Annotated in this window: 123 protein-coding genes, 2 tRNA genes, 5 pseudogenes, 1 riboswitch and 1 other annotated feature (2 of these 132 cut by a window edge); of the genes and pseudogenes, 19 read left to right on the plus strand and 111 right to left on the minus strand. The window is 37.0% G+C overall.

Annotated features, from left to right (window positions below; all coding sequences use genetic code 11):
• The 9 genes and pseudogenes from IGK01_RS10865 to IGK01_RS10905 form a co-directional block, all read right to left on the minus strand.
• A protein-coding gene (locus IGK01_RS10865; protein ID WP_438840753.1) for an SbcC/MukB-like Walker B domain-containing protein crosses the window boundary here: on the minus strand, positions 1 to 1,896 show its 5' portion. The gene continues 1,173 nt to the left of window position 1, outside the view; 1,896 of the gene's 3,069 nt are visible here — the first part of the coding sequence; the start codon lies at positions 1,894 to 1,896; its stop codon lies off the left edge, out of view.
• Entirely contained in the window at positions 1,863 to 2,201 is a 339-nt protein-coding gene (locus IGK01_RS10870) for an ATP-binding protein (RefSeq protein WP_438840754.1), read from the minus strand. Before IGK01_RS10870 ends, IGK01_RS10865 begins: the two co-directional genes overlap by 34 nt.
• Positions 2,202 to 2,204: 3 nt before the next feature.
• A complete protein-coding gene (locus tag IGK01_RS10875) occupies positions 2,205 to 2,801 on the minus strand; it encodes a DUF4194 domain-containing protein (protein WP_194179492.1) in 597 nt (198 codons plus the stop codon).
• The gene (locus tag IGK01_RS10880; protein WP_226075756.1) at positions 2,794 to 4,200 is read right to left on the minus strand and encodes a Wadjet anti-phage system protein JetA family protein; all 1,407 of its coding nucleotides are present in this window, start codon (positions 4,198 to 4,200) and stop codon (positions 2,794 to 2,796) included. Before IGK01_RS10880 ends, IGK01_RS10875 begins: the two co-directional genes overlap by 8 nt.
• A 628-nt stretch (positions 4,201 to 4,828) precedes the next feature.
• Positions 4,829 to 5,587: a hypothetical protein gene (locus tag IGK01_RS10885; protein ID WP_226075760.1), complete on the minus strand. Its 759-nt coding sequence runs from the start codon at positions 5,585 to 5,587 to the stop codon at positions 4,829 to 4,831.
• A 1,187-nt stretch (positions 5,588 to 6,774) separates the two neighbouring features.
• A complete protein-coding gene (locus IGK01_RS10890) occupies positions 6,775 to 7,758 on the minus strand; it encodes an Abi family protein (RefSeq protein ID WP_194179493.1) in 984 nt (327 codons plus the stop codon).
• 135 nt (positions 7,759 to 7,893) lie between these two features.
• Complete coding sequence (locus IGK01_RS10895) at positions 7,894 to 9,054, minus strand: AAA family ATPase (RefSeq protein ID WP_194179494.1); 1,161 nt, start codon at positions 9,052 to 9,054, stop codon at positions 7,894 to 7,896.
• Positions 9,055 to 9,852 (minus strand): DUF6414 family protein, encoded by a 798-nt coding sequence (locus IGK01_RS10900; RefSeq protein ID WP_194179495.1) that lies wholly within the window; start codon positions 9,850 to 9,852, stop codon positions 9,055 to 9,057.
• Positions 9,853 to 10,016: 164 nt separating this feature from the next.
• Positions 10,017 to 10,261, minus strand: a pseudogene (locus tag IGK01_RS10905) (helix-turn-helix domain-containing protein).
• Between the two features lie 104 nt (positions 10,262 to 10,365).
• Between IGK01_RS10905 and IGK01_RS10910 the strand changes: the two are divergent.
• The 4 genes and pseudogenes from IGK01_RS10910 to IGK01_RS10925 all read left to right on the plus strand — a co-directional run bounded on the left by IGK01_RS10910 (position 10,366) and on the right by IGK01_RS10925 (position 14,017).
• Positions 10,366 to 11,141 (plus strand): annotated as a pseudogene (locus tag IGK01_RS10910) (hypothetical protein).
• Between the two features lie 172 nt (positions 11,142 to 11,313).
• A pseudogene (locus IGK01_RS10915) lies at positions 11,314 to 11,595 on the plus strand (tyrosine-type recombinase/integrase); the annotation flags it as partial.
• Between the two features lie 707 nt (positions 11,596 to 12,302).
• On the plus strand, positions 12,303 to 12,677 hold the full coding sequence (locus IGK01_RS10920; RefSeq protein WP_041684275.1) for a hypothetical protein: 375 nt from the start codon (positions 12,303 to 12,305) through the stop codon (positions 12,675 to 12,677).
• 47 nt (positions 12,678 to 12,724) lie between these two features.
• The gene (locus IGK01_RS10925) at positions 12,725 to 14,017 is read left to right on the plus strand and encodes a D-serine ammonia-lyase (protein WP_023520187.1); all 1,293 of its coding nucleotides are present in this window, start codon (positions 12,725 to 12,727) and stop codon (positions 14,015 to 14,017) included.
• Between the two features lie 125 nt (positions 14,018 to 14,142).
• Here IGK01_RS10925 and IGK01_RS10930 read toward each other — a convergent pair whose 3' ends face one another.
• The 3 genes from IGK01_RS10930 to IGK01_RS10940 form a co-directional block, all read right to left on the minus strand.
• The gene (locus tag IGK01_RS10930) at positions 14,143 to 14,475 is read right to left on the minus strand and encodes a hypothetical protein (RefSeq protein ID WP_023520188.1); all 333 of its coding nucleotides are present in this window, start codon (positions 14,473 to 14,475) and stop codon (positions 14,143 to 14,145) included.
• 1,258 nt (positions 14,476 to 15,733) lie between these two features.
• Complete coding sequence (locus IGK01_RS10935; RefSeq protein WP_023520189.1) at positions 15,734 to 15,880, minus strand: hypothetical protein; 147 nt, start codon at positions 15,878 to 15,880, stop codon at positions 15,734 to 15,736.
• A gap of 506 nt (positions 15,881 to 16,386) precedes the next feature.
• Positions 16,387 to 16,464 (minus strand) — tRNA-Asn (locus tag IGK01_RS10940).
• Positions 16,465 to 17,645: 1,181 nt separating this feature from the next.
• Here IGK01_RS10940 and IGK01_RS10945 point away from each other — a divergent pair.
• On the plus strand, positions 17,646 to 18,290 hold the full coding sequence (locus IGK01_RS10945) for a lytic polysaccharide monooxygenase (RefSeq protein WP_438840755.1): 645 nt from the start codon (positions 17,646 to 17,648) through the stop codon (positions 18,288 to 18,290).
• 496 nt (positions 18,291 to 18,786) lie between these two features.
• The gene (locus tag IGK01_RS10950; protein ID WP_438840756.1) at positions 18,787 to 19,311 is read left to right on the plus strand and encodes a toll/interleukin-1 receptor domain-containing protein; all 525 of its coding nucleotides are present in this window, start codon (positions 18,787 to 18,789) and stop codon (positions 19,309 to 19,311) included.
• Here IGK01_RS10950 and IGK01_RS10955 read toward each other — a convergent pair.
• The 35 genes from IGK01_RS10955 to IGK01_RS11125 form a co-directional block, all read right to left on the minus strand.
• Positions 19,300 to 19,536: a hypothetical protein gene (locus tag IGK01_RS10955; RefSeq protein WP_023520192.1), complete on the minus strand. Its 237-nt coding sequence runs from the start codon at positions 19,534 to 19,536 to the stop codon at positions 19,300 to 19,302. The genes IGK01_RS10950 and IGK01_RS10955 overlap by 12 nt on opposite strands.
• A 55-nt stretch (positions 19,537 to 19,591) precedes the next feature.
• Positions 19,592 to 20,485: a peptidoglycan recognition protein family protein gene (locus IGK01_RS10960; RefSeq protein WP_438840757.1), complete on the minus strand. Its 894-nt coding sequence runs from the start codon at positions 20,483 to 20,485 to the stop codon at positions 19,592 to 19,594.
• Between the two features lie 164 nt (positions 20,486 to 20,649).
• Positions 20,650 to 21,096, minus strand: a complete 447-nt coding sequence (locus tag IGK01_RS10965; RefSeq protein WP_153830144.1) for a GNAT family N-acetyltransferase — start codon at positions 21,094 to 21,096, stop codon at positions 20,650 to 20,652.
• A 167-nt stretch (positions 21,097 to 21,263) separates the two neighbouring features.
• Entirely contained in the window at positions 21,264 to 21,521 is a 258-nt protein-coding gene (locus IGK01_RS10970) for a holin (protein WP_062804779.1), read from the minus strand.
• 1 nt (position 21,522) lies between these two features.
• Positions 21,523 to 21,756, minus strand: coding sequence for a hypothetical protein (locus IGK01_RS10975; protein ID WP_438840758.1), 234 nt, complete (start codon positions 21,754 to 21,756; stop codon positions 21,523 to 21,525).
• Between the two features lie 17 nt (positions 21,757 to 21,773).
• Positions 21,774 to 22,580, minus strand: coding sequence for a hypothetical protein (locus IGK01_RS10980; RefSeq protein ID WP_438840759.1), 807 nt, complete (start codon positions 22,578 to 22,580; stop codon positions 21,774 to 21,776).
• Positions 22,580 to 22,717 carry a CD1375 family protein gene (locus tag IGK01_RS10985; protein WP_438735046.1) on the minus strand — a complete coding sequence of 46 codons (138 nt, stop codon included), beginning with the start codon at positions 22,715 to 22,717 and terminating at the stop codon, positions 22,580 to 22,582. The genes IGK01_RS10980 and IGK01_RS10985 overlap by 1 nt, the downstream gene beginning before the upstream one ends.
• A 37-nt stretch (positions 22,718 to 22,754) precedes the next feature.
• Complete coding sequence (locus IGK01_RS10990; RefSeq protein WP_264082979.1) at positions 22,755 to 22,868, minus strand: CD1375 family protein; 114 nt, start codon at positions 22,866 to 22,868, stop codon at positions 22,755 to 22,757.
• Between the two features lies 1 nt (position 22,869).
• A complete protein-coding gene (locus tag IGK01_RS10995) occupies positions 22,870 to 23,175 on the minus strand; it encodes a hypothetical protein (RefSeq protein ID WP_062805994.1) in 306 nt (101 codons plus the stop codon).
• Position 23,176: 1 nt separating this feature from the next.
• On the minus strand, positions 23,177 to 25,282 hold the full coding sequence (locus IGK01_RS11000) for a BppU family phage baseplate upper protein (RefSeq protein WP_438840760.1): 2,106 nt from the start codon (positions 25,280 to 25,282) through the stop codon (positions 23,177 to 23,179).
• 18 nt (positions 25,283 to 25,300) lie between these two features.
• Entirely contained in the window at positions 25,301 to 26,344 is a 1,044-nt protein-coding gene (locus tag IGK01_RS11005; RefSeq protein WP_438840761.1) for a hypothetical protein, read from the minus strand.
• Complete coding sequence (locus tag IGK01_RS11010) at positions 26,344 to 27,219, minus strand: phage distal tail protein domain-containing protein (RefSeq protein ID WP_438840762.1); 876 nt, start codon at positions 27,217 to 27,219, stop codon at positions 26,344 to 26,346. The genes IGK01_RS11005 and IGK01_RS11010 overlap by 1 nt, the downstream gene beginning before the upstream one ends.
• A complete protein-coding gene (locus IGK01_RS11015; protein ID WP_438840763.1) occupies positions 27,219 to 32,267 on the minus strand; it encodes a tape measure protein in 5,049 nt (1,682 codons plus the stop codon). Before IGK01_RS11015 ends, IGK01_RS11010 begins: the two co-directional genes overlap by 1 nt.
• Positions 32,260 to 32,829: a Gp15 family bacteriophage protein gene (locus IGK01_RS11020; RefSeq protein ID WP_195514173.1), complete on the minus strand. Its 570-nt coding sequence runs from the start codon at positions 32,827 to 32,829 to the stop codon at positions 32,260 to 32,262. The genes IGK01_RS11015 and IGK01_RS11020 overlap by 8 nt, the downstream gene beginning before the upstream one ends.
• An 8-nt stretch (positions 32,830 to 32,837) precedes the next feature.
• Complete coding sequence (locus IGK01_RS11025) at positions 32,838 to 33,299, minus strand: hypothetical protein (RefSeq protein WP_195514172.1); 462 nt, start codon at positions 33,297 to 33,299, stop codon at positions 32,838 to 32,840.
• Positions 33,300 to 33,326: 27 nt separating this feature from the next.
• Positions 33,327 to 33,488 carry a HeH/LEM domain-containing protein gene (locus IGK01_RS11030; protein ID WP_023520204.1) on the minus strand — a complete coding sequence of 54 codons (162 nt, stop codon included), beginning with the start codon at positions 33,486 to 33,488 and terminating at the stop codon, positions 33,327 to 33,329.
• Entirely contained in the window at positions 33,443 to 33,919 is a 477-nt protein-coding gene (locus IGK01_RS11035; protein WP_010733992.1) for a phage tail tube protein, read from the minus strand. The genes IGK01_RS11030 and IGK01_RS11035 overlap by 46 nt, the downstream gene beginning before the upstream one ends.
• A gap of 10 nt (positions 33,920 to 33,929) precedes the next feature.
• Positions 33,930 to 34,307 carry a minor capsid protein gene (locus tag IGK01_RS11040; RefSeq protein ID WP_010733991.1) on the minus strand — a complete coding sequence of 126 codons (378 nt, stop codon included), beginning with the start codon at positions 34,305 to 34,307 and terminating at the stop codon, positions 33,930 to 33,932.
• Complete coding sequence (locus tag IGK01_RS11045; RefSeq protein ID WP_010733990.1) at positions 34,307 to 34,669, minus strand: minor capsid protein; 363 nt, start codon at positions 34,667 to 34,669, stop codon at positions 34,307 to 34,309. Before IGK01_RS11045 ends, IGK01_RS11040 begins: the two co-directional genes overlap by 1 nt.
• A complete protein-coding gene (locus IGK01_RS11050) occupies positions 34,669 to 35,004 on the minus strand; it encodes a putative minor capsid protein (RefSeq protein ID WP_178946489.1) in 336 nt (111 codons plus the stop codon). The genes IGK01_RS11045 and IGK01_RS11050 overlap by 1 nt, the downstream gene beginning before the upstream one ends.
• A complete protein-coding gene (locus IGK01_RS11055) occupies positions 35,001 to 35,456 on the minus strand; it encodes a hypothetical protein (RefSeq protein WP_178946490.1) in 456 nt (151 codons plus the stop codon). The genes IGK01_RS11050 and IGK01_RS11055 overlap by 4 nt, the downstream gene beginning before the upstream one ends.
• 26 nt (positions 35,457 to 35,482) lie before the next feature.
• Positions 35,483 to 35,647 (minus strand): HeH/LEM domain-containing protein, encoded by a 165-nt coding sequence (locus IGK01_RS11060; RefSeq protein WP_023520208.1) that lies wholly within the window; start codon positions 35,645 to 35,647, stop codon positions 35,483 to 35,485.
• Entirely contained in the window at positions 35,644 to 36,531 is an 888-nt protein-coding gene (locus IGK01_RS11065) for a capsid protein (RefSeq protein WP_438840764.1), read from the minus strand. The genes IGK01_RS11060 and IGK01_RS11065 overlap by 4 nt, the downstream gene beginning before the upstream one ends.
• A gap of 13 nt (positions 36,532 to 36,544) precedes the next feature.
• On the minus strand, positions 36,545 to 37,135 hold the full coding sequence (locus tag IGK01_RS11070; protein WP_438840765.1) for a phage scaffolding protein: 591 nt from the start codon (positions 37,133 to 37,135) through the stop codon (positions 36,545 to 36,547).
• Positions 37,136 to 37,368: 233 nt separating this feature from the next.
• The gene (locus IGK01_RS11075) at positions 37,369 to 38,517 is read right to left on the minus strand and encodes a phage minor capsid protein (protein WP_010733984.1); all 1,149 of its coding nucleotides are present in this window, start codon (positions 38,515 to 38,517) and stop codon (positions 37,369 to 37,371) included.
• Positions 38,518 to 38,521: 4 nt separating this feature from the next.
• Positions 38,522 to 40,060: a phage portal protein gene (locus IGK01_RS11080; RefSeq protein ID WP_126134289.1), complete on the minus strand. Its 1,539-nt coding sequence runs from the start codon at positions 40,058 to 40,060 to the stop codon at positions 38,522 to 38,524.
• 14 nt (positions 40,061 to 40,074) lie between these two features.
• A complete protein-coding gene (locus tag IGK01_RS11085; protein WP_438761895.1) occupies positions 40,075 to 41,370 on the minus strand; it encodes a PBSX family phage terminase large subunit in 1,296 nt (431 codons plus the stop codon).
• Positions 41,345 to 42,241, minus strand: a complete 897-nt coding sequence (gene terS / locus IGK01_RS11090) for a phage terminase small subunit (RefSeq protein WP_438840766.1) — start codon at positions 42,239 to 42,241, stop codon at positions 41,345 to 41,347. Before terS ends, IGK01_RS11085 begins: the two co-directional genes overlap by 26 nt.
• A gap of 46 nt (positions 42,242 to 42,287) precedes the next feature.
• On the minus strand, positions 42,288 to 42,974 hold the full coding sequence (locus IGK01_RS11095; RefSeq protein ID WP_438840767.1) for a hypothetical protein: 687 nt from the start codon (positions 42,972 to 42,974) through the stop codon (positions 42,288 to 42,290).
• 56 nt (positions 42,975 to 43,030) lie between these two features.
• Positions 43,031 to 43,240, minus strand: a complete 210-nt coding sequence (locus IGK01_RS11100) for a hypothetical protein (protein WP_224434340.1) — start codon at positions 43,238 to 43,240, stop codon at positions 43,031 to 43,033.
• A gap of 137 nt (positions 43,241 to 43,377) precedes the next feature.
• The gene (locus IGK01_RS11105; protein WP_438840768.1) at positions 43,378 to 44,649 is read right to left on the minus strand and encodes a site-specific DNA-methyltransferase; all 1,272 of its coding nucleotides are present in this window, start codon (positions 44,647 to 44,649) and stop codon (positions 43,378 to 43,380) included.
• Positions 44,639 to 44,881 (minus strand): hypothetical protein, encoded by a 243-nt coding sequence (locus IGK01_RS11110; RefSeq protein ID WP_071866030.1) that lies wholly within the window; start codon positions 44,879 to 44,881, stop codon positions 44,639 to 44,641. The genes IGK01_RS11105 and IGK01_RS11110 overlap by 11 nt, the downstream gene beginning before the upstream one ends.
• A complete protein-coding gene (locus tag IGK01_RS11115; RefSeq protein ID WP_071866029.1) occupies positions 44,881 to 45,060 on the minus strand; it encodes a hypothetical protein in 180 nt (59 codons plus the stop codon). The genes IGK01_RS11110 and IGK01_RS11115 overlap by 1 nt, the downstream gene beginning before the upstream one ends.
• A gap of 804 nt (positions 45,061 to 45,864) precedes the next feature.
• Entirely contained in the window at positions 45,865 to 46,047 is a 183-nt protein-coding gene (locus IGK01_RS11120) for a hypothetical protein (protein ID WP_023520218.1), read from the minus strand.
• Between the two features lie 530 nt (positions 46,048 to 46,577).
• Entirely contained in the window at positions 46,578 to 46,994 is a 417-nt protein-coding gene (locus IGK01_RS11125) for an ArpU family phage packaging/lysis transcriptional regulator (RefSeq protein ID WP_161643937.1), read from the minus strand.
• Positions 46,995 to 47,303: 309 nt separating this feature from the next.
• Between IGK01_RS11125 and IGK01_RS11130 the strand changes: the two genes are divergently transcribed.
• Positions 47,304 to 47,555 carry a hypothetical protein gene (locus IGK01_RS11130; RefSeq protein WP_081367400.1) on the plus strand — a complete coding sequence of 84 codons (252 nt, stop codon included), beginning with the start codon at positions 47,304 to 47,306 and terminating at the stop codon, positions 47,553 to 47,555.
• Positions 47,556 to 47,925: 370 nt separating this feature from the next.
• Here the strand turns inward: IGK01_RS11130 and IGK01_RS11135 are convergent, their stop codons facing one another.
• The 15 genes and pseudogenes from IGK01_RS11135 to IGK01_RS11205 form a co-directional block, all read right to left on the minus strand.
• Positions 47,926 to 48,333 carry a DUF1642 domain-containing protein gene (locus IGK01_RS11135; RefSeq protein ID WP_081367399.1) on the minus strand — a complete coding sequence of 136 codons (408 nt, stop codon included), beginning with the start codon at positions 48,331 to 48,333 and terminating at the stop codon, positions 47,926 to 47,928.
• Positions 48,322 to 48,780 (minus strand): annotated as a pseudogene (locus IGK01_RS11140) (SAM-dependent methyltransferase); the annotation flags it as partial. The gene IGK01_RS11135 and the pseudogene IGK01_RS11140, both read right to left, overlap by 12 nt.
• Before the next feature lie 15 nt (positions 48,781 to 48,795).
• The gene (locus IGK01_RS11145) at positions 48,796 to 48,993 is read right to left on the minus strand and encodes a hypothetical protein (RefSeq protein ID WP_438840769.1); all 198 of its coding nucleotides are present in this window, start codon (positions 48,991 to 48,993) and stop codon (positions 48,796 to 48,798) included.
• Positions 48,994 to 49,418: 425 nt separating this feature from the next.
• Positions 49,419 to 49,814 (minus strand): YopX family protein, encoded by a 396-nt coding sequence (locus tag IGK01_RS11150; RefSeq protein ID WP_096081721.1) that lies wholly within the window; start codon positions 49,812 to 49,814, stop codon positions 49,419 to 49,421.
• Positions 49,811 to 49,942: a hypothetical protein gene (locus tag IGK01_RS11155; protein WP_260653152.1), complete on the minus strand. Its 132-nt coding sequence runs from the start codon at positions 49,940 to 49,942 to the stop codon at positions 49,811 to 49,813. The genes IGK01_RS11150 and IGK01_RS11155 overlap by 4 nt, the downstream gene beginning before the upstream one ends.
• Positions 49,943 to 50,124: 182 nt before the next feature.
• Complete coding sequence (locus IGK01_RS11160; protein WP_034687964.1) at positions 50,125 to 50,511, minus strand: hypothetical protein; 387 nt, start codon at positions 50,509 to 50,511, stop codon at positions 50,125 to 50,127.
• Positions 50,508 to 51,011: a hypothetical protein gene (locus IGK01_RS11165; protein ID WP_185953858.1), complete on the minus strand. Its 504-nt coding sequence runs from the start codon at positions 51,009 to 51,011 to the stop codon at positions 50,508 to 50,510. Before IGK01_RS11165 ends, IGK01_RS11160 begins: the two co-directional genes overlap by 4 nt.
• Entirely contained in the window at positions 50,998 to 51,318 is a 321-nt protein-coding gene (locus tag IGK01_RS11170) for a hypothetical protein (RefSeq protein ID WP_023520233.1), read from the minus strand. Before IGK01_RS11170 ends, IGK01_RS11165 begins: the two co-directional genes overlap by 14 nt.
• On the minus strand, positions 51,312 to 51,476 hold the full coding sequence (locus tag IGK01_RS11175; protein ID WP_023520234.1) for a hypothetical protein: 165 nt from the start codon (positions 51,474 to 51,476) through the stop codon (positions 51,312 to 51,314). The genes IGK01_RS11170 and IGK01_RS11175 overlap by 7 nt, the downstream gene beginning before the upstream one ends.
• On the minus strand, positions 51,466 to 52,416 hold the full coding sequence (locus IGK01_RS11180; RefSeq protein ID WP_438840770.1) for a phage replisome organizer N-terminal domain-containing protein: 951 nt from the start codon (positions 52,414 to 52,416) through the stop codon (positions 51,466 to 51,468). Before IGK01_RS11180 ends, IGK01_RS11175 begins: the two co-directional genes overlap by 11 nt.
• An 18-nt stretch (positions 52,417 to 52,434) precedes the next feature.
• Positions 52,435 to 53,121 carry a putative HNHc nuclease gene (locus tag IGK01_RS11185; RefSeq protein ID WP_023520236.1) on the minus strand — a complete coding sequence of 229 codons (687 nt, stop codon included), beginning with the start codon at positions 53,119 to 53,121 and terminating at the stop codon, positions 52,435 to 52,437.
• Positions 53,122 to 53,126: 5 nt separating this feature from the next.
• Positions 53,127 to 53,861, minus strand: a complete 735-nt coding sequence (locus tag IGK01_RS11190; protein WP_137072783.1) for a DUF1071 domain-containing protein — start codon at positions 53,859 to 53,861, stop codon at positions 53,127 to 53,129.
• Positions 53,854 to 54,195, minus strand: coding sequence for a hypothetical protein (locus IGK01_RS11195; RefSeq protein WP_137072225.1), 342 nt, complete (start codon positions 54,193 to 54,195; stop codon positions 53,854 to 53,856). The genes IGK01_RS11190 and IGK01_RS11195 overlap by 8 nt, the downstream gene beginning before the upstream one ends.
• 217 nt (positions 54,196 to 54,412) lie before the next feature.
• Complete coding sequence (locus IGK01_RS11200; RefSeq protein WP_023520240.1) at positions 54,413 to 54,538, minus strand: hypothetical protein; 126 nt, start codon at positions 54,536 to 54,538, stop codon at positions 54,413 to 54,415.
• A gap of 138 nt (positions 54,539 to 54,676) precedes the next feature.
• Complete coding sequence (locus IGK01_RS11205; protein ID WP_137072785.1) at positions 54,677 to 54,865, minus strand: hypothetical protein; 189 nt, start codon at positions 54,863 to 54,865, stop codon at positions 54,677 to 54,679.
• A 188-nt stretch (positions 54,866 to 55,053) separates the two neighbouring features.
• Here IGK01_RS11205 and IGK01_RS11210 point away from each other — a divergent pair, with 188 nt between their 5' ends.
• Positions 55,054 to 55,323: a hypothetical protein gene (locus IGK01_RS11210; RefSeq protein ID WP_023520241.1), complete on the plus strand. Its 270-nt coding sequence runs from the start codon at positions 55,054 to 55,056 to the stop codon at positions 55,321 to 55,323.
• Here the strand turns inward: IGK01_RS11210 and IGK01_RS11215 are convergent.
• From IGK01_RS11215 to IGK01_RS11235, 5 genes are all read right to left on the minus strand, one after another.
• A complete protein-coding gene (locus IGK01_RS11215) occupies positions 55,320 to 55,718 on the minus strand; it encodes a hypothetical protein (protein WP_096081726.1) in 399 nt (132 codons plus the stop codon). The genes IGK01_RS11210 and IGK01_RS11215 overlap by 4 nt on opposite strands.
• An 11-nt stretch (positions 55,719 to 55,729) precedes the next feature.
• Positions 55,730 to 56,506, minus strand: coding sequence for a phage antirepressor KilAC domain-containing protein (locus IGK01_RS11220; RefSeq protein WP_438840771.1), 777 nt, complete (start codon positions 56,504 to 56,506; stop codon positions 55,730 to 55,732).
• A 17-nt stretch (positions 56,507 to 56,523) separates the two neighbouring features.
• On the minus strand, positions 56,524 to 56,832 hold the full coding sequence (locus IGK01_RS11225) for a DUF771 domain-containing protein (protein WP_137072789.1): 309 nt from the start codon (positions 56,830 to 56,832) through the stop codon (positions 56,524 to 56,526).
• Positions 56,833 to 56,835: 3 nt separating this feature from the next.
• Positions 56,836 to 57,039 carry a hypothetical protein gene (locus tag IGK01_RS11230; protein WP_096081729.1) on the minus strand — a complete coding sequence of 68 codons (204 nt, stop codon included), beginning with the start codon at positions 57,037 to 57,039 and terminating at the stop codon, positions 56,836 to 56,838.
• A gap of 285 nt (positions 57,040 to 57,324) precedes the next feature.
• Positions 57,325 to 57,534 carry a hypothetical protein gene (locus IGK01_RS11235; protein WP_137072793.1) on the minus strand — a complete coding sequence of 70 codons (210 nt, stop codon included), beginning with the start codon at positions 57,532 to 57,534 and terminating at the stop codon, positions 57,325 to 57,327.
• 305 nt (positions 57,535 to 57,839) lie between these two features.
• Here IGK01_RS11235 and IGK01_RS11240 point away from each other — a divergent pair, with 305 nt between their 5' ends.
• From IGK01_RS11240 to IGK01_RS11250, 3 genes are all read left to right on the plus strand, one after another.
• Positions 57,840 to 58,175: a helix-turn-helix domain-containing protein gene (locus IGK01_RS11240; protein ID WP_137072795.1), complete on the plus strand. Its 336-nt coding sequence runs from the start codon at positions 57,840 to 57,842 to the stop codon at positions 58,173 to 58,175.
• Between the two features lie 9 nt (positions 58,176 to 58,184).
• Positions 58,185 to 58,589, plus strand: coding sequence for an ImmA/IrrE family metallo-endopeptidase (locus tag IGK01_RS11245; RefSeq protein WP_096081731.1), 405 nt, complete (start codon positions 58,185 to 58,187; stop codon positions 58,587 to 58,589).
• Positions 58,590 to 58,868: 279 nt separating this feature from the next.
• Positions 58,869 to 60,041 (plus strand): tyrosine-type recombinase/integrase, encoded by a 1,173-nt coding sequence (locus IGK01_RS11250; RefSeq protein ID WP_438840772.1) that lies wholly within the window; start codon positions 58,869 to 58,871, stop codon positions 60,039 to 60,041.
• Between the two features lie 85 nt (positions 60,042 to 60,126).
• Here the strand turns inward: IGK01_RS11250 and sufB are convergent, their stop codons facing one another.
• From sufB to IGK01_RS11310, 12 genes are all read right to left on the minus strand, one after another.
• The gene (gene sufB, locus IGK01_RS11255; protein WP_062804755.1) at positions 60,127 to 61,518 is read right to left on the minus strand and encodes a Fe-S cluster assembly protein SufB; all 1,392 of its coding nucleotides are present in this window, start codon (positions 61,516 to 61,518) and stop codon (positions 60,127 to 60,129) included.
• A gap of 4 nt (positions 61,519 to 61,522) precedes the next feature.
• Positions 61,523 to 61,993 carry a Fe-S cluster assembly sulfur transfer protein SufU gene (gene sufU, locus IGK01_RS11260; RefSeq protein WP_010734639.1) on the minus strand — a complete coding sequence of 157 codons (471 nt, stop codon included), beginning with the start codon at positions 61,991 to 61,993 and terminating at the stop codon, positions 61,523 to 61,525.
• Positions 61,980 to 63,215, minus strand: coding sequence for a cysteine desulfurase (locus IGK01_RS11265; RefSeq protein ID WP_438840773.1), 1,236 nt, complete (start codon positions 63,213 to 63,215; stop codon positions 61,980 to 61,982). The genes sufU and IGK01_RS11265 overlap by 14 nt, the downstream gene beginning before the upstream one ends.
• The gene (sufD, locus tag IGK01_RS11270; protein ID WP_438770842.1) at positions 63,212 to 64,501 is read right to left on the minus strand and encodes a Fe-S cluster assembly protein SufD; all 1,290 of its coding nucleotides are present in this window, start codon (positions 64,499 to 64,501) and stop codon (positions 63,212 to 63,214) included. Before sufD ends, IGK01_RS11265 begins: the two co-directional genes overlap by 4 nt.
• A 14-nt stretch (positions 64,502 to 64,515) precedes the next feature.
• On the minus strand, positions 64,516 to 65,289 hold the full coding sequence (gene sufC / locus IGK01_RS11275; RefSeq protein WP_010734636.1) for a Fe-S cluster assembly ATPase SufC: 774 nt from the start codon (positions 65,287 to 65,289) through the stop codon (positions 64,516 to 64,518).
• 211 nt (positions 65,290 to 65,500) lie between these two features.
• A complete protein-coding gene (locus IGK01_RS11280; RefSeq protein ID WP_023520252.1) occupies positions 65,501 to 66,352 on the minus strand; it encodes a MetQ/NlpA family ABC transporter substrate-binding protein in 852 nt (283 codons plus the stop codon).
• Positions 66,353 to 66,375: 23 nt separating this feature from the next.
• A complete protein-coding gene (locus IGK01_RS11285; protein ID WP_010734634.1) occupies positions 66,376 to 67,062 on the minus strand; it encodes a methionine ABC transporter permease in 687 nt (228 codons plus the stop codon).
• Positions 67,055 to 68,089 carry a methionine ABC transporter ATP-binding protein gene (locus tag IGK01_RS11290; RefSeq protein ID WP_010734633.1) on the minus strand — a complete coding sequence of 345 codons (1,035 nt, stop codon included), beginning with the start codon at positions 68,087 to 68,089 and terminating at the stop codon, positions 67,055 to 67,057. The genes IGK01_RS11285 and IGK01_RS11290 overlap by 8 nt, the downstream gene beginning before the upstream one ends.
• Positions 68,090 to 68,156: 67 nt before the next feature.
• Positions 68,157 to 68,406, minus strand: a binding site (T-box leader).
• Between the two features lie 67 nt (positions 68,407 to 68,473).
• On the minus strand, positions 68,474 to 68,812 hold the full coding sequence (locus tag IGK01_RS11295; RefSeq protein WP_010734632.1) for a glycine cleavage system protein H: 339 nt from the start codon (positions 68,810 to 68,812) through the stop codon (positions 68,474 to 68,476).
• Between the two features lies 1 nt (position 68,813).
• On the minus strand, positions 68,814 to 69,170 hold the full coding sequence (locus IGK01_RS11300; protein ID WP_010734631.1) for an arsenate reductase family protein: 357 nt from the start codon (positions 69,168 to 69,170) through the stop codon (positions 68,814 to 68,816).
• A gap of 6 nt (positions 69,171 to 69,176) precedes the next feature.
• Positions 69,177 to 70,364, minus strand: coding sequence for an FtsW/RodA/SpoVE family cell cycle protein (locus IGK01_RS11305; protein WP_010734630.1), 1,188 nt, complete (start codon positions 70,362 to 70,364; stop codon positions 69,177 to 69,179).
• A 187-nt stretch (positions 70,365 to 70,551) separates the two neighbouring features.
• Entirely contained in the window at positions 70,552 to 71,373 is an 822-nt protein-coding gene (locus IGK01_RS11310; RefSeq protein WP_010734629.1) for a LysR family transcriptional regulator, read from the minus strand.
• Between the two features lie 290 nt (positions 71,374 to 71,663).
• On the opposite strand from IGK01_RS11310, the gene IGK01_RS11315 reads away from it, so the two are divergent.
• Together IGK01_RS11315 and IGK01_RS11320 are read left to right on the plus strand one after the other, a co-directional pair.
• Positions 71,664 to 72,632: a TDT family transporter gene (locus IGK01_RS11315; RefSeq protein WP_010734628.1), complete on the plus strand. Its 969-nt coding sequence runs from the start codon at positions 71,664 to 71,666 to the stop codon at positions 72,630 to 72,632.
• A gap of 122 nt (positions 72,633 to 72,754) precedes the next feature.
• Entirely contained in the window at positions 72,755 to 73,798 is a 1,044-nt protein-coding gene (locus tag IGK01_RS11320; RefSeq protein WP_023520254.1) for a YeiH family protein, read from the plus strand.
• Between the two features lie 87 nt (positions 73,799 to 73,885).
• Here IGK01_RS11320 and IGK01_RS11325 read toward each other — a convergent pair whose 3' ends face one another.
• Entirely contained in the window at positions 73,886 to 74,350 is a 465-nt protein-coding gene (locus IGK01_RS11325; RefSeq protein WP_010734626.1) for a methylated-DNA--[protein]-cysteine S-methyltransferase, read from the minus strand.
• Positions 74,351 to 74,546: 196 nt separating this feature from the next.
• Here IGK01_RS11325 and IGK01_RS11330 point away from each other — a divergent pair, with 196 nt between their 5' ends.
• Positions 74,547 to 75,500, plus strand: a complete 954-nt coding sequence (locus IGK01_RS11330) for a glycosyltransferase family 2 protein (RefSeq protein WP_409173588.1) — start codon at positions 74,547 to 74,549, stop codon at positions 75,498 to 75,500.
• Between the two features lie 1,377 nt (positions 75,501 to 76,877).
• On the opposite strand, the gene IGK01_RS11335 is transcribed toward IGK01_RS11330, so the two are convergent.
• From IGK01_RS11335 to IGK01_RS11385, 11 genes are all read right to left on the minus strand, one after another.
• On the minus strand, positions 76,878 to 79,118 hold the full coding sequence (locus tag IGK01_RS11335) for a glycoside hydrolase domain-containing protein (RefSeq protein ID WP_137072800.1): 2,241 nt from the start codon (positions 79,116 to 79,118) through the stop codon (positions 76,878 to 76,880).
• A 37-nt stretch (positions 79,119 to 79,155) separates the two neighbouring features.
• Entirely contained in the window at positions 79,156 to 79,824 is a 669-nt protein-coding gene (gene bacL2 / locus IGK01_RS11340) for a BacL2 family protein (protein WP_023520258.1), read from the minus strand.
• Between the two features lie 97 nt (positions 79,825 to 79,921).
• Positions 79,922 to 80,305 carry a phage holin family protein gene (locus IGK01_RS11345; protein ID WP_153830130.1) on the minus strand — a complete coding sequence of 128 codons (384 nt, stop codon included), beginning with the start codon at positions 80,303 to 80,305 and terminating at the stop codon, positions 79,922 to 79,924.
• A 10-nt stretch (positions 80,306 to 80,315) separates the two neighbouring features.
• Positions 80,316 to 80,999, minus strand: a complete 684-nt coding sequence (locus IGK01_RS11350; RefSeq protein WP_153830129.1) for a LysM peptidoglycan-binding domain-containing protein — start codon at positions 80,997 to 80,999, stop codon at positions 80,316 to 80,318.
• 158 nt (positions 81,000 to 81,157) lie between these two features.
• A complete protein-coding gene (locus IGK01_RS11355; protein ID WP_010734618.1) occupies positions 81,158 to 81,700 on the minus strand; it encodes a hypothetical protein in 543 nt (180 codons plus the stop codon).
• A gap of 80 nt (positions 81,701 to 81,780) precedes the next feature.
• Complete coding sequence (locus IGK01_RS11360) at positions 81,781 to 83,055, minus strand: hypothetical protein (RefSeq protein ID WP_438840774.1); 1,275 nt, start codon at positions 83,053 to 83,055, stop codon at positions 81,781 to 81,783.
• Between the two features lie 672 nt (positions 83,056 to 83,727).
• Complete coding sequence (locus IGK01_RS11365; RefSeq protein WP_224434225.1) at positions 83,728 to 85,128, minus strand: glycoside hydrolase family 43 protein; 1,401 nt, start codon at positions 85,126 to 85,128, stop codon at positions 83,728 to 83,730.
• Positions 85,129 to 85,158: 30 nt separating this feature from the next.
• Positions 85,159 to 86,952 (minus strand): glycoside hydrolase family 2 protein, encoded by a 1,794-nt coding sequence (locus tag IGK01_RS11370; RefSeq protein ID WP_349520552.1) that lies wholly within the window; start codon positions 86,950 to 86,952, stop codon positions 85,159 to 85,161.
• A gap of 19 nt (positions 86,953 to 86,971) precedes the next feature.
• Entirely contained in the window at positions 86,972 to 87,805 is an 834-nt protein-coding gene (locus IGK01_RS11375) for a carbohydrate ABC transporter permease (protein ID WP_349520554.1), read from the minus strand.
• 11 nt (positions 87,806 to 87,816) lie between these two features.
• Positions 87,817 to 88,692: a carbohydrate ABC transporter permease gene (locus IGK01_RS11380; RefSeq protein WP_041684286.1), complete on the minus strand. Its 876-nt coding sequence runs from the start codon at positions 88,690 to 88,692 to the stop codon at positions 87,817 to 87,819.
• A gap of 157 nt (positions 88,693 to 88,849) precedes the next feature.
• A complete protein-coding gene (locus IGK01_RS11385) occupies positions 88,850 to 90,091 on the minus strand; it encodes an ABC transporter substrate-binding protein (protein ID WP_194179503.1) in 1,242 nt (413 codons plus the stop codon).
• A gap of 246 nt (positions 90,092 to 90,337) precedes the next feature.
• Between IGK01_RS11385 and IGK01_RS11390 the strand changes: the two genes are divergently transcribed.
• A complete protein-coding gene (locus IGK01_RS11390) occupies positions 90,338 to 91,246 on the plus strand; it encodes an ArsR/SmtB family transcription factor (protein WP_010734611.1) in 909 nt (302 codons plus the stop codon).
• A 560-nt stretch (positions 91,247 to 91,806) separates the two neighbouring features.
• On the opposite strand, the gene IGK01_RS11395 is transcribed toward IGK01_RS11390, so the two are convergent.
• The 4 genes from IGK01_RS11395 to IGK01_RS11410 form a co-directional block, all read right to left on the minus strand.
• Complete coding sequence (locus IGK01_RS11395; RefSeq protein ID WP_010734610.1) at positions 91,807 to 92,967, minus strand: MalY/PatB family protein; 1,161 nt, start codon at positions 92,965 to 92,967, stop codon at positions 91,807 to 91,809.
• A 19-nt stretch (positions 92,968 to 92,986) separates the two neighbouring features.
• Positions 92,987 to 94,555, minus strand: coding sequence for a maltose/glucose-specific PTS transporter subunit IIBC (gene malX, locus IGK01_RS11400; RefSeq protein ID WP_194179504.1), 1,569 nt, complete (start codon positions 94,553 to 94,555; stop codon positions 92,987 to 92,989).
• A gap of 90 nt (positions 94,556 to 94,645) precedes the next feature.
• Positions 94,646 to 95,437 (minus strand): MurR/RpiR family transcriptional regulator, encoded by a 792-nt coding sequence (locus IGK01_RS11405; RefSeq protein ID WP_010734608.1) that lies wholly within the window; start codon positions 95,435 to 95,437, stop codon positions 94,646 to 94,648.
• A 191-nt stretch (positions 95,438 to 95,628) separates the two neighbouring features.
• Positions 95,629 to 96,339: a glucosamine-6-phosphate deaminase gene (locus tag IGK01_RS11410; protein WP_010734607.1), complete on the minus strand. Its 711-nt coding sequence runs from the start codon at positions 96,337 to 96,339 to the stop codon at positions 95,629 to 95,631.
• A 544-nt stretch (positions 96,340 to 96,883) separates the two neighbouring features.
• Between IGK01_RS11410 and IGK01_RS11415 the strand changes: the two genes are divergently transcribed.
• Positions 96,884 to 97,462, plus strand: coding sequence for a DUF4352 domain-containing protein (locus tag IGK01_RS11415; RefSeq protein ID WP_438840775.1), 579 nt, complete (start codon positions 96,884 to 96,886; stop codon positions 97,460 to 97,462).
• A gap of 247 nt (positions 97,463 to 97,709) precedes the next feature.
• Here the strand turns inward: IGK01_RS11415 and ribH are convergent, their stop codons facing one another.
• From ribH to IGK01_RS11440, 5 genes are all read right to left on the minus strand, one after another.
• Entirely contained in the window at positions 97,710 to 98,171 is a 462-nt protein-coding gene (gene ribH / locus IGK01_RS11420; RefSeq protein ID WP_062805754.1) for a 6,7-dimethyl-8-ribityllumazine synthase, read from the minus strand.
• A gap of 18 nt (positions 98,172 to 98,189) precedes the next feature.
• A complete protein-coding gene (gene ribA, locus IGK01_RS11425) occupies positions 98,190 to 99,365 on the minus strand; it encodes a GTP cyclohydrolase II (RefSeq protein ID WP_438840776.1) in 1,176 nt (391 codons plus the stop codon).
• Positions 99,362 to 99,982, minus strand: coding sequence for a riboflavin synthase (gene ribE / locus IGK01_RS11430; protein WP_023520271.1), 621 nt, complete (start codon positions 99,980 to 99,982; stop codon positions 99,362 to 99,364). The genes ribA and ribE overlap by 4 nt, the downstream gene beginning before the upstream one ends.
• Complete coding sequence (gene ribD, locus IGK01_RS11435) at positions 99,967 to 101,040, minus strand: bifunctional diaminohydroxyphosphoribosylaminopyrimidine deaminase/5-amino-6-(5-phosphoribosylamino)uracil reductase RibD (RefSeq protein WP_438770925.1); 1,074 nt, start codon at positions 101,038 to 101,040, stop codon at positions 99,967 to 99,969. Before ribD ends, ribE begins: the two co-directional genes overlap by 16 nt.
• A gap of 109 nt (positions 101,041 to 101,149) precedes the next feature.
• A riboswitch (FMN riboswitch) is annotated at positions 101,150 to 101,283 on the minus strand.
• Positions 101,284 to 101,646: 363 nt separating this feature from the next.
• Positions 101,647 to 101,719, minus strand: a tRNA-Thr gene (locus IGK01_RS11440).
• A 121-nt stretch (positions 101,720 to 101,840) separates the two neighbouring features.
• On the opposite strand from IGK01_RS11440, the gene IGK01_RS11445 reads away from it, so the two are divergent.
• The gene (locus tag IGK01_RS11445) at positions 101,841 to 102,083 is read left to right on the plus strand and encodes a hypothetical protein (RefSeq protein WP_010736620.1); all 243 of its coding nucleotides are present in this window, start codon (positions 101,841 to 101,843) and stop codon (positions 102,081 to 102,083) included.
• A gap of 99 nt (positions 102,084 to 102,182) precedes the next feature.
• Here IGK01_RS11445 and upp read toward each other — a convergent pair whose 3' ends face one another.
• The 7 genes from upp to IGK01_RS11480 all read right to left on the minus strand — a co-directional run bounded on the left by upp (position 102,183) and on the right by IGK01_RS11480 (position 109,524).
• Positions 102,183 to 102,812: a uracil phosphoribosyltransferase gene (upp, locus tag IGK01_RS11450; RefSeq protein ID WP_010736621.1), complete on the minus strand. Its 630-nt coding sequence runs from the start codon at positions 102,810 to 102,812 to the stop codon at positions 102,183 to 102,185.
• Positions 102,813 to 103,028: 216 nt separating this feature from the next.
• The gene (locus IGK01_RS11455) at positions 103,029 to 103,970 is read right to left on the minus strand and encodes an alpha/beta hydrolase (RefSeq protein ID WP_438840777.1); all 942 of its coding nucleotides are present in this window, start codon (positions 103,968 to 103,970) and stop codon (positions 103,029 to 103,031) included.
• Between the two features lie 412 nt (positions 103,971 to 104,382).
• Positions 104,383 to 105,627 (minus strand): serine hydroxymethyltransferase, encoded by a 1,245-nt coding sequence (gene glyA, locus IGK01_RS11460; protein WP_010736623.1) that lies wholly within the window; start codon positions 105,625 to 105,627, stop codon positions 104,383 to 104,385.
• Positions 105,628 to 105,816: 189 nt separating this feature from the next.
• Positions 105,817 to 106,842 (minus strand): L-threonylcarbamoyladenylate synthase, encoded by a 1,026-nt coding sequence (locus tag IGK01_RS11465; protein ID WP_023520273.1) that lies wholly within the window; start codon positions 106,840 to 106,842, stop codon positions 105,817 to 105,819.
• Between the two features lie 192 nt (positions 106,843 to 107,034).
• Positions 107,035 to 107,871, minus strand: coding sequence for a peptide chain release factor N(5)-glutamine methyltransferase (prmC, locus tag IGK01_RS11470; protein ID WP_375152485.1), 837 nt, complete (start codon positions 107,869 to 107,871; stop codon positions 107,035 to 107,037).
• Entirely contained in the window at positions 107,864 to 108,937 is a 1,074-nt protein-coding gene (prfA, locus tag IGK01_RS11475) for a peptide chain release factor 1 (protein ID WP_010736626.1), read from the minus strand. The genes prmC and prfA overlap by 8 nt, the downstream gene beginning before the upstream one ends.
• 2 nt (positions 108,938 to 108,939) lie before the next feature.
• Entirely contained in the window at positions 108,940 to 109,524 is a 585-nt protein-coding gene (locus IGK01_RS11480) for a thymidine kinase (protein WP_010736627.1), read from the minus strand.
• Positions 109,525 to 109,702: 178 nt separating this feature from the next.
• On the opposite strand from IGK01_RS11480, the pseudogene IGK01_RS11485 reads away from it, so the two are divergent.
• Positions 109,703 to 110,301: pseudogene (locus tag IGK01_RS11485) on the plus strand (class I SAM-dependent methyltransferase).
• A 254-nt stretch (positions 110,302 to 110,555) separates the two neighbouring features.
• On the opposite strand, the gene IGK01_RS11490 reads toward IGK01_RS11485, so the two are convergent.
• The 4 genes from IGK01_RS11490 to IGK01_RS11505 all read right to left on the minus strand — a co-directional run bounded on the left by IGK01_RS11490 (position 110,556) and on the right by IGK01_RS11505 (position 113,782).
• Positions 110,556 to 111,521: a peptidylprolyl isomerase gene (locus tag IGK01_RS11490; RefSeq protein ID WP_010736629.1), complete on the minus strand. Its 966-nt coding sequence runs from the start codon at positions 111,519 to 111,521 to the stop codon at positions 110,556 to 110,558.
• A gap of 235 nt (positions 111,522 to 111,756) precedes the next feature.
• Positions 111,757 to 112,326 carry a signal peptidase I gene (gene lepB, locus IGK01_RS11495; RefSeq protein ID WP_010736630.1) on the minus strand — a complete coding sequence of 190 codons (570 nt, stop codon included), beginning with the start codon at positions 112,324 to 112,326 and terminating at the stop codon, positions 111,757 to 111,759.
• A 206-nt stretch (positions 112,327 to 112,532) separates the two neighbouring features.
• On the minus strand, positions 112,533 to 113,312 hold the full coding sequence (locus IGK01_RS11500) for a DUF6681 family protein (RefSeq protein WP_010736631.1): 780 nt from the start codon (positions 113,310 to 113,312) through the stop codon (positions 112,533 to 112,535).
• Positions 113,309 to 113,782: a hypothetical protein gene (locus IGK01_RS11505; protein ID WP_023520277.1), complete on the minus strand. Its 474-nt coding sequence runs from the start codon at positions 113,780 to 113,782 to the stop codon at positions 113,309 to 113,311. Before IGK01_RS11505 ends, IGK01_RS11500 begins: the two co-directional genes overlap by 4 nt.
• Positions 113,783 to 114,141: 359 nt before the next feature.
• Here IGK01_RS11505 and IGK01_RS11510 point away from each other — a divergent pair, with 359 nt between their 5' ends.
• Positions 114,142 to 115,343 carry the 5' portion of a TrkH family potassium uptake protein gene (locus tag IGK01_RS11510; RefSeq protein ID WP_010736633.1) on the plus strand. 199 nt of this gene lie beyond the right edge of the window, so only the first 1,202 of its 1,401 coding nucleotides appear in the window; it begins with the start codon at positions 114,142 to 114,144; its stop codon lies beyond the right edge, outside the window.

Here is a 115,343-nt window from a genome sequence, read left to right on the forward strand (position 1 = left end):
AACAGTTAAGTCGCTTACTTCTTTATCCAAACGCTTGATTTTTTCATCTAACTCTACAAGCTCAGAGTCATCTAAATTATTCAACTTATTTTCTAACGTCTTTAAATCTGCTAATTTTTGATTCAGTTTCTCACTATCAGCATATTCAGTAACTATTTCACATGAATAGGAATCTTTTTTTTGATAATTTTCTACTTCTTTCAGAATAGTGAGTTTCTTTTCTAGCGTTCGTAATTCTTCTTGACATCCATTGAGTTTTTCTTGAACATCAAGTAGTTGCTTTTTAACAGCAGTACTTCCAATTGACATCGTCAAATTTTTAAATTGCAGCTTACGAGTAACAAAACCTTTATATAAAAAACCATCTATAGTAATTGAAGTAGAGAATTTTGCTAAACTAAAAATATCTTCACAAGCAATAACATGTCCCAAAAGAAAATTAATGTATGCTTGAACTAACTGATCACCTGTTTTTAATTTCCGCGCTAGTGAATTTTTTTTTGCATTAAAATGCTTTTTCTGTAATTTCTCTAAGTTAATTATTCCGATACCATAAATCTCTTTTTGCTTTTGAACGGACTGATAGTATTGTAATGCTTTATTATAAAATTTAGGATCAATCACGAGATAATATCTTTGCCCCCCAAGATAAGCTTCAACTGCTTTTTGCCAACTCTCTTCACCTTGTTTAAAGTCAATCACATCAGATAAATACTCAACCTGAGCGTTTTTATCATAGTTACTCAAATATTTTTGTAGTGCTTCCTTAAACACGCGTATTTGCTCTGGAACCATTTTAATCCCTTTTTTTAATCTTTCCTCCTCATTTAAAAGAACAGAAACTTTAGATTTAAGCCTTTTCTCTTGCTCATTAACGAAATGCTTGTAACTAACAAGCTCTTTTACTATCTGATCCAGTAAATCATTCATTTCAACAAATTTACTAATTAATTTCTGTTCTTGATTATATTTTTCAAATACTTTAACTAGATTTGTGATAGACGGAAGCTCAATTGGTAAAGCTTTGACTACTCTAATAAAGTATTTCATTAAAGCAATTGCTTCTTGCCCTTGCTCTGTTTGATTTTGAATCGTCTGAACCTGTTCATTCACGCTCTTTATCTGATTGTTTAAAAAAACTTTATCTTTTAAAACAACTAGAGAATCCCGCTTATCTCGCATCTCCTCTTTTTTTGCACCCAGCACATCTATTCTTTTTGAAGAATCAGCTATATCCCGAGTATTTTTTTCAATCTGTCGTTGATAGTTTTCAACATCGATATGATAATTTTCTTTTTGCTCTTGGAGTGCATCTAGCTTAGCCTTTTCAATGAAATATTCTTGGCGTAACTCAAGTAACTTGCGTTTTTCCAGCCCTTGTAATTCGCTCTTAATATCTTCCAGTTTAGCAACCTTACTTTTGATCTTATCACTTTCCTGTTCAAGATCATTATAACGACGAATACTTTTTTGCATCTCTTCTACATTAATAGGGCTTTCCGTTTCACTTACAAAATCGGTCAAAAACATTTCTATGTCTTTCACAGGGGTAAAACTAACAGATTGCTTCAATAATCTTCGATAGTCATCACGAATTTGCCCAAACAACCCAGCAATTTTTTTCCTATAATCTTTATCAGTTACAATTAGTGTGACCTTTTCATTTTCAGTTTTAAAATTATTCTCATAAATTAATTCATTTATTGAATAAGGTATTCTCTCTTCTTCATTAATAAAATAATCAGCTGGTAATTTAGATTTAGTTGTCAACCATTGTACATTAGGAGAACTGTGATCTGAACTACAATCTGCCACAAAACCACAGCAAAAATACTCGCAAGTCTCTTCATTTTCAAATTCTGCTACCAAATAACTAGTAAAGTTTTCCTCACGCAAATAGAAAAATCCATCCCCACCATCATCTCCGAGTTTTCCTCACGCAAATAGAAAAATCCATCCCCACCATCATCTCCGAGTTTTCCATACAAGTAACTTTCCAATGTCCGTCTAGAATTTTCATTGGCTGCCTTATTGAAAATATGCTTCTGCTTTTCTCCCAACAGAATAACATTCAACGCATCAATAATAGTCGATTTTCCTACTCCAGTTTGTCCAGTAATTAGAGTAATATCTTCAAATTCGACAAGCTGAAAATCATATGCTTGCCAATGAATTAAGAGTAATCTTTTTAATTTGATCATGAACTATTGCCCTCCCACAATCAGTTTAAGTTTTTCATCTAATCTTTCATTCGGCAACAACAGTTTAATTGACGGATAAATGATGAACATGGTATCAGCATCTTCCCATTTCCCTGACTTTTTCCCTAAAATTCCAACTGTTGATAAATAACGCAAACATCTACTCAGCGCTTGTAAATTAGGTTTCTTATCCTTAATACCATATTCCAATAACTTATCAATGAATTCGGCTACTCGAACAACAATTGTTGAAGAACCATTAAACTCTTTTATTTTTTCATCAAAAAATAACCTCAAGGCTAAAATATAAAGAGTTGTTTCCTTATCTAATTTTTTTCTAGCAGATGAAAATTGACCCTGAATGGAAATAACACTAATATCGCGGTTAATACGCACTTCGTACCCTCCAAACTTAAAATACTCCTCAAAAAGCTCAAATTTTTCTTCTATGAATAAATAATCTTCATCCCAGTTTTGTCCATCATTTTTGATACGATTAATATACGTACAGTTCAACAATCTAGTAACAGCCTTTTGAAATTTTAACACAGCCTCCGACGTCAAATTGTCGTACGCTTCAACAAAGTTTAACTCATACATTTCGATTCTCCTTTTTAAAAATCAGCTTTGGTAATTTATAGTAGCCATTACGAACATACTCCTTTTTGATAGCAACTATATAACCGCTTCCATTTTCTTCGTATCCACGAATCGCTCCCATAATAGTCAAGATAAACACCTCATAAGAACTAATTTTATAGTCTAAAGTTGAAATGGTTTCTTTCTCCTTTAGCAATTCTAAAATAAACTGATCGACCTTTTTCGAAGAGTACCTAGGATTAGCTAGCTTTTTGAATAATTGGTACTGCTCTTGCTCAAAACCATCTTCTTTTTTCTTAAACACTTCGATCTTCTTTCGAGTTTTATTACTAATATCTTCCTTCTTCTTTCTAGGTTCAAACAAGTACTCTTGATCAATGAGTTGAAATTCCACAATATTTGCTAAATCATAGGTTTGAGTATCTTTATCTGCTTTAATTTGATGAATCAACCGATCAATTTTATCTTTTAACTGAAAATCAGAACGCAAACGATATTGAATTTTTCCAATTGATTTTTCAGTATATTCATTTTTCTTATTGTCAATCTTATCAATCAAAAAACTGACATCCCGATAAAAATCAGCAATTCCATTTAAATACGTGAGAACCTGTTTCTCAGCTTCCAATTCAAATCCGGAAATCGATTGAATTTGATTTTTTAAATTCTGTGTAATTAATAGTTCGATTACCTCGTCACTATTATATTTAGTGATTAAAGTCAGGATTGTATTTTTAAAACGAGGCAGGGAATCTCTTGTTTTTAGAGGAAATAAGACTTGATCAATAATTTCTTGTTTGTAAATATCAAAATGTTGAGATAGCATTTCACTTGTAGATAAATCATCAACAATTTGGGTATACATTTCTGATAAATCGAAATAAGCATTTTGAATAGCCCGTTGTAATCCTTTTGTAGAAGTCCAAGCTGATTCGAGAGCTTCAAGTAGATTACTAGGATCCTCTAAACCAGTTTTTAAAGCAGAATAAGTAGAAAACACGTAGCTTGAATAAGAGGCCGATTGATTTGAATTAATTTCTCTCAATATTTGAATGAAACTATTTACATAACTTGGGAAAGAAACTTGCTGAGTAAAACCTTCCTCTAAATTAACTCTCAACCAACCTTTTTTTTCCAGTTGTCTTAAAATGCTTTGGACCAGCATTCTTAATGTCTTTATTTCTTCTTCATACTCATCTGCATACTCTAACCCATTCAACGTAACCCCCAACGAAGATAGATGGTTCTGAAGACTATCAACAACCTTATCTCGAGAAAAATAGATATTTCCTTGTAGTAAAGCATCAATATGGAAGAGAGACTCCAAAAATATTTCCTTGTGTTTAGAAGTTAAAATTTTAAAAAAATCATTTGGAATTTTGTTAAATACATTTGTCATCTGCTCACACATCATTTCATTTTATTGATTTTTTTGAGTAAATTATTCTTGGTACCTTTGGTAAGCTTTTAGATTATATGCTCTTATTCCTGTTATTAGTTCCTCTACACGTTGCGATTTCCCATGTCGTCAAAAAGATGGTACGCATAATCTTTCGCATTTTGAAGACAGGCGAACCATACGAAAAAACAAGAGGGTCGTCAACTGAACTTTTAAAATTTTTTAGACAGGCTAGGCTTATTTGTTATGCGCGAAAAACGTCTAAAAAAACCAGAAAAACTGTTAGTTTTTAGTTGACTTAATATAGTTTGTCTCCTTGTTTAACAATTTAAGTTTTTAAGTGAGTTTGAGTCGAAATTTTGGACAGATTCTAGTAGAGACAGCTTCGCCTTTTTTTGCTAACTATTCAAATTCCTACGTTGTTAGGATGGAACAGGTAAATAAAGCATAATACACCCCCCTTAGTGAGCGTTTTCACTTATGATACCATACTTTTTTAGTCACATTGTCCATTTTCTAACGTTTCGAATAAAAATCGCGGAATAGTTTCAATAATTTAAAAAAATACGTTTTCTTGTAGTAAAAATAAACAAAAAATCCTCATTCATAAAAAATGTGGAGCACAAGACTATTCATCAATGGTAATATTCTCAATATCCGTATCTGGTTGATCAAATTTAAGTGAGACTAAATCTTTTGTTCTGAAGGCTATAGACCATCCCAGATTCTCAATAGGAAAATAATTATACGTACTTTCATAAACTTGGGGCGCTCGTACTACAGTCGGAGCCGTAATTTCATAAGTTACCTCGTTTTGAACTGTACGCATTTGATATTCTTTGTTGGAGATTGCCTCATTGATTGTCTCATCATTTACATAATTGTCCCCAATCGCATACAAATCTCCTTCCACATTATATAATCCTGTATAACTAGAATCAGGGTAACTCACTTCATGAATAATAAATGAAAACTCTTCCTTCTCCGTCTGATTTCCTGATGAATCAGTGATAATATTGAAATAAAAATCTGATGGTTCGATATCAATTGGGTTCAAATTATTATCTGATTTCATCTTGGATAGGAATTCTTTTCCTGATTTTACTATGGAACTGTCGCTTTTCTCTAACAGCTCCTCCGCTATTGCAATATCTTCTCGTACACCTTGAACTCTAGCTGATTGATAATCAAATTCATCTTGCTTATCTTTTTCTAATATCTCTACATCTGTCATATTAGAGACTTCGCCGATAGTTAACTTAGTATTCTTATATCTGCTAATTTTATTATCCTTATCAAATACTAAAACAGACTCAATTGCTGTATCTTTTCCAAAATTATTTTTTGTAACATACCATAGTTTTGTCTCTTTACCTTTATCATTCATATATTCAGCAAACGTATACTTTCAAAATTGGGCGCTATTAATTATTTTATTTAGGCTTAACAATGCAAAAATAACTGCATAGTAGTTAAATCTCTCTAAAAATTTATATCCAAATGGTGTTACTTTATACACACCCAAAATAAAAAAAGCCAGAAACACCTTCAAATAGGCATTTCTAGCTTAATCAATACAATTACCCCACAGCCCCTTCCAATGACTCTTTTGGGAAGCAATGGAACGGAACAGGCTTTAAATAAAGATTTCATTTAACAAATTTCCATAGACTGACAGTGTATATTATCAGGTAATATCATCGAGAACGTAGCCAATATCGTAGCCAAAACAGCAGGTAGAGAAGTTATTTGAGGATTCAAGTTATTCTGCTTCGACCATGAAGTTGAGTTAATTAAAGATAATTGAAGATAGTTGGTATTTCAACAATTTTTGAATAGAGCTAATCAATTTATCGATGATAATTCATCTTGATTGGTTTTCTAATCGTATTCAAGTTGCGCGGCGTGCTTTTGGTAAGAAATTATAAGATCCGGTTAAATAAAAATAGCACCGAATCAATATTTTCTTATTCATGGAGTTTTGCAGAACTATATAAAGTTATACGCTGCTATTACCTCAAATCATTACCACAACTTGGCAAGTTGGCTGATTGAAGAATAGCAATCACTTTTTCATTAAACCCTTAACCCTCTATCGTCCGGCGGCTAAAACGTTGATATAACGGGATTTATATTCTATATTCCGGTAAATCGTCCGGTAAAGATGAAAAAATTTTATTAAAACTAGTTAACGTCAGTGGCTATCAGGTAATATCTAGTAGCTGTCCCTCGCCCCTCAGAACCAATTATGCCTGCTTTCTTCAGACTAGATAATAGTTCAGATGTGTAGCTTTTTTGCAAGTCTAGTGCATCTTGAATTTCTTGGCGGCTAGCAAGTTTCCCATCACTAAGATATAGGATAAACGAAATCACCAATCCCAATCCATAGTATCCAGCTTATACTCAATACAACACTACTAAATTAAAAATGTAACTATATCAAAAGAGCGTAGGATATCCAATATCCTACGCCCTTAAGTGTAGTCCTATTGTCTTTTCAGACATCAAACCTACACCGCTATTTGTATTAAAATATTAACATGTATCATTCTGTTTGTAAAGCAAAAGATGTGGCTATATATACTCTTTAATCGCTTTAATTTTATTAAATACATCAGTCCCAACTATTGTATTAAAAACAGACGTAGGAACGCTCTTTTGGAGTTCTCTTACTAGTCCCTCATAATCCCTAACTATGGCTTTAATCTCAACTTTTGTCATACCTATAGATTTCATATAAAACACAGACAGTGCTAGATATTCTGTAATCGTATTAAACGTACAATTAGTTGTACCCATTTGACTTTCAATATGTGAACGAATCCATGTAGGAATTTTAGAATTTTTAAAACGGCAATCGAATATAATATGATTGTGAGCTAATGCATTCCTCAACTCTTTTATTATCCAGACATGTCTTGAGAGCAGCTCGCCATTTGTATCATTAGGATCTAAAATTCCTAAGCTTTGTAGAATTTTCTTACGATCCCTTATATTTAGACATTGAAAAAAGGAGCCTAATGTTCCCAACGAAATAACTTCAAATACTGCCCATAAAGGGATTGGCTTATCTTTGTGAACAAAATTCTGAATTACAGGATTATCATTTCCATATTCAAATAAAATCGTAGTATGCATTTTCTTCCTTAATTCTAATCTTTTTTTCACTAAAAAATTGTAGTTTCGATCACTCGGATTCACAGTTTTATAAAAGTTTAGTTTTTTATCAAAAATAACTTCATAAGAACACTCATCTCCCGAAACTAAAGCATCGATAATATAATTTTTTATTGCCGTTTCAAGTTTCATAATAGGCGAATAAAATAAACTCTTCAAAGCCATATCAAAATTGTAAATGGCTGTAATTTCTTTAAATTTAGTAATAGGTAACTTATTATTCACATTTCGTGCAAAACGATATCCTTTATATCCATGATAGTAACCCATCATTAATAGATCTTTTTTATCTCTACTTCCACCTATATCAATATTATGGCCCACTTTTGTATCTCTAATGTGTCTCATCAGGCTATCAGTACTTTTTCCTTTTTCAGGCATTTAACAACTTCCTTTATTAGTTAATATTTTCAATATACAAAATTTCAAGCATCAAAAAAACTTTCATAATAGTTATAAGCAAAATTATATAGTATTTTGTAAGATCAATTGATAATTTCGTCTAATTTCTTCTCATTAATGCATTGAATTAGAAGCTAAATCATTAAGCAATTCATTAGTTAATACATCAAATACATCCTGTTCAATTGATGATTTTAATTCTCTCATATTAATAAATTTTTCCACGTTATCAAAATACCAGTTAAGTATCCCCATCTGATTAATTCTTGCTTGTTCAGTTTCATTTAAAGACTCAACGATGCTATCGTATTTTTTCTGAATTATTTTACGTTTCGATATAATATCAAGATCAAAAAATTGAATCGATTTTTCTATTCTAGAAGCCATGGCCACTCCCAACTTGCTCTTCATTTCACTTATACTTTCAAAATTCGATGTTAGTATAAAAATTGTATTAGATAAATCTACAGAATAATTCAAGTCTCTAAATACCCCTTCATCAAAAACTTCATAAAAAGCATTATAAAAATTTGGATGAACTTTATCAAACTCATCAATTAAAACTACATTACTTTCGCGAGAAAGCAAATCTCTCGCAAAAGAATCTTTACTATGCTTATCACCAAAAATATAGTTGTTAGCTTCTTCGGTCTGCATCATAGAAAATTGGATTCTTAATAGCTCACCTCCGAAAAAGTGGCTAATAGATTTAGCGAGCTCAGTCTTCCCAACACCAGATGGTCCGAAAAAATGTATAACTATAGGTTTATTTGTATTTTTTTTTGATAATTGATATAAACTAGATAAAACTGAAAATTTAGCATGATTTTGTCCAATTACTTCTTTTTCCATAACTTGATTAATAGCATCAATCTGATCAATAGAAAAGTCTTTATACTTTGAATATTCATATTCAAAGATATCTTCTGAATATGATGCAATTAACGACTCTATAACTCTTTTGGGAGGATTTTGCAAAATTATATTTTCAATCTCATGAGCTAAAGATATAATGTGTGAAAAATTAGAAATCACATGCTCCAATACAGAGGAAAAATCATTTTGCATTATTATCGAATACTCCACATACTCTTTTTCATCAGTATAAAATTTAATACTTTTATCTATATACCCTTTATTTGAAGCTCTTATTGTTTCATTATATTGACTTATTAATTCAGGAAATAAGATAGCATCATCTAAAGAAATCCCCTTACTGTCTAGAAAAGCACGATAATCTTTACTTGATCCATAAAAAATCGTTATTTTTTCCATTTATATAACCCCCGCTAGAAATACATCAAACATTTCCAGTTCTATACCTGATTCTGTGATATTTCCCGACTTTTTATCTTTCTCCCCATCCTTGATATTGTCTAGTTTAAAAAACTTAGGCTGTTCTTCTTTATCAGGTTCTAACTTTATTTCCTCATTAAAATTCAACTGATTTAATGATGCTTTCCCCACTTGAACACCATAGATTAACAAATCCATTCTAGTTAGGTCAATACTTCTATAATTATTCCTAAGAGCTTCTATATTGAATCTAAATATAACTTTTCGCTCTTCTTTTACTCCTAAAAATTCAAAATAACCTTTAGCCATTTTTATTGTCTCATTAAATTTTTCTATATTTAACTCTATTTCATCGGAGGTGTCTATCAGAGTCCGTCCATTCATCATATTTGTATAAGCTGAAATTTTGAGAAGCTCAGTTAATGAGCCTTTAGGTTCAGACAAAGTAAAACCAGAAAAATTTTCTATCTGACTATTCTCAGCATTGCAAACTGTTAAAAAATCCGACAATAAAGTATTTTGGATAATCGTTTTTGCCATCTTATCAGTATTATAAGAAGTTGACACATTAATTTTTCCAGAAACGTTGGCAGAAAGACCCGCGATAGCGGTCAATAAGGATGCGAACGGATTTAATTTAATATCTGCGCCACCAGAAGCTCCAATTCCTTTTTGTGTTTGACTTAACAGTTCCGTAGTTTTAACAAGACTACCCTCTTGCACAATTTGCATATAATCTGTTACTGATCCTTCATCGAAGTAAACAATTTTTTTCATATTTATTCCTCCGTAATCAAACATTAATGTATTATTTTATATCTAAAAGTTGCCACATAAGAGTATACCCTAACGTTACATATATCACTCATTATTATACCAGTATTTCTTCGTGACACATAAGGGTGTAACATAATAAATTTAAACGAAATGACTACAAGTAGTCATTGAAGCAAATCCTCATAAGACACCTGTAGAACATCCCTAATAGCTCTCAATTTATCTAACTTAATATGTTGGCGGCCGCCTTCGACCTTAACCAATGTTTCCCTAGTTATAGCGATTTTCTTGAGCTGTAGGTCTCTAATCAGCTCGGTTTGACCAATTCCTTTTTCTAATCGGATTCGTCTAATATTGCTACCGATTACATTTTCTTTATCATTATTTTTTCCTCTTTCAAGAATAGCACACCTTTTGGACTAAAATTAGTCCTTTTTCTTATTAATATTAAAGATTTGGTATGCTACAACGAGACTAGTATTAGTCCACATACAGTTTTAAGGAGGAATTTTTTTGAAGAAATTTGCAATCATTCTAACCTGCGCTTTACTCATCGGAACTATAAGCGGGTGTACCACTTCTGACACAAGTTCTACAAGTACAGAAACTAGTACAACAACCTCAGAAAAGAATTACCCAATACATTTTTTTTCCGGTTCCAGATGGATTTGAAGCTTATTATCATGATAAAAAACTAGATGTCTCTTTATCAGAAACTGAATCTACTGAAAAGATTTTGCCAATTGAAATTGAAAGAAATCAAGACGATATAAAACTAAAAGCTGATCTTCCCTTACTAAACAGCACACAAATTGATAGAGATGAAAATATCAAAGTTAATATTGAAAAAGGAGCGTTAGCGCAACTTTATACTAAAAAAGTTGAACAATTTTTTGAGGCTGGTGCCAATAAAGACTTTTCAAAAATAAGCGACTATTCGGATAACTTTTTTAATGAAACCCAAGATGAAATCACGAACTCAACTTTTATGGCTGAAGATATGTACAATATGACGTTAAAAAAAAATAAAAGCTTACGACCATCCATTAAATCTGACACTAAATAATGGATTACTCTCTTTTGTATTAGCAGGTTACGTTGACTATGAGTATTCACCAGATTATTTGGAGACACCTCTTCAACACGAGAACAATGATATTAATCTTAGATTCGTCTAAGAGTCAAAAAATAAAACATGGTTAGTTGATCAATTAAGCACTATAAACACTAGCTTCCATGAATTACCTAATCCTGAAAGTGAAGTTGATATGGTCATTAAAATCTTCTGAAAAAGAAGCGTTGAAAGAATGAGCTCTTCTTCAACGCTTCTTTTATTGATTCAATTTGCAATAATATTTGAACGAGTAATCTGATTTCTAAGCAGTTGTAAAACTCCTTGTGGCGGATAATAGAATGATTATAACGATTCTATATTGATATAATATATATTAACAAAAATAGTTTTTATTCGCTACAAACTAAGACAAGATCCACTATACTCAAGTAGTAACCGATTGGTTAAATTGGATTTACAAAAAGACACCGATGGATCCTCAAATTACTCCACGTGAATTTAGGCATACCCATTGTAGCTTATTGTCTGAAAGTGGTGCTTCGATAAAAGAAGTACAAGAACGATTAGGTCACAAAGATATTAAAACTACCATGAATATCTATGCTCATGTCACACCACAATCTATTAAGAAAACAGGTGACCGATTTGCAAAATTTATGGGCGAATAATTCCAAACGTAGCCAAAAACGTAGTCAACTATTAAAATGCAAATAAAAAAATGCTCGAAACGCTTTAATATCAACGTTTCGAGCAATGAAATAGTTGTTACCCCACAGACCCTTCCATCTCATAACTAAATATATATAGGTAATGTCAATTGATTTCAATTTAATAAAAGTCCCTATTTAACAGTAGTTTTTATGCCAAAACAGAAAATACGTTCCCCTTGATTTACTTACTTTTATATTTTTTTGTGGCAAATTTGTGGCAAAAATAATGTTATTGATATCATTTTAAGTCACTATGACTACATGCCTTTGCCGTAGTCAAGAAACATTGGTGGCTGTTTTAGTCCACAAAAAACACCCGCTCGAAAAGAGCGGGTTGTGAAAAAGCAATGTTGTTAGGTGATACAATAAGATTACTATCATTTTAATTATTATTCAACTGTTTTGGTTTTCAGTGGTTGTATCTATTTTTTAAAAGACAATCACTCTGAAAAGTAGCTATCTCATTGAAAACTAAGACCTTCGAGATAAGTAAATTGTCTTAAGCTATAACAATTCTAGTGACTCTCAAATGAAGCTTTCCAATCATACAGACCTCTTTATCTTTTAATTCCTTACGAAAATGTAATGAATAAATCGGACAAAAAAATGGTTAGAAAAAAATTTTTTATAGATAATTAAATGTATCAAAATTAGGAGGTATTTATATGCCAATACTCAAATCTGCTAATCCTTTAAAAGCAATCTCTTTATTAGTAATCGGTGCTCTTGGCACAGCTATATCGGTATTGCACATCACTTGTATCTATATCTTTCATATGGGTGTTGCAGATCCGAACATCCCTCTGTTTGGATCTTTTGAAAAATTTGCTTCTGCTACTTCATCTATCCTTCACATTTCTTCCGACAATCTTTATTTATCATCTCTCTCGTTATTTATCATTTTTTCAATTATTGGATTATTTTTCAATATCTTCACTAATAATAATAAATTGATTTCCATTTGGATTTTAGGAATAAATTTACTTTTTTCTCTCCCTACACTCTTTTATTTCTTCGTTGCATGGGGGATGAATCAGTAATTCTTCCATTGTTAGCACAAATTAAGAAATAGAAAGAGGGTTCCAAAATGACTAATAAAACAGATCGTTTATTAAGAGCATTGCAATCATATCAAGAAGTGTGCTGGATAAATCCAAATTTTGGAGAAAGAAAAACTTCATGTTTTACCCTAAATGATGTGATAGACGCTTCTAAACGGCTACAAAGGTTTGCTCCATACATTGCTAAAGTTTTTCCTGAGACTAAAGCTACTGGTGGTATCATCGAGTCAGAATTAGTTGAGATTCCTAACATGTTGGATAAAATAAAAGAAAAAGAACATTTCGAAACAAACAGTAAACTATATTTTAAATGTGACAATAATCTCCCTGTATCTGGTTCAATTAAAGCCAGAGGTGGAATCTATGAAGTTTTGACGTTTGCTGAAAAAGTTGCGCTGGATTCTGGAAAACTAACAATTGATAGTAATTATGCTATTCTAGCAAATGATGAATTCAAAAATATTTTTTCTAATTATTCAATCGCTGTGGGTTCTACAGGGAATTTAGGTCTTAGTGTCGGAATCATGGGAGCAAAGTTAGGGTTTCAGACGACTGTCCACATGTCTAATGAAGCAAAAAGCTGGAAAAAGCGTTTGTTGAGAGAAATAGGCGTTGTTGTCAAAGAGTACGAAGGTGATTTTAGCAAAGCTGTAGCTTTAGGGCGAGCAGAAACAGTAAACAAATTCCACAGTTATTTCATCGATGATGAAGCTTCAAAAGATTTATTTCTAGGATACTCTGTAGCTGCACTGAGACTACAAACTCAATTAAAAGAAAAAAATATTGAAGTATCTGAAGATCATCCTCTATATGTCCATCTTCCTTGTGGTGTAGGTGGTAGTCCAGGTGGAATTGCCTTTGGATTGTCCTGCATTTTTGGTGATGCTGTAAAAATATTTTTTGTAGAACCTACTCACGCTCCGTCAATGTTACTTGGCCTGTACACAGGATTACACGACAAAATTTCAGTGCAAGATATTGCAATCGATGGTAAGACAGCTGCTGATGGATTAGCCGTCGGGCGCCCCTCACATTTAGTCGGCAAGATCATAGAACCGATTTTATATGCTACTTCTACTGTTCAAGATGAAAGATTATATCAATATCTAACATTGCTTGCGGATAGTGAAAACATCTATGTGGAACCTTCATCCGCCGCTGGGATTGCATCATTTGTGAATATAAATCGAGCATTCGCATTGAAAAAAACTTGGATAAAGTCTGGCACACACATAATTTGGGGAACGGGTGGTAATATGGTTCCAGAAGAAGAAATGGCTCAATATTACAAAAAAGGATTGTCTTTACTTAATTTCTAATTATGTAACAATAACAGCAAGTTCAAGTCATTAATCTCGCTAAAAGAACATCGATAACAAAAATACTCAGTTATCGATGTTCTTTTTTTTGGCAATGCTGGGTTACTAGATCATCGCAGGCTAATCTAGCTTACATTTGCTAGATTATTATGATTTGATTCTTTGTTCGTAATATTTGGTTTTTTTCTATTTTGAGAATTGCTTTCATTTTTTGGTTTTACTTTTTGGCTCTTCTTTTCTTTACTATCACTTGACTGTTTATTCTCCTGTTCATTTCTCTTGTTATTAGATTTTTCTTTTTTCTTAGTACCATTTGTGTCACTACTTTGTTTTTTTCTTGGGATCTGTTGTGATTGCTTTGGCGAATGGCTCTTTGGCTTTTCTGACACTTTAGGACCACACGCTGCAAAACTAACTGTCGCTAAAATTCCTAAACATGCTAATAAAAATTTCTTCATATTGACCACTCCTATTATTTTTTTTTGGTACACTTAGAGTGTATAAAAAAGAATAAATTAAACGATGCCTATTTGCTTAAACCATTAATAAGAAACGCTTACATTACTGTCACATTACTTTTTAAACATCCATAGATATGTTTAAATAATTAAGAATATTTCTATTTAGCACTTTGCAGAAGTAAACAAATTCATCTCTTTACAAAATATGAACTTTTTATGAAATTTTTTTGTTTTAAATAGTTTCGCTAAATTTAGTTTTTTTGCTATCCGAAATGATTCATTAGCTCTAAACTTTTATAAAGAAAATTAGGAGGTTATTGTATTGAACGCTAATCGATTAAATACTTCGTCTACACCGATCATCTTATTTTTTATCAGCGGATTAGGTACACTGTTTTCTTTTTTCAATCTAGCTGATTTTCTAGTTTTTAATGTAGGAATATTGAAACCGTCAATGCCAATACATGTTTATAACTTTTATCATATCTTATCAGTATATGCTGCTAAACTTTTATTTTTTTCAGCCAATCAAATATATTTGGTTCTAATTGTTCTTACAATCACGCTTCCAGTTGTTATGCTCTTAATAAATATTAAACAAAATAACTTGAAATCAGATTCAATATTTTTACTCCTATTAAATCTAATTTTTTCACTTCCAATCATTTATCTACTATTTTTTCTTTAAATGAATGGTCAATTTCCGTTGACAACTATGAGTGAGAAAGCTAATCCAAAATATACGTATAGTCAAATGGACATTATATATTCTGTAAAACTAACTATATTATTATAGTAAAAAGACCCACTCCGCAGAGTAGGCAATTAAAAAAAACGTATGGTTAGAATTGTATAATTCCTTTGTTGTCTAAATTACGTATGTTATAATTAGTAAAGAGAGTATCGATATGCACGCTATAGACTTCCCCAAAAGTTCTAGCTATCGATACTCTCTTTTCATAATCACGCCTACAGCTAGTTTAAGGTTAACCTAATGATAATGCAAGCGTTTTGCTAGATTATGAAACATAAAAAAGACCCACTCCGAAAAGTGGGCAAATGATAATATCCTAATCAATGGTTTCAAGGACACTTTTAGATTACTATGATTTTATTTATTTTTCAAGTCATGTGGTTTTTTTGTCGCTTGTTCTCTTATAATGGTTAGGTGCCGATTGAAGATTTGAGCGAGTTACTACAATCGATTAAAAAACAAAAATTCCCTGTCTAACTAAGGACACGACTTCTAGTGTTTTTATTTTTTTGTTCTTTGCTTACTACGCTGATTACTTTTCTTCACTGCTTTTGCAGCAACAACGCTTGATAACAAACCGTCACCCATTACTTTATCTGTAGCTTTTTTTGCAACTTTATATTTCACTGCCGATTTTAGAATACTCAATAGCACGCACCTCCTCTTATACATTCAAATAATATGATAGATTTAAGAATTTTATATGAAATTTGAGATAATTTAACCATAAGTTGTAAAATATTGTTATATTATTATTTGAAGTGATTTTTATTTTCTTGATTTTTATTCTATACTTTTTAAGTTTCACGATGTTTATAACCGGTTGGATAATTCATCAGAAAAAACTTGATGTTGATCAATCGAATTGGAGCATATTTATGATATGTTGTATCCTATTTTCGCTATTAGTACTAGGCGTTGCAATCATGGGTACTTGGATAATGCCTGCTCTTCCTTATATTTAACACTCTTCACACATTGACAATGACTATTCGGAAGTATTGTTTTTATTTATTGTTCAAGTCATGTGCTTTGGAATTTATAACAGATCTGCTCGTTCTATATAATGCGATAAATAAAGATTGAGGATCTGGACGAATTGCTACAATTGATAAAAAAACTCAGCCAAGAATGGTTGACTGAGTTTTTTACTATGTACCCTGTAGGACTCGAACCTACGACCGGACGGTTAATAACTCGCCATATGCTCTGCCTAACTGAGCTAAGGGTACAAATTATTGTCAAAAGGGTCGTCAGAACTATTATCTGGTAGATAGTTTATTTATTATGGTAACAATCTTCTTGTCACTATGACTTAAATATATATAATCGTAAATATAAATAATGAAATAGTTATAGCTAAATTGTATCGAACAATTTTTGTTATTGTCAATGTTACAGATTATTCCTTAATTTAAATTTACAAACACTTACACATTCTTCATTCTTATTACATCTCAATAGTAGTAAGAACCAAACGCGAGTTCATGTAGATATAATAAAAAAACACCCGCTCATATAAGAGCGGGCAGCCTCAGGATAAAGAATCTTCTGAATGTGGATACTTAAACTTTACTATCATTTTAATTTAGATTCAAATAATATGTTCGTTTATGTACCCCGCTCCAAAGAGAGGGATGTAAAAAAAGCAATGTTGTTAGGATGATACAATAAGATTACTATTGTTTAATCTATTATTCAACTGATATAATCATTTTGCTGTCTAAAATACGTATAATATAATTATTAAAAAGAGTATCGATATGCACGCTATAGACTTCCCCAAAAGTTTTTAGCTATTGATACTCTCTTTTATAATGGCGCCTACGGATATTTTAAGGCTAACCTAAATTTATTGCAAGCGTTTTGTTTTTATGTTTTTTCAGATTTTCCCATAAAAAAAGACCCACTCCGGAGAGTGGGCTTGGAAAAATAAATCATAAGTATCTAGGACAACTTTAGACTACTATAACTCTATCCGTTGTTCAAGCCGTGTGCTTGAGGCGGTTAGATAAACACTTGTTCTTTTATTATTAGCTAGGCTATGGTAGAAAATCCAGGTGAGTTGATATAGTTAATTGAAGAACTTAAAACATGATATTTCCTAACGATTCTCTCCCAAATATAAAATACTATACTTAATCATATCGTAATCTACATAAAAATCATCATATATCTTAAAATTAGTGAGTGTTCTGACTTATAGCTAACCATTTGGTTAATTAAAATCTCCCTCTTCTCAAAGGTGAGTGAGAGGGTGCGCAATAAAATTTTGCCATATCTTTTAAATTATACACCGAAATAGCAGTTATTGAAAATTGATTATTTCGTATGATTAAGAATAAATCGGTTCGACATCAAAATGAACAAACATTATAATGTAAGCGTACCCAAATATTAAGGAGGTTTTTATATGTTTTCAAAGAAATCTGTTTTTGTTGCCGCTTGTCTCAGTCTCGTTTGTTCAGTTGTATTTTTTGCCTTCCCTAAAGAATCACATGCTCATGGATACGTAAGTACACCAATTAGTCGAGGATATCAAGGTCAATTGCATAATAGAGAATGGGGGTGGACCGCAGCTCATCGAGTTTATGGTAATGTCATTTCAAATCCTCAGTCTCTAGAATATCGGAAAGGCTTCCCTGAAGCTGGACCTAGGGATGGAAGAATTGCTTCGGCGGAAGGAGGTTTAGGTCAGATAAATGATTTTGTTTTAGACGAGCAAGGCGCAGATCGTTGGACAAAACAGCCAGTAAAAACTGGTAACTTAGATTTAACATGGACATATACGGCGCTTCATAGTACAACAAAGTGGCACTATTATATTACAAAACCGGGGTGGAATCCTGATGCACCACTTAACCGAGCAGCATTTGAAAAAATTGCTGAAGTATCTCATGATGGATCATTACCAGTTAGAGGCGAAACTCATAACATTACAATTCCAGAAGACCGAATTGGTTATCACATCATCTTGGCTGTTTGGGATATTGCGGATACCCAAAACGCTTTTTATAATGTGATTGATGCAAATATTACACCAGGGTTAGGCATCTAATTTATTCGTCCAAATTAATCCAAGCGATTCTCATTTGAAGAACAATTATAACAAAAGACCCTCTTACTCGAATCTGAGTAAGAAGGTTTTTATTATTCTTTACAAATCGATACAGTTATTTGTAAGTATTAGAGAAATTTTGTTTTTTTCTGATACAATAATTTATAGACATGATTAAAATGATTGAGAGGTATCCAAATGTCAGTAAATACTTATCAGCAAAAAGAAAAATCTCTCTTAAACGACATAGCTCGTTTGGAAAGAAATTTGGCAAACGAGCGAAAAAAAGATTGTTTCAAACCAATCAATTATTGCTCGTTCTAAAAATGCTTCAACCATTCGAACTAAGCAACGTACAATTGAAATAGAGACTAGAAAGCTTGTTCAAATTAAAAAGAAAATTGCAGACCTCTCTTCAAAGTTAGCAAGAAAGAGAAAAGAATTAGGTGATAATCAAATTAAACTTACCAAAGTAACACAGACAGAAAATGGTAAATTGCAAAAAAAATTACAAAACTCTTACGAAGAACAACTCAAAACAATGCGGCAATTACAGCAAGAAGAGATTAAAGTCATTCATTCGGATGTCTTAAATGACCCTTCTCTTTCTGATAAAGAGTATGATGTTTTTATCTCTTATGCTTCCGAAGATTCAAATTATGTTGATAAATTGGAATCAGCCTTTAATGATGCTGGATTTTCAATATGGCAAGATAGAAGAAGTATTGGCTGGGGAAACTCAATAAGACAATCGATTGATAATGGATTAATTAAATCAAAATTTGGCCTAGTTGTCATTTCTTCAGACTACATCCAAAAATATTGGACTAACTACGAATTAGATGGAATCTTAAGCAAAGAAAGTTCTACGGGTCGTCAAATGATTTTACCGCTATGGCATAACGTTACTAAAGATGAGGTTGATTCAAAAAGCCCTTCCCTTTCTAATAGATTAGCTTTAGATACCAGACTTAACACTATAAGCGATATTATTGAATCATTTAAAAATTTAATCGAATAAACCTAACTTATATAGCAAATCAACTAATCTGTAAAAATCATAAGAGCCTTTGCTATTCACTCCAACGTAGGGAAGCGGGTTAAGTCCTTTTTTTTCTGCAGCTTTTACCGACTCTAACGACCACGCCGGCTCATTACTAAGCAGAAGTTTCATTAATAAATTTTGATTAAACTCTAACCGTTTGATTTTATTTTCCAGCATATCTATTTTTAATCTCTCGTCCAAAATAAATCATCTCCATCTCTTTATGTATTTTGCCCTACTCTCGTAGGGCAATTTTTTATCGCTTAGGAATCGTCAAAACATACTCAGGGAATCGAATGTCGACTGTTTGTCCATTGATCGTATTTCCAATCGGATCGTTTGTTCGTCGTAACATCGGAAAGACTCTTTTCCCTGCAAATTTTCGGATATCTAGTGTGCCATCCAAGCCAAATCGCAGGCCACTAGGTAATCCATATGCTGCATTCACATCATCTCTGATAATACCGGCTGATTTACAACGTCCAATTTCGACATTCGGATTGTCGGCATCCATCCAAAAGACGTATCCCTGATTTAAATACGCTGCACCATTTTGCGGAACCAACCATCCAGCAATCCGGAATGTACCTAGTCGTAACTCGTTGAACACTTCTAACTTACCTACATAGTTCCCACTCGTTTTTGGTGGGCTCACTAAAATAATTTGATCATGCGTTAAGTTATTCCCAGATCGTAATCGTTCACGAACCGTATTCATATTGATACCTGGACAGATATTCGAGGCATGGCCGCTGAATTCGTTATGCCCTAGTACATCGTTGACGGATAAACCAAAACGTTGCATAGCCGCCTTTGCTCGTTCTTCAAATGCTTTTTCTTGTTCAGCTGTAAATGAACTATTCCCAACAAGGCAAATATGGTAAGTTGGTGTATTATGTCCGCCCACACCATTTGTAACATCATTATCGAAGTAACACCATTGAACGGTACCATCGCGTAAAATGATTTCATGATACCCGCCTGTCCCCCAGCCTAATGTGCCATTCCAATGATTCTGAAATGTCCAAACATCTCCAGTAGGTGTTGCAGAATGGTGACGAGCAATTTTAGTTACTTGAGAAACATTTCTTTTGGCATTGGTTGGTCCTAAAATTCTTGAATCGCCTCTTAAATCTTGGATTTGTGTCATAAATCAATTCCTCCTAATTTTTCGTATAAAAAAACAGCCCTTGGGCTGTACAAACTGTAGATAAATTATAGTTTCTTATTAATTCTAATAGTGAAATAAAAAATACAATCCATCAGTTCACTTCCCATAACTAATGGATTGCTAGAAAGTTACTAAATTGATGTTTATCTAGCTAAACTCATATATAAAAGCGGATACGGATTACCTTGCTCATCAACCTCTGTTCTTTTATAAACTTCAAACCCCATATGTTCATAGAAACCTTTTGCAAGAGGATTTTGTTCATTAACTGCTAAACTATTAACCGAATATTTTTCTATCCCATATTCAAGTAATTTTTTACCTAAACCCTTTCCTCTTTCTTTCTTAGAAATAAAAAGCATTTCAAGATGTTGCTCCGCAATCCCCATAAAACCAATAGGTACTTGATTTTCGTTTTCTACGATAATTAAACGGGGTATTTCTTTTAATGCCTGTGGTACATACTTCTTAATTTCTTCTATTTCATTATTTGATAAGAAAAGATGTGTTGCTCTTACAGAACTTTCCCAAATTTTTAATAACTGTTCTATCAATGCCGAATTTCTGTCTTTCACTTCTATAATTTTCAATTTATTTCCCTCCGAAAAATTCTAATCTGCTTAATTATATCAGAAAAAAACAATTAAAATGAAGTGCTTTATGCTCATCCAAAATATCTTCGTAACGGCATGATGCTAATGAATATATCTAAAGTCTGAACCAACTTTCTGATCAAATTTTTTTCTTTGCTAATTTGTCATTCTTCCGACTGAATGACACTGTTTCCTAAATCAAATAATCCGCCAGCGGCTAACCCTGAAACAGCTCCAGCCCATGCGTAGATTGCTAAATCTTGTGGTGCTAAGGTCATTGCATAAAGCACCCCTAACAAAATACCCGCAATCACATTGATCACGGGTAAGAGTTTGTAATCCTTCATTTGTGTTTTAATTAACCCTGTGACACCGACGACTAGTGGTGTAATAATACTTGAAGCAGCTAAGATTTCTGTCATGTTATTTTCTCCCCTTTCCAATTTGCTTAAAAATAGATCTGATTTGTTCTTCAATAATTGAAAGCCGATTGCCATAGTCAATCTGACTTTTTTCTACACGGATGATCGTCTTTTCTAACTTTCCTAACGTGTGATCAAGTTTCGTGAACATCGCATAAAATTTCGCCACACCCACCATCAATGATCCACCGAGTGTAAGGATTGCGATCCACTCCCCGATTGTAATTTCCTCCATAAGTAACCTCCTTTATATCAAACTTCTCGAATTTCCCGTAAAACAGCCTTTAATCCTTCAGAACTCACATTCCCACCATGTCCCCGAATTGAATTAGAAGAATAATCCACTTGAATTCTCTTATTGATCCAGTTACTACTAGAATTCAATATTTGACTCACATGTAAACCTGCTCGTTTAGGTAAAAATTGTGTCGTAAAATCATAATTCCATGCTGAACCGTTAGCGTAAGGTGCCCAGATCAGTAATAGTCCTGAATTAAGATCCTCGAATTTTTTAGAAAGTCTTATGATGTGACTCGTATTCATAGTCAATATTCCTGTCCAAAGGGGAAGACTTTCAATGAGCGAATCATTATAATTTGTTGTGTTCTTTGTAATGATGGCAGTAGTTCCTGAAGTTGTATAACTACACAACGGGAATGTAACTACCCTATCCCCTGCTAAAGTATTTCCATTAATTAAATGGTTAACTGCCTCTAAACGAACCTGATTATTTGTCCAAGAGTAATTCTCACTATCTGCTGGAAAATCATCAGTTGGAATTACCGATTCATTTAAATCAATCGTTAAACAAACGTACCCACTTGAATTTGCTGGAAGAGTAATACTTTGTGCTTCTTTCACATATACCATTCTACCTTGTATAATCGCACTACCACTGGCAACTCTTACATCCAAACCACTGGAAGATAATTCTAATCCTTGTTCATAACCAGAAATCACATAACTTCTTTTTCTTGCTAAAGCATGGTACATTTTCGCATCATTTTCAGCACTGATTTTTATATTGTCAAATTGATATCCATCTACATTTCCAGCCATCAGTCCACCTCTTTAAATGTCAGTTCAGGTAATCCCATCTCAACCAAAACTTCTTTTACTTGTTCACGTATGATCTTTGGAACATCTTCAATATTTTTCTTTTCTTTTATGATTAACGTTGCATATACAATGACCATTATCTTGTACTCCTTTTTTAAAATAAAAAAGACAATCCTACATCTCAGCCTGTTGAGATAAGATCGCTTTGACTTCTTTCTGGATTTTTTTAGGTACATCTTCAATTTTTTTTAACCCCTTGTTGATTAATTCAATATATATTTTTATCAAGTTATCCTCCTCCTAGAATCAATTCATATACTTCTGTTAAAGCTAACTGAGTTTCTGTTAGTTGCTCTTCTTGTCTTTTTACATTTTTTTCTAAATGTTTATAAAGTACTTGAAGATTATCAACCTGCTCACTAAGCACACTATTCTCTAACTCTTGCCAGCGATTTTCTGTTGGAACAAAAAACTGGTTGGCTAATTCAATTTCCTCTATCGGTGGAACATCAGTAAAAGGGACCTGAATTGGGAAATCATCTGAGACTTCTAGCTCTTTTCCACCAGTACGTCCATACTGCCAAATTTTTTTCATTTCATACCTCCTCAACCTTACTATTGTTTGTGGGTGCAGGTGCAAAAACTAATGCATGACCTCGAACTGCTAGTCTCTTCACTAACGTTGTTGGCGAATCAATAAAACGGACAATCGGTTTACGAGCATCATCAAAATTGTTTGATACAGTAATATGATAAGAACCAAATCCGCCGTCTGTGTAGTCTGGTAAACAGGAGCCACCAATCCAAATGTATCCGCCAAAAATATTCGGAACATCAGGATAAGTAAAGCCCGGATGACCATCATTTCCAACGCGAATTGTACTTCCTCTTGCCCAACCAATTGAATTCGAAAATTCTAATGTCTCCCACGCAAGCCACACACAGCCACCTAAATACACCGCACCATGATTTTTATATTTATCAGTCGCTACTGCTTTCGCGTACTCAACACCTATATTTACACCATTAGACTGTAAACCGCTCAAAAAGTTTTTAAATCCTGGTACCTGCTGTGGCTCATTTAGACTAACTGTTTGTAAGATTTTAGAATCCAAGTACTCTTCAGTGATATCCCAGCTATAATCATTTGGGTTACTACTATCTTTCAAACCTTCGCCAAAATATTTATATTCCAAAATATTCGGAGTGGCTATATCACCTTTTTCTATTTTTAATGAGTCAATCGTTACTTGCCCCATTGTTGCTTGAGGAAATTGATAAATTTGTAACGTGCTAGGTGAAACACTCCCATTCAAATTAGCAGATGTTGGTGTGAATGTCAGTCGCCAAGTATCCGCAACTCCTTCTACTATTTCCATGTCACCAATATTAGAGGTACTATTCGGACCAGTCGTGTATACCCTGAATGATTGTGGACCTAATTTGGTTCCTTTTAAAGTTAAGGTATATGTTTGGTTAGCAATAAATGGTTCAATCATTTCAGCAGAATATACTAAATACTGTCGACTACTTATCGGGAAAGCTTGTTCTTTATTTGCTAGGTTTTTGTTCAAGGAAATCTTTGAAATCTGGTAAGGAGCAATTAATAGATTGGGTTGATAAGGCGTAACAACCGCTCCTTCTTCTATCTTTATATTTCGAAGAGAAATTTTCCCCTTAATTCGACTCGAGGCTGTAACATCTTGTAAGACTACATACCACTGTTGAGGCAGTGTAGTCGCATAAGTGGCTATTTGCGTACCACTAATCGTGTGCCAGATATTAGTAGCTGTCGGGAGAGGTCTAACTGTAGATAACATAATATTTCCACCTGGTACGTAGGTATTAGTTAATCGAATATTAGAGGCATCTCCCTCTAAACCTTCATGTAACATAACCTCAGCGCTAATTGTGTATCTCTTTCCGTTTTTAAGAGCGGGTAAACGCATGCTTGTATTAAATTTAGTTAGTTGTGCAGATCCATCTAACGTGAAAATGATCTCGCCATCTGGTCCATCTTCAACCGTAGCTCCATTTCCCGATGTAAAATGAGCAGCTGTAATCTTTGGTAGCAAATTGGCATTCCCTGAGTAGTCGTAATTACCGAAATCAATACTGTTTGAGTACATCCGTTTTAGATTACCTAGCTCGTTGATTTGTTTGCTTGTCTCGTTGACTTTTTCATTTAAATTTAGAACTTGTTCGTTTAACTCTTTAACTACGTTCTCAATACCCTTATACTCTTGTTCCTTTTCTTCAATAAATAATCGGAAACGATTATCAAAATCCTTTAGTTTTTCATCTAGCAAAGACACATAAAGCGTTGCTTGACCTTGACTGATATCGGCATCATTTTCAACTTTTATTCGAAAGCTCTGTGTTGCATAACATTCTCCGTTTTCTCTCGTCACACGAAAGAACGCTTCCTTGAACTCACCTTGGACACTAAAATTTTCACGACTAAATTTATAGCTGATTTCACCTTCAGTAGGATCTAAAATTGTGGGCACGCCAGTTGTGAATGTGCCATTTGCATTTGTTCCATAAAAAACTATTGTACATCCATTGAGATTTATTGTTGATCCGTCTGGATCTAATAATTTAAAGGGATAATTTATAAATCGATTATCCCCAACTCGACCAATAATGGACTTTGAGAGCTTTCGTCCGTTACCGCCTAATTTAAGTTCAATAGGCTCCATTACTCCACTACCTTTCTTTTATTCATCAAAATATTCACTTAATCGACTTCGAATATTACCAAATGTTAATTGCATCTTGTTCTCAGTACTATTTACTCGCCAAGCAGTTAGAACTGATTGATAAATTGTATTTTTTATTCTTACATTCGCTAATAATCCAGTTTCAATTTCTTCAACATCAATATTTTTTGCTTGAAACATAACTTTACAATTGATTTCATGTGAATAAGCATTTCCTTTTAGTTCACTATTTGCAACTTCTAAATATGTGGGTTTATCTTCTAAATCCTGATCATATATATATACCGTATTAACAGTAGGTCTAATAATTTTATTGCTGTTTGGATTGTTAGTGACATTATTATCATTTTCTAAATAGTAGGTAGCTAAGATAATTGGATGGTCCATACTGTTAGTTGCTTTATCAACAATTAACAATGCATTCTCATTCCCAACTCCTGGCTTTTTTACCCAATAATCCCAGTCACTAAATTCTGAAGAATTATCCATTATTTGAATACTTTGTTCTATTCTTTTTATACCAGTCTGTATTCTGCCTCCTGAGATTGCTTTAACATACCACTTTACGTTGTATTTCCTAAATCCATTAATCAAATAGCTATTAATCCTTCGAGAATTTAATTCAATTGCTTGATAACTATGAGCTGTATCACTTTCAACATCAATACTTAATGTTCCATTTAAATTCTTTGTACGGTCATTTAAAAGGTAGTTAGTGATGATTGATTTAGCATGAGATTCAAAGCTATTCCCACTTGTTCTATAAGTAGGGAAATAACTATCTCCAAGGCCCATCAACCCACGACAACGGATTGTTTTATTATCTTGAGAGTCGACTATCCCAAAATAAGCGTATTTTCCACTAGGTATATACTTTGCTCTTAGCCAATCACCTTTTTCAATTTTTATATCTTCTGTTAAGGTGAACTCACTGGTCAGTTCACGATTAACTTCATCAATACCAAAGTCGAACTCTCCACATATATATTCTCTAGGATAGGGAGTTAGATCCCAACGAAATAAATGAACAGATATAATCATTAAAACAGATCAGCCTCCTCATAAATCGCTATTTCTACTTCTGCAGTACCGATATGAAATACTATTATTGATTCTCCGACAGGCGCATGAACAAACCCGTTTTTAGTTATATCTTGTTGTTGATAGACCGAAGACTGTAATCCATTCTGACCTATTAATATAGCAGTCCTTTCTTGAAATAAACTAGAAACAACCAACTGCTGTTCTTCTTGTAAAGTTAGAAAATAACCATCTGAGCTAATTAATTTTGAACCTTGGAATATTTCCCAACGAGGGTTTACACAATAACCAGTTATTTTTATTCTTAGCGGAGTCAGATGATTTTTTTCAGCAGATAAATAGAGGGAACGATTATTAATTCGATAGTTCCCTTTTTTCTCATGTGCATTTTGAGTATAGACATACGGACGGACATAATTATAGACTTTTCCATGGGCATTAACATTTATATTTTTTTGATGAATTTTTGCATACTTCACTGTATACCAAGGCGATAATCGGTCAATTATAATTGATTCTTTTAAAAACCCGCCTTGTTGTATAGAAGATTTCGATAACATAGAAACTGTAATCAGTGCTCTTTTTTGGCCTGCGTCAGTAGTATAAATTAAATAAAGTGGACTAAAGGATAAAAATTCTACAAAAGAATAATATACTTGATAGGCATTTTCATTTTTACGACGTCCAAAATGAAAATAAGCTTCAAACTGATGTTGTTTCAATACGTGCTTTTCAATTCTAGAATGCCCATTTTCGCTCAAATAATCAGTTTCAAAACCTATTCCTAAACCATTTACATTAGAAGCCCTTAAAGAGTGCGTATTATCTATAAGCCAGGTATCACCATGACTGTTTTCAATTGATAGATGTTGCATTAAAATCCTCCTCTCGCCATCGTCTTACCGATTATTTTTGTCAGTCCATTAGTGTCTTCAATCATTACTATCTGTTCTTTATTTGCCAAATCTGTTAAAGCTTGTGCAATTTTGGAGGTGTATGGGGATTGCGTACTGTATGATTGATTAATAATTTGTGTACCTCTAGCTTCCATACCCATACTTGAAGCGCCTAAAGCTATTTCTGGGGTAGTGATCCTCAGTATTCCTTTTGATAAATTATCTATCGATTGATATGCTACATCTGCATACTTATCAATTCCCACAGCTACACCTTCTGGTATCCATCGACCAACTTCTGATGCCATCACTCTAGATGGACTGTTAATATCTAATGCTTGTTTCATTGTATTAGCAACCTGATTGGCAATTCTATTTGCGGTTGCCAATACAGATGCTGTACCGGCATTTAATCCAGCATTCAATCCAGCCATAGCATCTCGCCCCACTCCATTTAGCTGGTTAGGCAATCCTGAAAAAGCCGATACAACCGCCAAGCTAGTTCTTGATGCAGTTGAAACAGGTTGACTTGCAGATGAATTCATTCCAATATTTAATGAACTAATTGCGTTGCGACCTGTCATTTGCATCTGATTTGGCAACTGATTGAAGGATTGTACAATCCTATTTGATATATTTCTGGAAGTTGCGACAACCTTGCTCGACTCTGCCATCATTCCTGAATTCAACCGACTCATAATATCTTGACCAATCGATTGAAATTCACTTGGCGTATTAGTAAAGGTACGTATCAAATTGCTATTCAAAGCTTTCACAGTAGCTAATTGTACTTGCGATCCACTTTGGAAACTCATATTCATAGAATTCATACTATTGGAAGCTACCATAGGAAGCGCACTCAACGCGTTAGCTACATTAGGAACAACTTGATTAAAACTTACTGTCATATTTTTGATACCAATGTCAGTTTGTTTTACCATTTGGTCAACCAACTTATTTACTTCAGCAACAACCACTGGACTAGTAGTTGCGATTCCCGTTGCAAGACCTTCTCCCACTGCTTGTCCGTACTCAGCATAGATACCTTGGTTCATATGGCTAGATAGTTCATTATTTGGAGTGTCTGCGACAGCTTTAGCACTTTGTTGCACAGCCTCTTGACTGCTATCAATCCCTTGTGCTATCCCTCGACCTACCTCTGTTCCACTTTCCTTAGTTTTTTCTGTAGTCATCTCAGCTTGAATAGTATTTTCTGGTATCATTCCTATAGCTTTGGCTGCTAACTCAACATCAGCATTAGATTGATTAATTCCTTCACTTAATCCTTTACCTGTTTCTTTACCAGTCGGAATATAACGATTTGCTTGTATGGTTTCCTGAAACATTGTTTCTGGAGTTTGTGCTACTTCTTTAGAAGCTTCTTCTACTGAAGTAATATTATCTAAAATTCCTTGCCCCAATTTTGTTGGTGGTGCTGTACCCATTGAGGCGTAGTCTGTTTGTTCTAGTTGAGGGCCCATAACTCTCTCTGGCGTTTGAGCAACTTCCTTTGCTGCTTCCTCTACTTTGGCGGTTGCCTCTACCATCCCATCCCCAATTTCTTCGACAGGTTGACGTCCCCACTGTGCAAAGTCTCGCCCCTCTGTTCCTCTCCGTAAAGATGCCTCACTTTTTTCTGGAATTAATCCAAATTTTTCAGCAACAGTTTCCGTTTCTTCACCAACGATATTCCCCATACTCGCCATCGCTTGCTTCATCGTTGCATCCGCAGTCCCATTTAAATCACTAATGTGCTGTTGTGCTGTTTCTGGTAATTTACCTAATTCAAGATCTAAATTTTCAACAAACCACGCCGATTGTTCAGCTGACATTTTTGGTAGGTCCTCCATATGAAGACCCATTTGTTCCAGCAGTTTTTTTGTATGTTCTCCACCTAACTCCGCTAATGAACTAAGATTTAACCCCATCTCATCTACCATCTGTTGCGTTTGTAATGCACCTGCTGGACCTAATTTTTCAAGTTGCATAATAATGCCATCATCTACACCGGCCTTCGCCAAAATGGCAACATTGGTAGACCACGTTCTCATAGCTTCAGCATTTTTTTGTAGATTTTCTTTCATTTGATCTAAGCTTATCGCTTCTTGTTGTTCAATCTGCTTAAAAGCATTCCCTGATTCTTCTACCAGCTTTTTGTACATGCTATTCATAGATTCCAAGGCAGCTTGTTGTGCATCAGATAGAACATTCCATGAAGTAATCATCTGAGAATTAGCTTCTGAGACTGTCTCTGCGACTGCTCGCCTTTTCTCTTGCTCCTCCGTGTACAATTGATTTCGTTCAGATTGATTTTCAACAAGTAAACTTTGAAGTTCATCTTCCTTCTGAGACAGTCCTTCCAGCGATTCTTTAACCTTTTTCTTTCCATCCACGCCAGATTCTGAGGCTTCTTTCTCTAATCTCATACGTTCTTTGGCTACTTCAGTTAATGAGGATTCAATGTCTGCAGCTTCTTGATTCAACGTCTTTTGTCGTTCGGTTAGCCGATTGACTTCTTCCATTCCTTTAGAAGCTTCAATCCGTTTGTTTATTTCTTCTGTGGTTGCATTAAGCAAGCCTGTTTCTTCGTCGTAAGAGAGATTTAGACCAGTCACTGAATTATTCAGTTCGTCAACTGCATCAGCCATCAATTTTTTATCCGCAGTCGATTTATCTTCAATTGCAGAAAGCCTTTGTAATTCAGTTGCTAAATCCTTATTTCTTTCTGCATTCGACTCGATCACTTTTGCCTGTGACTCAAATTCTTTTGCACTGGACTGGGTTGACTTTCCGACATTATCTAGATCGTCTTTTAATCCATCTAATTCACTAGCTAATTCTTTGGTCTTTTTACGTGTATCTAAAAAATTTTTTCCCATTATGGCTGCAGCTACACCAGCTGCTCCTAAAACAGCTGCTGTACCCGCGACTACTGGATTCAATAGAATGCTAGCTGCTGCCAGTGCCTTCTTCGCTGCTGCAGAAGCACCAGCAGCAATCGCATAGGTTTTTTGGGCAGCTGCTGCACCTTTTAGTGAAGCTGCATTGGAAATGTTTGCTGCAACAACCGCTTTAGTGGTGGTGGCGTTCTGTAAGTTGAGACTGATTCCCAGTTTTGTAGCAACTGCATCAACTTTTTTGGCCATTGTCGCACTAGAAGTTGCACCGGTCAGGTATTTCAACATCTGAACATAAGATGCTGTAGCAACTGCTGCTTTCTGTACAATAAGTAGTCCACCAAAGGCAGTTCCTAGTCCAATAATTACAGGTGAAGCCGTCACAGCTGCGTCTTTCACAGCAATAACCCCACTGGCCATCGTATCAACAGCCGAAACAACAGGAGGGATTACACCAGCAATCCCATTTAGCGCACCTTCAAATGTTTTACCAAACCCTTGAATATTTTCTTTCATCGAGCCAAAACGTGTTTCTGAGAATGCCTCGTCCATAGATGCGATAATGTTGGCCGTTCCTCGGCTTGTTGCAGTAGCCATATTGGCAAACGACCCTGCCCAAGTATCACCAGCTTGTTGAGCCATCCCAGAAACCGATGTGAATTCATTACCACCATCACGCATCGCCTGTTCAACCGTATCAAAAAACTGATTGGCACTAATTTCGCCATCACGCAACGCATCACGAATGCTCTGCATACTCATACCAGTCGCATCTTCATAGATTTTCCAAGGATCTACTCCACGGCGAACCATTCGATCCATTTGAGCCATGTTTACGGTACTGGTGGCTCTCATTTGGATCATGGCATCCATTACGTTATCCATTGTCTCCGCTGCACCGTCACCATACATAGCCACAGCGTCACCCCAGATTTGATAACTTTTTGTCGATTGTTCCAGTGAGCCGTTTTGCATCACTAAACGTTGAACGGTCTGAGCCGCACTATCCAGCATGTAGTTTGTACCAACAACGACATCTCGAACGCCTTCCATCCCTGCAGCTGCTTCTTCTGAACTGCCAGTTAATCGAGTCATCGTATTTTCAAAGTTATTCAAAGTATCAATACGACCAAATGCACCATCCAATGACCCTTTAGCCATAGACAATGCAGCAGTCGCACCTTTGGTGATCAACATTGCAGCACTCAATTTGCCGACGCTGCCAGTTAAGAGATTCGCACTAGGATTAGGCTTTTCAAAGGAATCGCCTAACTTATTTCCTGTTGTATCTGCGTGTTCTTGAAGGGCTAATAAATGTCCCTTCATTACATCAACGGCAGATCCTAATGCACTTGATCCACGTTTTGCGCCGGCTTCAATACTTTCTGAAATGCTCTTGCCTGCTTTAGTTGCTGACAATTCAACAGGAGGAACCATTTGTGCAGAGGACTTTTCTATTGACCCAAGTGCGCTAGCTGCTTGTTTTGAGCCTGACTCAAACGAATCCCCGATACTTCTGCCTGCCTTTGGTGACGTCGCTTCAATACTTGCTAGCATATTACTACTTGATTTTCCGATACCATCTAAAGAGCTCGTTGCCTCTTTAGCACCAGACTGGAAGGATCCGCCAAGCTCTTTTCCGATTTTAGGTGCAGAAGATTCCACGGAAGAAACCAAGCTTGTGACTGATTTAACGACACTGTCATTGGCCTGATTGGCATTTTTGGCACCAGAATCAAAGGATTCACCCATGATACGTCCTGACTTAGCTAGTTCAGTGCTCGTTGTGGCGGTTAGGTCCGCCACTCCTTTAGCCACGCTATCTGTTGCGGTATTAGCGGCCTTAGATCCCACTTCGAAGTTTTCACTTAATGATTTCCCAGCTTTGGCAGTAGCCGTATCAGTCGATCTTCCCAAATCAGTCATCGACTGTTCAACTGAATCCACTGCTTGATTAGCTACTTTCGCTCCTGTCTCAGTATTGGCACCCATATTATTACCAATCTTTTTTGTAATATCATCAGCATTTTTTCCTAACTGTCCAAAGTTTTTTTCAATTGAACTTATTACATTAGGAACCTGCTTGGCGTCGACATCAATCAGAATACTTATTTTGCCATCTTTAGTCATTATCTTCCTCCTCTCTATCAGTATTTAAGGCATAGTATCTTTGTAAATCTGTCATATCTTGCTTATATTCTTCTGAATCATTATTTCCTGGTTTCCAAGCTCGAATCTGCATAATTCGTTTAAGTGGGGTGTCTGAAGGCAGATTATGTAAAAGAGCTCTAAATTTGGACCAAGTCAGTATTCCCTGTTTATCAATTAAATCGATGTTATATGCTTGGATAAAAGAAGCGTAAATAGTCTCTGCATCCGCTGATATATCTATTAATTGTTCGTGCTCTTCCACAGAAAGTGGCTCTCCGTAAAAACTATATTTAATGAACGGTGGAACTTCCTTATGGATAAATTGGTCGTAAATAAATATCCATAGACTAAGTGCATCCTCAGATTGATACCAACCTTCTCCAATTAATAAATCTAGACATAGACAAGCTTTCTCATAATCAGTGAATATTGCCTCGTTTAACACATCAAAAGCATCTAATACAATATCAAATGACAAATTAATCAAATACTCACGTTCTTTATAAAAAAAGGAAGTGACTTCTGGGTCATTTAACCTCATGTCACCACCTACTTTTTATTTGCTACTTTTTGCTTTTTCTTTTTCTGAAACTCTTTGGTTAACTTTTTTGCGGCAAGCTCTCTATCCTTTTGTCTTTTCTTTTCTTGTTGTTCGACTTTTTTACCAATAGCTTTGATAGTTGGTTCATAAGCACGTTCAAGTGCATCAAAATCTGGTACACACTCATATAATTTTTTAAATGTTCCTTTACCAAAGAAAAAATCATATTGATATTCAAGAGTCCCTTTAGCATGTTCTATGACTGTTTCAACATTAGTTTCGTGGATAGAATCTTCTTTAAGTTTTTGTTCGTATATTTCGAATTCCTCATAGTTTTCTTCTACAATAATTCGTTTTAAATTTTCCAATGAGCTATCAAACCAGATTTCAACACGCTCACCAGTAATTGGATTTGTAAATCCTACTGGAAAGCCAGAGAGTTCAATATCGATATCAAGTGTTTGTTTCATAATTACCTCCATATAAAAAAGAGAAGGCTATAAAGCCTCCCCCAATATTTTAGTTAGTTCGTCTTTTTTAGCATTTGACGGGTATTCTATATTTTTACTATCAAGTGTTTGTTTTAATTCTGGCATAGTTAGCCCAGTAGCTTTCAGTTCTTCTGGCTCTGGGCTGTCTGCTTTGAATAAGGTTCCCATTTAGGTGTAGTATCATATAGAACAGTAAATTCAATATTACCAAATTCAGTAGCCCCTCCAGTTTTCGTTTGAGGACTTGATAAAGTTGCAATTCCTTCCCTTTTCTTTTTGGGATTATCTCGATCATCTGTTACTCGAAAACCAATTTTCCGATCATCTCCAAATAAACCAATCATTTCATCAATTAATTCAGATGCTTCATCACCCTCAAAGTATTCACCCGTAAAACTATAGCCTAGTCGATGAGAGGTGATCGTTTGCTCTGGTTCTCCCGACCCATCAAAGAAACCGTCTCCATCGTCAACTTCTTCTTGTGAGGCATCAGAGACACTCTTAATTTTTTTTAAACGAACCCAACCATCTTCAGTAATTTTTCCATCTTTCAATTTTTGAATTTCAAATCCAATTAGCGCAATTTTTTTTCGTTTCATAATATTCCTCCTATTTATCAAAATATAATGTTGCTTTGATTGCTAATCGATAATACAGAAATTTTTTGTCGTCATAACCTGTAAAAAAAGGTTCATCTACAATTGTTATTCCAACAAATTGATAACTATTGTTACTAGATGGAATATCTTCTTGTTCTTCTAGTAACTCACCTAGTTCAATCATTATCCGATCTGCATTTTCACATTTTGTTTTATAGACAAATTCATAATTTAGTTCTTTTTGTTTTGATCCATCCATAAAAGTTTCGACCGTTTTACCTCCAGGTAATGCGGTTAGACGCATCGACTCGTCTTTATCTAAAGAGTGAATACGGACTGGTACTGGTACTTGGTTCGATACTTCTAGCAACTGATCAATAAAATCCATTACCAATTCGCTCCCCTCTTGAATGCTTCTAACCAACTAGACATAAATATAGATTTTGCTTCTTTATCCCAATATGGACCAGTTCCCGGTGTAGTATAATTAGAAAATATTACCTGTGTTCCAAACTTATTTGTAAACCCTCCGTGATAATGAGCCAAAGCATATCGAGCATTCCAAGTAATCTTTTCTCCATTACTTTCAACAAAAGACATATCTCTCAAGTGTTGGCTCCTCATAGGAACAAATCTTTCATTCATATCTAAATGAGCTTTATTTGCCATTTCGTGCCGTCCATTTTGTATAGATGAATGACTTAATTTTATTTTTGCTCGACTTAAATCAATTCTTACAGATGCTCCCATTAAACTACCTCCAATTCATAAGCGAATGGTTCAGGAGAATCAACAAGCAACGGAACGATTTTTGTGATTGTGTATTGTTCGCCAAAGATTTCAATTTGATCTGCAACTGAAAACTCCGGTAATGGTCCAGTATATTTTTTCACCATAGAGATCAATGCATTAGGCGTTTGTACTTTCCCATCAATATCCCTCGGCTCAAATTTGACTGTGTCATCAAAGCGGACATGATCAATCACAAGATCCTCTTCAAGAATTGGCTCACCTCGTGGACCCATTCCGTTTTTCTTGCGATAGATCATCGCATGAGGAAAAAAACGTTTTGGTGGCATTCTCATCGACTCACCCCACGATATAACAGCCCTGTGCCAGATAACTGCAGCATAGCGTCCCCAGAAAGCAGGGATACTTCGTTTGTCGATGACGAACCACCTTTACCTTTAGAAACGCTCATCCGCCCAATGGACCAGCTGTCAGGCTCTTGCATGCCGAACGTTGTAGTGGCTTCAGCCTCATGCATGTACTCAATTTGATAAGCAACAGCCAACTTGAATGCATCGCGCCGCATCGGAATATCTGACTCGAGATCATTCCGATGATAAAAACGTCTTGTTTGAATGTCCAACAATGCACTGGCTCTCCTGAGAAGCTTCCGGAAATCTTTTTCGGTCAGTTCTGTTTCTTTGTCTACCAAGCGTTTATACTCTTTAAGAGACAAGTAGCCACATGGATCGATATTTTCCTGATCGTCAAAGATTTCGTTCAACGCCTTACGTCTTATTCGTTCCATGGTTTCACCTCCAAAAAAGAGAGTGGTTATTCACTCTCTTTTAACAGCTCAATTAATTCTGGTTTCTTGGCAGCAGATGAATACTCAATGCTAAGACGATCTAACTCAGCTCTAAGCTCATCAACTTTCATGTCATCGATGACTAATGATTTACCTTCTACCCCAGACTTCCCCGGTTCTTCCGGGGTCATGCTTTTGGGTCATCATAAGAGATATAGATTGCTGGACGTGCTTTCTTAAGTACTAAGCAATCGTAATAATCCAACCCTTTGATGGTGTCACGGTAACCGCCACGATCCTGGTCAGCAGAGACCAAATCAATCGTATTGTACTTCTCGATTGGCTTAGCAACGGTAATAGGCGTCATAATGAAATTAATATGCTTGTCTTCATCGACCTGCAACCGATTCTTAGCAACCTTTTGGATGATGATGTTCGTGCCATCAAGCATCTCGACACGACGATCGATACCGTTAAATTGAACAGTGTTGGTGGTAAAAGTTTTAGAAACTCCATCTGCATTCTTCAATGCTTTGTAGGCATCACTAGACATAAATGCCACAAACTGACCAATGACTTCTGTGTCAGTCATGTACGCTTCAGCATCGTCGAAGCTATCTAAAATATTAGATTTAGTGATTGTTTGTTTGACCGTTTTTCCTTTGTAAATCTTATCAGAAGTATCAAATCCAGCTTCAAGCAAACGAGCAACAGCGGTTTGATCTTTCTCAGGAATCGTAACCAATCGAGTGTGCTCTTCAATGACCGCACCTACTTGATAGGCTGCATTTTCCGATTGATCTAAGCGATCCATGTCGTAGCCCATCCAACGTTCCTTTTCCAATTTTAAAGTTGACTTCTCAACTGAGATATTGTTCCGTTCATTTTCTTTATTTCGCTTATAATCGGCAGCAGTAAATCCTTGCATTTCATTTACACGAACTTCATGAGTCCCCACAAAATCAGCTTCTGTAATATCTTTTGCCCCTTGTGTCAATACTTCCCATACTTGCGACTCAGCTGCAAATTCCTTGTCGATTTTCGCTAAATCCTTACTGTCTAAAATTACTGGCATTTAAACCACTCTCCTAATTATTTTTTGTTCTTGCAATATTCTCTGCTAGATTATCTTTCCAGCTTTTTTCTTTAGGTGGCTCACCACCACCTGTATTACCAGCAGCCACAAACTGCTTTTTCTTTGGCTGTGGTGCAGGATCGCTTGATTGAAACAAATAGCCTTCATCTTTTTTCAGTGAGGCTACTTTATCATCTAATCCCTTGACCCCTTCGTCAGTCATTTCCAATTCATCTGCCTTCAACAAAGCTTTCACAGCTGTAATGTTCTTAGCTCCAGCTTGTGTTAAAGCTAATTCGATCGCAGCGTTCTTACGATCTGCTAGTCTTTCAGCGGTTACGATTTCTAACTGATTTTTATAGTCATCAATTTGTTTTTGCAGATCTTCATTTCCACTGTTTGATGCTTTCAACTGCTCAACAAGCGCATTTGCGGCGGTTAAATCTTCGTTTGCAGTTTTTAGCTTTTGAGACTTATCGTTAAAATCAGCTTTAGGCACAGCATTTTTCGGAAATTCTGATTTTATTTCTTTTGTCGCTCCGTCTAGATCAAACTTCCCATCCTCTCCGACGTGTTTTGATAAAATTTCTTTGATCCATTCCATGATTCATTCTCCGTTCCTTTTTATTCTGGTTGGTACCAGTTTAGAGTGTGAGTTATACCGCTCACTCGGTAGATGAACAGTTTAATGTCATATTCAGGACAAAATAAAAGCCTAGCAAGCTAGACTAAACAAACCAAAATCCTCAAACTTCAAAGCAAGACCAATTTCATAAAATGTTAGTAAGATTTCAGATAAGCTCAATTTGCTTTAATCCCCCACCATACTTTCTCCTTCTATGAATACACTTGCTCTTTCGAATAATCCCGACGTAACAATTGATCATGCTCATTGATAAAAGTACGCAGTGCTGCTTGACGTCGTCTGACCAGTTGTTTGAAGTGCAGAACATCTTCTTTGTTGTCCATTGTCGTTGCTCCGTTCAACTGCCGCTTGGCACGACGAATAGCGACTTCCATGCGTCGTTGCTTGGCAACCAAGTCTGCATTGTCAATCGCTTGCTTTGGATCATACTGCTTCATGTGAATATCAAGATCCGGATCATAGATTTGGATGTACAATCGATGTCGACAATTAATACCTTGGGTTCCGTCAGGCTCACCGTATCCATGATCATAGATCGATGGAATGTGCCGTAATTCTTCCGGCGCATCCTCTTTACGGACAAGCAATACCCATCCGCCTTGGATATGGGCACAGTGTGGTCGTGCAGCCATATGGCTACTCATAATTGCTGTGACAATGCCATGCTCTAACCCTCGCTTAAGTCGTAGATCCTGATAAACATGGTGAGTTGTTGTTTTCAAAACCATCCGTACGTAGCGCTCAAGGCTCCATTCACGCCCTGCCTTGTCGACAAAGGTCGTCATCACCCCTTTTTCCACCATCGCATAGATCGACTCTCTAAGTGCCTGTTGTGGCGTTTTTGTGCCTCCGATGATTTTGGCCACAGTATCGTTTAAAACTTGTTGATACATCTTAGCCAGTGGATTATTCGGATAATTAGTGTCGATCAGCGTTTGATTGACATGATTGTCGAGATCTCGCCATTGCTGATTAAGATACGACTCCATCACATTGTCAATCTCAGTTCGTGATGGCGGTTCTTTTCCAGTTTGTTGAGATAAGTTTTTGTCAAGATCTGAAATGACTTCAAACCCCATATCCACGATGATTTTACGTAGCTGATCATAAGAATACTGACTTGTTTCATTGACTAATCGCTGCAAAGATTGTTGATTCAATAAATTTAATTGATGCATCTTTTCAATTTTCCAATGAAAAGCGTTGTCCTCATTCAAAGGCGTTCGAGTTGGCATTTTCAAATGCTTAACAAGCATCCTCATGATCTCATCTTCCATCGCCATATAAGCATCTTGAATGTAAGAAGCCTCAATATCTAACTGGTTAGGTGTAATGGCCATTCAATCACTCCTCGAAGTCTTCGTATCCAGAATCTCGTATTTTACCAGTAGTCTCATCAACTACATCTAATTGCGCTTGTCGGTAAAGATCTTTTGCCTTACTTTCAGGCAACTTCATTATTTTGGCTAAAGTTAACCATCCGGGAATCAGCCCATCATTTTTCAGTTCACGATAATAATCAGATTCTGACTTTTTATCTAAGAATATGCCATCATCAAAGTTCACACCTATCTCTTCACGATTTGGAGATTCACCACTAAATAGTGGTTTCCCATCAACTTCTGTGGCTCGACCTAGCTCACACAGCGCTAGCACAACATCCCGAATGAATTCCTCTAATTCGGTTGTTTGTTGGTTCCTTGACTGATACGTTTGCGAGTTCTCGCTGATTACCTCAGTTGCCGTCTTATTCGTAGTACGTACCCCGGCACCATCGAAAACGAACGTACCAGTCGACAGCCCCACTTCCATTTCTAGAAGTCGCAAGCGATGATTAATTGCTCCGATGTATTGTTCTGTTCGAATATCATGAGTTAAATCAGTAATTTTAAATTCATCAGGGTTCGTACCAGGAACAATGACATAGAAGTCATCATCTTTATCAAAGGTTAATTTCGTTTCGCCTGTTCCCTTGTCAGGAATTCCACTTAGCATAGATTCAGGAAAGGCCGCTCTTCTCTTTCCCACGTCAATTTCATGATCGAACGCATCAAGTGCTTTATTTAATCGATCAAGTGTTCGTTTACAGTTATCGTACACACCAACACCAAGTGGTGAGTATGGGTTGATATTGTTAAAACCTGCTGTCTTAAAATAAGAGAAGATTGGACGTTCAATTTCTTCACCATGAACAGCCGCCTCAAACTCTTCGTACTGCTTTAATGTGTTTAAAGATACTTGCATCCCCAACACATTAGATTTTTCACTTTCGTATAGTTCCATAGAGACCCAATACTCACCATCGATCCACTCATGGAATTCTAACAAGGTATAATAGAACGTTTTGTTCCCTTGGGTTTTGATCGTTTTAAATGCCATTGCACACTGACTGATCTTATTTGTACTGCTTTCCAATGGAAAGAAGGCATCCGGGAGCGCCCATGAAAATTCCACTTGTCCTGATTGATCATTGAAATAAGGTCGCACAACTAAGCCACCAAGAGCCATTGCTGGCTCAAGATACTTACTGAGATTACGCTTGAAGTCATTATGTTGAAACACAGACTCTATCCAAGTGCTGGCTTCATCATATTTTTTTGATTTATCGTCTTTTCCGATCGTGATTTCTGCCTGTTCATTGAACATTACCTTCGCATACTCAGAAGCAACCTTGCGGGCCATATTGATATTCGCCTTTGCTCTCTGATCAGAATTACAATGCGTGTACCCTTGGTAATAAAGCAAGCTGTTTTGAATACGATCATATTCTTCACGACTCATTTGAATCTTTGGATGATCTAAAATACTTTGTAGCTCTTTTTTCGCTCCTATCGCAACCGCCCCCTTTCCAAAAACTCTTTTTATTGCTTGCCAAAATGACACCTGATCACCTCCTACTAAAGAACATAGCGTTTCGTAAAGTAATTAATCGCATAACGACATTCGTCTAATGCATGGTTGTTTTTATCCACTGGGTAGCCAGAATCATTCCGAACGTACATTCCTAATTCTTTGATGAAATGATAGTGACCATACTTGCCATCATGATCGTAAAGAAAAAAGCGTCCTTTTGAAAAGGCGCTTTGCGTTCGTTCAATCCCTACTTCAATTTTAGTGCCATTGCTGGTTACTTTATCTTTTGAGTTGTTATCTGCTTTTGTTGTGACAATACCTAAGACACGTAATTCCTCACTCAATGACTTACAGGCTGGATCAACAAAGAACTTTGAATGCTTTGGTAGCCAAGACCACTCTTTATAACACCATTCTTTAAACTGCTTAATTTCCTTGGCATACTCGCTCATTGCTTTTGTTACCCCTGTATCAGTACCGCTATGATAGAAGTTGGCCATTCGATAGAGATAATACTTTCCGTCTTTCCATGTAACGAGATTTAAGGAACAGGTAGTTGCATCACTTTGTCCGCCGTCTGCACTAAAGAATGCTTCTACAGGCTTGCCGATGATTCCCTTCGACAGATGAGTATCTTCGTTAAACATTGAATAGATCACACCTTCAGGCATCACACGATCACCTAGCCAATCTCGTTTGTAAAGATACTCGGAGACTTTACATTCCGCTTCCCATTCTTTCAAAGCTTGTTTCGTTAAAATAGGATTATCTTGTGGTCGCCAATGACGAAACTTAAAAGACCCAGTTTCTATAAAAGGTTTAAGAGTTTCTAGGTTCGGATGATTTGGTGCTGGCGGATTCTGTTCAGCGAGATGATAACGAAAACTAGAAGCTTTAGTCCGACGAAAAGCCTCCTCTATGACCGCTTTGTTAAGCAGATTGAATTCCAAAAAAGTGACAGTTCCAAATGACATACCAGTGATAGCGCCGACAGCATTTACTTTTCCGCCGCCTTTATAATAGATCCGCTTTTCTCCCTCTGGAAGATTGATCCATAAATGATCCCCATGCTCATCGTGTCGAATCTCAGCACAGCTGGCAAAGATATGTTCCAGTCCGAATCCTTCACAATCCATAAACATTCTGTAAGCTTGTTCTTGGTTGTAAGCAAGTACAAGATGATTGGTGTCGGGATGTCCTGCATAGATCAGCGCCATCTTTTGTGCATCTGACATCGTTTTTCCCGAACGAATCGTTCCCTCGTTCAATTCCATCCGAATTCCCTTGAGCGATTGGAAAATATTCTCTTGTTGCTTAGTCGATAGTTTCAACCGGCTCATCTGCATCACTCTCCTCATCTTTCTTTATTGGGCCAATAAGCGATTGACCGATATCGATAAGGCCCTGTACTTTATTTTGCTCACCTTGTTTCAGAATAAGTTTAGAGACTTTATGTTCGAGAATATCCGCTTCAAAGGCTAGCTTCCGTTTCTGCTCTTCCATTAATACAACTTTTCCTCCTAATAGAGATAATTCATTTAGTTGTTTAATCGATTTTGTCAACTGGTTACTAATCCGAGTTAGCGAATCTTCAATTGAAAGAATATCATCAATTTTACGGTATACTTTTCTACTTACTTGGATATCTTGCATTGCTTCACGTTTGATTTCTAGCTTTTTGCCATCTTTTTCTATGGGAGTTTTTATTTTTCTTAGCTGTTGTAGTCGCTCAACTTCTTCCTCATTTAGCCCTTCTTCGGCTTTTTTGATTCTTTTCATCATTCGTAGCTGTCGTATCTTCAATAACCGTATTTCTTCAGATAAAACAAAAGAAGGATCATCATCCAAACTTGAATAGATGTCCTTCTCGTCATCACTTAACGTATCAAAGAATATTGTTTCATATTCGCCAGTTTTCAAGGCGTTCTTATTGCCTGATGGCGGTGATGCGCTGCTATTCCCTTTATTCCCTATGGCATTCTGGTTACCGATAGGTGCGCCACCTTTATTTGCAGTACTACAATGATTATTTGAAGTACTACATTCATCTTTTTGCAGTACTTCATTCCATTTGTCACGTGATTTCCATGCTGAAATAGTTTTTTCTGGGACAGATAACTTTTCAGAAATTTCTCGGTTAGTTATTGTTCCATTAGACTTTTTAAACAATTCGAAAGCTTCATCACGTCTTGGATCACGCTTTCTTGCCATTCAATATACACCACCTCACAATCTGATTAGGTTGAGTTTTGTTTTTCTAATTCCCTTCTTTAGCAACATTCCATTCTTGCTTTAGATATTTTCTTATCTCATCTCGAAATTCAATAATAAGGTCACTACTTCTGGTATCATCTTTGTAAAAATTCCCACTATTTACCTTCTTTAAAATTTCATTTATAAATTCCACAATCTTTTCATTCTCTCCATCTTTATCTGGACCAAAATAAATCATTAAAAGATTTGCAGCATTGTTCAACTGAACCCTGATTTTTTCTTTTTCTTTAGCATCTACTACATCATCATAAGAAGATAAAACTTCCTCATCAGGTTCGACATCTGCAGTCATAGTTACAGTATTACTTTCTATATTTCCCACTCTAACATTTGTCGGCTTTCCGACAATTCTTTTAGGTGAATACTCTAGATACAGCAAACAATTTGTAATAAAATCAGCAGATTGGACACGAACTTGTGTAATCCACTCTATTCTTGCTTTTGCTTTCAAATTAGCATCTATTTGTTTTTGTGTTAGTTTTTCTTGAAACTCTTGTTCTCTAGCTAAGATTTGAACCTCAAAGTCTTTTTGACTTGCAAGGACCATACGTTGAGTCTGTTCGTTTTCTTCACTTTGTTTTTTTGTATTGTATTGATTGTATATTGTTATACCAATAGTACCAATTAAGGAAATACCCACACCAATTAAACTTAGTACACCATCGCTCATAAAAATCAACTCCTAATATATTTTAGTTAAGTATATCAGGAGTTTAATGCAATTTGTTAATCATTATCGATATCCTTTAACATCAAATCAGCTTCGATCAATATCTTTAAATCGGAAACTTTATCTAACTTGATTTGTCCTGACTGGAGATTTTTAAGCCATTTCCCCAAAGCGACACGAATGATTTTTTTATATTCTTGAATGGACTCTGCTTTCTCCATTGCCTTTTCAATCTCATAATCCAAATCAAAGTTTTCGTTTTCCATTGTGTAAGCACCCCGCATTTGTTAGAATGCTAAAAGACACAGAACTGTCTAGAAAGCACGCGCGTGTGGTTTCTGTGTCTTCGGGGGCTTACGGTCCTTGTTGAAGTAGTCGAGTGTTAGCGCACTCGGCTTCTTTTTTATTCTGAAACTAAAATTGCTTCGTTGCCTGTTGCTCGTTCCCATCTTTCAATAATTACATCACAAAATAGAGGATCTAATTCGAGAGTATAACAAATACGTTCTAACTGGTCACAGGTCATTAATGTACTACCTGAGCCACCAAACAAATCTAAAACGATATCCTGCCTTTTAGAACTATTTTTTACTGGTATAGCAATAAGTGATAGTGGCTTTTGCGTCGGGTGATAATATGCATTCACATCATCTTTGGGAACTCTCCAAATGGTTGCTGGTAAATCTTCTAGTAAGTCGTCTTGCCAAACCGTTGTCTGTTTCCTATCTCCGTACCACGTAGGTGCATATCTGTCCTTATGTGCATAGAAAACTGGTTCATGTTGCCACCGATACTGACTCCAACCAAATGTTGCATTATTTTTAACCCAAATACACTGCGACCGAACTATAATTCCTGCGGCATTCATGCTATTTTCAAATTCTCGCTGATAAGAAGATCCATGAAAGACATAAATTGCCGAGTTGTCTTCCATTGCATTAGCATAGTTGTGGAATATAGATGTTAAAAATTGATCAAACTCTTCATCACTCATGTCATCATTCATAATTTTTTCTCGTCCAGATTCATTTAATTCTTTATTATCAGATTTCACCGCTACATTATATGGTGGGTCAGTGACAACTAAATTCGCCTTTTTACCTTGTAGCAATCTTTCGACGTCGCTCGCTTTCGTAGCATCGCCACATAATAAATAATGCTTACCCAGCTTCCATAGTTGACCATATTTAGTTCTAGGATCAGAATGATTTTCTATAAATTCATTCACTTCGAATCCATCTTCTATTACAGGCTTTTCGGTATCTTCTTTATACTCAAACGCAGTAAGTAATTCTTCTACTTCTTCCGATTCAAACCCTGTTAAAACAATGGTTTCATTTTCTAATTCTTTCAACAAAACAGAAAGCTTTTCATCATCCCAACGACCAGTAATCTTATTGAGAGCCACATTAAGAGCTTTTTCCTTATCAAGTGGTAAATCAACGACAGATACCTCTATCTCTTCGTATAGCCCCAAATCTTTAGCCACAGTAACACGTTGATGACCGCCAACGAGATTTCCTGTATGTTTGTTAAAAATAGGTGGATCAACAAAGCCGAATTCCAAAATGGACTGTTTTAACTTCTCGTATTCGGCCATACCAGGTTCTAACTTAACTCTCGGATTATAATCAGCAGGCTTTAAGTCCTGTAACTTCATTACTTCAATTTGCATTTGTATCCCTCGAATTCTTGTTAATATTTTCTTCAATATGTGATTCATTAAAGTAGCCATATCCACAGTATCGAAGATTATATTTGTCAATTTCTTTCGGTGTCGCTTCTCTGGTCATTTCTACAATGGAGTATTTCTTTTTGATCTGAACTGACTGGACGACTCTAACTAGATCACCTTCATTCGGCTGTGGATACCTATTAGATAGTGATACGTACCAGTAGTTTCTCATCACGTGGCCTTCTCTCTATCTGAGATCAAATCATTGTAAAGAGCAGTAGCTCGTTCCTTTCCAACACGTAATCTACGTTGAATAGTTCCAATCGTAAATACTTGACCTTGACCAACTTCTTCAAAGCCCTTCTTTAATTGTTTCATTTCCTCAAAATCTTTATCAGTGTATTGTTTCATGAGTTCATTCCTCCTTAAGACAAAATAAAAAAGACCTCTCAACGAGCGATCTTATGTAACTACACAGAGAAGTGTGTTTGATTTTCTTATAAATGGGCAATAATGATTTCACTAGACATTAATGCTCGTTTTTTGTAAACTGTTTTTTACTATAGTCATTTGCCTATACTAGCGGAAACTAGTATAGGCTTTTTTGATATAATTTGATTATTGGCCTCTGACGCATCTTGGATTAGTGTGTAATCTTTCTCCAAATTATTTGCCTCGTTTTCATAATTCCCCCCTAAGATATTGGTAGAAAGACTCTGTAACATCCAAGTTTATCTCATACATTCTAAGTGACAGACTTGTGTAAACAGTCCTCCCTAGACAATACACTTTGATCAAATGTTGTAAAAAAATATAGCTTGTATTGCTTACGAGTCTTTACCTTGTCCCTTCTAATCATTCATCTGATTTAACTTTTTCATGACTTTTTATCCTTTCGCTGTATAATAGAGTAAAAAAGAGAGGTAAGTAAAATGCCTTACTATGTGATCAAAAAGAAAAAGTTAAAAATATCGAATAATCGATTCGTCATTCACGAATGCACTTGCCATCGTATTAAACAAAAAGATGAAATCACTGCTATCGGGTATCATACAGAACATAATGATGCTCTTCTCTCTATTAGCTTAAAAAGACCCTCAGACGAATTTTTATTTTGTAGCTTTTGTTGCAAAACTCGAATTATAAGTAAATAGGCCCTACAATCTGCCAGATTTGATACCGGCAAATTTTTTTCTCAAAACAAAAAGCTATCCTTTATAGGACAGCTTCTCTAATATCTTTTAACTTAACTACAGCTACCTTATTGCTGTCGTCCACTAACTCGACGACTGCTGTTCTTTCTAAAATATTACGAATTTTGATTTTATAAAGTTCTTTTTCTCCGACTACTTTAGCCATGTAGATGCCATCTTTTTTCAATTCACTAGTTTCTAACATAAATCGTTTCACCTCTGAGAACATTTTCCATACAGGATAAACAATTTTTGATAATTAGTAAAGCATGTTCATATTGTAGATACAAACAAATCCAACAACCTTACACAAGCCTGACAACCGCTTCTCTTCCCTACCACAGCCTCAGTTGCTATTGTTATGGGTCAGATACTTATTACACTGACCAGTGTTAAATAAGTCCTCCCAAAGGCACTGGAGTGGGATTGCACTACACACAAGAACCTACTAGGTTCTCACGAGGTTATTCACATTGACCGTTGCGTCTCCTACTTCCGCCACAGCGACATAATAAGAATAGACAGCAACATATGAACTATCCGCAGGAGCTTAACCCCACATCCTTTAGTTTATTTGCTGCTGTCTATCGACGCTTAATTGTGGAACAATAACAAACGATGTTTCTATTATTTTTATTTTGTCGAAATCCTGTTTCCTAATCTATCGACAATATCATATTAACACGCTTTTTCGTCCAAAAAACCTACAATATCCCTACAAAAACCCTACAAAAATTACCGATACTTGATTAATGAACCTTTTTTATATGCTTCGGCAAATTCTATCAATGCATTGGATTTTAGCTTTTCTACGTTTTTCTCTCCATACCCCTGTATTAGTTGACCTATTTCATAATTGGAGTGCTTATTAACATCACAGAAACTATAATAGAGTATTTGACGACTGATAAGACTCAAACTCATCAAGGCTACTAAAATCGCATCTCTTTCTGCTTCTAGGTCCATCATTTGAATAAGCGCATCTTCTGTTTTGTTGCCGTGTTTTGGTGAACTAGGCATGTCAGTTATAATCGGCGACTTAATATCTATCAATGAACGACCTGCCATCCGCTCCAACCGTCGGAAGTTTTTCAACACATCTCTCGCATTACATCTTGTCTGCCTAAAGTCTACATCTCTTAGTAATTGCATTAAGTCAAAGCACTCCTTTTTGTGATATAATAAACTTGTCGGATTTATTAGATCAGTCGGAGCGATCCGGCTTTTTTTATACCTATGATTATGCTAAGCTTTTCAAGTAGCGAGGTTACGCTCGTTACCCATATACATGTTGAGCTGTCTGGCGGAAAACAGATGGCTCACTATTTCAATATTCTGCTAAGGACAGCCAGTGGTCGGCTGTCTTTTTTATATTTTAATGAGAAACTTTACTTATATTTTTATCTTTATAACGAAAAATGCTACTATCTAATGATAATAAACCGTATAGGAGATGGTCGAGTGACTATGTGGAGCATGCTGTTATTTTGGATTCCCGTTTGTATTGGTGTTGTCGCGTTTTGTTACTTTGTCAAACACTCTAGAACAAATAAGCTCCTCATGTTATCTTTTTTACCTATAGTATTTTTTATTGTACAAATTGTTAAACATACCTATATTGAATCGCAAGAAATATTCATTTTTTATGTGGTAGGTTTATTTATCTCTGTGGTCTTTTTCATAATGATACTTTCCTATTTTTATAGAAAATAAATTTTTCTCTTAGAAGTACATTCTTTCGCTGTTTATATAGTCTTCATATCCACTAATCGAGCAACTGCAATATTCGCTTTGCTCTTTGCCAGTCCTCTATAAAATTTGTTACTTTCTCAAATTTCATTGTTGATCCGTCTTTATTCCATATAATTAAGCTTTTAGCGTTTTCCATCTTGACACTCCTATTCCAATTGTTAAAAATTTTTGTGCTACTTGCCTCTAGACAAGTAACTTTTTATTCGTTTGGTTTCTTCATCGAAAAACTTTTGCAACCATTTATTAAGTATTCTTAAATGGAATTTCATTACGAGAAAGGAAACAAAAAAAGAAGTTATTGTAGAGACTAAAATGACTATTATCAATCCCCTCATCCTTCCACCTCTTTCACTGGCACAGCAAATGGCCAGAAGCGTTCGTCATTCCCTTTGATTTCCTTTTCAGTAAAAGTTGGAATATGTGCTTTGTTATTTGTATAATCAGCGTTTCCTTCTTCATCTAAAAAAGTATATTTCCATCCACCTTTATTTTCACTCAATATCACATAATACATCGGCTCTTTCTCGACCTCGTAGCCATCTTTCATGCGAATGAGTGTTTCGATTGGATTTTTTTTCGAATTGGCAAACCATTGATGAAATTCATTACGATATTCTTTGCAAATCTCCATCGCTCTAACACATTCGTAGAATATTGGAATTTCTAAATTATCCTTTGCATCCTCAAACCACTTAGCTACAAACTCAGGCAACACTGGCTTTTGCTGTTCCTCCTTCATAAAAACTAACCAGTGAGTTTGACTCCTTTTATTTCCAAACAAAGGGCTATATGGTTCAACTGCTTTCAACACGTCTTTGAGTTTTACCTGGTTCTCATTCCATTTGAAAATCAATGTTCCACTAGGTTTCAAGACTCGCATACACTCTGACATACCTTGTTTTATATCTTCTGGCCAGTTCTCTTTATCTAACTGTCCGTATTGACCTTTCATAATCGAATTCTGGCCAGCCCATTTTAAATGTGGCGGATCAAATACAACTAAATCGTAAACATTATTTTCAAAAGGCATGTCCCTAAAATCAGCTACAACATCTGGTTTCACATTTATTTTCTTTCCGTGGATCTCGTACTCTTCTTCTCGTATATCCATATACGTTGCAAAACTACAATCTTTATCGAACCAGAACAAACGACTACCACAGCATGCATCTAATATTTTCGGCATTCATTCCACTTCCTTTTAAATGCTTCTCTCTTCTCCGCCTTCTAAATAAATGATCCCAGATTTCTTATTAAGGCTTACGCATCTGATTTCTTGATTAGAACCTCTTTCGTAGCCAGCATCTTGATAACTCTTTTCGTAATAATCCACGGGTGAGACTAAGACTTCCGCTTCTGGGTTAAGTTGTAGAATTGGTATTAATTGTTTTGCTTTCATTTACTGTTCTCCTTCATAAAAACTAACCAATGTGTTTTTGTTCACTTGCTTGAATATATCTGAGTTTCAATCTTATTATTCGTCTCTAAATCTCTAACGTGTTAGCGTTAATTTGTGGGGGATTTAGGGGGTGGCTCATTTGTTTATAACTGCAAAAGTTATCTTTTGGGTGATAGTTATTCTTTTCGTCCTAGTTATTTGTAGATTTGCAAAATGTAATGCTCAATGTTACACAATGTTTCTTTTTGCATGTCCGATTTTTTATTTTATAATTAAAATATTTAACTATGGACTTGATCAATCGTTATCTGTTTTTATTAGATATTTGATTGGCCTATTTCTCGCAGTTGTTACTTTTATCGCATATCTAATCTATCGCTTTAAAAAGTAACAACTAAACCAGTCTTTATGGCTGGTTTCTTAGTCTATTGCTTCAATATTTCACTATTCTCGTACATATTTCCGATGACCCTTACATAAGGCTTTAGCCTAGCTAATAATAAATCTCCGGCACACCATGTTAAGTCGTGTTGATTCCATCCAACTACATAATTGCCTTCGATTTCTATTCCTGCACCACTATCTTCTTTTCTTTGAAATGGATGATTTTCGACCGCTACAATATCCCCAGCAAAAATCTCCACACCGTTCTTATCTTTCAGTCCTGTGGATTGCATGAGTATGGTATCGACTTCAAAGCTGTACCAATCACCTCTACCGTTTTCTATGGATAAATAGCCTATATTATCGCTAAAATCTATTAATTCAACTTCATGCATTGACTTGTTTTTCTTATCCCATGCTCGAAACTTCGGTGTCATTTGCTGTCCTCCATACTCTCAAAAATAACAATAGCCTTTTCTATGCCTTTTCGTTCTTCGCCAGTAGCGCATGCGTATAGATAGCTTCTTAATCGACGAATGGCTGTACTGATCGATATTCGTTTCATTTGCTGTCCCCTTTCTGTAACTTACCATAAATGGAACATCTACGACGAATTGCTTTTACTCTGCGTTCATTTTCGAGCGTAGGTTGTATTTTATATGCTCTTTTTGCACCCTTTAGCTAATTTCGAGCACCTCTTAATGCATCTGAATATAATTCTTTTGGTGCATCCATTTATTGTCCCTCCTACTTATTTTCTGTCATGGTGAAAGGTACAATGCTCTCAGGCATATAGTTGACTTCATATTTGTATTGGTTCACTTCAGCGCCAGCGAGATCTTCTATCACGTACATATTGAACTGCGTCATATTGATTAAATGCTTTTTGTAAACTCCTTCTTCCGTTTCGACTAGTATCTCAAGCTTTTCAGAATTACTAGTGTTTACCGAGATTCTTCCAATAACCTCAAATTCTACTGTGTTAGATAATGTGTTCATAACAGCGACACGACGAATTACATTGAAGTTATCTGCTTCTTGGCTTACGTTATGAGACACTTTCGTAGCTTGACGACATGCCGATAAACTAAAAACCATACCTATAGTCACAATTAACATTATTAGTTTTTTCATTTTTCTTCCTCCAAGTATTTGAATGTTCGTTTCTTAACGTCTGTCGTTTCCCTTTTTGCATACGTATATATCGTGCTTGGCTTCAATCCTAGCTCCCGACCGATATCTTCACATAATCCCTGAACTAAGATTTTTCCATCGTGATATACGGCGATTCTTTTCCTTTTTTGATTTCTTTTTATATACTGATTTTTTTCTTTATCTGGAATATTTTGTTCACGCCACTTGGCCCAAACCGAACCACCAACGCCAAGTGCTTCTTTAATGGCTTTGACAGTGTAACCAGTTTTTCGTAGTCTCTTATAATCTTCATAGGTGAATGTTTCAAAATTCATCTTTTGCAAAGGGTGTGAGTCGTCCATCGTGTCATAGTCAATGAAACCTCGTATCACCTGAACCTTCTTAAGCTCTTCGTCTGTTAGATCCTCAACGGATCGACCTCTCATTATCTGCATCATCTTTTTTCGATATAAACGTTTTTCTTGCTTAGATAAACTCATTTGATCCTCCTTCGATTGTGCATACCTCTTCAAACTGTCTGGTAATACGCTCAAGCGCCTTTTTATACTCGATAATACTTTTTATCACGTGACCTTCTCTCAGCACGTAGTCACGCTGTATGGCTCTTAAACACATAGTCAGTGTTTGATAGTAACCAATAAAGGAAGTCGATTCTTCCTGCTCGCCTTTAGCATTTTCGGTATATTGGATCTTTCCATACTCATCACGTACGGCACGTGAGAGAACGATATTTTTGCAATCACTTGTAATTGCGATCCGATAGTCCTCTATTCGCATGTCTAACATTCATCCTGTGCCTCCTTTAATATTTTTAGTACATGTGCTAGTGCGCTCTCACGTCCTGTATGAAACGCGTTGAGCCATTCATCGTCATAAGCTAAACTTCGTCTTAACTCTTCGACACGCATCATTTCAAGTTGTGCAATAAATTGGTTAACAGTCATCTTCTTTCTCCTCTTGAGCTTTCTGTGCCAAATATGCTTCGAAACGTGCATTGATTTCTTCTTTTTGTTGTGGATCAAGTTCTTTTTCTTCTTGCGATTTATTTGCCCATTCTGGCAATTTCTCACGACGGACATTTTTTTGATAATTCCGACTTATAGACTTTACTTGCTGACTTTTTCGCATTTCTTCTTCTCCCTCAATGGCAGATTTACTAAATAGTCGTTTATTAAAACGATTCTTAAGGATTCCTTCTAGATAATTCCATCGACGATTATTATTTTCAATTGCTGTATTTACACCATGGATCATCCAAGCATCTGCTTGCTCAATGGTTAGGCCTGCTTCTTCCAAGTCTTTTAACCAAAAATTGATATTATCCCCCATAGTATTCCCATAAGGACTACCAAACCCATTTTTTTCAATATACGAATATATTTGAATCGAATACTGTTTTAATTCAGGAGCATCTTGTTTTTCTTTGTCTTTCTCTAACTCTTTCTCTAACTCTTTCTCTAACTCTGGGCGACCTTTTCCAGACAACTTCTGGACATTGTCCTCCCTTGCTCTTTGAACTCGTTTTTGTCTTGCATATTCTGTTTCTGAACCTACTAATTCGCTTAGTTGGTTGAGATATATCTCTCCACTATCTAATATTTTTATTAATCCAATTTTATTGAATAGATCCATAGCGACTTTCACTGTGTCTGCATTTGAACTTGTCAATCTTGCCAAGGATTCAGGATCGTAGGGAATCATTAAATTTCCTACATTTCTAACTAATAGACCTTCTGTTTTTAAAGATTTGAGACAGAGTTTTAGATAAAACAAGCAATATTCCTTACCGTTAGGTTGTTCTTCTAACCATTCGATAGTATCTTCTTCAAAAAAATCTTCTTTTAATTTGAGCCAGTAATAACGTTTCTTTTGTTTGTCTGACAATTCAATACCACCTTTTTCTTATCCGCCGATATTCAATTTCTTGATTGTTTCTTGATTCAACTTAATCCCTTTGATTTGATACTTGTTCTTAAAATTAGTGACACCGATTTGATGTTTTTCTGTGTGGTGTATTCTGCAAAGTCCTGCGTAAGTGTATTCTGAATGATCAATTTTCTTACGTTTTTGTCTACCCAACGCTTTATCGAAATGATCAATGTCAGCTCCTGTTCTTCCACAGATACAACAGACTCTTTTCGTAATACACTTGTAGAAGTAGTATTCTTGATTCGCTGGTAAGATTTCATATCCTTCTTTAAAAGGAATATGATGTTCAAAGATGAAATCTAAGATGATATTTGCTAGGATGTTTACATCGCTCACAGTTGTATTCGATTCGTCTTTGAGGCTTATTTTCCGCCCTGTGACACCTTCAAAACGAAAGTAGAAGAATTCCTTCCAGAAATCTGTTGGCGTGCCTGTATCGATGAATATATCCCCTATGAGCGCATAAATGAAGTTTCTTTGCTGGGCTGTGAAGCGACGTGGATCGATAAAACGCACTTCAATGATCCGATCACCTTCATAGCCTTCGTACATTGTTCTTAAACGTTCGATGTTTACTTCTTCGTTGATTGTTGCGCCAATGTAGTTGCCCCTAAAATTCTTTAGTACTGCAGAATATGAATCGATTAATGGTTTGAACACTCATATCACTTCTCTTTTACTTCTTCTTTGTATTGGTCTTCTAACCAGTTAACACCTCGTTTCAGAACACCTAGATCACGTTTAGTCCATTTGCTATCATCCGCTGTAATAGAAGCCGCATCAGTCAACGCAACAATTGCTTCATCAATTGTTTTTTCATACTTATTAGCAATAAGCTGTAAAGCATCCAAAAATAGTTTTTTACTTCGCTGACTCGCAGTTTCTAGCATTGAAACATCCTCTGGCATATCTTCACCGGCAAAGATATATAAACCAAGACCGAACATTGCGAGGTTTTTTACTAGACAACGCATGATTGTCTTGTTGATATCGAACATAGTTGCCGCTTCAACTCTCTTTTTAACTTTTCCAACAATTTCTTTTTTCTTCGTTTCGTTATTCCATTGATAGTCATTAACTTCATAGGTGTACGGCTCATCTTTCATTGCCTTGTTTGCTCCGTCCATCACTGGCAGCCACATATCACGCTTTACTCCAGTGACTGTGATACTGGTAAAGACCATGTACCCTGTTTTCTCATCAAAAAGATAAGGGCGATTTGTTTCTGGATCACGATAGATTTCGTAGTCTACCTCTTCACAGATCTTACTGACTTCTGCCCACGCCCATGCCCAAGATAGATAAGTCAGTTTATTTCTTTTTTCGACCACATCATTGACGGTTATCTTGTATAGGCTATTGAATAATTTGTTATCGGTGCGTTGCGTTCCTTCACTCATCGAATTCTTCCTCCATTTCAGCAATGTATTTTTTCCCTTGTCCGTAGTATGAGATATCGATCAAATTTCCCCTCTCGTACTCTTCAAGCGCATCAATCAAGCCATCTTCGATGACGTAGATATATTCTGGTTTATTTGAATGTTTTGATAGATGGATAAGATAGACATGGTCATAGATACTCACAAAATTCCCCAGATCATCTTGATCACATGCTAGTTCTTCATCCGTCAAAAGATTTCGTCTAATTTTTCGGTTATTTGTTCCTTTAATATTCATTTTTCCCCAATCAGGGTCAGTCAAATATTGATCTAGAGTGGAAAGTTCTTTTTCCATGTGTTAACATCTCCTTAGATGTGTTTTCTTTAGTGACTCTATGCTTGCAGGCGGAGTCACTTTTTTTGTATTTTTTCTCCACACTTTGAACAATACGGTCCATCCCATGGATGACACTGTTGTAGTAACTTATTGTTAAAACGTAATGTATAGCGACAATCCGGACAATAAAAAACATGTCTGTAAAATAGATACTCTTTTATTTTTTGTCTTAATTTCATTTAATTTCCTGCCATTTCTTTTGTTTATTGATCACCTGTTGACTTAAGAAAGTTGACTTATTGTCACGCCACCATCTATCAGCAATCACCTTTCCTTTTTTCAAAGCTTCTTTTCGTTTCATATGTTCTCCTTTCCTTGGAATCTAATAGGTTCATCAAAACCATTAAACTTGCGAAAATACTCCCTCCCACTACGCTGTAGTGCGCTACTAGTACGAGTAAACCTAAAATGACTCCGATAAAAAGCGTGTCTGTCTTTTTCATAGTCTTATCTCCCTATTTTTAATTTCTAACTTGCGTAAATCTTCAAGCTCATTCGCAATCAGCTCTGCTTGTCTATCTGAAAGCTCATCGGCTTTTCTGAGTGCTGCACGATCATCCTGTAATTCTTTTCTACGTAGCCTTATAAGATTGATAATTTGGTGTTCTTGTTGTACTGTGTATGCCATCAAATTACCTCCTATATATCCGTATTCAGTGTCGAAAATTCGCAATTCTATCTACGACATCAAATTTGATTCCTCCTCATCCCTGCTTGTGCAGGTTCTCGTTATTGTTGTGCCTATGAGATTCTTCTTTTTGGTATAATTTAATTATCAGCACTGCAATGCTGAAATAATCGAAAGGAGAATACTAATTGAAAAAATATATAATAAGCTTTCGTTATCTTGAAGTCGCTGACCCAGAGCTAGCTATCAAGATTCGCGCAAAGATTGAGTCTTTGTCACCCGATACATGGATTCACGTTTTGGAAAATCAATTGTTAGTTCAATCTGAAAAAAATATTGAAGAAATATACTCGTATCTATCATCAGAGCTAAAAAATGTACGACTTTCAATTGCACAATTTGATAAGATTTTCATAAACGATGGTTTTATGAGTGAACTTGAATCCCGTAACTACTAGAATCTCGCTCGCCTAACATAATCTTCGTACAGAGCGATGTATTCTTTTTTTGAAATTGGCGGCCTTTCAAAAGTCATTCCTGAAAAAATAGATGACTGTTCATCAGAATCTGTTACTTTTTCAACATTCAATTCATGATGCTCCTTACTTCCTCTAATAGTAGGGAGCGTTTTTACTATTTCTTCTGCAAACTCTAGCTTTTCAACTAATTCCTTTGCATCTTTCAATTGCTCTATGGTTAATTGGATTTTTTCACTAGTTAGGCAAACAACAGCATCATCCTCGTTTATGACAGTTGAACCCAAATCTCTTGCAGCATTTAGAAACATCTCAGCGCCTTCCATCATCGTTTCCCACACTTGCCATTTTTTCTCTAATTTTTTATTGATTTTCATTCTGTTACCTCCTATGCGAGTTGTTTTTGTTCGATTAAAGGAAGTATTCCGTTATCCTTCAAAAGTTGATAGATAAAAATATGACCTTGTTGTGTCCACTTAGTACTAGGTTTCAAATTCTCGCTACCTTGTACTGGGATCATATCGGTATGTGTGTAGCCCTTGTCTTGGTGTTTGCGATAAAGTAACCAAGCATTACCTTGACGGTACTGAACACCTAAATCATGCAATAGATTGTTCATCTTGGTTGCGCTCATGCCGTAATTTTTAGCTATGATACTGATTGTCATAAGGCTTTTGTTTTTTAAAATGTTGTCATAGTACTCCGCTTTGGGTTGTAACTCATTTACCCGTTGTTCAGCGACTAATCGTAAAGCACGTTCCTCTTTAAGTTTGGTTGCTACTCCGATAAGTAAATCTGGGTTATTTAGCAACTCATCTGTTGCATAAATACCGTGTTTACGGATTGCTGGTAGGACTTCGCTTGTCACCCAGCGTTTGAACTTTTTTGCTGACGGCAAGTTGCTACCAAAAATCAAATCATAAACTCCACTTTCGTTTATTAAAGTTGGATACTGGTTCCTTCCTAATTTATCTTTAAAAGATGGGGTGGTGTTTTGGCACCCTATGATTTTGTCTTCATTTTCAACGTGTTGTTTTAAAGCGTTATTCGAATCTTTAAACCCTAACGCTGTTGCAACATCTTTCCCTACAAAATATGGTTCATCATTTGCTAAAACCGTTCGAACCTCGTTTTGTTCGAAATTAAAAATTTGTGGTTGATTCATTGTGTTGCCTCCATTCTCTAATACTCTGGTAAATCATCAAATAATCGTTTTAAAAACGGGCGGATATTCTCGGCATCGAAAAGCCATTTACCATCTGTGTCTTTTTTAGCTAACTTGTTTTTCCGAACATATGGGTCATCGACGATGTACTCCATTATCCATGCTCGTTTACGACGAGTAATTTTTTCCATGTCAGCAATAGTTAAAAACTGTGGTCGTAGATAATGCTCAAACAGTTCTCTAAGGTATGCGTCTGCATATTCTTTCCAGTACGCGTCATCAACCTGAATATCCACCGTCACTGACTGTCTTTGTTGCTGAAACATAGATTACGCCCCCTTTACTATTGCAATCTGTAAATCGTTGGCGATTGTACGTTTGTATGCCTGGGCTTTAGGACCTTTTTGAACACCTTCTACAATTTGCTTGGCGTATGTCGGTGAAGTTCCGATTAATTCTCCTAGGTATTTCCAGGTTTTATCTTGACGTTTCATTTGAATCAGGACCATTTCATGAAAATCTTCAATGACCATAACGTCACCTTCTTTCTTATTTTTCTTAAACGTGTTTAATAATTTTGATATAATTCTCATATCAGCGAGTGGTCCGCTGAAATAATTGATAAGGTGGTGATTTACGTGAAGAATGTTTACGCTAATTTACTTGGCGAATGGCAAAATCTGTCAGCAGATCCTAACTGCGTCATCGGAACTAATCATTCAGATCCCAACACTTGGTGGAGAGAAGAGGGACATGAACTATTCAATTATGACTACATTAATTTGCATTTTCGTGGCCAAGACTTCCGCATTCACCCGTCATTCATTCAAATTGTCACTGACAAGAATTGATTGCAGGTGATTAGCAGTTCTGTTCAAATCAAGGTCTCTGAATGTTAAATTTTCTTCATATTCATGGACCTTGTTTTTCAACGTATTGCTCACAACATCTGAAACCAATTCCCATTCCGCCAACGTCATCTCCTCGCCTTCATGCAGGATTGTATTTATATTTTCTTTAGTAACCATCTTTCTCACCTCATTTCTCATATAGTTAAACTAGAAATATAGCTAGAAATTAAACTAATTATTGACATTTTTAAACTATAGTGTAAAATAAAACCATAGCTAAATAAGACTGAAAAAAGCCTATAAATCAGTATTTCTAAGTTTACCGACCTCGAAATTTTTTGATTTTTATTGGTGCTATTTAGTTTTGTTTCTAGCTAAATAACTAGCTTATGAATACAGTATATTAGACTATAGATTAATTGTCAAATTATTTTTAATCAAAAGTTTAATTTTATGTGTTCTCTATTGAGGAGAATCTTGAGATGACGGTATTTGATAGAGTAAAAAAACTAGCTGACAAACAAGGAATTTCTATAAATACTTTAGAAGAACGAACTGGATTCAGCAAAAATTACTTGTACTCTTGGAAGAAAAAAGTACCTAGTGGCAATAATCTAAAAATTATCGCTGACTACTTCGGCGTAACAACTGACTATCTACTAGGACGCACAGACAACCCTAATCCAATACAGGAACGTGTGCCTGACGATTTAGACAAGATGCTCGACAACGCTATGACTTTTGGTGGTAAACCACTGACCGATATAGACAGAGCGGCAATTCGCGCTTATATAGAAGGTAGACAAAGTTCGAAGTGAGGTGAGTGTATGCAGTTATTAGAAACGGTACTTAATGAATGTGGCGTAGGTATTGCTTATGTTGAAATGGAATCAGATGGCTGCTATATCGAAGAAGAGCATATTATCTTCGTTAACTGCAGCCTCTCGCAAGAAGACAGAAGAAAAACAATTTATCATGAAATAAAGCATGTTGTAGATCACAAAGAATTTATTGAGCTCTACAAGATATTTTATTTCAGAACTAAAATGGAATATGAAGCTGATCGCTTTATGATTGAGAATTTACTCTACGATTTTTTATCTGAATGTCATATCGATCCATATCAAATAAACATTTTTTCATTTATGGACTACTATGAACTAGATTACAATTGCGAATCTACTATCAGAAATCTTATTTTAGAAATGGTAAGAAACGAAGTTGCAGTTTAATTATTATTTTTTTGCCTGGAAAACGAACATACATTCTTGAAAAGGGATTCATTATGTCCGAAAAAAATTTGACTATACCAAACGGTTTTTTACTACAGAATGAAGCAAAATTTAATATTGACATGGATAACTACTTAAATTTAATACTAACAAATGATGTTTTGTCTCAAATAGAAATATCCGAAGGAGATATTGCGTTAGTAAAAAAACAACAGGCTTTCAAGATAGAGAGTTAGCCGTGTTAGAGTCCTAGAATGTCTAAGAAAGGTGTTGATTATCATGGCTAGTATCAAGCAACAAGAAAACGGAAAGTGGCGTTTTCGTATTCGATATAAAGATAACGGAAAATTTAGAGAAGTTTCGAAAAGTGGGTTTAGAACAAAGAGAGATGCACAAGCTGCGGCAAATGAACTTGAAAGACAATATAATAACGGTGTTCAGATTGGAGCTAATAACATATTAATGGCCGACTATTTGGAGGATTGGCTCGAAGTTTACAAAAAACCAAATATCAAACAATCAACTTATCTTAGGTTAGAACGTTCCATAAGACTTCATATATTACCTACGTTTGGAATGATGAGTTTAAAGGAAATAACCCGTACAGATATTGTTAAGTGGGTAAATGACCTAGATACCACAAAGCAACAAACAAGAAACACAATTCGATCAAATCTAAATGTGTTACACGATGCATTAGAGACTGCAGTATATGAACTCAACTATCTTGAAAAAAATGTTGCTAAAAAAATAAAACTCCCAACCGCTAAAGAAGAACAGAAATTGAAATTCTATTCTAAAAATGAGCTTGCTCAAATGTTAGAATACTTATCCTCTTATAAATTAGGTAAATACGCTCATTCCATTCAATATTACGTCTTATTCTACCTGTTAGCGAGTACTGGTCTCCGATTAGGCGAAGCTTTAGCGTTAGAGTGGTTAGATATTGACGGAGATAAATTAACAGTAAACAAATCACTATCTTACGATGATCATAACAATTCAATAATTACGCCACCTAAATCAAAAACAAGTATTCGTACGATCAAAATTGATGATCGTCTTGTTCATCTGCTAAAGAAACATAAAATAAACAAGAGTGAATGTATTTTGAGGTATCGATCGTACGATAGCCCAATAAATGAATCTATGGTATTTTCTAACGAAAACGGCAACTATTTGCGCCATTCAGTTGTTAGAGAATTTTTCTATAAAACATGTGAACGTGCGAATGTCCCTGTACTTTCCCCTCATGCTTTGCGGCATAGCCATGCAGTTCATTTACTAGAATCTGGGGCAAACATAAAGTATGTCAGTACTCGACTTGGGCACAGCACTATAAGTGTGACTGCTGACATTTATATGCACATTACAGAAAAAATCGAAGATGATTCTTTAAAACTCTACCAAAACTATATGAACGAAAAAGGAGCACTCAAAGAGCACTCCTAAATTTTTTTATTATTTTTGTGGCAAATTTGTGGCAAATGTCAATCACTCACCCCATGAAAAGCTTGAAATCATTGGTAATTTAACCTTAACCAACGCTGCCTTCCATCTCATAACTAATCAACCGGTTCAACTCTACCGCATATTCCATCGGTAGTTCTTTTGTGAATGGTTCGACGAAGCCCATGACGATCATTTCTGTGGCTTCGGATTCGGTCAAGCCGCGGCTCATGAGGTAGTAGAGTTGTTCTTCTGAGATTTTGGAGACTTTTGCTTCGTGTTCCAACGAGACTTGGCTGTTGTGGATCTCGTTGAATGGGATGGTATCAGATTTGGACCATTCGTCCATGATGATGGTATCACATTCAATATGAGAGATCGAGCCGGCACTGTCTTTTGCAAAGGTGACTTGGCCTCGGTAGTTTACTTCGCCGCCGTCTTTTGAAATTGATTTTGAGACGATCGAGCTTGAAGTGTTTGGTGCGTTGTGGATCATTTTTGCGCCTGTGTCTTGGATTTGGTTGGCTCCGGCAAATGCAATGGATAGCATGGTGCCTCGTGCGCCTCGTCCGTCTAAGTAGACACTTGGGTATTTCATGGTTGTTTTGGCTCCTAAGTTGCCGTCAATCCATTCAACAGTTGCGCCTTCGTAGGCTTTTGCTCGTTTGGTTACGAGGTTATAGACGTTGTCTGACCAGTTTTGAATCGTTGTATAGCGGCAGTAGCCGTCTTTACGGGTAAAGATTTCCACGATAGCTGCGTGTAGGCTGTTGCTTGAATAAGTCGGTGCCGTACAGCCTTCGACATAGTGGATGCTGGCGCCTTCGTCCACGATGATCAACGTACGTTCGAATTGGCCGGTGTTTTCGGCGTTGATTCGGAAGTAGGTTTGTAATGGAACATCGACTTTGACGCCTTTTGGTACATAGATAAACGTCCCCCCAGACCAAACGGCTGAGTTTAGTGCGGCTAGTTTATTATCTGTTGGTGGCACGAGTTTTGAAAAGTATTCTTTGAATAGTTCAGGATACTCTTTCAATGCAGAATCTGTGTCGGTAAAGACGATGCCGAGTTTTTCGAATTCGTCTTTCATATTGTGGTATACGACTTCTGATTCGTATTGGGCTGAAGCGCCGGCTAAATAAGCACGTTCGGCTTCTGGAATACCAATTCGTTCAAAGGTTTCTTTGATTTTTTCTGGTACGTCATCCCAATCGCGAGCAGGTCGGTCACTTGGTTTTTGGTAATATTTGATGGCATTGAAATCAATGTCAGATAAGTCTGGTCCCCAGTCTTGCATGGGCATTTTGTTGAATGCTTCCAGAGATTTCAAACGGAACTCCAACATCCATTCTGGTTCTTCTTTGATCCGTGACATTTCTCGAACGACTTCTTCGGTCAAGCCTTCTCCTGTACTAAAAACGGGTTCCACATCGTCGTGGAAGCCAAATTTATATTCTTCTAATTCTGGTACGCCCATTTGCTCACTCCTTTTCCTTGTGCTCATGATGGACGGTTGCAGTACCGTCTTCTTCCATTGCTTTGCCTAGTGCTTTCCAGGCAAGTGTTGCGCATTTGATACGCGCGGGGAATTTTGCGACACCACTTAACATGGCAGCGTCCCCTAGTGATTCAAGCTCTGCGACTTCTTTTCCTTGGACCAGTAGTAAAAAGTCGTCCGTCAATTGCTCTGCTTCTGCAATTGTTTTGCCGATGACCGCATCGGTCATCATTGAGGCACTGGCTGTGCTGATGGAGCAACCACTACCGTCAAAGGCGATATTATTGATTTTGCCGTCTTTGATCTCGACTTGTAATTCAATGACATCCCCACAGGTGGGATTGTTCATTTCAATCTTATTCGTTGATTCCGTCAACGTGCCACGATGATGTGGATGGGATGAATGGTCCAAGATCACGTGACGGTAAAGATTGTCTAATTTAGATAGGGCCATGTTGGAAAAACTCCTTTGTTGCGAGAATTGCTTGGACGAAACGATCGGCATCTGCTTTTGTGTTATAAATGTAAAAGCTGGCACGAGCTGTCGCTGCAACCCCTAGATACTTCAATAATGGTTGGGCACAATGATGACCGGCACGAACGGCGACGCCTTCCATATCAAGGGCTGTCGCTACATCATGGGGATGTAGATTCTCTAAATTAAAGGAAATCACGCCTGTACGATGCGCAGGGTCTTTTGGTCCATAGATCGTCAAGCCTTCGATTGCTTGCAGTTTTGGTAAGACATAACCAACAAGTTCTTCTTCATATTGATGAATGCCTGCTAGACCAATCGATTCAAGATAATCGATGGCAGCGCCAAGTGCGATCACACCGGCGATGTTTGGTGTGCCTGCTTCAAATTTCCAGGGAAGTTCTTTCCATGTGCTGTCTTGTAGGCCAACAAAGTCGATCATTTCTCCACCGAATTCAACGGGTTCCATTTGTTCCAACCATTTCCGTTTTCCATATAATACACCTGTTCCGGTCGTTGCGCACATCTTATGTCCGCTAAAGGCAAAGAAGTCACAGTCTAAAGATTGGACATCGATTTTGATGTGTGGGGCAGATTGTGCACCGTCCACTACCAAAATTCCGCCTTTTTCATGAACGATCGTCGCCAACTCTTGGATCGGATTGATGACACCTAATACATTAGAGGCATGGGCGACCGACACGATCTTGGTTTTTTCTGTAATGTTCGAAGTGGCATGTTCTAGATCAAGAAAGCCTTCTTCGGTCAATTCGATGTATTTCAAAGTAGCGCCAGTTCGTTTTGCCAACTGTTGCCAAGGGATGATGTTGGAATGATGCTCCATGTAAGAGATCACGATTTCATCACCGGCTTTGACAAAGGCATCGCCATAGCTTTGTGCTACCCAATTCAAGCTTGTGGTCGTTCCACGAGTGAAAAGGATCTCGGCGGTCTCTTGAGCATTTAAAAAACGACGAACTTTTTCTCTGACAGCTTCATAATCATGGGTTGCTCGCTCAGCTAATGTATGCACACCTCGATGGACGTTGGCATTGTTTGCGGAATAATAATGCGTCATAGTCGCTAACACTTGTTTGGGTTTTTGCGTAGTCGCTGCATTGTCTAAATACACCAGGGGTTCGTCATTGACTTCCTGAAATAAGATCGGGAAATCTTGACGGATACGTTCTGGAGAAATCATACATTTAACTTCCCTTCAATAACTGCCACTAGTTCTTTGCGCACCGCTTCAACTGGGATCGCAGTTAAGACAGACCCTAAGAAGCCACGAATGACTAAACGTTCTGCTTCTTCTTTTCTTAAGCCTCGACTCATCAAATAATACATTTCTTCCGGATCGACACGTCCAACACTTGCGGCATGTCCTGCTGTAACTTCGTGTTCATCGATCAAGAGGATCGGATTGGCATCGCCTCTGGCTTTATCTGAAAGCATCAAGACACGGCTTTCTTGTTGGGCATCGGCACCTTTGGCTTTTTTCAAGATGTGTCCAATACCGTTGAATGTCAACGTACCACGTTCGCGGATCACACCATGTTGCAAGATATGTCCAATCGTATGTGGGGCTTTATTTGTCACCCGGGTATCGATTCCTTGCGTTTGTTTTCCTGAACTGATTGCCACGATCTTGACTTCCGCATGTCCGCCTTCACCGACAAGATCTGAATCAAAATCAGCGACGATATTCCCATCGTTCATCACTCCGATTGCCCAGTCCACAAAAGCATCCCGTAAGATATGTCCACGACGGTTCATATATGCTGTGACATTTTCGCCTAATTGATCGACTGCTGCATATTTGACTTTGGCACCGGCTTTGGCGATGACTTCAACAATGATATTCCCAGAGACTTTTTGTAATTCTTCTCCAGTTGTGTGGAATCGTTCCAAGTAAGAGAATTCACTGTGTTCATCTGCGACGATCAAGACGTGTTTAAAGAAGTGTTGCGAAAATGCGCCTTCTTGAATAAACAGGGATTCGATCGGTTCTTTAATGACTACGTTTTTTGGTACATATAAGAACAAGCCACTATTCATGAATGCCGCATGAAGCGCAGTCAATTGGTCTTCGTCCATTTCAACCGCTTTCGTCATGTAATATTCTTGGACTAATTCAGGGTATTCTTGCATTGCCGTAAATAGATCTGTAAAGATCACTCCTTGTTCTGCAAGGTCTGCGGATAATTGCTCAAAGACAGTCAAGGTACCTTGTTGCACGACTAATGGATTGTCTTTCATCGCATCAAATGCCGCAACATTTCCAGATTCAGGTGTCTGATCATTCAACTCATTGATTGAAAACAATGGCCAACGGTGGAATTTCACACGTTCGATATGGGGCAATGGTAGTTCATCTGCTTTTTTCAGCGCCTCTTGACGAAGCGTCGTCATCCATTCCGGTTCACCTTTACTGAATGAAAAATCTGTAACAGCGTCAAGATGATCGAGCCATTTAATGTCTTTCATAGATGTGCTCCTCCTTACGCTTCTTCTTCTTTGTAGTCGATTCCTAATTCTTTACTGATGCCAGCATATCCTTCGGCTTCTAGGCGTTTTGCTAGATCTGCACTACCAGTCATCACGACACGACCTTCCATCATGATGTGGACGACGTCAGGTGTGATGTAGTTTAACAAGCGTTGGTAATGAGTGATGATCAAGGCACCAAAGCTGTCGCCACGCATTTCGTTCACGCCTTTTGCCACGACTTTCAGTGCATCGATATCTAAACCAGAATCGATTTCATCTAAAATCGCAAACGTTGGTTCTAACATCAAGAGTTGTAAGATCTCGTTACGTTTTTTCTCTCCACCAGAAAAGCCTTCGTTCAAATAACGTTCAGCCATTTCTTCTGGCATGTTCAAAAGTGCCATCTTTTCATCTAACTTTTTCAAGAATGACATGACAGAAATCTTGTCATCTTCCGGACGTGTCGCATTGATCGCTGCACGCATAAATTCGGCATTTGTGATTCCTGGAATCTCACTTGGGTATTGCATGGCTAAAAACAGACCTAAACGTGCACGTTCATCTACTTCTAGCTCTAACACATTTTGCCCATCAAAAAGGATTTCTCCTTCAGTTACTTCGTAATTCGGATTTCCCATAATTGCAGCAGACAAGGTCGATTTACCTGTTCCGTTTGGTCCCATGATGGCATGGATTTCCCCTGTTTTCATTGTTAAATTCACGCCTTTAAGGATTTTCTTGTCCTCAATCGACACATGTAGGTTTTTTATTTCTAAGACAGACATGTAGTTCCCCTCCATATTCTGATTCGTTCTCACTTATTTTAGACTAATTGAGAATGAAGCGCAACGCCCCGACCAGTTAAAAATGTCATAATTTTGATTTATTGCAAATAAAACATCATTTTCAATTGATAATCTTTATAAACTGAATAAAATAGTTTTGTTCGTTTTTTCTCAAAAAAAGTCTAGGAATCATTCCCAGACTTTACAGGTTTTATTTTGCATCCGCATCGACAGATTTTACGGAGCCTTCCCATTGTTCTTCGATCCATTGACGAACATCTTCTTGATGCAAGACTTCAATCAATTTTTTGATCTTGTCGCTGTCTTCGTCACCTTTACGTGTCGCAATGATGTTGACATATGGTGAGTTATCTTTTTCTAGTAATACCGCATCTTCTAATGGATTCAATCCAGCGCCGTAAGCAAAGTTCGCGTTGATAGCTACTAGATCACCTTCATCATTTTGGTAGGTAGAAGCCAATAATGCTGGATCGATCGTATGATTGAATTTCAAGTTTTTAGGATTTTCATCGATATCATCAAATGTGGCTGTTTCTAAATCAACGCCGTCTTTGACTGTCACTAAACCAGCGTCTTTCAAGATCGTGATGATCCGTCCCCAGTCAGATTCTGAATTTGAAGTAATGATCGTTGCGCCATCTTCTAATTCAGAAATGTCTTTGATTTTTTTTGAATACAAGCCCATTGGTTCGATGTGGACAGCACCCGCATTGACAAAATCATAGCCTTTTTCGTCGATTTCTTTGTTCAAGTAAGGGATGTGTTGGAAATAGTTCGCATCGATGTCGCCTTCTGATAATGCTTGGTTTGGCAAGACATAATCGTCAAATTTGACGATTTCCAAATCAATGCCTTCGTCTTTCAAAAGAGGTTTCACATGTTCTAAGATTTCCGCATGTGGTGTTGGTGATGCGCCGATTTTCAAGGTTGTATCGTCGTCTGATGCGTTTGATGAGTCACTACTGCTTCCACCGTTTCCACATGCGGCTAATCCAACTGTCAGTAAAAGCGTTGCTGCAAATCCAAAAATTTTCTTTTTCATATCCTATATCCTCCTATTTCCTACTATCTTTTATCTGTTTTCTTCGTTAAGAAATCCCCGATTCCTTGAACAATAAATACAATGACTAAAATAATCAAGGTAGCGACAAAAGTCACTGTTAAATTACCACGTTGGTAGCCTTCTTGCCAAGCCAAGCCACCTAGACCGCCGGCACCGATTGCACCTGCCATGGCAGTAAAACCGATCATCGAGATCGTTGTTACAGTCAAACCTGAGATCAAAGCCGGGACACTTTCAGGTATCAAGACTTTCCAAATGATTTCCCAATAGCTCGCCCCCATCGCATCTGCGGCTTCTAAGACCCCAGGGCTGACTTCGCGAAACGCGATTTCTACAAGTCGAGCGTAAAAAGGAGCAGCGGACAACACGAGAGCTGGAATCGCTGCTTGTGCGCCTAACATCGTTCCCACGATTGCTTTGGTAAAAGGAATGATCAAGACCATCAAGATCATGAATGGTGTCGATCGGAAAATATTACTAATGATCGAAACGATGCCGTAAATGATCCGCGCATACGGTTTGTTTTTGCGACCGATCGAGTAAAGGATCAAGCCAAGGATCAAACCGATGATGGTTACTAAGACCATGGAGATCAACGTCATGTATAACGTGTCCATGATGGCTTGTTGCATCGTCTCCATGTTGATTTGGCTGAAATCAAGGTAGGTTTCTGTGAAGCTTTTATCCATGATGGATCACCTCCACTCCAACGCCTTGCTCTTTGATGAAGTTTTCTGCTTGGTCCAATTCGTTTTCCTCTCCGATCATCAAGGTAGTCAGTGAACCAAACGAGCCTTCTTTAGTTTGCTTGATTTTCCCATATACGACGTTGATATCCACATTGTAACGACGAATGGCTTGAGAAATCACTGGTTCGTTGGCGTTCGTTTCGTTGAAGGTCAATGTCACTAAGCGACCGTCTGGATTTTCTTTGATCAACTCTGCCAATAATTCAGTGGATTCAGCTTCTGGTTCGATGTCTTGTTGGACGAAACGTTTCGTGACTTCTTGTTGCGGATGACGGAAAACGGTCAACGCATCGCCTTCTTCTACGACTTGCCCACGCTCCATCACTGCCACTTTGTTACAGATTTTGCGAATAACGTTCATTTCATGAGTGATCAAAACAATCGTCAAGTTCAACTTTTTATTGATTGCTAATAATAAATCTAAGACCTCTTCTGTCGTTTGTGGGTCCAATGCACTTGTCGCTTCATCGCAAAGGAGGATTTCTGGCTCATTGGCTAACGCACGAGCAATCCCGACTCTTTGCTTTTGTCCACCGGATAATTGGGACGGATAAGCTTGTCCTCGTCCTTCCAAACCGACTAAACGGAGCAATTCTTCTGCTCTTTCTTTCCGTTGTTGTTTCGATACACCGGCTAATTCCAAAGGGAACTGGATATTTTCTAGTACGGTACGTGACCACAATAGATTGAAATGTTGAAAAATCATGCCGATTTTTTTACGAAAAACGCGTAATTCTTTATTTTTTAATTTAGTAATGTCTTGGTCGTTGACAATTACTTGACCATCTGTAGGTAATTCCAAGCCGTTCAACAAACGAACTAACGTACTCTTACCAGCACCGGAATAACCGACGATGCCGTAAATGTCGCCTTGTTCCACTTGTAGTGAAACGTCGTTGATAGCGTGGATCGTCCCATGTTTCCCGCCAAATGTTTTCTTGACATTCGTCAATTGGATCAATGACATATCGTTCACATCTTTCTTTACTTATTTTCTCTTAGACAACAAAAAAACTTTCGTCCTTTGCGTTTAGCAAAAGGACGAAAGTTTAGACTTCCGTGTGACCACCTTGATTCGCTGCTATTTCACAATAACAACCTCGTTCAGTACTTGACGCTAGTCGCATACTGCTGTGCTATAACGGGCACTCCCGTAGTCAGTTTGCTTGCGCTCACTCACTCTGCTCTAAGACCATCTTCCATCTCATTTCCGTTACCCTTTCACAGCAAACCGGGCTCTCTTGAAACATCTGTGACATGTACTCTTCTTATCAAAGCTTTCAATATGATTGTTTATGATTATAGCAGTTACAAGAATCAGTGTCAAACATTTATTTGAACATCGTGTTTCTTAAAGTGCGTCGAATTCTGCTGCATCGACATCTTTAAAACTCAATAACCACGCAGTCATTTCATCTTCATCGTTCAAAACAGCGATATTCTCACTGATTTTTTCATTCACAGATGAGACTGTTCCAGATAATGGACTTGCAAATTCAGTGACTGCTTTTTCTGCTTCTACTTCAACTAGTGCATCGCCTGCTTGATACGCTTTACCGATTTTTGGTAAGTTGGCAAACGTGATCTCACCTAGATCTTCTTGCGCTTCTTTTGTCAAACCTACACAGTATTCTTTTCCATTAAATAAAATCCAAAGGTTATCTTTCTTCTTTAAGTGTTTCCCAGCCATTTTAATTGAATGCTCCTTCGTATATTTTTTCATTAAAACCGATTGTGACCAGTTGATTGTCTTTGACGATCAATGGACGTTTGATCAACATGCCGTCCGTAGATAACAGCTGACTTGCTTCTGTGAGGGATAATTCATCGATTTGGTCTTTTAGACCAAGTTCACGGTACTTCATCCCGCTTGTATTAAAGACACGTCGAAGCGGCACATCGGAATGCTTCAACCATGATTCGATCGTTTCTGCCGTAGGCGTATCTTTGACCATGTCGACCGCTTGATACGTTACTTGATGATTGTCGAGCCAAGCCTTGGCTTTTCGACAAGTGGAACACTTTGGGTACTCATAAAAAGTAAACAACTTACGTTACCTCCTAGAATTTTTTACCGGTGCTTCATTTTGATAACGCATAGATAAGATCAATCCGATCCCAATCATATTCCCTAAGATCGATGAACCCCCTTGACTGATAAACGGCAATGGAATCCCAGTTAATGGAAGTAAGCCGATATTTGCGCCAATGTTTTCAAAGACATGGAATAAGAGCATCATGATCAATCCACTTGCGATATAGGCATAAAACTCATTGTTCGTATCGAAGCAGACACGTATCATACGATAAATCAATACAAAATACAAGAAAATGACAAATGCGCCACCAATAAAGCCAAAATTCTCGCCAATGACAGTGAATATCATATCCGATTCTCGGACTGGCACGTAAATGTTGCTGACGTTAAAGCCTTTTCCGAACATCCCACCTGTTCCGATTGCTAAAATCCCTTGGGCGGGTTGGAAGCTAAAGCCCGACGTATCATGAAATGGATCGAGCCAAGAATCGATTCGGGCAAATTGGTAAGATTTGAACCCAACAGTATATAGGAATTCTCTTCCTGATTCTGTGGTCACAAGGAAAATCGTTCCTGCCCCCACAATAAATGCTAAAGCAAAGATCGGACCAATGATTTTCCAAGAAATCCCTGACATCAAAAAGACGCCACCAAAGATCGCCAGAAAGACGAGCATCGTCCCAAAGTCTTTTTGCGCCATGACTAACGCAATCACAGGAATCGAAATGATCAACATCTTTGCAATCAGCCAAAAATCAGATTTGATTGTGCGAACTTTGACTTGCGTATTGTGCTTCGTTACGATCAACGCCAGCATCAAAATATAAGCGATCTTCATCAGCTCGGCTGGTTGAAATGTGACACTTCCAAAACGGAACCAGTTTTTTGAACCAGTACTTGCCGCCAGATTTTGGTCGTAAAATCGTAAGAGCAACCCCATGACAAGCAATCCTAGTCCATAGAGATACGGTGTCAATTTCCAGATCCATTTTGAATTGATCCGCATGACGATTGCAATCGCTACTGCTCCCACAAGGTACCAAATGATCTGCATCCCGACACCTCTTGTCACAGAAGGACCGTTTGGATCATGTGTCAATGCAACGTATAAGGATAAAATCCCAATCAAACATAATAAAAATACTGGTAGAATGACTCCGTAATCAATGCGGTTATCATTCGAAGTTTTTATTTTTTTTTCCATTTTTCATCCCTTTTCCTAAAAACCATACTGCCCTATATTATAGCTGTCTCCTTCTATAAATGAAAGCCAAAGCAAATGAGATTTGCGAAAAATTAATCTTATTCATTTCTCTTTATCCTTTCTTAAGATAAAAACGAAAAAAACGCTTATTCAAGGGAGAAGTTCTATTGATTCCGTCTGATATTTTTCATTTTTTCTTTTCCTTTTTATAGAAATCCAAGATCTCATTTCCTACTTCTAATAACCGTTCAGAGGTCAAATGGGTCCGTTGGATCAAATAGAACTGACGAGATTCAGCTAAAGGTTCAACGTGTATCCCTTTTGGTACTGCTCGTTTGGATAATATGGATCGTCCGATTCCTTCTTTCAACATCGCCACAATGACTTCATTACTTTTTACAAGCATTTTCTTCCCTTGGATATTCTTTTCTTCAAAATAACGTTGCGTGTAATGGAACACACCTGAAGAAGATTCCCTGACTAGCCATAGCTCACTCTTAGGATCACCTGCAACGACCAACGCATCTTCAAGTAAAGAAAAGCGTTGTACTCCGGTTGTTTCTAAAGGTTTTTCGATAAAACCAAAATCAGCTTCATGTTTTGCCACTTGCTCCAAACTCTCATGAGAATTCGCAAAAGCAATCGAAAACTTGATTTTTGGAAAACGCACGATCAACTCTTTCATCAATTGAGGCAATAAATACACCGCAAATGTATGGGAAGCGACGATCCGACACACTTCTTCTTCATTTTTTTCATCCGCTAATTGTTGTTGTGTTGTTTCCCATTCTTCCAATAAAACCAATGTTCGTTCATAAAGCAAATCCGCTTGTTTTGTCGGTTTCATCTCTTGTCGTCCATTACGTTGGAAAAGTTCCACCCCAAGATCCCGCTCCAATTGTTTGATTTGATTGGACACCGCAGGTTGAGACAAATAGAGTAATTCAGCGGTTCGCGAAAAATTTCTTGTTTCATAAACGACACGAAAGGTTGTTAATAACTTAAACATCTAACCACTTCCATTACCTTTTTTTATAGTAACTATAATAACTATTTGATTTAAATATATCAAAAAGACTCTATAATGAAAAGTGTAAGGAACAGGTTGTGGACCTTCAGTTACACACACCTCACAGCCTTCCAGACAGCTTACTGCAACGATAAGGAGAAGCATCCATGCGATTTGTTTTTTCCCATTGAAAAACTTTACTATTCTTCGTAACAAGCAGTTTTCATCGTTGGCTACTTATCGTTGCAACGAGTCTGTCCTTGATTATCAATAAAAAAGGAGAGTAATGTATGAAGCATTTCTTGAAGATTGTTCCGATCCCGATTTGTGGGTTGATCCTTGGATTGACTTCTTTAGGGAATCTTTTAAAAGACTATCATTTGACACATGTAGGGAATTTTGTAGGTGCGATCGGTATGCTTTTGATGCTGTTGATCATCGGCAAACTGATCCTTTTATTTGAACACACGAAGCAACATCTATATGATCCAATCGTCGCTTCCGTCTCGCCGACCTTTACGATGTCTTTGATGGTCATCTGTACGTATTTTGTTTCTTTCAAATCAATTGCGCCAATCGTCAAATTGATTTGGTTAGCCGCAGTGATCTTCCAAATCATCTTGGTTCTGTACTTTAATTACCATCATGTAGTTAAAGCAGACTTGTCAATAGAAGCAATTTTTCCAAGCTGGTTTATCGTGTATGTTGGTTTTGGTGTCATCACAGTAACTGCTGGAAACTTTTCTCCGATCCTTGGAAAGATCTTCTTCTGGCTTTCGTTAGCTTGTTATGTCGTACTACTACCAATCATCATCCATCGAATTTTCTTTGTCAAAAATATGGCGCAACCAACCTTGCCATTGATTGCGATTCTTGCAGCACCTGGTTCTTTGTGCCTGACAGGGTACTTAAAAAACTTTGAAGACCCAAATTTGGCCTTAGTCATGACGTTGTTCCTTGTTTCGCAAGTACTTTACTTTATCGTTTTAGCCATGTTACCACGTCTGTTATTGCTTGATTTTTATCCAAGCTTTGCAGCCTTTACTTTCCCATTGGTAATCTCTGCTACAGCAATCTCTACTGCCACTGCTTATTTCCATCAATTAGGGTTTGCTACAGGGATCTTAGATGGATTGAAAGTCATCGAGTGTTTGATTGCCTGTGGCATGATCGCTTACGTCTTAGGACACTATGCCATCTACTTGATTAAAGAACACAGTCAACATAAACATCACCTTTCAAAGGGATTGATAGAATAGACTTCACCTTCTGTCTTTTTCACTTAGTAAAAAGGCAGAAGGTTTTTTTGTATTCACGAAGAAACAATTAAATGATACTATATTTTAGAAAAACTTTTTCTTAAATGAAAGGAAAGAATCAAATGAATGCTTTATTCACTTATATAAAAACGCTGAAAAAATTTGGTGGCCGAAAAATCTTACCCGGACTACTACTCGCCTTTTCTGTCGCAGTCATTAGTCGGCTACTGGGACCCTTTGTCCCTCAACTCGGTGCAGGAACGATTGCGATTTTACTTGGTATCGTCTTAGGAAACACCTTGTTTAAGCAACCTGAACTTGCGGTGGGTACCAAATTTGCCGAAAGTAAACTATTAGAATGTTCCGTTTTCTTGCTTGGTGCAACTGTGACGATCCAAACGATTGCACAGATTGGTATCAAAGGTGTAACTTTCGTGTTACTCCAAATGACTGTCACGATTCTTGGTGCCTATTTCATCGGAAAAAAACTATTGTTCAGCGATACATTTTCCTTGATGATGGCAGGTGGAAACGCCATTTGCGGTTCTTCAGCCATTGCTTCGATTGCTCCAGTGATCCATGCAGATGAAGAAGAAAAGGGCCAAGTCATTACCTTGGTCAATCTTTTAGGAACAGTGATGATGTTGACACTTCCCTTTTTAGGTCTCCAACTCTTTGGTGATCAACTGATCGAAAAAAGTGCACTTATAGGTGGTACTTTACAATCCGTTGGACAAGTCGTTGCTGGAGCAAGTCTATTAGATACTTCAGTCGTGCAATTTGCAATGCTGTTTAAAATCATGCGGATCATGATGCTTGTGGTCGTGGTCTTCCTCTTTGAAAAATTTATGAAAAAAAAACAGCCGGCCGTCTCTTCAACGTATACGCCAAAAAACCACAAACGAAAAATGCCACTTCCTTGGTACGTTTTAGGCTTCTTGATCGTGTGTTTAATCAACAGCTTCTTTACCATTCCCCATGTGATTGATCAAAGCGCTAGTTTTATTAGTGGTTGGTTTGAGGTCACTGCATTAGCCGCGATTGGCTTACGTTTGGATTTTGCAAAGTTCATGAAAGAAGGAAAACGATTCTTGACGTATGGATTGACTGTGGGACTTTTACAAACGATCATGGCTTTATTCTTTATTTGGTTGATCAAACTATAAGTAAAAATAAGCACCAACACCTCGGAAAGATTTTCTATTTCGAGGTGTTGGTGCTTATTTATCTGTGCTGTCAGCTAGTAGTACAGCCTAATGAGCTAAAATATTTTCAAGCACTAATAGTTGCCGTTTGATCACTAACCCATTTTCAGCTTTCCCCATATACCCAGTCAATTGTCCATTTTGCCCAATCACTCGGTGACAAGGAATAACGATTGGTAGAGGATTCAAACGATTGGCTTGACCAATCGCACGAGCTGCCTTTGGTTGCCCGATTGCCTGTGCCACTTGTTTATATGTGCGACTTTGTCCATAAGGGATTCTTGTGAGCACTCGCCAAACCTTTTGTTGAAAGGCTGTTCCTCTTTGGAAAGATAAAGGTACATCGAAAACGTGTCTTTCACCTGAAAAATACTCTTCCAGCTGTTGTTTTGCCAAGGATAAAATCTGAGCATTTGCTTCTTCATTTTCAGAAATTCGTTCAAAAGAGACAGCTGTTAATCCTTTTTGATCGGCATCAAGCCATAAAGGACCGATTGGTGTTTCAATTTTCATTTTTGTCCGCCTTCCTCCTCACTTATTTTATTTATCATCTATGATTCAAGAAAAAAAAGCAACCTAAAAGTTTATTTAATGCCATAGAGATGGTACACTGAATAAGGCGCTTATAACATCTTTTATTTTTGTTATTTAAGCATACTTTTATTTATATAGGTTATATGAAAAAAACATGCTTGAAAGGAACGAAAACATGAAAATATCAATTGTCATCCCTTGTTTTAATGAAGAAAAAACTGTCCCACTTTTTTTTGACGAAGTCGAAAAATTTCGTGGCGATTACGAGTTCGAGTATCTTTTTATCGATGATGGGTCAAGTGATGGCACATTGGCTGCCATCAAAAAATTAGCGAATGTACATGAATCCGTTCGTTTTGTCGCTTTTTCACGAAATTTCGGAAAAGAAGCTGCACTATATGCCGGCCTGCAAGCCTCTACAGGAGACCTTGTCACTGTCATGGACGTCGATTTACAAGATCCGCCTGAATTATTACCAGTGATGATCGATAAAGTCATCCACTCCGATATCGATTGTATCGGTACACGCCGTTCTACTCGTGAAGGTGAACCAGCTATCCGTAGTTTCTTTGCGAAGAAATTTTACCAATTGATCAATAAAATCAGTGATACTGAAATGATTGACGGTGCAAGAGATTATCGCATGATGACTCGCCAAATGGTGGATGCGGTCTTAGAATTAGCGGAATACAATCGCTTTTCAAAAGGACTATTCAGTTGGGTAGGATTCAAAACTGAGTATCTCTCATTTGAAAATCGCGAACGCGTTGCCGGTGAAACGTCTTGGTCATTTTGGAAATTATTCAACTATTCAATTGATGGGATCGTCAATTTTTCTGACACGCCATTGAACATCGCCTCATTTGTTGGTGCATTATCATGTATCGGTTCAGGAATCGCCATATTATTTATTATTTTACGTGCGTTATTATTTGGTGATCCAACTTCCGGTTGGCCTTCACTCGTCTCGATCGTTTTATTCATCGGCGGAATCCAACTCCTTTGTCTTGGCATCATTGGGAAATATATCGGGAAAATCTTCCTAGAAACGAAAAAACGCCCAGTCTATATCGTACGGGAAACTGAAAAACAAAAAGCCCACCAAATTGGGGAACAAACAGATAAATAAGTAATGAATGAAGCTATCCTTTCAAATTAGAGGGTAGCTTTTTCTTTTATGATAGCCAGTTAAAATAACTCTCATTATAAAAAATATTTTAACTGATTGCGTTTTATCTATCCATTCATTGCGTATACTTATAGATGATAACGTTTTTATCTGTTAATTATAGCTGATAGCATTTTTTATGTTAGATTTTTGACTAATCCGTAAGAATGGAGTTATTACATGGATAATTTTTTAGTAATAGTTGCTTACTTTTTTCTCTCTCTTCTCTATATATTTTTATTCTCATTGGCTTTTTTTTTTTGAAAATGGAAAAATATCGTAAACAAATCTTCGAGAATAAATACTTATTACCAGATATTGAATACACAAAAGAGTATTATTTGATTACGAAAAGAAGTAATCTATTTGTTTTTACTGGCTTAACTTCTTGTATCATAGCTGGCATATTTTTGATAAATAACAAATATTACTTAACTTTAGGATGCGCCTTATTTGCTGTACTCTGCTTACACTTATCTCTAGACAAATGGCGATACTTTAAAAGAACAATCTCTCAAGGTTACCTAGTAACCTACAGAAAAAACTATATTCTATCTATTTTTTTACAGAACCAGAAGAGCAACAAAAGATTCTTTCTAGGCAAAGAGTCATGCTTGTACTCGCATACCTAGGAGCTTTTTCAGCAATTATAATTGTAAATTGTATTCTTTGTTCTAAAATTTTTGATTTGTAAGAATGATTAAGTAAATTTCCCCTGTAAGGCACTATGCAGAAAGTTATTCAAGAAGCTTTACATATTTATAAAAGAGGAGAAACAGCATGCATAATTTCTTGGTTATGACCAGTTATTTTTTTCTATTACTTATGTTAATTACATTAGTATTCTTAAGCTACATAAACACTAAGATAGAAGTGTTCAAAAAGACAGTAATTAAACGTAATATTCTGAGTTTCAGTACAGCTGAAGCAAATGAATATATTCCGATTCTTAGAAAAAGTAATCGTTTTATACTTTTCTCATTAATTTCTTGTATTTTGTCAATTTTTTTTATAACCGAGAATAACATACCTTTCTCCATACTATTTATTATCCTAGGTATAATTTTTTGTCTTGTAGCTTTACAAAAATGGCGATATTTAAAAAAAACAATTTTAGCAGGATATTTAATCATTACTAAAAAAAAGAATCATTTTACTTATTTTTTCACTAATTTAGAAGAGAAACAAAAAATCCTGTCCTGGCAAAGCAAAATGATCTACTCAGTTTACTTGATATTTATTTTTGGTTCCTTGTCACTGTTTATTGGTTTAATGACTACAGTTTAACAAGATAAACCAAAGTGCTTTTCAACTTTGATTTATCTTGTTTCCTGATTGTTATGCTCCAATAAAATGAGAATATATCCCCATTAAAGTGATACCAATTACTGCTAGTGCAGCAACAACGGTTGAAATAGAACCAGTAATACCAACAATAATTGCTCCTATAGCACCTATGATAGCTGAACCGTACGCATAAAGCAGTACAACGGCTGTGGTTGATACCAATACCCCAACAATTAGCTTAGTATCCCACTCAAACGTCCCATTCTCCAACTGTTCTACGACGTCCTGATAAACTGGATCTGGTAAGGGGGAATCAACAAGCGGACGTAAGTAAATCTCAATCTCTAATTGAAATTTGGATGTAATTTCATGGTCTCCGTGCTTCAACTCTTTCTCAAAGGTCATCAAGATACGTGTACCTATTAACCCTTCTTTCGTTGCTAATCCAACTGCAATCGCTCCATTATCTACTTTTGGTCCAAGTTCGTTGATGACATCTTCAAAACTTTTTGTGTCTCCTTTAAGATACTCACTGTATTCCACGATCGACTCAGTGATTTCATTGTAATAAGGAGACATATCCACTTTTTTATCCTTCACTAATACAGAAATCCCATATTCTTCTCCTGAAATAGACCACTCCATATGAGGTTTCAAATAGACCACGTAATTTGGTGCTGGCTCTATACGTACTTCTTGTTCAAATTCAAATGCTGTTTCTGCTACACCGAAATTTTTATACAGCTTCAATAACTCTCTTTTCGCAATTGCTTCTGGCGATACAGAAAAAGATGAAATACCTCGATCTCTACCTGACACAGCAACTTTATCGATACCTACTCCCGCTGTGGTCAGTTCAATAAACTGATCAAATGCCCATTGTTTAGGCATAGGAAATCCTAAATTACCACTAAAGCCTGAGGACATATTAGATACAAAAGCTTGAGTTGCATAACTCGCATCAATGATTTTCTGACAAACATTTCTAGTACCATAAACGCCAACATTATATGTCTGGTCTGATGAAAGAATTGACCATACTCCCGCAAAATAAGGTAAGACGGTTCCGGGGATATTTCCGTCTTGAATATCCACATCACATGCAAAATAAATGGTTGTTCCTAAAGGAAAACCTAAGTTATATGCTGCTTCAATCGCCAGTTTTCCATCTTTTAGGCCTTGATCTTGCGTGAAATAAGATTCATACCAACCGCCATCTTGGTAGATAGGAAAAATAGCTAAGCCAACTTGTGTAATTGCTTCTATCTCTTCGAATGATAAACTTTTATCACGTTCGTCGGCTCCTGTTCCAACCGTACCTGTCAAGTAGCGTCCAACAATCGAAAAACCTTGTGATTTCAAACCTTCCGCTGTTTCTTTAGTCAAAATTGTCGAGGTGTCAAAGGCCTCTGCTGAACGATTCGTGTTCCCGTTTGATGTTAGTAAACCTTTCATCACGGTTAAATCCGACGTTTGATTATACGGTGGCAATACCATAAACTGTCGGAAAGCAAGAATTTGCTCCGCAATATATGACGTAAAGTTTCCTGAAAAATCACCTTGTTTGTTATAACCGTTCACATAAAGACCGTATTGCAAAATTCGAACAAATGGACCGATGTCTCCTTGATTTAGTACTGGGGTACCCGCTTCAGTCCCAGGACCATAATTACCATTTGCTGTATTTGTATCCATACCAATTTCTGCTTGAAGACCATAAATCAATGCTGTATTGGTTTGACGCTGATAAACGCCATCACAAGGCAAAATCCCCGTATATTGCCAGTACTCTCGATTCAATCCTTGTTGCATCGAGCGAATCGTCGCATCTCCACTTGGTACTAAAACAAAAGCGCTCATATCAAACAAGGCTTTGGCCCATGTGGAATCTAATGTACTATTGACTGATTCAAATCCTGCGGCAATTTTTAACTGCTTTATTGCATTGTCATTGTCCGTTGTGTAAATGGTATTAAACTTTCCAGTTCCCATTCCTTTACAACGAAATGCACCATCAATCAACTTTACAAAATTACTTTCATATGTGTTGATTAGATTGGGGGTGACTTCTTTATCCCATAAAGCAGAAGTGGTAGCACCGAAGTTATCAACTAATGTCGTAATTCCTAGTTCATGTTGTACCGCTCGAATCAATCCATAAATCGTATTCCATCCAGTATAACCATCTTCCGGTACTGAACCAAAGCCTGCTACATTTCCATATGTCTCATTCAACCATTGCTGTACCTCTAACACCCAAGGATCACGTGTTTGTTTTGCTTTCTTATCCATTCTTTTCACTCCTCAACATTATTTTGATTCGAATCACTTAGATATGTTGAGATTTTTTAGAATTTGTGACAGTATTCAGGAAATATTTTTCTTGAAGCAAATATTTTTTTAAGCGTTTCTTCATTCTCTCCACTCTTTTACGCACTGACGGATGGTAGTCCTTTTCTGAAAACATGATTTTCGCTGCTTCAGAACAAGTAAACCCTTCAACTAGCAATGAAAAGAAGAACCCATCAAGTGGTTCTTGCTTTTGATAATTACAAACCATCTCTTTTAAATCGATAGTTGAATCAATTTCCACCGATGACTGACTCTCTATAAATCCAGGATCTAAAGATTGCCAACGCCCAGCATCATAAGTAATCCCATTTTTGTCATTCTTATTGTTTGAACTTTTTTTGTAAAGACGCCATACATCTTTCTCAGCAATTGCTAAGCGATAGAGAAACAAATTTTTAAACTTCAACTCTTTCTTCTTTCTTTCCAGTCGATAATCTTCAATCGCTTTCCATGTAGCTAACAGATAAGTACTATAAAAATCTTCAAAAGGTATGTATACGCCCAATTTCTCTGCTGAAATTTGGGCATTTTTAGCACTTTTTTTTAAATATGGAAAAAAATCTCTGAGTATTGCTTCCAGTAACTCTCCATTTTGTTCTATTACATACAAATCCACTCTTTCTGTTATGCTTATCCAAAAACTCATCATTAGCCACTCCATTCATTCTTTTGAAAGGATATGTCGATAAGTTGAATAAATCTGTGACATAGAATCTACTCTTTATTTTTCTATTTTTTGGATATTAGCTGCCTTTTTTTAATTTCTGTTCAATCGATTCGATGATCTGACGAAAATATTTTGTTAGATTTGTTTCTGCCATATTCTCTAAAATACTTCCGATTTCCGTCAGTACTAAGAATGTTGTAAATACTTGCACTAGTGTGAATTCAAGTTGAACATTATTTTTTGATAGAACGATGTCCACGACGCCTGTCAAAATCAATAAAATAAAATGACTAAGCTTCTTCCACAGACCTTGCCAGCTCAAATTAGAATACCAAGTTCTTTGTACTTTCGCTTTTAGCCAACCAGTGAATAAATCTAATAAAATCAACAAAAAGAAGATATGAATCAATTCTTTTTCAGTTTCAAATAAATGTATAAAAATCTCCATTTTACTAAACATTATCTCCCTCTTAACTGATAACTTCGCAACATTTTTCGTAATAGAATTTACGTGAAGCTAATCCATTGTATCCACCATTTACTTTAAATGTCACTTGTTCAACAGTAGGTGATAATAAACAGAAATCATTCATCCCATTGACCTCCCACCAATAGCCAGCACTTGACCAAGGATATCTTTCAGCCACATAAGTTACTCCTTGATTGACAACTTCTGGATCTGCGATTGATAAAGAAAACTGTGTATAATTATAACGACCAGTTAGTTGAATAAATCCTGCCCCTTTGAATTTTCTACCATCCCCACTAAAAACATTTCCAAGGTCACTACGCCCTTCATAAGCTTCTCCAGAAGCAAGTTCTATGCGCCATTTCCCACAACCTGACTCGTGACTACACTGGCTAATAAAATGCTGTAAAGGATTAAGTTCAGTGATACGATACACGTTGATGCACTGATTTAAATCGTTGATTATCTGCTCTGAAAAATTACTCCATCCAATTGCTTCAAGTTGGCTCCTAGTAATCTTTCGCGTAAGTGTATCATTCGACTCTTTCATGATCATCAGCTCTTGCCCAACTAAAATAAAGTCAGGATTTTTGATTCCATTCCATTGTTGTAATTGACTAACTGATACCCCAAATTTTTCACCAATCCTACTTAACGAATCTCCAGATTTTACAACATACTTCATTTTGATTCTCCTCTCAAAATTTTTGCGTATTTAAATACGTTTAATATGTCGATAAAATGAAGAAAATTGTGACAAAAAAGCATCGGCAGAATACCGATGCTTTAAATCGCTTATTTATTTAATGACTTATAAATAGATTGAGCACAAAAAATACTGGTTTATGGAATTATTTTTTTCATAGGATACATAATGACTTGATGTTCTTTCACTTCCTCGCTGAATAAAAACAATCTATCTGCTTCGATCCTGTACTTATGATCTTTGATCACATTTGCATAGTTCACACTTGCTGGATCTGGTTCTAAATAGAAGTTATCTTGATTAACTGAATATATTCCAGCATACTCTATCAGCCCAGACAGATTGATTCGCTGTACTTCACCTGATTCATTGAAGATCAAAATACCCCCTCCCTCCAGTTTCCAGGAATACTTAATCAAGAGATCGTGTAACTGGTCGTGGGAAATATCGCTTTTTATTTTTAATTTCTGATATGCTTCATCGAGTTTTCCCGGACCAGGAAAGGCTTTTTTATATTCCTCGAATGTTAAATCGTCTGAATCAGCTATTTCCTGTGATTGAGTGCTTTCTTTTGTTTCCGGAACGCTGTCACTCATTTCAAATTGTCTTGTATTTGTTTCGCTACTACAGCCAGCCATTAGTAATAGAAATAGCAGGATGGATATTATTCGTTTCTTCATTCTAGTTTGCTCTCTTTCCCGTCATTTCAAAAAAATAAAGAAGACAGAATATCAACGGCTTATTCAAATAATCAATTTATTTAATTCAAAATCCGAAAATTTATTCCATCTGCCACACTATTTGTTGAACGTGCGACATTTATTCTCAAGTGACTAAAAAATGTATAAGAATCGCTAAATGTGTTCCATCCACAAGCGGCTAAATTTTGATTTAACGTACCAATTCTTGTTGTCAGATATTCACTCCAATAACCTGTAGCTGTACTGTAGGCTCTAGGTGAACATACATAAGCTTGTACTTGATAATTCGTATAGCCCCCGTTTAAGGAATAAAAGTACCACGCATTACTGTCACTACTTACATATCTTTCTTCTCCGTTAAATGCAGATGCATTTGCAATCCAATTAAAGTTATAATTAGCGGCTGTTCCTTGACCGGCTAAGGGATCGTTATCGATAACATATGAATCGATCCGTGGTTGTTTAGCTAAATTAGATTTTTTTACACTAGTTGAAGTTTCATCTCCTGAATATTGTTTTTCTTTTGGAAATCTATATTTCTCTAAGTTGTCATTTTTTATTTCATCTATATCTCTAATTGACACTTCCGAATCAAAATCAATCGTATCCACAATTAAATAATTGGTTATTACGGAATCAACAAAACCTTCAAGCTTAAGAATAACCCCTGTTTCTTCATCAATCCACGCTTTAAAATTTTGAGCGTTTAATTTTATCCCTAATTCATCTGGATACTCTCCTTCAATCATAACAACGTCCCTACCGAGTAGCTTTTCTGTCTGAATAATTTCCCAATGATTATAGAGAGAAAAAAGTTGAGCACCATAAAGTTGTGAAAAGACAGCATCTGCCGACATAGATAGCGGTAAAACAGAATCTCGTTGATTCAAAACCGTTTCTCCTGAAGCATTTTTTGTTAATCGATTTTCAATTGATTTCATTTTATTTGCTTGATTTACATCAACATTGTATTGACTTATAAAATAGTCTTTTTGTTTAAAATCTATATCAACTAAATTATTATTTTGGGATTTATCGTAGATGATTGCTTTTTGCTCACCCGTTGTTTCATCTTCAAATACCTCAACAAATTCTTCATCCAAAATTCCTTTAGAAAAGTCCAGTTTTGCTTGTACTTGATACTCCCTGTCAGATAAATTCCCATATTTTTCTCGAAAAGATATACTTACCCTATCGTAAAAATCGGCTGAATTAACTACCTTATTGGCAATCTCACTTTCCTGTTCACTCAATTGATTGACTTCTTGTGCAGAGACTGCATCACAAAAAGTTACTATTCCAATCACCGCCATAAAAAATAGCATTTTTTTCATTTTAATTCCTCCTTAACCTACAATTATAATTCATTACCAAGCATACTTACTTTTTTTGATTTCAGAAGATATCTTCACCAATAGAATAATGTATGTAAACAAAATATAACTTCTTATTGTATATATTTATATAAATAAAAATATGTGATGTTAGTTATTTAAAATTTATCTGTTCTCCGTTCATTTTTGCTCATTTATTTTACTTTTATGTAAACACCCTACCTAGTACCAGTATAGTATAAAAAAATAATGGCTTTTGATACTGCTATAGAAATTCCTCACTCATATTAACTAAATCAAAAAATGCCAATGGTTTTCGAATTTTTTATCACTTTAAGTTGCAAATCATGATACGGCACAGGCAAGGCTTTTTAATGAAATGAAAAAGAGCTCACTTCTGTTTTTGTCATTTATTCGGTTTTAAGGTGAAAGACAAAAGTTAATTTTGCTTTTGTTTCAGATCAACCAATCATTCTAAAATTTCTCTTTACATCGTTTGATAAAAAATTCAACTAATTTATTCAACTAATATAAAAAAGACTATAAACAAAACTCTAGCTTTAAGAGTTTGTCTACAGTCTAAGACTCATGCTAGATCATATAAAGACAAATTAGTATGAACCAAATGATTGTCACCAATCGTTGTTAATTGGAAGAATTCCTCAATATTCTTTATTTTACGATTTCTAAACGATCAATACTTAGAGTATCAACTCCAATCTCAGACGAAAGGGTGATTTCCTGCGATCCTTTCGGTAACTTCATGCGGACTTGTAGCGGTTGATAATATTCGGAAGGATACACATCCACCAACTGACTTGCTTGTTTCGTTTCGATCTTGATCCGTATCGGTTCATTCATGATAAGAGGATCCTTCGTTTTGACATAGACAATCACTAGAGATTCAGTTGCTTTCTCGATCTGCGGGGTAAAAATGATTTTGTCAGTAATTGACTCAAATCCTTGTACGACTTTCTTAGAGAGTGCCGCATCATCCTCGACAATCGCTAAATCACCTTCAAGCAACGCACGACTGGCGGGTAATCTCATCCGATTCGGCTCAGCTTTTGGTAACGCTTGAACATGCCACTCATCCAAAGGAGCTTCCAGTAGGACTTTATCCTCTTGATCCCAACCAAACTTTTGCAAGCGGATCGAACGGTCCCAGCCCGAATGATCCCACCGAGCAGCGTGATAAATCAACCAGTCTTCAGAACCATCTTTTGATTTGGCAAATCCATTATGACCAGGTCCATACACAGTGTTTGTCTGTTGGAAAATCGGCTCTGGTTCCTTTTGCCAATTGGCTTTTTCTAGCGGATCATCAGCTACATCTAGGGTCATAAGACCTAGCGCATAATCGTTGTCCCAGCTCCCACTCGCAGAATATACCAAATTGACTGTCTTATCTTTGGTTATCACTTGAGGGGCTTCATTGATCAATGGCGTTTGACGCATTTCCCATTCATATTCTGGTTTTGAGATAAGCCGTTTTTCACCAACTACTTTTGTAGGAGAAACCATTTCCGCTAAATAAAGATTTTGAGCAATATTTTCATATCCTTCCCAACCAGACCAAAGGAAATAGCGTTTGTCATTGATCTCTAAGACGGTGCCATCAATCGCAAATTTATCATCCATCCCTTTGATCTCTTCCAATTGCCACTCACCCATGTAAGGATCTTTTTGATGATTGACTAATGCGTACATACGATGCGTTTCTGAAGGGTGATTAGCCGCGAAATACATCACCCAGCGATCATCTAAGTAATGAAGCTCCGGTGCCCAGATGCTTTCAAATTCTTCCGGTATTTCCCAGATGATCTTTTTTTCACCGGTTGCTACGAGAGAGAGGTTTTCAGCACGCCATAGCGTTAAGTTATTCCCAGTCGTTTTGGTATAATAAAAGTAAGACTCCGTTTGCAAGATCCAAGGATCCGCTCCATCATTATCGATAATAGAAGTAAAATCGGACACTTCTTCCCCCGTATCAGTTCCAGCCCCACAACCTGTTATCACAAGCGCAGCAAACAGGACACTTACACTACTGAGCCAATCCACTGATTTTCCCATCGGACATCGCCCCTTTCCACAACAATGGGATTATTCCACCTGCGTTGGATGGAACTGATCATTGATTTCTTTAATAGCTGCTAAATCAACTTTCGGTTGTCGGTCATAGGTCAGTAGCCCATTGATTTCTTGCTCAACATCTGTCAATTGGGTATAGCAATAACCCCAAAGTCCGATAGAATCATAAACAGCCGTCATTATTCGTTGATAATCCTTCAAGAAATCTTGTTTATTCTCCACTGAGGTATAACCCCAACCTGGTTGTCCAGAAACATCAAAGCCAATACCGCCAAACTCGGTTAATAAAATAGGCTGATCCTGATAAGAAAATCCTCCAGCGAAAATCGGCCATGGTGTTGATACTCGATTCACCAATTTTTCTCTCGTACTGAGACTGTCTTTAAAGTACAGATATTTTTGTCGTTCAGATTCTTGTCCATGAGCATAATTATGAATCGCACAAATATCTGTCTCCGTCATCGCCCAACCATCATTTGAAATAACCAATCGTTGCTGGTCTAGTGAATGGATGAAGTGATACATTGCTTGAGAAAAATGCTGTTGTTGGCGATCAAAAGAGATTTTTGGTACACCCCAGCTCTCGTTGATCGGTACCCAAGTGACGATCGAAGGATGGCTATAGTCACGAGTAATGATCTCTGCCCACTCCTGCATCAAGCGCGTCACAGAAAGGTCGGTATAGATCGCCGGTGCTGCACACTCGCCCCAAACCAGAAATCCCAATTTATCTGCCCAGTATAAAAAGCGCGGGTCTTCTGTTTTTTGGTGTTTACGACAACCGTTAAACCCCATTTCTTTTGCTAATAAGATATCTTGTTTAAATGCTTCATCCGTAGGGGCAGTCAACAAGCCATTAGGCCAATAGCCTTGATCAAGAACCAACTTTTGATAGTAAGGTTTGTTGTTTAAGTAGATCATGCCATTTGCTGTCTGTATTTTACGCATACCAAAATAACTTTTTAATTGATCGATTGCATTTCCCGCTTCCTTAAGAGTCAATTCCACATCGAATAATTGCGGATTTTCGGGTGTCCAAGACCAGCCTTCGTGATGAAAATTGGTCCGGAAAATTTGTTGTTGAAAAATATCGACTGCAAAACTTAACTTAGAAGTCACAAACTCTGCAGCCCCACTGATGACTAAAGCACCTTTAAAATAGATTTGATACTCTAACACTAATTGTGGCTTTAACTGATTCAATTCAACATCGATCATCACGGCGCCAGCATCAAAATCACTAGTAAATTTCACTTGATGCAAGTGGGTCGCAGCAACTACTTCTAGCCAGACCGGCTGCCAGATCCCCGTTGAGTTTGTGTACCAGATCCCTGCTGATTCTTCTTCCCAAAATTGTTTCCCACGTGGAATGCTTTCATCAAAATGCGGATCGAATGCTCGCACACTTAGTATCTGCTCTTCTCCCGTCACAAGAGTATCCGTAATGTCAATATCAAAAGAGGTGTGCCCTCCGCAATGATTTTTCACATGATGTCCATTGACAAATACATCGGCCTCATAGTCCACTGCACCAAAATGTAAAAGGACACGGCTTTCTTCAGGAACCTGTACATTGAAGGTCCGATAATACCATACAACATCATGAACTTCTCGCTGATCAATGCCACTTAATGCACTTTGATAGACAAAAGGAACATTGATCTTGTAAGCATAATTTGCTTCATTTGTGTACCACTTTTCTTTCAAACCAAGATTTTGGTCATCAAAGGCAAATTGCCATTCACCATTTAGGCTTAACCAATTCCCTCTCTCAAATTGCGGTCTCGGGTATTCTTCTCTAATCATATTTCCTCCAAAAAACAAATTATTTTATACCACTTTGCAACGACATCGACGCCATAAAGCTCTTTTGCGCCACCAAATACAATAAAAAGGTAGGGATCAAAGCCAAGATTGCACCAGCAGTTCCAATTCCTGGATAGGTCATGTATTGACCTTGCAGCAATTGCAGCCCCGGTGTGATCGGTAATTTATCAATATCGTTGATCACGATCGATGGCCACAAGAAGTCATTCCATGAGCCAGTAAAACTAAACAATGCAACCACAGTCAATACAGGTTTGATCAGCGGTAAAATGATATAATAAAAAATTTGAAACTCATTTGCCCCATCGATCATAGCCGATTCATCCAATTCTTTGGGAATTCCTAAAATGAACTGTCGAACGAGGAAAATGTTATAAACACCTGCTGCTCCAGGTACGATGACTGCTAGAAATGTATTTGTCCAACCTAGAGTATCAACGATTTTGAAGTTCGGGATCAAATTGACCACTCCGGGAAACATCATGGTTCCTAACAATAAAGCAAAAATAACATCTCTTCCCTTAAAAGTGAGTCGTGTATAGCCATAGGCCGCAAACGAGACGATCACCATAACTAATAGGGTATGTGAAGTTGAAATAATCATGGAATTCACAAACCAGCGGAACACAGGAGAAGAATCATTGCCCTGTAACAAGCTCAAAAAGTTAGCAAGTGTCCAATCTTGTGGAATCAAACTGAACCCAACCTTTTGAATCTCTGCCTCTAATTTAAATGAGGTGAAAATCGCCCATATCAAAGGAAATATCCAAATGACGCACACGATTGCTAGTAAAATAAAGGCAATCCTTTTCCCTAGTTTGTTTTCTCGCATCTTCTTCCCTCCTATCTTTCCATTTTTTTGATGACCAGAAATTGCACAATCGAAACTGCCATGATCACAAAACCTAATAGAATGGCCATCGCTGAAGAAATGCCTGCAACCGAGGTGCTACTACCAAAGGCATTTTCTTGGATATACATCATCAACACCCGAGTGGAATTATTGGGTCCGCCTCCCGTCAACATTAGTGGCTGACCATAGATATTAAACTGAGCGATGGTCGTCATGACCGTTGTAAAGATGAGTTGGTTGCGAATACTAGGTAAAGAAATACGGAAAAATTTAGTAACACTATTCGCACCATCTAATTCCGCTGCTTCTAACTGTTCTTTTGAGACGCCATGTAATGCAGCCACATAAATAATCAGATTCCCACCTAATGTCCACCAAATCGTCACAATCAAAATAGCGATCCAAGCCCATGGTTGAGTGCCCACAAAATTGATATCGATGCCGAATACTTCTTTGATTGGTCCAAATGATTTACTCAAAAGAAATCCCCAAATGATCATGACCGCAGAGATTGCAAATAATGTAGGTAAATAAAGAATCGATTGAAAAAAACGCATCAATTTTGGTTTAGTAGACAACGCAACTGCTAATAATAAAGGGATCGCGATACATAGTGGAACTGAGATTGCCGCAAAAAACAGCGTATTTTTCATTCCATTAAAAAATTGCGTATGATATAACGAGTCTTGATCAAATAAAATTGTTTTAAAATTATCAAATCCGATAAAAATCGGCGTACTGAACAAATCCCATTCAGTAAAAGAAACATAAATCCCAATAACTGCCGGAACTAAAAAGAATAAAAGAAAAAGGAGCATATGCGGACCAATAAAAACGACTGGCCAGGCATTTAATCTTTTTTTCATCAATACACATCCTTCTCTGTATTTCTAGTCAACCCTTCAACAAGAAACGACTGTGACAGCAAATTAGCCTACCCATCGGAATTCCTAGCCATCAAAAAACCGACTGAATTCTTTTTACGGTCACTCTTCCTTCTGCCACAGTCTCCAAGTGAGGATATTATTTCATCTTTTCTTCTACGACTTTTTGGATCTCACCAAAAGTTGTTTGGATATCTGCTTTTCCTGTAATCATATCCCATGAACGATTATCATATTCACTAAAAATGTAAGATAAGCCATCAACCGTGTTGACAGAAATTGCCGCTTGTCCTTTTTCTGTTTTCAACAAGAATGATTGTGGCATCTCCACATATTCTTCATTGTCTAGCATTGCTAAGGAAGTTGGATTTGCGCCAGATTTGACCCACTCTAGTTGGTTTGCTTGTAACCAAGTGAGAAAGTCGATCATACTACTTTTCTTTTCATCCGAACGTTCTTGGCTCGTTTTAAGCATCGCAAACTGATCGACGCCTGAACCTTGAACGATATGTCCAGCATCCCATTGCGGCGTAAATGTCTGACCCCAAGTGAAGTCACTTATTCCTTCCATATTACTTAACATCCATGTTCCTTCTGGAAGAAAAATCAGCTGTTGGTTTGCAAAAAGTTTGTTTGCATCTTCGCCATCTGGGACCATATAGCCGGCATCATATAGCGTTTTAAACTCTTGAACGGCATTGTAAGAAATATCATTATCGATAGCGATGTTTCCTTGTGCATCTTGCCATTCTCCACCCATTTGCTGGTAAAGATTAGAATAATTTTGCATGCCCCATGTATAGCCAAAACTATAAATACCATCTGCTTTTGCTTTTTCCCCAGCCTGTCTGATTTCTTCATATGTCACTACGCCATCATCCAATGCTCCTGGAACATATTTATCCACCAAATCTTGGTTGTAATACATCACCCACGAACCCATCGTTGCTGGAATCCCATATTGACTATCCTCCACCACACCAGTATCCCAAGCAGCTTCTACATAATTTCCACGTGTCAATTCAGTTCCTTCAATCATGTCATCCCAAGTCTCAAGCATCTCTTGGTTCTTATACGTGGGTAAAGCTTCCGATGCAATCAAAGCTAAATCTGGGACGCCTTTGCCAGATTTTCCAGCAGTCGTCAACTTCGAAGTAAAGGTGTCACCTTGCATACTAACTAACTTTACTTTAAAGTCTGGATTTGTTTTATTGTATTGATCAACCGTTTTTTGGATTTTTTCACCGTCCGGTCCCGTCGTCGAAGACCAAAGCAAAATTTCCGAATCATTGCTTGAACTATTACTTCCACCACAAGCAGCTAAAAGCACCGTACATAATAAGCTTGTTCCAACTAAAACAATTAATTTTTTTACTTTCAATTTCCACACCCCTTTTATTTAACTAAAAAGTAAAATGATACCTGATTATCAATAAACATAATTGTTAGACTATCGTCCACCAATGTTTACACCGTAAAGTTACTATAAAAATAAAGCGCTATCAATATTATTTTAACAAGCTTATTACGGTGGATTCCATCATTTTACAATTTTGTAAATCCAAAAGCATGTGATATAATTAATCCATCTTTTCATTAAACTAATTAGTATAACGAGGTGATAGCTATGGAATTGGATTTAACGAAAGCATCTTTACCGATCTACGAAGCACTCGCAAATGAAACTCGCTTAGCAATTTTAAGAGAATTAGGAGATAGTAAGAAAAGCATCAGTGAAATTGGGCAAAAATTAGCGATCAGCAATGCTTTGATGACAAAGCACATCCGAAAACTTGAACAAGCACAGTTGATCAAAACAGAAAAAGGATCGGGGCAAGACTGGAAGAAAAAATACTTATCTCTAAAAACTGATTTCATCAATATCAATTTCCCCGCAAAAGTGTTTCCGCAAATGAATTTAACCTCCCAATCAGTGAAAATAGGTCACTTTACCGATTTTGAAGCTAAGCCTTCCTGCGGTATGGCGACGAAAGATCGATTGATTGGCGCATTAGACGACCCTAAGTCTTTTCTTGACCAAGATCGTGTTGATGCGAGCATCATCTGGCTAAATAATGGGTTTCTAGAATACAAAATTCCAAATCCTTTGAAAACTGGTGAAAAAATCGAGTTATTGGAAATCAGCATGGAAATCGCTTCTGAGTTCCCAATCTCTAATAACTATTGGCCAAGTGATCTTTCATTTTACTTAAACAACCACTGCATTGGTAAATACACCATTCCAGGGAACTTTTCAGATGTTAGAGGTTCCTTGACTCCAAAATGGTGGATCGATGAATTTAGTCAATATGGATTACTTAAGCATTTACGCATCAATCGCTATGACACTTCCCTCGATGGAGAGAAATTAACAGATCACAACCTTAATGAAATCGACTTAGATCATAGTGACTTTTTCACCTTTAAAATCGCTGCGCCTGCTACTGCTGAAAATGCTGGTGGTTTGACTATCTTCGGCGATCGCTGGGGGAACTATCCTCAAGATTTATTATTTAATTTTTACGTATCTGAATGACCTATTTTTTCTTTATCCAACAAAAAAAGGACTCAGCAAAGTGATCAGAACTGACCTAATAAGCCGAGACAAAATTAAAAAGTACCTACTTATTAAATGCATATTAACGAAGAAACGTGTCTGGGAAATTAATTCTCTTGCACCACCTAAACCGAATAAACGGTTAATTAAAAGAATGGACTTCTTTCAGAAGAATGTAGATGATCTCTCCTAGCCAATTCTATTGCTTGAAACGACCAATGCTTGGCAAGCCCTTCATTTATGTTCTTTTAAGAATAGAAACAGGACTTCTCGTTTGGGTTCAAGAAGTCCTGAATTTTTTTATAAATCTAGTTTAACGACTTCCTTGTTCTAGTTTCTTTATTTCATCATGGATGGCAAAAAGTGCGCTCCTTTTTTCAGGAAACGCACTTTCTCCATATTTTTTCAACTTCTTGAACCTATACATATAAGCTATTCGCGTGAACTTCTAAACATAAGCCAGATACCCGCTTACCTTTAACTTTTTTATCTCGTTTATTATACTAAGTTCCATTTATTTGTATTTGTTACTATCCTATCTACCCCAAACTCTCCGTCAATCGCCGCAATCCTTCTTCCAATTTCTTACGTGGGCATCCCACGTTCAATCGCAAAAAATTGTGACTAGCTTTCCCATATACTTCGCCTGACATGATCGCAACCTTGCCTCGTTCGATCATTCGTTGCTGAAGTTCTTCCATAGTGAATGGGAGTCGGGCACAATCGAGCCACATCAAGTAGGTGGCTTCGCTTTTGGTCACGATGATTTTCGGATGATGTTTTTTAAGGTACGCAGTGACAAAAGCAATATTATCATCAATGTACTGATTGAGTTCACTGACCCAGTTGTTTTCTTTTTCATACGCCGAAATCGTAGCAACTAATCCAAAAACACTCGTGGAACCGAGGCCATCAGCTTCTTTCATCTGTTGTAAAAACCGCTGGCGCAAGGACGAATCTGGAATCAATCCGTAAGAAAAAATCAATCCAGGAAAATTAAATGTTTTACTTCCTGATGTGACGACTGCGACATTTTTTTGAATCAATTCTGTCAGTGGTTGATGGTGTTGTCCCTTTCTGAGAATATCCATGTGGATCTCATCCGAAATAATGAACACCTCGTTTTTTTGAGCAAGCTCGATGATGTTCACTAATTCTTTTTTGGTCCACACTCTACCTGTTGGATTGTGGGGACTACACAATAACAAAATTTTATTCTCCGGTTGCTCAAATTGGCGCCTCAAGTCCTCAAAATCCAATTTATAGGCACCTTCTTGATAAATCAATTCATTGCTTACCAGTTTGCGGCCATTCCCAGCAATCAGTTTATAAAAGGCATCATAAGCAGGCGTTTGGATAATCACACCTTCTCCCGATTCGCTTAATAAACAAATCAGTTGCTTGATGCTATAGATGACGGAAGGACTGTAAACCAACCAGTCCTCGTCGATCTGGTGTCCAAAACGTTCTTTGTACCAGTGAGTGACTGCTGATTTGAAATCTGTGTGATTCCAACGAGTATAGCCAAAAATTGGATGTCTTAACCTTTCTTGGAGCGCAGCTTCGACGCCTGTTGGTACTTTAAAATCTGTATCAGAAATCGTAAATGGCAAGAGATCATTTTTACCGAAGCGGTCTTCAATATAATCCCATTGCGTACAATACGTCCCTTTACGATCGATTTGTTCATTGAAAGACATCTTCTACACTCTCCCGATTTCAGAACGACAAGATGTCGTCCAGTTGATTTCTAACAGTCGTCACTTTTGTTCCTATAATGACTTGTACATTCGTATCATCCAAATGAACCACGCCTAATGCACCTAATTTTTTCAGTCGGTCATCATCAACGATCGATCCGTCATTCACCACTAACCTTAGACGTGTGATGCAATTATCTAAAGAAGTGATATTTTCAGCACCACCTAAAGCAGCCAAGATTCCTCGTGCATCAACTGTGCCTTTTCCTTTATATGTTACTTCTTCGTCTGTATATTCTGTCTCAGCAGTTATTTCTTCACGTCCTGGAGTCTTTAAGTTTTTGCGTAAAATCACTGTTTTAAATGTAAAGTAATAGATACCAAACCAACAAGCCCCCACAACTAAAACTAACCACCATTTAGTATAAGTGCCTTGCATGACCCCAAAAATAATAAAATCTAGGATTCCGCCATCGGTATTCCCGATCGTTACGCCCAACAAACTCATGACCATAAATCCGGCACCAGTCATCAACACATGGAATCCCCATAAGAGAGGACTGACAAATAAGAAGAGAAATTCGATTGGTTCAGTAATTCCTGTTACAAAAGTAGCAATCACACCTGAAATCAATAATCCCTTGATTTTTGCACGATTCTCTGGCTTTGCGGTTTGATACATCGCTAAAGCCGCTGCGGGAAGGCCAAACATGAATGTCGGCATTTTCCCTTGTGAAAGAAAAGCAGTGGCGCTCGGTGAAATCGCCAATCCTTGTTGCAATTCATTATAAAAAATATTTAGTGCGCCAAAGACTTCTTGCCCATTGATGACCTGACTTCCTCCAGCTTCTGTAAACCGGATCATCGATACTAAAATATGATGTAAGCCAAATGGCAATAAGAGTCGTTCTCCAGAACCGAATAAGAACGGGCCAAATGCACCAGAGCGTTGGATCAAATTTCCGATCCCAGTGATCAACATGGCAAAAAGTGGCCAAACCATCGGAATCAACACGCCAACAATTGCTAAAGTTACTGAAGTAATGATGGGTACAAAACGTGTCCCTGAAAAGAAGGCAAAACTATCTGGTAATTGGAATTGATAAAATCGCGTATGGAGCTGATAAACGATTAGCCCGACAATGATCCCTCCCAGAACACCCATAGATAATGTTTGGATACCAAAAACCATTTCTTGACCAGCTTCACGTAATTGTTCACTTGCTGCCAATTGATTCGTTTCTTGCAAATAAAAATTGATCGATAATTGCATCACTACATATCCAACAAACCCAGAAAAAGCAGCCACGCCTTTTTCTTTACGTGCTAAGCCTAAAGGAATCGCCATGGCAAACATCACAGGTAAATAGCTAAAAGCAAAGCCACCAATCGTCGACATAAAGCGAAACATCACCTGTAACCAAGCAGCACCTAAAAATGGAAAAGCAGTAATTGCTGATTCAGCGGAGAACGCACTCCCAATCCCTAAGAACAATCCCATGAAAGCTAACAGTGCGACTGGTAACATGAACGTTTTGCCTAACCCTTGAAAAATCTCCATCCAACTTGCTTTCTTCCCTTTTTGCATCCCTTTTCCCCCTTACTCTATTTCTTACCCTTAAAATGTAAGCGACGACAAAGGCGGTTGCAATACTTCCTGTCCATGTAGAATGGGCATTCATAAATTAGAATCTCCATTCTGAGAAATGACTTGTTTCGCATAATGGATCATCAAAATATCTAACAAGATATCCATTGAAACTCTTGGACTCAAATCAATATTCTGATGATAGATCGTCAACATTTCTGCAATAAATGCGACCGTCGACAATTCTTCTAAAGAACTTGTCGGTTGACCAATAAAAGACAGCAGAGGAACATTTCGCTCCTTTAATCGTTTAGCATAATCGAGCATTCCTAATGTTTCCCCACTATGACTAATAAAAATAGCAAGATCTCCTTCTCCTAGTTGTTTACTCACTGCTAGCAATTCGTCCCAATCGGTTGAATGCCCCACATTTTTACCAAGAAAATGCAATTTTCGATTCAGGGAAACAGCGACCGGAATACTTTGCCCTACAGCAAACAGTTCAATACGTTGTGCTTCTTTAATCATATTGACTGCGCGATCGATTTGTTTCGGCTCGATTTTTTCTAACGTCTCTGTAAACTGACGAAGGATTTCATTGATCAATGGTTTGAATTCATCCGACACATCAGTAGAACCACTCGTTTCTTCTAATGACCGGTAACTTTTAAGGGCAAACTTAAATTCTTGAAATCCTTTAAAGCCAAGCTTTTTTGCCATTCGAGTAATAGTCGATTGGCTGGTAAATGTTTCACTCGCTAATTCTTCGGCTGTCATGGAGGAAACTTTTCTTGATTGATGCAAACAATAATCTAAGATATTTTTTTCCACTTGATTTAATTCAGAAAATTTATATTGGATTCTCTTATAAAACTGATTCATCTCTTTCTCCTATTCTGGCAGTTTTTCGCCAATGAACGATATAGTCTGTTTTCTTATCTATTCTACCGGAGAATACGATGGAAAACGAGTCTACAGTTAAATTCAGACATGCAAAAAAATCCACAAAAATCGGTAATATGATTTTCGTGGATTCTGTGTTGTTCTTTGAAACAATCCATTGATATGACTATTTATTTTAATAATTTTGCAGCTGCTTCATCTAAAATCACTGTGATATCGGGATGAGTCATCAAGATCGATGCAGGAATCTGCTCTGTTACTGGTCCTTCGATCACTTGTTTGATGATCTCTGCTTTATGCTCCCCGTTAACGATCAATACTAACTGTTTCGCTGCCATGACCGTCTTTGGCCCAAATGTCACAAAGTAATCACCAGGTTCTTCTCCCAGATGTTCTTTTAACGATTCATACATCTGATCTCCTGGAATGACTGGAATGCTATAAGTCTCCTTACTAAAATCCGTATATCCAGGCATGTTTCCACAAAAATGACCATCTTCACCAAGCCCCATCAAGACTAGATCCAATCCACCCGCTTGCGCCATTCGTTTATCCACATCTTGATAATTATCAATAGTCAGTTCATGGATATTTTCAGTAGCGACCCCTATAGGATCATAAAGGGCTTCTTTCAGTCCTGACATAGTCAGACCATACTGCTTGTCCTTTAATGCCACTTCATCAAAATTATAATAATGGATCATCGATGTATCCATCTGTAATTTACTAAGCGTCTCCACTAAAATCTCGTACGCCATCTTAGGCGAATTTCCTGTCGTCAAAGACAAATTCACTCGTTTTTTCTTCAACATTTTTTCCAAGACGATCCCCGCTGTCACTTCACTAAGCGTTTCATAATCTTTTGCAATCACTAAATCCATTGCTGTCCACTTCCTTTCACTCATTTAGTTAAAGTGTAACAGTGTCAGGATGTTTTTGATAGCGTTTTCTTAAAAATGAATCAAAATATATAACATTAATATAAAAAATAAACGTTTTTTTAAGGTAATTTTTTCTTATTTTAGATACACATAAAAAAACAAATATTTTTTTACATATTTAAAAATATTTGATATTATTATAATGGTTTTTTATCACATTAGCTTCATGAAACAGTGGTAATTTCTATCACTCAAACATATTTTTAAAAATCATGATTTTAATAATCTTACATTTAAACTTTCGACGTCGATGCTGAGATATTACGAGACCCAAATGACATATCTTCCAAGGGAAATCATGAAATATATCAGCAATATGAAAAATGTGTTGAGTAAAATATTGTAACATTACGGAACTTTTAAATATTATATATGTATAGAAAGAAAACAACTAATATACGAAAAAGTCCGTGCTGCAACACGGACTAATTACTTGTCTCTGAAATAACAAAGTATATTATAACAAGAAATGAGGAATTGTAAAATGGCAAAAAAAGTAATGGGACAAGATGGAAAGATGTATAAAGTAACTAAACCTTTCTATAAAAAAGTTTGGTTCTGGGTACTAGCAGTAATTATTATCGCAATTATTGGCGGTTCATTAGGTGAAAGTAATAATAAAAATGGTGGAGAAAAGATATCCGCACAAAATCAAACTGAAACAACTAAAACTACTCAATCATCGAGTAACGCTATTGAATTCTATAAAATTGGGGATACTGTTAAAGTCGGGGATGCTTCATACACTCTCAATAGTGTTGAACTAACTGACGAAAGAAATCAATTTGAAGATGAACAACCAGCAAACGTAGTCAAAATCAATTATACTGTAAAAAATGAAAGTGACTCAGACATTCCTGTAGGTGCCGATGTGGAAGTGTATGGATCGGACGATAAAAAATCTGAAAGCTATGCGAATGAAAATACCTTGGGGTCTGTTGCACCAGGAAAACAGATGGACGTTATAGCCCATTTTGGTTTAAATCAAACAGGTGATATTGAAATTCATTTTTCTCCTTTAGTATCATTTGAAAAAGCAGCAATATTCAAAGCAACAGTATAAAACACAAAATACACCGTCAATATATAGGTATAAACCTTTATATGACGGTGTTTATCTAGTGTGCCAACTATAGGAATCAAACCTACACGTTACTTGTAAAGGGAATTGACACTACAATTGCTAAGAATAGTGAAATGAATCATCAACAAAAATAGATGACTAATGATTATTTCCCCCTCATAACTGATTTGAATCTAAGGTTAGTATATCCGCAGTAAAATCATCATATTTAAAAAAATAATAATTCTTAAATTTGTTGTGAAAGAGAAATCATCTCAATTAACCCTTGAGCAGCTTCACTACCTTTATTTCCTGCTTTCGTACCTGCTCTTTCAATTGCTTGCTCAATGGATTCTGTGGTTAATACACCGAACATCACGGGAATATTGGATTCTAGGTTAATATGTGCGACACCTTTTGCTACCTCATTGGAAACTAATTCATAATGAGTAGTTGCGCCTCTGATCACTGTCCCCAACGTAATCAACCCATCATAACTATCCTTTTTGCTGAGTTTTTTGGTAATAAAAGGAATTTCAAAAGCTCCCGGTACCCAATATATATCAATTTGTTCTTCTTTAACGCCATGTCTTTTTAAATTATCCAACGCTCCTTGTAACAATTTTTGATTGATAAATTCATTAAATCGCGCGACTACTATCCCTATTCGAAGATCCTTTGTAGAATAATTTCCCTCATAAATCGTCATGTCTTCACTCCTTTATTTTTATACTGATAAATAATGATTGAACTTATCTTTTTTTGTTTTTAAATAGGCTTGGTTTTCCTTTTGTGGAAAGGTTTCAATGGGTACTCTTTCTACAATCGTAATTCCATCTTTTTGTAACTCTGTTACTTTATCAGGATTGTTTGTAAGTAACCGAATAGAAGTTGCACCAATTGATTTTAAAATGTCTGCTGCAAAGTGATAATCCCGTTCATCCGGAGCAAAGCCCAATTCAATATTTGCTTCATAAGTATCAAACCCTTGTTCTTGCAATTGATAAGCTTTTAACTTATTTCTCAATCCAATTCCACGACCTTCTTGACGAAGATAAAGAATAGCTCCAGTCCCCTCTTCTGCAATCATTCTCATTGCTTCATGTAACTGTTCACCACAATCGCAACAATGAGAACCAAAGACATCACCAGTTAAACATTCTGAATGAACACGGACTAATGTAGGAGACTGACTATTTTGAATATCTCCTTTTGTTAGCAATAAATGCTCCAGCTTTTCTCCATCTTCATAAATAGTCAATTTGAAATCACCATAATCTGTCGGTAAATTTACTGTTATATGACTACTTTCTTCTAAAAAATTTACCAACTCTTCAATAGTGATCAAGGGTAATTGCCATTCTTTAGATAAACGTGTCAGATCTTTCATCCTTGCCATCGTCCCGTCCTCTTTCAGGATCTCACAAATATAAGCGGCCTCCATACTATTAGCTAATTTGGCCAAATCAATTGCAGCTTCGGTGTGTCCTCGACGTATAAGCGTTCCACCATCTACACTAATCAAAGGAAAAATATGTCCTGGTCTAAGAAAATCACTTGATTTCGAATGAGGATCAGCCAATGCTTTAATGGAAGTAGCTCGATCAAATGCTGAAATACCAGTTTTCGTATGTTTATGATCCACACTAATCGTAAAAGCTGTACCAAACGCATCAGTATTATGAGTTGTCATTTCTTCTAAAGATAAGTGTTGCGCAATCTTCTTAGATATTGGCGCACATATTAATCCTCGACCAAATTTAATCATGAAATTAACCGCCTCAGGTGTCACATATTCGGCTAAACCAACTAAATCTCCTTCTGATTCTCTATCTTCATCATCAGCTACAATGATTAGACCGCCCTTTTTCAAAGTCTTTATTGCTTCAGTTATATTACTCATAGTAAGTCCTTCTCCTTGTACCTCTCAAATTTTTTTCTCTGTGCCTTTACATATTTTCCAACGATATCCGTTTCTATATTCACAAGATGTCCTACACCTAAATTCCCTAGATTTGTCAAAGATTTGGAATGTGGAATCAGACTAACTGAAAAGCTTGCTGCTGTTGTATCCGTAACTGTTAAACTTACTCCATTAATTGCAATTGATCCTTGTGGAATGATTTCACCTTCATATTTGGTTGGGTAAGCAAATGTCAAAACTAATGCGTTTTGATTCTCTATTTTTTTGATCAATCTTGTAACAGTATCAATATGTCCCGAAACAAAATGGCCTTCAAAGCGTTGTGTCATGGAAACTGCTCGTTCTAAATTTACCCTATCTCCAACTTTTAAGGTGGAGAAAGTGGTCCTTTTAAAGGTTTCAGGCATTATTTCAGCTCTAAAAAAAGTACTTGAAACCTCAATAGCAGTTAAACATACCCCATTGACTGCCATACTATCTCCAATTTTGTAATCACGTAGGACACTATTGGAAGTTTGAAAAGTGAGTTGGATCATTTGTTGCTTTCGTCGAATTTCTTTGACTGTTCCTTGTTCAATGATTAATCCTGTGAACATTGCTTTCGTTTCCCCCTAACTCGAATGTCTTCTCCAAGCTGTTCAACTTCCAAAAATTCTAATTGCTGGTCTTTAGAGACTAAACGTTCACTATGAAAAGACATCGGACTTTTTCCACCAAAAAGTTTGGGTGCAATATAACTGATGACTTCGTCCCAGAGACTTTCTGCTAAAAAAGCATCATGGATTTTCGCTCCTCCTTCTACGTACAACGACTGAATACCTTTCTTTCTCATGGTCTCAATAAAGAATGGAAAAGAAAACTTAGGTGTATAAAAAATGGTTACATGGGAAAATAGTTCCTCTAGCTTAGGATTTTCCGTAAATATCCAGACCGGACTTGTTGTCGTTTGAAAAAGATCGAGTTTAGGGCTTTTAAGGATCCGTCCTCTACGATCCAAAACAATGCGTACTGGCGGGAAGATAGTTTCAACATCAGGTAACAAAAGAGGGTCATCAATTAGAACGGTTTCGCTCCCTACCACGATTCCTTGATATTCTCCTCGCTCTTTGCGAACTCTTGAGATTGCCTCTGAGCCTGTTATTGAGTACCTAGAATCTTTCTGCATAGAAATTTTCCCATCTAGTGTAACAGCTTGTTTTAACGTGATGTAGGGACGATCCATTTCAAAAAAATGGTTATAAAAAGGATTCAATGCTCTACATTTCTCTTCTTCTACGCCTACAATTACTTTGATTCCATGCTTTTGTAAAAATTTTCTGCCTTTTCCTGCTACTAAAGGATTTGGATCAAGTTGGCCTATGACTACCGTTGTGATACCAGACTGGACAATGGCTTGCGTACAAGGTGGCTGTTTTCCTTGGTGGTTACAAGGTTCTAAAGTAACATATAATGTTGAATCAAACAGTTCTTCGGGGGAACCACAATTTTGAATAGCATTTACTTCAGCGTGAGCCTCACCATAATGTAAATGCGCACCTAGTGAGAGTAGCTTTCCTTCTTTAACAATCGCAGCTCCAACTAATGGATTGGTAAAGGTCTTTCCCTTTCCTTTTCTTGCCTCTTCAATCGCAGCTAACATGAAAGACTGGTGCATATCAATTCCCCCTTTCAACAAAAAATGCCCTGCGAATTTAATCACAGGGCATAACTAAATAAACCTAAAGATAATCGATTTTAATACAAATAAAACCGATCTTCAGTCGATTTTTCTTCTCCCATCCAGACTTTAACTGTCGGTGCCAGATTTTCACTAGCTCAACCACAAAAATGTGGTTCACGGACTTCGAGTAAACTCGTCACCGTCGGTCGGGAATTACACCCTGCCCCGAAGAAATATTCAATTCGTTTAGAGTATATTCTTAAAGCTCACATGTGTCAACCTTAAAAAAAACACATAAAAATAAAATGTAGGTTAAACATAACCACTTAATTAGTGTTAATTGCATGAATAGAATACGATTATATGCCTATGAAATGGCAACTAATAGAATATTAAAAAACTTTTTGACCTATGATTAAAATTCGTTTAAAATAATTCGAAAATGCAAGTAAAATTTTTTATTTTCGTGTCTCATCAATCAAAATGAACAATTGGAATAAAATTATTGTAAGTAGGCATTTTTAGTCATTCACTTTTCAAAAAAACAAAAAGCAGTCATATCGAAGGCGTAAAAACCTTGATATGTCTGCTTTTATCGTATGCCAGCTATAGGGATCGAACCTACGACCTACGCGTTACGAGTGCGTTGCTCTACCAACTGAGCTAAGCTGGCGTTTCCAAGAGAAATTATAGTCGTTATGTTAAGAAATGTAAAGGGGTAATGTGGAAGATTTTTCTACTTTCATGATTTTTTTCAAAAAATGTGCTATAATTATAGATGAAAGGCAGGTTTTATGAAAATGGCAACTTTTGGAAAATTTGAAACAAAGGTCGAACCGTCAGAATTTGGAGAAAAATTTACCACTGATACACATGTTACCTTTATGATTCACGGAAAAACGCAAACCGGAACGATTTCCAAGCAATTGAAAAACTCTGCTGTTGTTGCAATTGATGAAACTAATGAGAATACCGATTTGATGGCCCAAAGTAAAGGCGTCGTCATTATCAATTACAAAGATATGAGTAAGATTTAGTTTTTTCAACCATCCATCAAGTGGATGGTTTTTATTTTGACTGAATGAAATAAAAAAAAATCTGGGAAAATCCCAGATTTTTTGTATAGCTGATTTTTCCTATTTAGTACCAAATAAACGGTCGCCAGCATCGCCTAGACCAGGAACGATATAGCCTTTGTCGTTTAATTTTTCATCTAATGAAGCAGTATAGATATCAATATCTGGATGTGCTTCTTGTAAGGCTTTAACACCTTCTGGAGCTGCAACAAGGCAAACAAATTTAATGTTTGAAGCGCCACGTGCTTTCAGAGCATCGATCGCCATGATCGCTGAGCCACCTGTCGCTAACATTGGATCAACTACGAATAATTGACGTGCGTCGATATCTTCCGGTAATTTAACGAAATACTCGTGCGGTGCCAATGTTTCTTCATCTCTGTATAATCCGATGTGGCCGACTTTAGCTGCTGGGATCAATTCTAAGATTCCGTCAACCATTCCAATACCTGCGCGCAAGATTGGGATAATGGCTACTTTTTTACCAGACAATGTTTTTTGTGTTGTTTCTGTGATTGGTGTTTCGATGACAATGTCTTCAAGTGGCATATCACGTGATACTTCATATGCCATCAGCATAGCGATTTCATCAACAACCTCACGGAAAACTTTTGTACCACAATTTTTGTCGCGAATAATCGTTAATTTGTGTTGGATCAATGGATGGTCGATTACTTGAAATTTGCCCATTTTTTTGTCTCCTTTTTCTCTCGTTTCTTTTTAATTGTAAAACAAAATCACTGACTTGACTAGTCTAACCCGTCATTTTCCTAAAGAAAATCAAAGAAATAAAAAAACAAAGCGGTGTTCTTTTTAAAATCAGCAAAAAATAACAAAAACGCCTGAAAATCAGACGTTTTTTGTTATTTTTCTAATTTATTAATGGATAAAGATGACAAAAAACAACTAGTTTTTTAGCCATTCTGTGGAAAGAGTCATTGCTGCTCGTGTCGCATTGGTTTGGTCCATCGCATTTACCATGACAAAATCATGGATGATCCCTTGGAAACGTACTTGCGTAACTTCCACACCAGCTTCACGAAGTTTTCTAGCGTATGCTTCTCCTTCATCTCTTAACACGTCCGCTTCACCAGTCAAGATCATTGCAGGTGGTAAACCTGTCAATTCTTCTTTACTTGCACGTAGAGGTGAGGCAGTGATTTCTGCTCGTTTCTTTTCATCTGTCGTATACTGATCCCAGAACCATTGCATCCCTTCTTTTGTTAAGAAGTAATTCTCTGCGAATTGGTTATAAGAACCTGTATCGAAATTTGCATCAGTTACAGGATAATATAGTAATTGTTTTTTGATTGGTAATCCTTGACGTTGCTTTGTAAGGATCGTCATCACCGTTGCCATATTCCCACCTACGGAATCCCCAGCGACTGTCAAGTTCTCAAGATCCAAGCCTTTCGACTCAGAAAGCGCCGCAAGTTTTTGCAAAATCGCGTAGTTTTGCTCGATGGCAGTAGGATATTTTGCTTCTGGCGAACGACTATACTCAGGAAAAATAACGATCGAATTTGTACGAACAGCCAATTCTCGAATCAATTTGTCATGTGTCTTGGCACTTCCAAATACCCAACCAGCACCATGTATATAAAATATGACAGGTAATTTTTCTACATTTCCTTCAGGACGGATAAAACGCACATTGATTTGTCCCCAATCATTGGTATCCATTTTCAAATCCTCGATATCCACAGGTAATTTTTCCACAGAAGAACTTTGAACTTCTTCTAGAAGATCACGCCCTTCTTCCGGAGGTAATTCATAGATACGCGGGTGCGGTGCATTAGCATCACTAAACTCAATTGCTTCTTTTTCTAATGAAATTCGATCAGTCATACGGATTCCTCCCTAAATTGAATGCAACAAATAAAATTACACCTCATATACTAGAGAGCAACCAGACAAAAGTCAAAAAATCAGATTGAAAGAGGTTGTGAAAGAAGCGCTCAGCACTAAGGCATAAGACAGAAAAATAAAAAATGGCTATTTCATTTTTTATTTTTTTTGCTTATGACCGAAGTGTTGCTTCTTGAACACCGTTTATCCAAGTTGTGAAAGAAGCGCTTTGACCTGAGCAGTAAGATGAAAAATCAGAAAATAGCTTTTCATATTTTTTGAGTTTCCAGAGAGCCATCTAACACTTCAACAATCAGAAAATAGGTGAGACAACCAAACAGCTACATGCCTGGTTGTCTCACCTTTTTCTATTCTCTTACCTTCTTATTGATGACTCTTAGTTATAAACTATTTATTTTTTATATAATGGAAATTGCTCTGTTAATTCACGGACGCCTGCACGCACTTCTTCTAATTGTGCTTCATCATCTTTTGCCTGTAAGGCTTTGACGATCAATTCAGCTACTTTTGCCGCATCTTCTTCGCGGAAGCCACGGGTCGTAATTGCTGGTGTCCCAATACGGATACCGCTTGTTTTGAATGGGCTTAGTGTTTCAAAAGGAATCGAATTTTTATTGACGGTGATATGAACACTGTCCAAAATCGCTTCTGCTTCTTTTCCGTTCAATTCTAAGTCACGTACATCGATCAAAATCAAATGGTTATCTGTGGCACCTGAAATCACTCGGGTACCAATCGATTGATTGAATACTTTTGCCATAGCTTTTGCATTGGCAATGACTTGTTCGCTATATTCCTTAAATTCAGGAGTCAATGCTTCTTTAAATGCAGCAGCTTTTCCGGCAATCACATGCTCCAAGGGGCCACCTTGGATGCCTGGGAAGACTGCGCTATTGATTTTTTTCGCCAGCTCTTCATTGTTCGTTAAGATCATCCCACCACGAGGTCCTCGTAATGTTTTGTGAGTAGTAGTTGTTGTGATATCGGCATAAGGGATTGGGCTTGGATGGACACCCGCTGCAACTAAACCAGCAATGTGTGCCATATCGACCATCAATTTTGCCCCAACTTCGTCCGCGATTTCTCTGAATTTTGCAAAATCGATCGTCCGACCATAGGCACTTGCTCCTGCTACGATCAATTTTGGTTGATGTTTTCTCGCTAAGATGCGTACGACATTATAATCAATGACTTCTGTTGACGGATCTACACCATAAGCAACGAAGTGGTACGTTTTTCCACTAAAATTGACTGGAGAGCCATGTGTCAAATGTCCGCCAGCAGAAAGATCCATTCCTAAGATCGTATCCCCCGGTTCAACTAACGCAAGATATGCAGCTGTATTGGCTTGTGATCCAGAGTGTGGTTGAACATTGACAAAATCGGCACCAAATAATTCTTTGGCACGGTCGATCGCCAGATTTTCAACGATATCCACAAATTCACACCCACCATAATAGCGACGTCCTGGATACCCTTCTGCGTACTTATTCGTTAAAATACTTCCTTGTGCCGCCATCACAGCTTCAGAGACAAAGTTTTCAGAAGCGATCAGCTCCAGATTGTTTTCTTGTCTTTCCTCTTCTTTTGCGATTGCTGCCCATAAATCAGGGTCAAACGTTTTGTAGTCTACCACAAACAACAACTCCTTATTTATTTATGTGTCAACTTCTCTAAATTTCAAATGATTGTTCAGTTTATTTGTCTTTTTTTGATGTTGACCAAACATTACTAGCTAAGAATACGAACATTATTTCTTAAATAGCTATTTTAGTTTGTTTCCTAGATTGTATCACAGAATGATTTTGCAGCAATCACTTCTGGTTCATTTTTTATAATAATTTTGTCCTGCGGCTTTTTTCAACCGATTCATATAAGCAATACCTAGCCCTTCTTCAGGTGCAACTTGTACTAGAATCAGATCAAGAGCTAATCGATCATCATCTAAGCCACGTAACCCCGCAAACAACCCTTTCGTTGCTGCCTCTACTGAATCATCGTAATACATATACACAGCTGCGACATCCTTGCGTACCTGATCAGCAATTGTTGGTCCAGCTAAAACACCGGTACGTAGTTTTTGCTCTTTTGTCCAGATGATCGCCTCTGGCCAATCCTTTTTTTCAACCATTAGTACTCGAGTATCAGGTGAGTAATGTTTGTATTTCATCCCCGGTGATTTCGGTGTTTCAGATTCTTTGACCAAATGGCGGTCTGTCGCCACTGGACTTTCAATGACAGCTTCTAGTTGCTCTTTCGTGATTGCTCCTGGTCGTAAGATCATCGGCGGTGCAGATGGGTCACTCAGATCAAGTACCGTTGATTCCACACCGATCCTCGTCGCCCCATCGTCAATGATTCCTGTGATTTTTCCATTTAGATCATGAAAGACATGGTCTGCTGTTGTTGGACTCGGTTTACCTGAAGTGTTGGCACTTGGCCCGACAAGTGGTACACCTGCTAATTGGATTAATTCTAACGTTTTCTTGTTATCTGGCATGCGAAAAGCAGCTGTGGATAAACCACCAGTGACAATCCCTGGTAAACTACCTTTTTTGATGTGAAAAATCAAAGTCAGTGGTCCTGGCCAGAAGTTTTTCACAATTTGTTCTGTTAATGGGTGAAAGTTGTCCACATACTCTTTTACTTGTTCGAAGGAGGCGACATGGACGATCAATGGGTTGTCTTGTGGTCGACCTTTCACTGTAAAGACTTGTTTGACAGCCTCCGGTAAAAGGGCATTAGCTCCTAATCCATAGACAGTTTCCGTTGGAAAAGCCACTAGATTTCCTACTGCTAATTCCTTCGCAGCTTCATTCAATTGTGTTTCATCATATTTAATTGTTTCCACAGTCTATCCACATCCTCTTTTTTCAAAATCCTTGTTTTATTCCGTTTTTTCAGGTAGTTATACACAAATTGTTGATAACTAGTTTGTCAATAGTGGATAAGCATGTTGATAACTAAAATATTCGTTTTCATCCTTATCAAATCAGTGTTTTTTTATTATAAAAAAACAGAAAAAAATTTTTTCATCCACAAACTAATTGGTAACAAAAATCATTCGATCATTTCCTGCCATATCTTTTTTGATCCGTACTTTTTTTGTCGGAAAGGCTTGCTCCATGATTGCTTTGACAGCTGCTCCTTGTTGGAAACCAATCTCTAAAAAAAGTTGTCCATCGCTAGCTAATATTTGTGCAGCTTCCTTTGCGATTTTCTGGTAGATCGCTAAACCATCTTCTTCAGCAAACAATGCCATCTTCGGTTCATAGGTTCGTACACTCTGATCCATCACCGACCATTCTGCTCGACTGATATAAGGGGGATTAGAAATAATGACATCAAAGGTTTGATCCAAGACAGGTTCCAACGTATCACCATGATAAAAATTGATCGTTGTTTGTTCATGTTCTGCATTTTCCTTAGCGACAGCTAGTGCTTCTAAAGATAAATCAATTGCTGAGACTTGCCAATTTTTTCTAGCAGCTTTCAAGCTGATGGCGATTGCTCCAGTTCCTGTACCGATATCCACGACATTTAAGGTTTCTTCGCTTGTTTTTGCCAAACACAGTGCGACTAATTCTTCGGTTTCTGGACGAGGAATCAAAGTTGCTTCCGTGACTTTCAAGCGGTGATCAAAAAATTCAGCATAACCTAATAAATAGTGGGGCGGATAATGTTGCACTAGTCGTTGCATATCTGCATTGATCATGGCTTGATCCTCGGCTGTGATCGGTTCATTCATTCGCATGAGCCAATCCAGTTTCGTCCACTGCTTTCGTTCAAGAAAGACAAACTGGATATTATACCCTTCTACTCCTTGTTCTTCTAAAAAAGAAGAAGCCCGTGTGAGGACTTCTCGATAGGTTTTATCCATTTTGCATCTCTTCCAACTTAGATGTTTGGTCGTACACGATCAATGCGTCGACGATCTCATCTAGTTTTCCTGCTAGAATCTGATCCAATTTTTGGATCGTCAAGCCAATACGGTGGTCGGTCACGCGATTTTGAGGGAAGTTATACGTACGGATACGCTCTGAACGATCCCCAGTCCCTACCGCAGATTTACGGTTCGCATCATATTCGCTTTGTGCTTCTTGTTGGATCTTGTCGTAGACGCGCGCACGTAAGACTTTCATCGCTTTCTCACGGTTTTTCAATTGTGAACGTTCATCTTGCATCGCCACCACGATTCCAGTTGGTAAGTGAGTCAAACGTACCGCAGATGCTGTCTTATTGACATGCTGTCCACCGGCTCCAGAAGCGTGGTAAATATCGACGCGGATATCCTTGTCAGCCAGATCGATCTCTACTTCTTCTGCTTCAGGCATGACAACGACAGTTGCCGTTGATGTATGGATACGTCCTTGAGATTCTGTTGAAGGGACACGTTGGACCCGATGTGCGCCACTTTCATATTTTAATTTCGAATAGACATTTTCACCTGAGATCATCATGATGACTTCTTTATAGCCACCGATCCCTGTCACACTTGCTTCCAAGACTTCTGTTTTCCAGCCTTGGCTCTCTGCGTATCGTTGATACATCGAGAAAAGATCCCCTGCAAATAGTGCGGCTTCGTCGCCACCAGCGGCTCCGCGAATCTCCATGATAATGTTTTTGTCATCGTTTGGATCTTTTGGAAGTAACAAAATCTTGATTTTTTCTTCTAGTTCTTCTTTTTCTTTTTTCAAATCAGCTAATTCTTCTTTAGCCATCTCTGCCATTTCGTCGTCTAACTTTTCGCCGAGTAATTCTTCTGTATCTTTGATCCCTTGAACAACTTCCTTGTAGCGACGATAAACTTCAACCGTTTCACGTGTATTTGCTTCTTCTTTTGAAAGCTGCATGAAACGTTTCGTATCTGAAATCACTTCTGGGTCACTCAGTAGTTCCCCAAGCTCTTCGTAACGGTCTTCGATTGATTGTAATTGATCGTACATGCTTAATCTCCTTCTGTGATCATCAATGGATGAAAATAGTGTTTTCGACATACGGGATAATAGGCTTCATTGCCACCAATTTGGACTTGATCTCCTTCGTACACCGGTGTTCCGTCTATATAATGTAAATTCATCATTGCTTTTTTATGGCAAAACCAACAGATCGTTTTCATTTCTTCGATTTTGTCTGCATAAAGCAATAAATATTTCGATCCTTCAAATAATTCATTTCTAAAATCATTTTTTAATCCGAACGCCATCACCGGAATATTGAGTTCATCAACGATTCTCGTGAATGCTAAGACATGTTCTTTTGTTAAGAACTGCGCTTCATCGATCAATACACAGAATGGTGGATGTTCCATCTGCTGGATGACTTCAAATACATCGGTCGTTTCAAAAATGGGAATTGCTTCACGTTTCAGCCCGATTCTGCTTGAAACTACGCCAACGCCATCTCTTGTATCGATTCCGCTGGTCATCAAAACAACCGGTTTGTTTTGTTCTTCATAATTATGTGCGACTTTTAAGATCTCGATTGTCTTGCCGCTGTTCATTGCGCCGTACTTAAAAAATAGTTGTGCCATGTCCTCATTCACCTTCCAGTTTGTTCCTATGGTATTATACTTGATTTTCAATCATTTTTACAGTGAGAATTTTCGAAGCGAGATTTCCCTAGTGTAAATGTTGGTATTTTCGTTATAAATCAATAAACTACCCGCACTTCTTTTGGTATAATCGAATGAAAAATAAAGGAGGGCACTTATGTCCGAAATATTCCACCAAATGGCGAACCATTATGATACCCCCGAACGAATACAATTAGCTGCTACGATTCGTTCAGCTGTTGAAAAAGAATTTTCTGCACAGACTCATGACCAGAAATTGATCGATTACGGTGGGGGAACTGGTCTTGTCACGTTACCTTTGCCTCACGTTTTAAAGAAGTGATCATTATAGATTCAGCCGCAGGAATGCTAGCGATGGCTGATAAAAAAATCAAAGAGGCAAAACAAGCAAATGTACGAACACTTGAATTGGATGCTACAAAGGATTTGCCGGCAGAGAAAGCCGACATCATCTTACTATCTTTAGTCTTGTTGCATATTCCAGAAACGAAAGTCATTTTAAAACAACTTTCGCAAATGCTTCATCCAAGCGGAAAACTTTATATCGTTGACTTCGATAAGAACGAAAAGATCCAGCATCCAAAAGTCCATAATGGTTTTGACCACGAGGAGTTAAGAGAACAATTGAAGCTTGCTGGATTTAAACCACTGTCAATTGAAACATTCCATCACGGAAAAAACTTGTTCATGAAACAAGATGCTTCTTTGTTTTTGGCTATAGCAATCAAAGAATAAGCATTTTCTATTTCTATAAAAAAACCTTTCATAAATACGCAAAGTGTCTGTGACATTAGTCCTCTTGTAACACCTAAAACCCAATAAACGGCGGGAACAGAAGTAATCTCTTCGGAAATAAGGCGCCATCCACAAAAATTTGAAGAATAATTTTCGTGGATGGCGCCTTATTTCTCGAGGCTGAACACTTCTGTCCCGACCTCTTTTGATTATTTTAATTGAGTTCGTATTTGTTTAGTTCTTCCACTGATCAATTAGTTTGAACTATCTGTCGAAGTACTTGTCGAAGCTTCAGTTGAAGCATCGGTTGAACTTTCGCTTGTGGATGGTTCCGTCATCAAGCCACTTAGTACGTTTTTGAAATCTTCATCTTTGATTTTTACATTTGCTTTTTTCAATTCATTACGCACAGCTTCTTGTTGGAATGTTGGATCTGCTATTTTTGTCTCTGTTGCTATTTTTTCTAATTCATCTTTATATTTCGACATATCATTGCCTTTTTCTTGTTGTTTGACCATTTTCACAAGATAATATTCCGTGGCGTTCGTAGAGGAATTAGTCGCTGTGATAACATCAGATACTTCCTCATTTTTAAGTTTGAATGCTGCTTGTTTGACTTCTGTTGGCACACTTGTAGATTGCGAGTCAAAGGTGATTTCTCCACCCTTTTCTTTTGTCGCTTCATCGGTCGATTTTTCTTTGGCGATTTTAGCAAAGTCGCCCCCTTCATCGAGTGACTTTTTGATTTCCTTGGCTTCATCTTCGCTACTTACTTTGATCAATTGTGCCTCTACTTCTGGATGGAAGTTTTCCCACGCTGTTTTAAGATCTTCATCCGTCAATTCGACATTCGCTCGTAAACCTGCTTTGTAAGCTAACCCTCTTTTTATTTCTTCTTTATAAGATTCAGTTGTATAGCCCGCTAATTTCAATTGCGAATCGAAAGAATCACCGAGTGCTTCTTTGCTAGCGTTGTATTCTTTATCTACATCTTCAGCCGTAATTTTGTCGCCATAATTTTCTTCAAAAATCTGGAAGATGATCAAATCTTGGACAGCGGTCTCCGCACCCTTGATTTTTTTCAAGTGGTCCACTAGTTCCTGCTCTGAGATGGTACCGCCTTTATACGTCACTGCAGCTTGATCTGACGGATTTGTTGAACATGCAGAAAACAAAACCAGTCCTGATGATACAGCTAATATTGAGATGAATTTTTTCATGCTGTCACTCCTATATATTTTAATAGTTATTTATATCTATGTGTCTTTCACTTTAGCCTTACTTTATGAACAAACTTTGAAAATAACGTGATTTTATAAAAAAATTATACTTGATCACTTGTTGTTGTAGTTTATATAACAAAAAAACCTCAACATTCCAAACGAATGTTGAGGTTTTTTCAGGGTATATCTTTACTGTTTAGAGTTATATCGCTATCGCATTACGTATCATCGATTAAATGATATTGATCTTATTCAACGGCCAATAGCGGAAAACGACTTTACCTTGGATCAAGTCTTCATCGACTAAACCAAACATGCGGCTGTCTTTTGAGATCAAACGATTGTCGCCCAGTACCAAGTATTGTCCTTCCGGAACAGTGAATTCAAAATCACTGGTGAACGTTTCAGCATTTTCAGCTTGCGATTGGAAGGCTGAATTATAAGAATATTCCTCTTGTAGTTTGTCTTCTGAAAATTCTTTTTTATACTCATCTAAGTAGGGTTCATCTTGCTTTTCCCCATTGATGTATAGTTGATCATCTTCCATTTTCACAGTATCGCCTGGCATCCCAATGATTCGTTTGACGATCATCCGTTCTTCATCCCCAGGTTCTTTTGTTGTAATGATATCCCAGCGGTCAAAATCTGAGATTTTAGATGAGATCAAACGTTGCCCATCATGTAACGAAGGGTCCATGGAATGACCACTCACTGTGACTGGTGTGAATACATAGACTCTTGCCAAAATGATGGCGGCTAAAACAACGATCAAGATTCCCCAATTTTTCAAAAAGTTTTTCACTTTATACCTCCTATTAACCAAACATTTTTATGTTATTTTTTATTTATTTGTTAGCTATTCTTTATTTTACATTTTTTATCAATTAAAAGAAAGAATAAGTGTCGGATCGTGTTGGGAATAATCCGTTTTTTTTTTGAAATGTTTTTTTGAACTTCATGTATCTTTCATATTAGAGCGAAATAAATACTTGATGGAGAAGATTTATCCTACACTTTTGATTTTTTTCTTCGTTGGCTTCGACTGTATGTCACTTCACCTTCTTGTTCTTTTGGTTGATTTTTCTTGATGATCAACTTCAAACGATAGGGTTCATGGTATCTAAGACCATCTTTGACAAAATCACCGCCTGCAAGGAATAAGCCTACGGGTTCAATATGATCTTCTGGCGAGTCGACCTTGATCGTTCCTACTTTTTCCATGCTGGAATAATTACGACCTATACTTAATTGATAAGTTTTGTCGGAGACTTTTTTCACATAATAGTAGGGATAAAGTGTATTTCGATCAATCAAGAAACCGTCCATTCGACCAAGTTCATTGACCTTGATTTCCCCTTTTTCAATCAAATAACGCATATTCTCTGCTAGTTTCAATTGGTAGTCTTCATCGAATAGAACATTGGCTTTTTCTGTATTGACTTTGTCGATATTTCCGTTGTTCCCGCGAACCGTTTCTCCTTCAATATTGAATGCTTCATCAGGTAGATATTTTACGATCACTTGGGTCACATCGGCTTTTGAATTTTTATCAAAAAAGTAATAAAACACATTTAGAACAGTGAAATATAAAAGAACTAAAAATCCTAATCCGTATAAAAAGAACTGCAAATAGTTTTGATTTTGCCATAATCCATAAACAATCCGTAAAAGGTAAACGGTCGGAATCACACTTAATATAGTATAGCCTCGGTTCAAATATTTAGGACTGATATCTAAATATCCTAAAAACTTGTGTATCCCATTGATGATATCTAATATAAATGTCATTCTTCATCACCTGCCTGTTGATTATACATCTGTGTTTCAGCGGATTGCTCTGTAGGTGCATTATTTTCATTTAGATTGCCTTCACTTGGCGTAGAAGTACTTGGCGTTGTATTAGGCGTCGTACTGCTTGGTGTAGTGGCACTTGGCGTCGTACTTGAACCGCTGTCGTCCCCTTGATTTTGACTAGTCGAATCGGTCGTATATCCTGTATTTCCTTCATCCACGGAACTTTCTGGTATTGAGTTTTGGTTGTATGTAGAATTGGTTGTGTCTTGTTCTACAGTCGTCGGTGTTGTTTCTACCGTGTCATTCGTTTGCCCTGTTCCTTCATTGGTAGAAGTCGTCGTAGTCTCTGTGGAACGACTTGGTGCACGATAGCTAGAACTATTAACAATGCCTGTTGTGGTAGCAACAATCGTCGAAATCGTCAATACAGCGATTGGCTTTAATATAGGTGCTACTTTTCGCATATTCTCTCATCCTTTTCCTTGTTGCCGCTTGAAGTCTTGATCCGTTTGGCAAAAATTGATTTTTCTCACACGTATTCTTTAGTTTTACCATAAATTTCTTATTTTTTTCTTATTTTTTCATGAAACTTTTGTGTAGATTACTCAAATGTTGTTTTAGTCGTAATCAGACAGTCTATGACTAGTTGATACACTTCATTTTATCATGGATCTCCCTCCAAGTTGTTTCGCAAAGTCATCTTTATTATAAGACACTTTTCCAATAACTAAAATCCTAGTAAATTTTAGTTTTATTATTTCTTTGTGTATTTATTTTATTGTCGGTATACTGGAAGAAACATCTAACAAGGAGGATCGAATTTGTGCAATTGAATCTTTTTTTCCGGAAATGGCGAAGGCGTAGTGCAAGATATGCTTCTAGTCACTTTTCTTCTATTCAAATTATTGTATTTTATTATATTTTAATGACTATGATTTCTTTGGGCTTGTTTTACATCCCATTTTTCCGAAATCCGGGTAGTCATGCTTCATTTATTGACATGCTTTTTATGGCTATCAGTACGATCAGTGTCACTGGTCTTTCGACATTTGACATCCACGCGATTTTTAATAACAATGGCATTATTTTACTCGAAGTGTTGTTTCAAGTGGGTGGTTTAGGGATCATGATGATCTCAACGGCATTTATTATCTTTTCTAAGCGACGGATCACCTTACGTCAAAGACAATTGATCATGACAGATATGAACCAACCACGTTTATCTGGTATCGTTCGTTTGATTCGGATCACTTTTGTCATATTGCTCTGGTTCCAATTGCTATTTGGTGCCTTGTTCTCCGTTTATTTTTATATTCGCGGCTATTTCGATCATTGGCACGAAGCCATTTTCCATGGATTTTATCAAGCTATTTCCGCGGTCACAAATTCGGGATTCGATATTACTGGTGAGTCGATCAAGCCATTTGAACATGACTATCCATTTTTATTTATGATCATGTTCCTGATTTTCATTGGTGGAATCGGTTTTCCAGTATTGATGGAGTTTCGAGAATGGCGCTTGTATCGAAAAACAAAAGCCAAGATTCCTTTTCGGTTCTCTTTGTTTACAAAACTCGCCGTCCTCGCTTTTGTCATTTTATTTGTAAGCGGGACTGTCTTGATTTTTTTACTTGAAAAAAATCACTTGTTCAAAGATCTCCATCCTAGTGTCCAGTGGATCAATTCAATGTTTTATTCCATGACAACTCGTAATGCGGGTTTACAGATCCATGATCTAGGAGATTTTCAAATCACCACCTTGATCGTCTTTTCCTTATTGATGTTCATTGGTTGTAGTCCCAGTTCTGTCGGCGGGGGTATCCGAACCACGACTGTGGCGATCATTGGCCTTTATCTTTATTCATTTTTGAAAAGTGAAGATAACATTAATATTTTTGGTCGTCGAATTGATGAAGATGATGTCCGAAAATCAGTAGTCGTTTTTATGCTCTCCTTAGGGATGTGCTTCTTCTGTATTCTTTTTTTATCTGCCACGGAGAAACAACCGCTGATCTCAATCATCGT

Origin of the sequence: Enterococcus sp. AZ080 (assembly GCF_051714945.1) — a bacterium.
In the GTDB taxonomy this organism is placed as follows: domain Bacteria; phylum Bacillota; class Bacilli; order Lactobacillales; family Enterococcaceae; genus Enterococcus_B; species Enterococcus_B pernyi.

Excerpts from the sequence above, each read along its gene's own strand:
- IGK01_RS10930 (WP_023520188.1), bottom strand. The coding sequence starts at position 14,475 with ATGAAGAAATTTTTATTAGCATGTTTAGGAATTTTAGCGACAGTTAGT.
- IGK01_RS10980 (WP_438840759.1), bottom strand. The coding sequence starts at position 22,580 with ATGGCTGGAAATGTAGATGGATATCAATTTGACAATATAAAAATCAGT.
- IGK01_RS11345 (WP_153830130.1), bottom strand. The coding sequence starts at position 80,305 with ATGTTTAGTAAAATGGAGATTTTTATACATTTATTTGAAACTGAAAAA.
- IGK01_RS11235 (WP_137072793.1), bottom strand. The coding sequence starts at position 57,534 with ATGGTTACTAAAGAAAATATAAATACAATCCTGCATGAAGGCGAGGAG.
- ribD (WP_438770925.1), bottom strand. The coding sequence starts at position 101,040 with ATGCACCAGTCTTTCATGTTAGCTGCGATTGAAGAGGCAAGAAAAGGA.
- IGK01_RS10970 (WP_062804779.1), bottom strand. The coding sequence starts at position 21,521 with ATGACAGAAATCTTAGCTGCTTCAAGTATTATTACACCACTAGTCGTC.
- IGK01_RS11205 (WP_137072785.1), bottom strand. The coding sequence starts at position 54,865 with ATGGCATACACAGTACAACAAGAACACCAAATTATCAATCTTATAAGG.
- IGK01_RS11240 (WP_137072795.1), top strand. The coding sequence starts at position 57,840 with ATGACGGTATTTGATAGAGTAAAAAAACTAGCTGACAAACAAGGAATT.
- IGK01_RS11025 (WP_195514172.1), bottom strand. The coding sequence starts at position 33,299 with ATGAAACAAACACTTGATATCGATATTGAACTCTCTGGCTTTCCAGTA.
- prfA (WP_010736626.1), bottom strand. The coding sequence starts at position 108,937 with ATGTACGATCAATTACAATCAATCGAAGACCGTTACGAAGAGCTTGGG.
- IGK01_RS10885 (WP_226075760.1), bottom strand. The coding sequence starts at position 5,587 with ATGAATGATAAAGGTAAAGAGACAAAACTATGGTATGTTACAAAAAAT.
- IGK01_RS10875 (WP_194179492.1), bottom strand. The coding sequence starts at position 2,801 with ATGTATGAGTTAAACTTTGTTGAAGCGTACGACAATTTGACGTCGGAG.
- IGK01_RS11045 (WP_010733990.1), bottom strand. The coding sequence starts at position 34,669 with ATGGGAGCATCTGTAAGAATTGATTTAAGTCGAGCAAAAATAAAATTA.
- IGK01_RS11445 (WP_010736620.1), top strand. The coding sequence starts at position 101,841 with ATGAAAATGGCAACTTTTGGAAAATTTGAAACAAAGGTCGAACCGTCA.
- IGK01_RS11050 (WP_178946489.1), bottom strand. The coding sequence starts at position 35,004 with ATGAGAATGCCACCAAAACGTTTTTTTCCTCATGCGATGATCTATCGC.
- IGK01_RS11220 (WP_438840771.1), bottom strand. The coding sequence starts at position 56,506 with ATGAATCAACCACAAATTTTTAATTTCGAACAAAACGAGGTTCGAACG.
- IGK01_RS11215 (WP_096081726.1), bottom strand. The coding sequence starts at position 55,718 with ATGAAAATCAATAAAAAATTAGAGAAAAAATGGCAAGTGTGGGAAACG.
- IGK01_RS10985 (WP_438735046.1), bottom strand. The coding sequence starts at position 22,717 with ATGGTCATTGTATATGCAACGTTAATCATAAAAGAAAAGAAAAATATT.
- IGK01_RS10870 (WP_438840754.1), bottom strand. The coding sequence starts at position 2,201 with ATGATCAAATTAAAAAGATTACTCTTAATTCATTGGCAAGCATATGAT.
- IGK01_RS11390 (WP_010734611.1), top strand. The coding sequence starts at position 90,338 with ATGGAATTGGATTTAACGAAAGCATCTTTACCGATCTACGAAGCACTC.
- IGK01_RS11375 (WP_349520554.1), bottom strand. The coding sequence starts at position 87,805 with ATGCGAGAAAACAAACTAGGGAAAAGGATTGCCTTTATTTTACTAGCA.
- IGK01_RS11480 (WP_010736627.1), bottom strand. The coding sequence starts at position 109,524 with ATGGCACAACTATTTTTTAAGTACGGCGCAATGAACAGCGGCAAGACA.
- IGK01_RS11150 (WP_096081721.1), bottom strand. The coding sequence starts at position 49,814 with ATGACACCGAAGTTTCGAGCATGGGATAAGAAAAACAAGTCAATGCAT.
- IGK01_RS11085 (WP_438761895.1), bottom strand. The coding sequence starts at position 41,370 with ATGAGCCGGTTGAAACTATCGACTAAGCAACAAGAGAATATTTTCCAA.
- IGK01_RS11065 (WP_438840764.1), bottom strand. The coding sequence starts at position 36,531 with ATGCCAGTAATTTTAGACAGTAAGGATTTAGCGAAAATCGACAAGGAA.
- IGK01_RS11125 (WP_161643937.1), bottom strand. The coding sequence starts at position 46,994 with ATGCAATTACTAAGAGATGTAGACTTTAGGCAGACAAGATGTAATGCG.
- IGK01_RS11145 (WP_438840769.1), bottom strand. The coding sequence starts at position 48,993 with ATGAAAGCAAAACAATTAATACCAATTCTACAACTTAACCCAGAAGCG.
- IGK01_RS11245 (WP_096081731.1), top strand. The coding sequence starts at position 58,185 with ATGCAGTTATTAGAAACGGTACTTAATGAATGTGGCGTAGGTATTGCT.
- IGK01_RS11505 (WP_023520277.1), bottom strand. The coding sequence starts at position 113,782 with ATGCGAAAAGTAGCACCTATATTAAAGCCAATCGCTGTATTGACGATT.
- IGK01_RS11075 (WP_010733984.1), bottom strand. The coding sequence starts at position 38,517 with ATGGCCATTACACCTAACCAGTTAGATATTGAGGCTTCTTACATTCAA.
- IGK01_RS11160 (WP_034687964.1), bottom strand. The coding sequence starts at position 50,511 with ATGAAAAAACTAATAATGTTAATTGTGACTATAGGTATGGTTTTTAGT.
- IGK01_RS10975 (WP_438840758.1), bottom strand. The coding sequence starts at position 21,756 with ATGGAGGAAATTACAATCGGGGAGTGGATCGCAATCCTTACACTCGGT.
- IGK01_RS11310 (WP_010734629.1), bottom strand. The coding sequence starts at position 71,373 with ATGTTTAAGTTATTAACAACCTTTCGTGTCGTTTATGAAACAAGAAAT.
- IGK01_RS11175 (WP_023520234.1), bottom strand. The coding sequence starts at position 51,476 with ATGACTGTTAACCAATTTATTGCACAACTTGAAATGATGCGTGTCGAA.
- IGK01_RS11100 (WP_224434340.1), bottom strand. The coding sequence starts at position 43,240 with ATGGAAAACGAAAACTTTGATTTGGATTATGAGATTGAAAAGGCAATG.
- sufU (WP_010734639.1), bottom strand. The coding sequence starts at position 61,993 with ATGGCCCTATCTAAATTAGACAATCTTTACCGTCACGTGATCTTGGAC.
- IGK01_RS11370 (WP_349520552.1), bottom strand. The coding sequence starts at position 86,952 with ATGATTAGAGAAGAATACCCGAGACCGCAATTTGAGAGAGGGAATTGG.
- IGK01_RS11170 (WP_023520233.1), bottom strand. The coding sequence starts at position 51,318 with ATGTTAGACATGCGAATAGAGGACTATCGGATCGCAATTACAAGTGAT.
- IGK01_RS11030 (WP_023520204.1), bottom strand. The coding sequence starts at position 33,488 with ATGGGAACCTTATTCAAAGCAGACAGCCCAGAGCCAGAAGAACTGAAA.
- sufC (WP_010734636.1), bottom strand. The coding sequence starts at position 65,289 with ATGTCTGTCTTAGAAATAAAAAACCTACATGTGTCGATTGAGGACAAG.
- IGK01_RS10925 (WP_023520187.1), top strand. The coding sequence starts at position 12,725 with ATGACTAATAAAACAGATCGTTTATTAAGAGCATTGCAATCATATCAA.
- IGK01_RS11415 (WP_438840775.1), top strand. The coding sequence starts at position 96,884 with ATGGCAAAAAAAGTAATGGGACAAGATGGAAAGATGTATAAAGTAACT.
- sufD (WP_438770842.1), bottom strand. The coding sequence starts at position 64,501 with ATGAAAGACATTAAATGGCTCGATCATCTTGACGCTGTTACAGATTTT.
- IGK01_RS11395 (WP_010734610.1), bottom strand. The coding sequence starts at position 92,967 with ATGTCTTTCAATGAACAAATCGATCGTAAAGGGACGTATTGTACGCAA.
- IGK01_RS11070 (WP_438840765.1), bottom strand. The coding sequence starts at position 37,135 with ATGGAATGGATCAAAGAAATTTTATCAAAACACGTCGGAGAGGATGGG.
- IGK01_RS11350 (WP_153830129.1), bottom strand. The coding sequence starts at position 80,999 with ATGAAGTATGTTGTAAAATCTGGAGATTCGTTAAGTAGGATTGGTGAA.
- ribA (WP_438840776.1), bottom strand. The coding sequence starts at position 99,365 with ATGAGTAATATAACTGAAGCAATAAAGACTTTGAAAAAGGGCGGTCTA.
- IGK01_RS11155 (WP_260653152.1), bottom strand. The coding sequence starts at position 49,942 with ATGAAACGAATATCGATCAGTACAGCCATTCGTCGATTAAGAAGCTAT.
- IGK01_RS11190 (WP_137072783.1), bottom strand. The coding sequence starts at position 53,861 with ATGAGTGAAGGAACGCAACGCACCGATAACAAATTATTCAATAGCCTA.
- malX (WP_194179504.1), bottom strand. The coding sequence starts at position 94,555 with ATGCAAAAAGGGAAGAAAGCAAGTTGGATGGAGATTTTTCAAGGGTTA.
- upp (WP_010736621.1), bottom strand. The coding sequence starts at position 102,812 with ATGGGCAAATTTCAAGTAATCGACCATCCATTGATCCAACACAAATTA.
- IGK01_RS11410 (WP_010734607.1), bottom strand. The coding sequence starts at position 96,339 with ATGGATTTAGTGATTGCAAAAGATTATGAAACGCTTAGTGAAGTGACA.
- IGK01_RS11005 (WP_438840761.1), bottom strand. The coding sequence starts at position 26,344 with ATGATTATATCTGTTCATTTATTTCGTTGGGATCTAACTCCCTATCCT.
- IGK01_RS10945 (WP_438840755.1), top strand. The coding sequence starts at position 17,646 with ATGTTTTCAAAGAAATCTGTTTTTGTTGCCGCTTGTCTCAGTCTCGTT.
- IGK01_RS11295 (WP_010734632.1), bottom strand. The coding sequence starts at position 68,812 with ATGGCTGGGAAACACTTAAAGAAGAAAGATAACCTTTGGATTTTATTT.
- IGK01_RS10895 (WP_194179494.1), bottom strand. The coding sequence starts at position 9,054 with ATGGAAAAAATAACGATTTTTTATGGATCAAGTAAAGATTATCGTGCT.
- IGK01_RS11280 (WP_023520252.1), bottom strand. The coding sequence starts at position 66,352 with ATGAAAAAGAAAATTTTTGGATTTGCAGCAACGCTTTTACTGACAGTT.
- IGK01_RS11115 (WP_071866029.1), bottom strand. The coding sequence starts at position 45,060 with ATGAAACAATACACTGATAAAGATTTTGAGGAAATGAAACAATTAAAG.
- IGK01_RS11500 (WP_010736631.1), bottom strand. The coding sequence starts at position 113,312 with ATGACATTTATATTAGATATCATCAATGGGATACACAAGTTTTTAGGA.
- IGK01_RS11315 (WP_010734628.1), top strand. The coding sequence starts at position 71,664 with ATGAAGCATTTCTTGAAGATTGTTCCGATCCCGATTTGTGGGTTGATC.
- IGK01_RS11135 (WP_081367399.1), bottom strand. The coding sequence starts at position 48,333 with ATGAAGGAGGAACAGCAAAAGCCAGTGTTGCCTGAGTTTGTAGCTAAG.
- IGK01_RS11120 (WP_023520218.1), bottom strand. The coding sequence starts at position 46,047 with ATGTTAGAAACTAGTGAATTGAAAAAAGATGGCATCTACATGGCTAAA.
- IGK01_RS11165 (WP_185953858.1), bottom strand. The coding sequence starts at position 51,011 with ATGAGTTTATCTAAGCAAGAAAAACGTTTATATCGAAAAAAGATGATG.
- IGK01_RS11010 (WP_438840762.1), bottom strand. The coding sequence starts at position 27,219 with ATGCAACATCTATCAATTGAAAACAGTCATGGTGATACCTGGCTTATA.
- IGK01_RS11455 (WP_438840777.1), bottom strand. The coding sequence starts at position 103,970 with ATGACTGATCGAATTTCATTAGAAAAAGAAGCAATTGAGTTTAGTGAT.
- IGK01_RS11095 (WP_438840767.1), bottom strand. The coding sequence starts at position 42,974 with ATGAGCGATGGTGTACTAAGTTTAATTGGTGTGGGTATTTCCTTAATT.
- IGK01_RS11325 (WP_010734626.1), bottom strand. The coding sequence starts at position 74,350 with ATGAAAATTGAAACACCAATCGGTCCTTTATGGCTTGATGCCGATCAA.
- IGK01_RS10920 (WP_041684275.1), top strand. The coding sequence starts at position 12,303 with ATGCCAATACTCAAATCTGCTAATCCTTTAAAAGCAATCTCTTTATTA.
- sufB (WP_062804755.1), bottom strand. The coding sequence starts at position 61,518 with ATGGGCGTACCAGAATTAGAAGAATATAAATTTGGCTTCCACGACGAT.
- ribE (WP_023520271.1), bottom strand. The coding sequence starts at position 99,982 with ATGTTCACAGGATTAATCATTGAACAAGGAACAGTCAAAGAAATTCGA.
- prmC (WP_375152485.1), bottom strand. The coding sequence starts at position 107,871 with ATGGATAAAACCTATCGAGAAGTCCTCACACGGGCTTCTTCTTTTTTA.
- IGK01_RS11335 (WP_137072800.1), bottom strand. The coding sequence starts at position 79,118 with ATGGATAAGAAAGCAAAACAAACACGTGATCCTTGGGTGTTAGAGGTA.
- IGK01_RS11200 (WP_023520240.1), bottom strand. The coding sequence starts at position 54,538 with ATGAAACGAAAAGAAGCTTTGAAAAAAGGAAAGGTGATTGCTGATAGA.
- IGK01_RS11000 (WP_438840760.1), bottom strand. The coding sequence starts at position 25,282 with ATGGAGCCTATTGAACTTAAATTAGGCGGTAACGGACGAAAGCTCTCA.
- IGK01_RS11285 (WP_010734634.1), bottom strand. The coding sequence starts at position 67,062 with ATGGATAAAAGCTTCACAGAAACCTACCTTGATTTCAGCCAAATCAAC.
- IGK01_RS10890 (WP_194179493.1), bottom strand. The coding sequence starts at position 7,758 with ATGCCTGAAAAAGGAAAAAGTACTGATAGCCTGATGAGACACATTAGA.
- IGK01_RS11230 (WP_096081729.1), bottom strand. The coding sequence starts at position 57,039 with ATGGTCATTGAAGATTTTCATGAAATGGTCCTGATTCAAATGAAACGT.
- IGK01_RS11405 (WP_010734608.1), bottom strand. The coding sequence starts at position 95,437 with ATGAATCAGTTTTATAAGAGAATCCAATATAAATTTTCTGAATTAAAT.
- IGK01_RS11355 (WP_010734618.1), bottom strand. The coding sequence starts at position 81,700 with ATGAAGAAACGAATAATATCCATCCTGCTATTTCTATTACTAATGGCT.
- IGK01_RS10960 (WP_438840757.1), bottom strand. The coding sequence starts at position 20,485 with ATGACACAAATCCAAGATTTAAGAGGCGATTCAAGAATTTTAGGACCA.
- IGK01_RS11015 (WP_438840763.1), bottom strand. The coding sequence starts at position 32,267 with ATGACTAAAGATGGCAAAATAAGTATTCTGATTGATGTCGACGCCAAG.
- IGK01_RS11020 (WP_195514173.1), bottom strand. The coding sequence starts at position 32,829 with ATGAGGTTAAATGACCCAGAAGTCACTTCCTTTTTTTATAAAGAACGT.
- IGK01_RS11195 (WP_137072225.1), bottom strand. The coding sequence starts at position 54,195 with ATGGAAAAAGAACTTTCCACTCTAGATCAATATTTGACTGACCCTGAT.
- IGK01_RS11330 (WP_409173588.1), top strand. The coding sequence starts at position 74,547 with ATGAAAATATCAATTGTCATCCCTTGTTTTAATGAAGAAAAAACTGTC.
- IGK01_RS11290 (WP_010734633.1), bottom strand. The coding sequence starts at position 68,089 with ATGTCATTGATCCAATTGACGAATGTCAAGAAAACATTTGGCGGGAAA.
- IGK01_RS11110 (WP_071866030.1), bottom strand. The coding sequence starts at position 44,881 with ATGAGAAACTACTGGTACGTATCACTATCTAATAGGTATCCACAGCCG.
- IGK01_RS11225 (WP_137072789.1), bottom strand. The coding sequence starts at position 56,832 with ATGTTTCAGCAACAAAGACAGTCAGTGACGGTGGATATTCAGGTTGAT.
- IGK01_RS11105 (WP_438840768.1), bottom strand. The coding sequence starts at position 44,649 with ATGCAAATTGAAGTAATGAAGTTACAGGACTTAAAGCCTGCTGATTAT.
- IGK01_RS11265 (WP_438840773.1), bottom strand. The coding sequence starts at position 63,215 with ATGATTTCTCCAGAACGTATCCGTCAAGATTTCCCGATCTTATTTCAG.
- IGK01_RS11060 (WP_023520208.1), bottom strand. The coding sequence starts at position 35,647 with ATGACCCCGGAAGAACCGGGGAAGTCTGGGGTAGAAGGTAAATCATTA.
- IGK01_RS10880 (WP_226075756.1), bottom strand. The coding sequence starts at position 4,200 with ATGACAAATGTATTTAACAAAATTCCAAATGATTTTTTTAAAATTTTA.
- IGK01_RS11250 (WP_438840772.1), top strand. The coding sequence starts at position 58,869 with ATGGCTAGTATCAAGCAACAAGAAAACGGAAAGTGGCGTTTTCGTATT.
- IGK01_RS11365 (WP_224434225.1), bottom strand. The coding sequence starts at position 85,128 with ATGGGAAAATCAGTGGATTGGCTCAGTAGTGTAAGTGTCCTGTTTGCT.
- IGK01_RS11040 (WP_010733991.1), bottom strand. The coding sequence starts at position 34,307 with ATGGATTTTATTGATCAGTTGCTAGAAGTATCGAACCAAGTACCAGTA.
- IGK01_RS11035 (WP_010733992.1), bottom strand. The coding sequence starts at position 33,919 with ATGAAACGAAAAAAAATTGCGCTAATTGGATTTGAAATTCAAAAATTG.
- IGK01_RS10995 (WP_062805994.1), bottom strand. The coding sequence starts at position 23,175 with ATGAAAAAAATTTGGCAGTATGGACGTACTGGTGGAAAAGAGCTAGAA.
- IGK01_RS11305 (WP_010734630.1), bottom strand. The coding sequence starts at position 70,364 with ATGGAAAAAAAAATAAAAACTTCGAATGATAACCGCATTGATTACGGA.
- bacL2 (WP_023520258.1), bottom strand. The coding sequence starts at position 79,824 with ATGAGTTTTTGGATAAGCATAACAGAAAGAGTGGATTTGTATGTAATA.
- IGK01_RS11360 (WP_438840774.1), bottom strand. The coding sequence starts at position 83,055 with ATGAAAAAAATGCTATTTTTTATGGCGGTGATTGGAATAGTAACTTTT.
- terS (WP_438840766.1), bottom strand. The coding sequence starts at position 42,241 with ATGGCAAGAAAGCGTGATCCAAGACGTGATGAAGCTTTCGAATTGTTT.
- IGK01_RS11320 (WP_023520254.1), top strand. The coding sequence starts at position 72,755 with ATGAATGCTTTATTCACTTATATAAAAACGCTGAAAAAATTTGGTGGC.
- IGK01_RS11055 (WP_178946490.1), bottom strand. The coding sequence starts at position 35,456 with ATGGAACGAATAAGACGTAAGGCGTTGAACGAAATCTTTGACGATCAG.
- IGK01_RS11380 (WP_041684286.1), bottom strand. The coding sequence starts at position 88,692 with ATGAAAAAAAGATTAAATGCCTGGCCAGTCGTTTTTATTGGTCCGCAT.
- ribH (WP_062805754.1), bottom strand. The coding sequence starts at position 98,171 with ATGACGATTTATGAGGGAAATTATTCTACAAAGGATCTTCGAATAGGG.
- IGK01_RS10900 (WP_194179495.1), bottom strand. The coding sequence starts at position 9,852 with ATGAAAAAAATTGTTTACTTCGATGAAGGATCAGTAACAGATTATATG.
- IGK01_RS11490 (WP_010736629.1), bottom strand. The coding sequence starts at position 111,521 with ATGAAAAAATTCATCTCAATATTAGCTGTATCATCAGGACTGGTTTTG.